Raw genomic sequence first — 112,245 nt, 5'->3', positions numbered from 1 at the left:
GAGCATGGCTCCGCCGCCATATTGACTGTGAACGCTTTTATCAGAATGACCCGCGAGAGCCTTATTGATGTACTCGGGCGTTTCTGCCGCGCGAAGCGCGTCTAGAAAATTGTGTCTGAAGCTATGAAATGCAGTCCTGGATGATTTGAAACCAACGTGTCCGGCAAAACGTCCCCACCACTTGCTGAAATGGTGAGAGTGATAGCCATCGGCTCCCTTTTTTATCTCCGGGAAAATTCGACCTGCTTGTTGGCCCGACTGTACATAGTCGAGGAGCCCTATGTCGATGAGCGTGCGATGAATGGGCACCCTGCGTTTGCTTGATGCCGTTTTTAGCGATTTGCCTTCGCCCTTGGTAATATCAAAGAACCATACGTCGTTCTCGAGCTTAACATCGGTCTTTAGGAGCTGAAGGATTTCGCCAAGCCGCATTCCGGAGAAAAGCCCAATCAACGGCACCCAGAAGTACCCATCGCGAACAAGGAGCTGCCCAGGTTTGTGACGGCACTCTTCTGATTTATGGCCGGTATAGACGGGAGAGCTGAAAATCTTGACCAACTGCTCAGGCGAATAAGGATCACGCTGTTCACCTGGAATGAGTTTCTTGACCCCAGCCACCTTCACGTTCGCACCTGGGACCTTGTCGAGATATCCCTCGTTACAAGCAAAGATCAAAATCTGTTTGAACATCGTGAAATACTTATCTTGGGTCTTCACGGAGAGTGAAGCGCCCGCAACGTTAGCTTCCACGGCCTCTTTGATGCTCAAGCCGCTGTTGGCTGTCACCTTCATGTAATTCGAAGGTACCGAGGCCAGGGCGTCTCGGACACATTTTACATCGTCGATACCCAATGAAGTCATAGGCTTGTCTGCGCCAACGAGTTCAGTGGCCAGCGCGATGACCCGCTTGACGTCAGCTGCGGTCTTCGGGGCCCAGTCGTTCTTACTTTTGAAGTCAAAGAACTGCTTTGCAACCATTCCAAAAGTGGAGCCTGTGGACCCGGCCTTCGCCTCGTCCCCAGGGATTGGAGGCAAATCAGTTGCAGCGAGGCCCGCGAACCATGGGTCCTTGGGAGCTGTCTCGTGGTATTCGCCGCCTAGTTGGGCTGCCAATATTCGTGCGCTCTCGATTTTGGCCCGAAGAACGGCGTTACAGGCAAACTGGAACGCATCAGACGGCTTTGTATCCGCATCCGGATTGGTTGGGTTCAGTAACGCGCGGGCATCTGACTGAACACTGTGTGAGAAATGCTGCTTCTTCAGTGCTTCCCGCATTTCGGCCGCGAGCTGCTCCGCGCCGGAAATTTCGAAATCGATGTCGATTAGCGGATCGGTTGGAAGCAGCAGGGCGAGTTCAAGAGACTTGTTGAGTTGGACTTTAAAGTAATCCTTTGCCCTGTTCACGATTACATCGTTCGATACATCCGCCATCGAGCCCAGCTTCCTAAAAAGCGCTTCGAGCCTGTTGCTCAGAACACGCCCACGCATCTTCGCTGACATTACGTCGGAAGTTCGAAGGGAAGCTTTGATCTCTCGCTTGCCGACCAATTTAGTCAGAGAGAGCGGGACTGCGATCCGGAAATAGAACTGAGACCCGCGTTTCACGACATGGGACTGCGGCATATCGACGTGCTTTCTGTACCAGGGCTCTGTCCCAGTCGGAGAAGCTGCCGATAGCTCTTTCTAATATCGCAATGAGACCAGATAGTTATTCGGGTCTGGCGGAGAGGGAGGGATTCGAACCCCCGATAGGCTTGCACCTATGCCGCATTTCGAGTGCGGTGCATTCAACCACTCTGCCACCTCTCCTTGGGTGCCGATGAGGGGCAGGAACCCCTGTGGTCGGGGCGTGTAATAGGCGAGGATGGCGGGCCAGACAAGGCGCGAAAGGCGAAAATCCGCCGCCTCTTTGCTCCTCTCTCCTTCATCTCTCCTTCATCCCAAGGGAACCGCCATGGAGCATCTGACGATCAAGGCCAATGGCGCCAGTCTCCACCTGGCGCGCACCGGACAGGGCAAACCACTGCTTTTGCTGCATGGCTGGCCGGAATTCTGGCTGACCTGGGAGCCGGTGATGGCGCGGCTTGCGGACCGATTCACGCTGATCGCGCCCGATCTGCGCGGCTTTGGCGACAGCGACAAGCCGGACGGGCCGTACGGTGCCGATGGCCATGCGGCGGACATGCTGGCGCTGATGGACGGGCTTGGCATCGCGCGATTCGGCGTGGTCGGCCATGACGTCGGCGGCGCGGTGATGCAGCCCTTGGCTCGGCACGCACCCGAGCGGCTCGCCGGGCTGTTCTTCTTCGATTTCGTCTATCCCGGCATCGGGCCGCGTATGGCGGCGCCCGACCGGCTCAACCACATCTGGTATCAGTCCTTCCACCAGATGGAGATGGCACCGCGGCTCGTCGGCGCGAACCGCGAAAGCTGCCGTCTCTACGTCAGTCACTTCCTCAAAGGCTGGGCTCACCGCAAGGACGCCTTCGATGACGTGCTCGACGATTTCGCCGACAACTTCGTCAAGGACGGCAATCTCGCCGGCGGCTTTGCGTATTATCGCGCCGCGCATGCGGCCCGAATCAAGACGATGCAGGGCGAGACGCCACAGCTTCCGCCGATCGCCGTGCCGACCTGCATCCGCTGGGCCGAGCACGATCCGCTGTTTCCCTATGCCTGGACCGATCGGCTGGGCGAGACTTTTGGCGATTTCGATCTCGCGATGTTCGGGGATGTCGGACATTTCCCGCATCGCGAGAATCCCGACCATGCGGCGAGCGAGATCGCGACATTCTTTCAGCGGATAGGCTGGAACTGACCCCGAAATGGGGTGGGACCGCCAGACGCGGTAAACACTGGCGGTCCCGTATCGCTCATTGAAATGCTAGCCGGGAAGGGCGGCTTCGCCGGCCAGGTGAAGCGACGATTCGACCCTAACGTGCGGCCGGTGCGCCGCAACGCAATCCGGTCCTTAACCTAACCAGTCAAGGTTACTCCTTGTCGTTCTTGCTCTTTTTCTTGCCGTTCTCCGTAGAATCCCGGTCCTTGTCTTTTCCGTTGCCGCTCTCCTTGCGACGGTTGGTGAAGCGCGCATTGCCGAGCCCGGTGCCGATGGTGAGCACGCCCCAGCGCTCGACATCCTGCATGAACGGCACCTCGGAGAGCCCCTGAACCACGCCGTCATTGTGCATCAGGATCGCGGTGTCGTGCTCGCCGACTTGCGGGATGCCTTCGATCAGGCTCGCCGGCAGGTTGAATTTGCTGCTCTCCCAATTGCCCGGCAGGTTCTGCGCGCCCTTTTCGATGGAGCCGTCCTCCTTGATCACGCCGGGACAGGCGATGCCGATGAACGGCGCGAGCTTGAGGTCCTCATTGTCGGCTTCTTCGATCAATCCCTTCAGCATCTTGGTCAGCCGTTTCACCGCGCCTTCGCGGGTCGGCTCATCATCGGCATGACGCCACAGCTCGGCCTTCCAGACCGAGGCTTTCGAGAGATCCTTCGCCTTCTTCCAGGAGGTTTCGACCACGCCGCAGCGGATATTGGTGCCGCCGATATCGACGGCGAGAATGCCGTCGTAACCCTCGAAAATCCAGGATGGCGCCAGATGCAGCGCGCCGAGCAGGCCCGCCTCGTCCGGATGGTGGCCGATCGGCAGCATGTCGATCTTGAACCCATCGGATTTCAGGATGATCTCGGCGCGCGCGATCGCGAGCTCCCCGAGCCGGGAATCGCGAAAGCCGCCGCCGACCACGATCCGCTCGGTCTTGGCCCAGGCCTTCGACTTGAGGAAGCGGCGCGTGACATAGGCGAGCTCCTGGGCAAAGTCCTCGATCGCGCTATGCACCACGGCGGAGGCTTCGGTGTCGTCGCCGACCAGCATCGCATCCAGCGTCTTCTTGCTGATGCTCTCCGACGGCTCCTTGCCGAACGGGTCCTCGCCGGTCTTGCGCAGCGGCTTGCGCCAGCGGTCGAGGATCTCGCGAAACGCGCCCTTGCTGGCGCGATCGCCGAGAAAGCCGTCGTCGTCCTTCATCTCGATGTTGAAGCTGTCGACATCCACCGACGGCAGGCGGCCCGCGCCGTGGTTGGCGATGCCCGTGGTCTTGACCAATTCGTCTGTTGCCATCGGGAGCCCTTGCCCGCTTGGAAATGCCGGGGACAACGGTGGGGGAACTCGTTGGTTGCAGCCGCGGCCATTTTTCCCTAAGCAGGTCGGGGCCATGAAAAGCCGGCCAAATCCTTCAGATTCGGGCCATTTTCGCCCGGGTTTTCCTTGACTCGGGGCCTTAAGCGGCTATAAGTCCGGCCATCCGGCGCGGGAGTTCTCGCGCCGCTTGCTTTTGCGTGGTTTTTCAATGGGATACCCCAGCCGCGCAAAAATCGTAAACCCATAGCGACTGACAAAAAGCCGACCCGGACGCCTCCGCGTCCCGAGGCCGGGATTGAACACGAAGGAAAAAAACGATGTTCGCAGTCATCAAAACCGGCGGCAAGCAGTACCGTGTCGTTCCGGATGATGTCTTGGAAGTTGGCAAGATCGCCGGCGAAGTCGGCACGATCGTGCAGTTGAATGAAGTTCTGGTGGTCGGCGGCGACACGCCGGTCCTGGGCGTCCCGACGGTTGCCGGTGCATCCGTTGCGGCCGAGGTGCTTGACCACAAGCGCGGCCCGAAGGTGATCGCCTTCAAGAAGCGCCGCCGCAAGAATTCGCGCCGCAAGCGTGGCTACCGCGACGAGATCACGGTGCTCCGCGTCACCGAGATCCTGACGGACAACGCCAAGCCTACCAAGGGCCCGCGTCCGAAGAAGGAAAAGGTGGCGAAGGAAGCCGCCGAATAAGCAAAGTTGATCACGCCAATTCACGAATTGATGCGTGAGAAATTGTGAAATGATTCCGTCAAGGAATTGATCTAGAAATATGCAGGATTTCGGAGACGAGCTATGGCTCATAAAAAAGCAGGCGGTTCATCGCGTAACGGACGCGATTCGAAGGGCAAGCGCCTTGGCATCAAGGTGTTCGGCGGGGAGCGCGTGATTCCCGGCAACATCATTGCGCGTCAGCGCGGCACCACCTGGCATCCCGGCCTTAATGTCGGCATGGGCACGGACCACACTCTGTTCGCCAAGGTGGAAGGTCGCGTTGCGTTCCAGGCTAAAGCCAACGGCCGCACCTTCGTATCGGTACTCCCGATCGCAGAGGCGGCTGAATAGACGGTGGATCAAATTTGGAGTCCGCCGGGTCCTGACCAAACCGGCGGAGTCCAGAAATAGGCTCCAGGGGAGGCGGGAAACCGGCCTCCCCTTTTCGTTGACTTAGTGACTTTGACGGAGCCGAAGATGTTGCAGGATTTTTCGAGTGCGACCTTGCGAGAGGCGAGACCGAGCGTCGTCGCCACCGAGCGGCTGACACTGCGCCGCCCGACGCTTGCCGACGTCAGGGCCATCGCCCAACTCGCCAACGATCGCCGCATCGCGGAGAACACCCGCCGCCTGCCGCACCCCTATTCGGCTGATGACGCCGTCGAATTCGTCCGCGCCACCGCCGAGCTCGGCAGTGAGACCGTGTTCCTGATCGAGCACGACACCACACCGGTCGGCATGGTCGGCATCGACTGCTCCACCCCCGACAATGCCGAACTCGGCTACTGGCTCGGCGTCGAGCACTGGGGCAAGGGCTTTGGCACCGAAGCGGCGCGCGGCGCGATCGACTTCTTCTTCGAGGAGTTCGACGACGACCACCTCTATGCCGGTGCCCGCGTCACCAATCCGACCTCGCGCAACGTGCTGGAGAAGTGCGGCTTCCAGTGGAGCGGCGTTCAGCTTCACCGCTTCCTGTCGCTCGGCTCCTCCACCCCCGTCGACTGCTTCCGCCTGACCCGCGGGGTGTGGTCGTCGCTGAAGAGCTGGAGCAGTGCGAGAAGGGTGAGGTAGGGGGCTGCCGACCACCCTCCCCTGGAGGGTAGGGGCGTCGCATATGAAAGAGAGCTTGGTAGGCAGCCGCGTTGCGGCCCATCCGTCGAGACGCCCGCTGTAGGCGGGCTCTCAGGATGAGGTCTCATTTCGCGGCGAGATCCCAGACCCTCATGGTGAGGAGCGCCGCCTTACGGCGCGTCTCGAACCATGAAGGCCCGAGCGCGTTCGCGCCACAAGCCCACATGCGATTCCCCTGCCCTCCAGGGGAGGATAAGCATCAAACCGGCGGATTCACCTGCTCGTCCTGCCGGCCGAGATCGCGTTCGCGCAAATAGATGTAGAGGCCAGCGCCGATGATGATGGCGGCGCCGACGATGGTGGCGATCTGCGGCACGTCGCCGAACACGACGAAGCCGAAGATCACGGCCCAGACGATCATCGAATATTGATAGGGCACGACGACGCTGGCCGGCGCGAGCTTGAGCGAGCGGTTGACGCAGAACAGCGCCGTCACCGAAACGCATCCCGCCAGCGCGAAAATCACGAGGCTGCCCTTGGTCGGCGGCACCCAGTGAAATGCCGACAGCACTGCGCCAAGCAGGAACGTTCCGACAAACTGCGATGACGCCATCACGATGTCGGGCGTTTTGCGCAGGCTGCGCGTGATCAGCATCAACGTCGCGAACGACAGGCTGCCGCCGAGCGCGATCAGCGCCGGCATGCTGATCGTCTGTGCCGAGGGGCGCAGCGCGATCAAGACACCGCAGAAGCCGATCAAGATCGCCGTCCAGCGCCGCCAGCCCACCTTCTCACCCAGGAACAGCGCCGACATCGCGGTGACGAAGATGGGGCCGGCGAGATAGTAGGTGATGACGTCGGCGAGCGGCAGATAGACGGTCGCGAGGAAGAAGGCCGCCACCTCCAGCGTCGACAGCGTGACGCGAAAGAGCTGCAGCCATGGCCGCTCCAGGTTCAGGAAACCACGGCGCTGCCGCCAGATCAGCGGCGTCAGCAGAACCAGCGCCGCACAGGCACGCAGAAACAGGAGCTGCCCCACCGAATAAGTCCCGACCAGGAACTTGCCCATGGCGTCGCCGAACGAGAACATGAAGATCGACAGCACCATCAGCGCGATGCCGGCGAGGCGCGCGGAGCGGTCGTCATAAGCGGAGAGATTCTTGAAGAGGGACATTGCTGTCGTTCGTGGAAAACCCGTCATTGCGAGGAGCTCTTGCGACGAAGCAATCCAGTCCGTTTCCGCGGAGACAGACTGGATTGCTTCGCTGCGCTCGCAATGACGAGCGGAGAGAGCGTCGGGAACCGGCGACTAGAGTCGCTTGCAGCCGTTTTAATGGCGCAGGCGCGCCGGACAAGCCCACGGCGAGCGAATTGAACGGATTGTCGCACCCTTCGCATCGCGGTAGCGATAGGTGTTCACCGACAAAGAGCCAAAGACATGACCGAGTTCGATCCGGCCCAGCACCGCATGATCTCCCAGCAACGCTGGTTTGAAGATTTCGTGGTCGGCGAGCGCTTCGTGCTGCCGAGCCGGACCCAGACCTCGGCGGTGTTCGCGGCGTTCCAGACCGCGAGCGGCGACACCCATCCGGTGCATTACGATGTCGAATATTGCCGCGCCCGCGGCATGCCGCATCTGCTTGCGCACGGGTTTCAGACGCTGATCCACACCGCGCCGGGCGCGGGCCTCTTCCCGTTCATGGTCGAGGAGTCCCTGGTCGGCTTCCTCGAACAGTCGAGCCGGTTCCTCAAACCCGTGTTCGCCGACGACACCATCTATCCCGCGCTCGAGGTCACCGAGTTGACGCCGGGACGCTCGACCGGCGTGGTCACCCTCACAAGCACCGTATTCAACCAGCGCAGGGAGCTGGTGCTGGAGGGCACGCAGAAATTCCTGATCCGCCGCCGGCCGACAGGTTAAGCAACGGGCGAAAATCGCCGAAATTCGGCCGATTCACGGGCAAGTTCGGGTTGCCGGGCGTGCCCGGCTGGCCTACCTATGACCCATGAAATTCCTCGACGAAGCAAAGGTCTATATCCGCTCCGGTGACGGCGGGAACGGCTGCGTGGCGTTCCGCCGCGAGAAGTTCATCGAGTTCGGTGGCCCCTCCGGCGGCAATGGCGGCCGCGGCGGCAATGTCATCATCGAGGTCGCCGACGGGCTCAACACGCTGATCGACTACCGCTACCAGCAGCATTTCAAGGCCCAGAAGGGCGAGAACGGCATGGGTTCGGACCGCCACGGCGCCAACGGCAAGGCGATCGTGCTGAAGGTCCCTGTGGGCACGCAGATCTTCGACGAGGACCGCGAGACGCTCATTCACGACTTCACCAAGGTCGGCGAAAAATTCGTGCTGGCCGAGGGCGGCAATGGCGGCTTCGGCAACGCGCATTTCAAGTCCTCGACCAACCGCGCGCCGCGCAACGCCAATCCCGGCCAGCCCGGCGAGGAGCGCTGGATCTGGCTGCGGCTGAAGCTGATCGCGGATGCCGGCCTCGTCGGCCTGCCCAATGCCGGCAAGTCGACCTTCCTGGCCGCGGTCAGCGCCGCCCGGCCGAAGATCGCCGACTATCCCTTCACCACGTTGCATCCGCAGCTCGGCGTCGTGAATGCCGATGGCCGCGAATTCGTGCTGGCCGACATTCCAGGTCTCATCGAGGGCGCGCACGAAGGCGCAGGTCTCGGCGATCGCTTCCTCGGCCATGTCGAGCGCTGCCGCGTGCTGCTGCATCTCGTCGATGCAACCTGCGAGCATGCCGGCAAGGCGTACAAGACTGTACGCAAGGAGCTCGATGCCTATGGCGGACAGCTCACCGACAAGATCGAGATCGTCGCGCTGAACAAGATCGACGCGGTCGAGCCGGACGAGTTGAAGAAGCAGAAGGACCGCTTGAAGCGCGCCGCCAAGAAGACGCCGCTGCTGCTCGCGGGCGCGACCGGCCAGGGCGTCAAGGAAGCGCTGCGCGCACTTGCCGACGTGATTGGCGAAAGCCCGGTGTCGAGCAAGGCCAAGAGCGCCGCCGAAGCAGAGCCGTGGTCGGTCGACGTCGAGCGTTGAGTCCGGCCCGCTTGTCTTCGCTGGCGCGATAGCGCAGCATCCGGCAATCAAGAAGAAGCAGGGGCAGGGCATGGCGCGCGCGAAGAACGTTCTCTGGATCATGTGCGACCAGCTTCGCTACGACTATCTCGGCTGCACCGGCCATCCGACGCTCAAGACGCCCAACATCGACGCCATGGCGAAGCGCGGCGTGCTCTTCACCAACGCCTATGTGCAGTCGCCGATCTGCGGCCCGTCGCGGATGTCGTTCTACACGGGGCGCTACATGCGCTCGCACGGCTCGCACTGGAACGGCTGGCCGCTGCGTGTCGGAGAGCCCACGCTCGGAGATCACCTGAAGAAGATCGGCGTGCGCAACGTGCTGGTCGGCAAGACCCACATGGCGCCCGATCTCGAAGGCATGAAGATGCTCGGCATCCCGCCGGAATCGATCATCGGCGTGCACGTCGCCGAGTGCGGTTTTGAACCTTATGAGCGCGACGACGGCCTGCATCCGACCGGGCGGCCGCGCCCGAAATACGATGAGTATCTCCGCAAGCAGGGATTCGAAGCCACCAATCCCTGGGAGCATTGGGCGAATTCAGGCGCGGCGGAAGATGGCAGTCTGCAGAACGGCTGGCTGCTGGTGCACGCCGACAAGGCCGCGCGCGTGCCGGACGAGCACTCCGAGACGCCCTACATGACGCGGCGCGCGATGGACTTCATCAGCGAGGCCGAGACCGACGGCCGGCCGTGGTGCCTGCATCTGTCCTACATCAAGCCGCACTGGCCCTATATCGCGCCCGAACCCTACGCCAGCATGTACAAGACGGCGGACATGATTCCGGTGATCCGCTCCGAGCGCGAGCGGCAGAACGCGCATCCGGTGTTCGGCGCCTACATGGACATGCGCTACTCCCGCAACATGGCGCGCGACGACACCCGCGAGAAGGTGATCCCGACCTATATGGGCCTGATCACCCAGATCGACGACCAGATGGGCGTGCTGATGCAATTCCTGGAGGAACGCGGCCTCCTCGATACGACCATGATCGTGTTCACCTCCGATCATGGCGACTATCTCGGCGATCACTGGATGGGCGAGAAGGACCTGTTCCACGAGCAGTCGGCAAAAATCCCGCTGATCGTCATCGATCCCTCCAAGGAAGCCGACGCCACGCGCGGCACGCGCAGCGATACGCTGGTCGAGGGCATCGATCTCGCGCCGACCTTCGTCGATTATTTCGGCGGCAAGGTGCCGGCGCACATTCTCGAGGGCCGTTCGCTGTTGCCGCTGCTGCGCGGTCCAACGCCGTCGGACTGGCGCAAGGTGGCGTTCTCCGAATACGACTATGCCATGCAGGATGTCCGGCTGAAATTGAACCAGCCGATTGAGCGCTGCCGCCTGTTCATGGTGTTCGACGGCCGCTGGAAATATATCCACGCCTCCGGCTTCCGCCCGATGCTCTATGACCTCGAAACCGACCCGCAGGAATTCGTCGATCGCGGCGATGATCCCGAATGCGCCGGCATCATTGCGCGGCTTCAGGCGGAGCTGTTCGACTGGGCGCTGCACCCCAACGATCACATCACCACACCCCGTGAGAAGATCGCGGCCTATGCCGACAACCAGCTCCAGGTGAAGGGCGGCATTTTGATCGGCATCTGGGACGAGAAAGAGCTGGCGGCAATCCAGGACGGAATCGCTCAGCGCGCGAAGCCATAGGCCCCTCATGGTGAGGAGGTGCTTAAGCGGCTCCTCATGTGATGCGCTGATAGCAGGCTCCGCTCTCCCCACGTCATTCCGGGGCGCGCGTCAGCGCGAGCCCGGAATCCATTGCACGGCCGCCGCTGCGGCCCGATGGATTCCGGGCTCGCGACTTCGTCGCGCCCCGTAATGACGAGAAATAATCTCACAAGCAGTCAGGATGACGGAAGAGTGCAGGGCCCGCCGCCTCAATTCTCGATCTTGTACCCCGTCGCCTTGACGATCGGCTGCCAGAACGCCGTGTTCGCGACGAGCTCCTTGGATAGCCCGTCCGCAGTGCTGCCGACCGGGATCAGGCCGATCGCGGTGAGCCGCTCCTTCACCTCGGGCTTGGCGAGCGCGGCACCGGCGGCTGCGCTGAGCTTGCTTGCGAACTCCGGCGGGCTGCCGGCGGGAAGCCACATGCCGTACCAGCCATCCGCGACGAGATCGATGCCGCTCTCCTTCAGTGTCGGAACGTCAGGCGCAAACGGCGAACGCTCCGCGCTCGAGACGGCGATGATCGTCACGCCCTTGGCGCGATGCTGCGGCAGCGCATCGGCCAGCGTCGTGATGCCGAACGGCATGTGGCCGCCGATGAGATCGTTGAGGATCGGCGCGCTGCCGCGATAGGGCACGCGGCTCAAGGAAATGCCGAGCTCCTTCTCGAGCTTGGAGCCCATGAAATGCGGGATGGTGCCGTTGCTCGGCACGCCGAACGTCGCCTTGTCCGGATGCGCCTTCAGCCACGCGACGAATTCCTTGAAATCCTTGACCGCGATCGCCGGGCCGATCACGAGCGCGAATTCGAACCGCGCCAGCAGCGACACCGGCATGAAATCCTTCGCGGTGTCGAAGCTCGGCGTCGTCTCCACCATCGGCAGCAAGTACATGGTGGGGCCCGTCGTCACCAGCACCATGCTGCCGTCGGCGCTCGCGCCCTTCACCGCCTTGATGCCGATCAGGCCGTCGCCGCCGGTGCGGTTCTCGACCACGATGGTCCGCTGCAGCACCGGCGCGATTTCCTGCGCCACCAGCCGGCACAGCGTGTCGCCGCCTGCGCCCGCCGCAAACGGAAAGATGATCTTGGTCAGCCCGGCCTGGGCTTCCGCCCCACCTGCCTGCGTCAGCAGCGGCAGTCCGAGACATCCGGCCATGAACTTGCGGCGATCCATTCGTTTCCCCTTCTGAGCCCATTCTGGTTGGCGGCATTAGAGCCTGCCGGGCGGCCCGGACAAGGCCGACGTTGGTGCCGTTTACCATGCCGGCCGCCTTGCGCCGGCCATCGTCCTGCTGCAAAAGCAGCCTCATCGGCGCCGCTTTCGCTCCGCCGTCTCCCAATGCAGAGCAATTCGTCGCACGCGCCATGGCCAGCCCGCAACTCAGTCAATTCCGCCGCATCGTCGTCAAGGTCGGCTCCGCGCTGCTGGTCGATTCCGACAAGGGCGAGCTGCGCGCGTCCTGGCTCGCCGCGCTCGCCGCCGACATGGCCAAGCTGCATCGCGAGGGACGCGATGTCCTCGTCGTCTCCTCGGGCTCGATCGCGCTCGGCCGCAGCCGGCTGAAACTGCCGCGCGGCCCGCTGAAGCTGGAAGAAAGCCAGGCCGCCGCCGCCGTCGGCCAGATCGAACTGGCGCGGATCTGGTCGGAGGTGCTCGGCGCTCACGGCATCGGCGCCGGCCAGATTCTGGTGACGCTGCAGGATACCGAGGAGCGCCGCCGCTATCTCAATGCGCGCTCGACCATCGGCAAGCTGCTGGAGTGGCGAGCCATTCCCGTGATCAACGAGAACGACACGGTCGCCACCAACGAGATCCGCTACGGCGACAATGATCGCCTCGCCGCGCGCGTCGCCACCATGGCGAGCGCCGACCTGCTGGTGCTGCTCTCCGACATCGACGGCCTCTACGACGCTCCGCCGAAGCACAATCCGAACGCAAAGCTGATTCCGGTGGTCGAGAGCATCTCCTCGGAGATCGAGGCGGTGGCGGGCGACGCCGAGTCCGAACTGTCGCGCGGCGGCATGCGCACCAAGGTCGAGGCGGCAAAGATCGCCACCACCGGCGGCACGCATATGCTGATCGCCTCGGGCAAGATCGAGCACCCCCTGCAGGCGATCGCCGATGGCGGCCGCTGCACCTGGTTCCTGACGCCCGCCAATCCCATCACCTCGCGCAAGCGCTGGATCGCGGGTTCGCTGGAGCCGAAGGGCACGATCACGATCGACGCCGGCGCGGTTGCGGCGCTGCGCGCCGGCGCTAGTCTGCTGCCGGCCGGCGTGATCAAGGTCGAGGGCCAGTTCGCCCGCGGCGACGCCGTGATCGTGCGCGGCCCCGACACCAGCGAAGTCGGCCGCGGCCTGATCGCCTACGACGCCGAGGATGCCGAACGGATCAAGGGCCGCTCGTCACCGGACGTAATGACCATCCTCGGCATCAGCGGCCGTTCCGAGATGATCCACCGGGACGACTTGGTGGTGGGCGGGTAGCGCTCGGAAAGCATCCGCGCCGTCATGCCCGGGCTTGTCCCGGGCATCCACGTTCTTTGTACCGTGGGACAAGCCGTGGATGGCCGGGTCAAGCCCGGCGATGACGTCGGGGCTGGGCCAGTGGCCGAGCCCCGAACACGCCAACTGAAGCCCAGCCATACCCTTCCCACCCTTCGCAGCCGCGGGATTTCCGTGCTAGGACACGCCCTTAGCAGAAGGTTGAACCCATGGCCGCCCCCCTCAAAGCCCTCGACGGCAATGCTGATCTCCAAGCGCTGATGTCCGATCTCGCCGCCAAGGCCCGCGCCGCGGCGCGCGTGCTGGCGCTGGCGCCGCCGGAGCAGAAGAACCGGGCGCTGGAAGCCATGGAGCGGGCGATCCGCAACAACGCGGCCGCCATCCTCGCCGCCAATGCCGAGGACGTCGCGGAGGCCCGCGCCTCCGGCAACGTGACCTCCTCGTTCATCGACCGCCTGACGCTGACGCAGGCGCGAGTCGATGGCATGGCCGAGGGCATCGCCATCGTGCGCGGCATCACCGATCCGGTCGGCGTCGTCACCGAGAGCTGGCAGCGGCCGAACGGCATGACCATCGAGCGCGTGCGCGTGCCGCTCGGCGTCGTCGGCGTGATCTTCGAGAGCCGGCCCAACGTCGCGGCGGATGCCGGCGTACTGTGCCTCAAGTCCGGCAATGCCGTGATCCTGCGCGGCGGCTCCGACAGCTTCCGCTCCTGCCGCGCGATCCACCAATGCATGGTGCAGGGCCTGCGCGAAGCCGGCCTGCCGGAAGCCGCGATCACGCTGGTGCCGACGCGCGACCGCGCCGCGGTGGGCATGATGCTGTCCGGATTGAACGGCGCGGTCGACGTGATCGTGCCGCGCGGGGGAAAAAGCCTCGTCGCGCGCGTCGAGGCCGAAGCGCGCGTGCCGGTGTTCGCGCATCTCGAAGGTGTCAACCACGTCTATGTCGATGCCAGCGCCGATCTAGCCATGGCGAAATCGATCGTGCTCAACGCCAAGATGCGCCGCACCGGCGTCTGCGGCGCGGCCGAGACGTTGCTGGTCGATCGCGCCGGCGCTGCAAATAGCCTGAAGCCGCTGGTCGAGATGCTGATCGACGCCGGCTGCGAGGTGCGCGGCGACGATGCCGTGCAAAAGACTGACGCGCGCGTAAAGCCTGCGAGCGAGGACGATTGGGACACCGAATATCTCGACGCGATCATCGCGGCGAAAGTGGTCGACGGCGTCGACGGCGCGATCACGCACATCCAGAACCACGGCTCGCATCACACCGATGCGATCGTGAGCCAGGATGAGGCCACCGCGAAGAAATTCCTGAGCGAGGTCGATTCCGCGATCGTGCTGCACAACGCCTCGACACAGTTCGCCGATGGCGGCGAGTTCGGCTTCGGTGCCGAGATCGGCATCGCCACCGGCCGCTTTCACGCCCGCGGTCCGGTCGGCGCCGAGCAGTTGACGAGCTTCAAATATCTGGTCCACGGCACCGGGCAGACGCGGCCGTAACGTCGCGAGGCGCGGGCATTGAGCAACAAATTCGTCGTGCCGGGTTTCGTGGCGCAAGCGATCCCACCCTACACGGAGGGCATGCGCATCGGCCTGCTCGGCGGCTCGTTCAATCCGCCGCATGAGGCCCATCGCGCGATCAGCAGGTTCGCGCTGACGCGCCTGCAGCTCGATCGCGTCTGGTGGCTGGTGACGCCGGGCAATCCGCTGAAGGAGAACGGCACACTGCATGAGCTCGGCGCACGCATGCAGGCCGCGCGCGACGTCGCGAACGATCCGCGCATCGAGGTGAGCTGTCTCGAATCCGTCATCCGCACGCGCTACACTATCGACACGATCAACACGTTGCGCCGCCGCCTCACCGGCTTGCGCTTTGTCTGGATTATGGGCGCCGACAACCTCGCTCAATTCCATCGTTGGCAGGACTGGCGGCGCATTGCCGCCCAGGTGCCGATGGCAGTCATCGATCGCCCGCCGCAGAGCTTTCGCGCCCTCGCCTCCCCCGCCGCCAAGGCGCTTGCGCGCTACCGCGTGCCCGAGTCGGAGGCCGCATTGCTCGCGGATCGGCGGGCGCCGGCCTGGGTCTTCCTGACAGGGTTGAAACTGAACCTCTCCTCAACCGGCCTGCGGAACCCGGACGGAAGCTGGAAAGGTACGAAGTGAGACACAGTTGAGAGACGGAGTGTGGGGCTGGGGGCTCTCTGGCATATTGAAACCCTTAACCCCACATGATGTAGTGTAACCGGTGAACACCGGATTCGGTGTTCGCGATACAGTGAAAGGAATGGTCCCTGGCCACGTCTGTATTGTCCAAGTCTGTTTTACCCAAGGTAGCGAAACCGACGCGTAAAACATCGACCAAAGCTGCGGCCTTGAAGGCGCAACCCAACGCCGACAAGACGCTGAGCCTGATCCTCTCCCGCCTCGAGGATATGAAGGCGGAAGAGACGGTCACCATCGACCTTCGCGGCAAATCCGCATACTCCGACTACATGATCGTCACCACCGGCCGGGTCAATCGGCACGTTGGCGCGATCGCGGACAACGTCACGAAGGGTCTCAAGGAAAACGGCATCAGGAACATCCATGTCGAGGGCTTGCCCAATTGCGACTGGGTGCTGATCGATTCCGGCGATGTGATCGTGCACGTGTTCCGACCCGAGGTCCGTGAGTTCTACAATCTCGAGAGATTGTACACGCAGGGCCCTGGGGCGGCGAAGGCGATCTAGAGACTTAAGAGCCGATTTCGAATCGGCTGACGCGCATGCTAGCGTCGTGCGCGCGCGAGATGCGCGCGGTCTTGAAAACGCGACTTCCAGAAGACGTCATGCGTGTTGCTGTCATTGCGGTGGGCCGGCTGAAGCAGGGCCCCGAACGGGAGCTTGCCGACCGCTATTTCGCGCGGTTCGACGAGGTCGGCCGCAAGCTTGGTTTCCGCGAGCTCACCGTCCATGAAATTTCCGAAAGCCGCGCACGCGATGCCGCGACGCGCATGGCCGAAGAGGCCGCCGCGATCGCTGCGCACATTCCGGACAAGTCGATCCTGGTGGCACTGGACGAGCGCGGCCAGAATCTCGACTCCACCGTATTCGCACGGCATCTCGGGCGCTGGCGCGACGAGGGCGCCGGTCATACTATCTTCGTGATCGGAGGGGCGGACGGACTTTCGCCCGAATTGCGCCGTAAGGCCAAGCTCGCGATCGCGTTCGGCTCGGCGACCTGGCCGCATCAAATGGTCCGCATCATGATTCTGGAACAGCTTTATCGGGCCGCAACCATTCTGGCCGGCCATCCCTACCATCGCGCGTGATCCGCGCCCTGACGAAACGATTCTTCGACTGATGCAGCGCGCGCCGAGCCTCACTGTGTTGCTGATCGCGGGCTTCGCCGGCGCAAGCCTCGCGCAAGCCCAGACGGCGACGCCGGCCCCGCAGGCCGCAGCGCTCTCGTCCGAAGCGATCAAGCAACGCGAGCAGGAGCTGGAAGCCGCCCGCGCGCAGCAGAAGAGTGCCGAGGAGGCGCAGGCCAAGCTCAAGGCCGAGATCACCACGCTCGGCCAGGATCGCACCCAGCTCAATCAGCAATTGATCGACACCGCCGCCAATGTGCGCACAGTCGAGACCAAGATCGACGAGGCCGAGGCACGGCTGCAAAACCTGAACGGCCGCGAGCAGGAGATGCGCACCTCGCTTGATTCGCGCCGCGCCGACATCGTTGAAGTCCTGGCTGCGCTCCAGCGCGCCGGCCGGCGCACGCCGCCGGCGCTTCTGGTGCGCCCCGAGGACGCGCTGCAATCCCTGCGCACCGCCATGCTGCTCGGCGCGGTGGTGCCGGAACTGCGCGGCCGCGCCGAAAGAATCGCGGTGGAGCTCGGCGAGCTCGTGGCCTTGCGCAGGAACATCGCCACCGAGCGCGATCAGCTCGCCGCCGACCGTGACAAGGTCCGCAACGACCAGACCCGGCTCACCGCTCTGGTCGACGAACGTCAGCGCCAACAGGCCTCGCGGGAAAAGGACCTCGATGCCGAGAAGACGCGCGCCATCACGCTGTCCAGGCAAGTGGGCGATCTCCAGGGCCTGATCGCGAAGATGGAGCAGGACCTGCAAAGCGCCGCCAAGGCCGCTGAGGCCGCAAAGCAGGCTGCGGCTGCGAGCCAGGCCGCAGCCAACGCCAAGCCCGGCCCGGCGGTTTTCAAGGACCGGTCCCGGACCAGCCCGGCAATCGCCTTCGCCTCAGCCAAGGGCCTGCTGCCTTTTCCGGTTAACGGTAACAAGATCAGGGACTTTGGCGGTTCCGACGGCGTCGGCGGCGTGCAAAAAGGCATTTCCTTGGCAACCCGGCCCGGATCCCAGATCACAACGCCGTGCGACGGCTGGGTGGTCTATGCCGGCCCGTTTCGCAGCTATGGACAACTCTTGATCCTCAATGCCGGTGGCGGGTATCATGTCCTGATCGCCGGGATGGAGCGCATTTCGGTCAACATTGGACAGTTTGTGCTCACGGGGGAACCGGTCGCGACCATGGGGTCGACATCCCAAGTCGCCTCCATTCTCGCCACTAACGCGAGTCAACCTGTGCTGTATGTCGAGTTCCGCAAGGACGGGACTCCAATCGATCCAGGCCCATGGTGGGCCGCAAATGAAGGCGAGAAGGTTCGCGGATGATGCGCAAGACTTCAGTTATCCTCCTCAGCGCGGCCACCGGTGCGGCGCTGACGCTGTTCGTGACCCAGCCGCGCGCGGTGTTCATGGGCTCGAGCGCACGGGCGGCGACCGCGGACACCTATCGCCAGCTCAATTTGTTCGGCGACGTCTTCGAGCGCGTGCGCTCCGACTATGTCGAGAAGCCCGACGACACCAAGCTGATCGAATCCGCCATCAGCGGCATGCTCACCGGCCTTGATCCGCATTCGAGCTACATGGACGCCAAGAGCTTCCGCGACATGCAGGTGCAGACCCGCGGTGAGTTCGGCGGCCTCGGCATCGAGGTCACCATGGAAGACGGCCTGATCAAGGTGGTCTCGCCGATCGACGACACCCCGGCCTCGCGCGCCGGCATCATGGCCAACGACATCATCACCAATCTCGACGACGAGGCGGTGCAGGGCCTGACCCTGAACCAGGCGGTCGAGAAGATGCGCGGCCCGGTCAACACCAAGATCAAGCTCAAGATCATCCGCAAGGGCCAGGACAATCCGATCGACGTCACGTTGGTGCGCGACAACATCCGCGTCCGTTCGGTGCGTGCGCGCGTCGAGGCCGACGACATCGCCTATATCCGCATCACCACCTTCAACGAGCAGACCACCGAAGGCCTCAAGAAGGAGGTTGCGAACCTCTCCAACCAGATCGGCGACAAGCTGAAGGGCTTCATCATCGACCTGCGCAACAATCCGGGCGGCCTCCTGGAAGAAGCGGTCACCGTTTCCGACTCGTTCCTCGAGAAGGGCGAGATCGTGTCGACCCGCGGCCGCAATGCCGAGGAGACCCAGCGCCGCACCGCCCATGCGGGCGATCTGACCAAGGGCAAGCCGGTGATCGTGCTGATCAACGGCGGCTCGGCCTCGGCGTCGGAAATCGTCGCCGGCGCGCTGCAAGACCACAAGCGCGCGACCATCGTCGGCACGCGCTCCTTCGGCAAGGGCTCGGTGCAGACCATCATCCCGCTCGGCTCGGGCAATGGCGCACTGCGGCTGACCACGGCGCGCTATTACACGCCGTCGGGCAAGTCGATCCAGGCCAAGGGCATCGTGCCCGACATCGAGGTGCTGCAGGACGTACCGGACGAGCTGAAGTCGCGCACCGACACCAAGGGCGAGGCCTCGCTGCGCGGCCACCTGAAGAACGACGGCGACGAGAAGACCGGCTCGCAGTCCTACGTCCCGCCGGACGCCAAGGACGACAAGGCGCTCAAGATGGCCGACGACCTCCTCCACGGCATCAAGAACAGCGCCTCCGCAGCGCCTGCCCCGGGCAGCGACAAGGCCGCGGCCGACAAGCCCAAGGCGGCGAACTGATCGCACCACGATATCTGTCGGAAAGGGCGGCTCCTGGAGCCGCCCTTTTTGTTCGGAGCTTGGACACCGCGCCCCCGGCCTATCCCGGCCTGCCGCCGCTTGACCGTGGCGTGGTATCGTCGGCCCGAGTGATTCGGGATCGCGCATGACTGAAACGGCCGATGATCTGAGCGCCCCGCTCGGACAGGATACGCCGCACCGGAAACGCCGGCTGCGGCTGCCGTTCACCGCCATGCAGGCGCTGGCAGTCATGCTTGGCCTGTTCCTGGTCAGCTTTGCCGGCTTTGCCATCTTCAACAAGGATCAGCTCGGCGGCGAGCCGATGGTGCGGATCGCGATCCGCGAGCCGAAGGCGACCGAGGACAAGCCGGCCGCGCCGGCCGCATCCAGCTACGGGCACGAGACCAAGGAAGCGCCGAAACAGGCCGCGCCGGGCGAGCAGAAGACCGTCACCATGATCGACGGCTCCACCGGCGCACGCCGCGACGTGGTGATCGGCAGTGGCGACGACGCCGGCGACAAAGACGCCGCGTCCGCTCCGCCGCCCATCATGGCCGGGATCGACCAGAAGCTCCTGGAGAAGTCGCGCTACGGCATGATTCCCGTGGTCGCGGACGGGGCGAGGCCGTTCAACGTCTATGCGGCGGACGCCGACCGCGCCAAGGCCGCCAAGATGCCGGTGGTCGCGATCGTGATCGGCGGCCTCGGCGTCGGCGCGGCCAAGACCACCGATGCGATCATGAAGCTGCCGCCGGCAGTGACGCTGGCCTTCACGCCCTATGGTGCCGATCCCGGCAAGCTCGCCGAGCGCGCCCGCGCCCAGCGCCACGAGATCTTCCTGCAGATCCCGATGGAACCCTACGACTTCCCCGACAATGATCCGGGGCCGCAGACGCTGCTGACGTCCCTCAGCCAGGACCAAAACCTCGACCGTCTGTACTGGCATCTGAGCCGGATGCAGGGCTATGCCGGCATCACCAATTTCATGGGCGCACGCTTCGTTGCGACTGACGCAGCGATGCAGCCGGTCATCCGCGAGGCGGCCAGGCGCGGGCTCGGCTTCTTCGACGACGGCTCCTCGCCGCGCAGCATCGCACCCCAGGTCGCGGCCGGCCAGTCGATGCCGTTCGGTAAAGGCGACATCGCGCTCGACGCGGTGCCGACGCCAACCGAGATCGACCGTGCCCTGAACAAGCTCGAATCGGTCGCGCGCGAACGCGGCGTCGCCGTCGGCACCGCCTCCGCGCTTCCGGTCTCGATCGAGCGAATCGGGACCTGGATCAAGACGCTGGGGGACCGGGGCATCCTATTGGTGCCATTGACAACCGCGATGCTGAAATCAAAATCCAGCTAAATCAACGAATTGGTTCGGCACGGGTCTCAAGGGGCCGACGTGCCTGCCGGCAGGAAATGAGAGGTTTGGCGGAATGGCGCGTTACGAGGATCTGCCCTACCGAACCTGCGTCGGCGTGATGTTGATCAACAAGACGGGGCTGGTTTTCATCGGCCGCCGAGCCGGCGGCATCGAGCATGTCGACGAGGCCCATGTCTGGCAGATGCCGCAGGGCGGTGTCGATCCCGGCGAGGACACGTGGGAAGCCGCCAAGCGCGAGCTCTATGAGGAGACCAGCGTGCGCTCGGTGGAGCGGATCGGTGAGGTCCCGGACTGGCTGATCTATGACATTCCGCGCACGGTCGCCGGCCGCGCCTGGAAAGGCCGCTATCGCGGCCAGCGCCAGAAATGGTATGCGGTGCGCTTCACCGGCAAGGACAGCGAGATCGACGTCGAACATCCCGGCGGCGGCGGCCACAAGGCCGAGTTCGTGACCTGGCGCTGGGAACCGATGAAGAATCTCACCGGGCTGATCATTCCGTTTAAGCGCCCGGTCTACGAGCGCGTGGTGAAGGAATTTTCCGCGCTGGCGGATGAGTGATTTGCATCGTCATTCCGGGACGTGCGAAGCACGAACCCGGAATGACGGCGGAAACACATCGGTGACCAATCAAAAGCCCTACCGCCCCAATGTCGGGATCGCCCTCTTCAACGCCGACGGCCGCGTGCTGATCGGCCATCGTTTCAAGGGCGACGGACCCGAGATCATCCTGCCCGGCCTTGACTGGCAGATGCCGCAGGGCGGCGTCGACGAGGGCGAGAACCTGCGCGATGCGGCGATGCGCGAGCTCTGGGAAGAGACCAGCGTCACCAGCGCCGAGTATCTCGGCGAGACCGATTGGTTCACCTACGAATTCCCGCCCTATGACGGGCCACAGACGCATCGACTGGCGAAATTCCGCGGCCAGCGCCAGAAATGGTTCGCTCTGCGCTTCACCGGCCGCGAGGACGAGATCGACCCGCTGACGCCGCGCAACGACCAGCCCGCCGAATTCGATGCATGGCGGTGGGAAAACCTCGATCGCGTCGCCGATCTCGTCGTGCCGTTCCGCCGCGAGGTGTATCGCGCGGTGGCGGAGCAGTTCGCACCGTTCGCGCGTTGAGTGCTGATGAGCCGCCTTTGGAAGGCGGTGCACTTCACCTCGCCCCGCTTGCGGGGAGAGGTCGGAATTCAAGCGCAGCTTGAATTCCGGGCGAGGGGGACTCTCCGCGAGTCCGACTCTCACCGCCCCTGTGGAGACGCCCCTCACCCCAACCCTCTCCCCGCAAGCGGGGCGAAGGAGCGCACCTACTCTGACGCGGGTCGATTTCTTCCAACTCAGCCTAGTTCGTAGGTCCGACCGTGAATGGCCCGATCGCGATGACGTGGCAATCGCTGTCGTGCTTGGCGCAATCGGCCAACGCTGAATTGACCGCGGTCTGCTCGTCCGCGGCCTTCAGGCCGAGACCGGGCCGGCCTGCGGTGCCAACGGCGACTGCATTCCAGCCCATGCCGTCGCCGAGCTTGCGCACGACCTCGTCGCGCGCATCGGCCACGATCGAGGGATTCGAGGCGGCGTGGAAGAATCCGGTGATCCTGAGCACGGTCGGGAGCGGCACGACGAAATTGTCGTCGACCGCTACGATCATGCAGGCGACGCCGGCGATCGCGCCGCAGGATTCCAGCGCACGCCGCGCCGACTCGTCGACGGACGACGTGCCCAGCACCATGAAGTACTGACCGCCCGGGCCGAGCGCGATCGAGCGGGATTTCGCGGCCGGCACATACATGTTCTCGAGCCGGACTTTTGCCGGATCGCGCACGATCGGAAAGTCCTTCGAGGCGAACGCGCGCTCGGTCATGGCGTCATGGCGAACCCACGGCTGCGGCGGCATCGGCGGCTTGCCATGCGTGTAGACGACCGTATTGCCGACGGCATAGAGCTCGCAGCGGCGCGGCGATTGCGCCGAGTCGGCCCGCTTCTGACACTGGTCGAGCGCCATGTTGCGCGCGGCTTCCTCGTTCGGCTGGTTGAGGCCGTAGCCGGCGAATCCGCCGATGTTCAGGGCGAAAGCCTTGTAGTCGCCGGCGGCGGAATACTCATTGGAGAGATAGGCACGCACGCGCTCGCCGACGAAGGGCACCGTGTCCGCCGGGAGCTTGCCGCCTGAGGCGGCTGGCGGCGACGGGACGGACACCGGCGCCGGCGTGGCCGCGGCCACGGCGCTTGGTGCCGGCATCGGTGCCTTTGCGGCTATCGCGGGCGTCGGGCTTGGGACTGCCGCTGCTGCCGCACTCGGCACCGGGCTCGGCGTGGACGCAGCAATGGCCGACGGCGCCTTGGTGGTCTCGAGCTTGGTGAGATAGAGGAAGCCGCCGACGCCAATCGCGACGATGGAGACGACGCCGACCACCAGCGGCCACATCCAGTTCGGTGCGGATGCGGGCTTGGCCACCTTCTTCACCTGCGGCGTGGTGTAGGTCCCGTCCTCGCGCCGCATCGCCACCATGTAGGCGTGCACGGGCGTCGGGATGTTCTTGACCTCCTGCGCGCCGATATCGGCGAACTGCACCGAGAGCTTGTTGGCGACCTGCTCGTGCACGGCGCGGGAGACGCAGATGCCGCCGACCTCGGCAAGCCCCTCCAGCCGCGCCGCGATGTTGACGCCGTCGCCCAGAAGGTCGCCGTCGCGCTCGACCACGTCGCCGATGGTGATGCCGATCCGGAACGACATCTGCCGGCTCGGCGGATAGGCCATGTTGCGGGTCCGCAAGGACTCCTGGATGTCGATCGCGCAGCGCACCGCGTCCACTGCGCTCGGAAATTCGGCGAGCACGGCATCGCCCGCCGTGTTGAAGATGCGCCCGCCTGCTTTCGCAATGAAATCGTCGACGACCTCGCGATAGGACGCCAGACGCCGCAGCGTCTCTTCCTCGTCTTCCGCGACCAGCCTTGAATACCCGGCAATATCGGCCGCGAAAATCGCTGCGATCTTGCGTTTCATCTGCACCAGCCCCGGAACAAAATTCGCGAGCGCAGAATGCCGTTATCGGCGGCGCGGTGCAACAAAGTTTCAGCGCCCGCCACGGTAGTGACGAGCGCTGAACCTATTCAGGAATTTCAGTTCGAGCCCCGGAGCGATGCCCCGGGGCTTAGTGCATCGCCGTCGTATTGAGCTCGTGCTGGATGCTCTTGTAGTGGTCGAGCCGCGCGATCGCGAGATCGAGCTCGCCGCCTTCCTTCTCGGACAGCTTTTCCTGCATCTGCTCGATGGTATCGGCAAACTGCGCCCGATCAATTTCCTCGATCGAGGTGGCGACGTCGGCGAGAACCGTCAGGCGATCGTCGGAGACTTCGGCGAGACCCCCGAGCACAATCACCTTCTGCTTCTGGCCGCCGCTGAAGATGGTCAGGATGCCAGGGCGTACCGCTGCCACCACAGGAGCATGCCCGGCAAGCACGCCGAAATCACCTTCCCAGCCGGGAATGTCGACCTGGTCGACTTCGCCGGAGAATGCGAGCCTTTCGGGGGAGACGAGATCGAAGTGGAAGGTGGCCATGGAGAACCTGCGAATGGTGGGTAGCGAATGGCGAGTGGCGAAAACAGGGAGCAGCTACTCACTACTCCCGCTTCGCTGTTCGCCAGCTCAGGCGGCCTCGGCCGCCAGCTTCTTGCCCTTCTCGACTGCCTCTTCGATGGTGCCGACCATGTAGAAGGCGGCTTCCGGCAGGTGGTCATACTTGCCTTCGCAGAGGCCGCGGAAGCCCTTGATGGTGTCCGCGAGGTCGACGAACTTGCCGGGCGAGCCGGTGAAGATTTCGGCGACGTGGAACGGCTGCGACAGGAAGCGCTCGATCTTGCGGGCGCGGGCCACCGTCAGCTTGTCCTCTTCCGAAAGCTCGTCCATGCCGAGAATGGCGATGATGTCCTGCAGCGACTTGTAGCGCTGCAGCACCTGCTGGACCATGCGCGCGGTGTCATAGTGCTCCTGACCGACGACGAGCGGCGAGAGCATGCGCGAGGTCGAGTCGAGCGGATCCACCGCGGGGTAGATGCCCTTTTCCGAGATCGCACGCGACAGCACGGTGGTCGCGTCCAAGTGCGCGAACGAGGTCGCCGGCGCCGGGTCGGTCAAGTCGTCGGCCGGAACGTAGATGGCCTGCACCGAGGTGATCGACCCCTTCTGCGTGGTGGTGATACGCTCCTGCAGCGCGCCCATGTCGGTGGCGAGCGTCGGCTGATAACCCACCGCCGAAGGAATACGGCCGAGCAGCGCCGACACTTCCGAGCCGGCCTGGGTGAAGCGGAAGATGTTGTCGACGAAGAACAGCACGTCCTGGCCCTGGTCGCGGAAGTGCTCGGCGACGGTGAGACCGGTGAGGCCGACGCGGGCGCGGGCGCCCGGCGGCTCGTTCATCTGGCCGAACACCAGCGCGCACTTCGACTTCACGCTCGGATCCGGATTGTGCGGATCGGCGTTGACCTTGGACTCGATGAACTCGTGATAGAGGTCGTTGCCCTCGCGGGTACGCTCGCCGACGCCGGCGAACACGGAGTAACCGCCGTGCGCCTTGGCGACGTTGTTGATCAGCTCCTGAATCAGCACGGTCTTGCCGACGCCGGCGCCGCCGAACAGGCCGATCTTGCCACCCTTCGCGTATGGAGCAAGAAGATCCACGACCTTGATGCCGGTGACGAGAATTTCGGCTTCGGTCGACTGGTCGGTGTAGGTCGGCGCTTCCTGGTGGATGGCGCGCAGGCCTTCGGACTTGATCGGACCGGCTTCGTCGATCGGCTCGCCGATGACGTTCATGATGCGGCCCAGCGTGCCGTCACCCACGGGAACCGAGATCGGTTGACCGGTGTCGGTCACTTCCTGGCCGCGCACCAGACCTTCGGTGGCGTCCATCGCGATCGTACGGACGGTCGACTCGCCGAGGTGCTGCGCGACTTCGAGCACCAGGCGGTTGTTGCCGTTCTTGGTCTCCAGCGAGTTGAGAATGGCCGGCAGGTGGCCTTCGAACTGCACGTCGACGACGGCGCCCATGACCTGAGTAACGCGACCGATCTGGTTGGCTGCTGTAGCCATTTACTGTCTCCTTCGATCCGAATTTCGCTTCCGGTCAGACTGCTTCTGCGCCGGAGATGATTTCGATGAGTTCCTTAGTGATCTGGGCCTGACGCGTGCGGTTGTAGACCAGCGTCTGCTTGCGGATCATTTCGCCTGCGTTGCGCGTGGCGTTGTCCATCGCCGACATCTGCGCGCCGTAGAACGAGGCGTTGTTCTCGAGCAGGGCGCGGAAGATCTGCACCGCGAGATTGCGCGGCAACAGGCGCGTGAGGATCTCGTCCTCCTCCGGCTCGTATTCATAAGAGGTGGTGCTCGTAGCCGCGCCCTCCTCAACCACCAGCGGAATGATCTGCTGGGCGCTCGGGATCTGCGCGATCACCGACTTGAATTGCGAGTAGAACAGCGTGCAGACGTCGAACTCGCCGGCATCGAACCGCGCCAGCACCTTCTTTGCGATATCCTCGGCGTTGACGAAACCGAGCTGGCGGACAGAGCGAAGGTCCAGGTGCTCGACGATCTGCTTCTCGAACAGGCGGCGGAGCTGCTCATAGCCCTTGCGGCCGACGCAGAAGAATTTGACTTCCTTGCCTTCGTTCATCAGCGCCAGCGCACGCTCGCGCGCCAGACGAACGATCGAGGAGTTGAAGGCGCCGGAGAGGCCGCGCTCGCCGGTGCAGACCAGCAGCAGATGAACCTGGTCCCTGCCGGTGCCGGCCAGCAGTGCCGGAGCGCCCGGCGAGCCCGCGGCCGCGCTGGCAATATTGCCGATCACCGCGCTCATCTTGTCGGCATAGGGACGAGCAGCCTCGGCGGCGGTCTGCGCGCGGCGCAGCTTCGAGGCCGCAACCATCTGCATCGCCTTGGTGATCTTTTGCGTCGCCTTGGTGGAGGCGATGCGGACCCGCATGTCTTTAAGTGACGCCATTCTTCGTTCACCCCGGCAGCCCGACTGAGGTCGAACCGCTAGCCTATCCCTAGAGCAATGCCCGGCCGGGTGCCGGGCATACCTGTTATTGTGTTGCCGCTCGCCAGCGGACATGGCCGGAGAACCGGCCATGCAGCATCAGGCGAAGGACTTCGCGAAGCCCTCGACCACCGACTTCAGCTTGGCAGCGGTGTCGTCGGAGAGATCGCGGCTGTCGCGGATGGCGTTGAGGATCTCAACGTTCTTGCCCCGCAGGAGCGACAGAAGACCGTCCTCGAACGCACGCACCTTGTTGAGCGGGAGCGGATCGAGATAGCCGTTGGTACCGGCCCAGATCACGCAGACCTGCTCTTCCATCTTCAGCGGCGCAAACTGCGGCTGCTTCAGCAGCTCGGTCAGGCGCGAGCCGCGGTTGAGCAGACGCTGGGTCGAGGCGTCGAGGTCGGAGCCGAACTGCGCGAAGGCCGCCATTTCGCGGTACTGCGCGAGCTCGCCCTTGATCTTGCCGGCGACCTTCTTGGTGGCCTTGGTCTGCGCCGAGGAGCCGACGCGCGACACCGACAGACCGACGTTCACGGCCGGACGGATGCCCTGGAAGAACAGGTCGGTCTCCAGGAAGATCTGGCCGTCGGTGATCGAGATGACGTTGGTCGGAATGTAGGCCGACACGTCGTTGGCCTGGGTTTCGATGACCGGCAGCGCGGTCAGCGAGCCCGAACCCTGATCCTTGTTGAGCTTCGCAGCGCGCTCGAGCAGGCGGGAGTGGAGATAGAACACGTCGCCCGGATAGGCTTCGCGGCCCGGCGGGCGGCGCAGCAGCAGCGACATCTGGCGGTAGGCGACGGCTTGCTTGGACAAGTCGTCATAGATGATGACCGCGTGCATGCCGTTGTCGCGGAAATACTCGCCCATGGTGCAGCCGGTGAACGGGGCGATGTACTGCATCGGCGCCGGATCCGAAGCCGTCGCGGCGACGACGATCGAGTATTCGAGCGCGCCCTGCTCCTCCAGCACCTTCACGAACTGGGCGACGGTCGAACGCTTCTGGCCGATCGCGACGTAGACGCAATACAGCTTGATGTTCTCGTCCGGCTGCGCGTTGAGCGGCTTCTGGTTCAGGATGGTGTCGAGCGCGATCGCGGTCTTGCCGGTCTGGCGGTCGCCGATGATCAGCTCGCGCTGGCCGCGGCCGATCGGGATCAGGGCGTCGATCGCCTTGAGGCCGGTCGCCATCGGCTCGCTCACCGACTTGCGCGGAATGATGCCGGGCGCCTTGACGTCGACGCGCATGCGCTTGTCGGCCTGGATCGGGCCCTTGCCGTCGATCGGGTTGCCGAGCGCGTCGACGACGCGGCCGAGCAGGCCCTTGCCGACCGGCGCGTCCACGATGGCGCGGGTGCGCTTGACGGTCTGGCCTTCCTTGATCTCGCGGTCGGCGCCGAAAATAACGATACCGACGTTGTCGGTTTCGAGGTTCAGCGCCATGCCGCGGGTGCCGTTCTCGAATTCGACCATTTCACCGGCCTGGACGTTGTCCAGACCGTAGACGCGGGCGATACCGTCGCCGACGGACAGCACCTGCCCGACTTCGGAGACTTCAGCTTCCTGGCCGAAATTTTTGATCTGGTCCTTGAGGATCGCGGAAATTTCCGCGGCGCGGATGTCCATCAGCCTGCCTCTTTCATCGCGTGCTTGATCGAATTGAGTTTGGTGCGAAGCGAACCATCAACCATGCGGCTGCCCAGCTTGACCACGAGGCCGCCGATGATAGATGGGTCGACTTTCACGTTCAGCGCGACGTCCTTGCCGGTCACCGACTTCAGGGCGACCTTGAGGGCGTCGAGATTCTTGTCCGAGAGTGCTTCCGCCACCGTGACGTCGGCCGTCGCCTCGCCCTTGAACTTGGCGACGAGAGCGCGATAGGCGCGAATGACCTCGGCCACCGCGAACAGGCGGCGGTTGGCGGTCAGCACTTTGAGGAAATTGGCGGAGATGCCGGCGATGCCGGCCTTGTCCAGCACGGCCGACAGCGCCCTGGACTGGGCGTCGGCGGCGAAGACCGGGCTGCGGACTAGGCGCTTCAGATCGGCGCTCTCATTCAGCAAGGCCTCGAACCTGTCGAGATCGGCTTTGACCTCATCGACCACCTTCTGGTCGCGGGCCAGTTCAAACAAGGCCGTTGCATAACGGCCGGACACACCTGAAACGGACGTATCTTCTGCAGCCACAGACGCGCTCTTTTAGCTGTCAAACTCGCAAGGGAAAAACCGTCGCCACGGAAGCGGCGCCTAGCGATCCAAGCCCTTGGAATTCAAGCGGGACTTCGATTTTCGACCGACACAGGAAGTGCCGGGATCGTTAAAATCGCGGCTTTGCTAGCATGGCAGGCGCGCAGGTGCAACATGACGCCAAATTAAAGGCACCGCGTTCTGTCGCCAGTTCGTCGCACGTCACGATGCCGCGATACCGACCTGCCGCGTTGCGGAATTGACAGGGGTCATGTCGCGCCAGGCGTCACTTTGGTTCCTGCCCTCAGCGCATACCGGCCATGAACACGGCTCGCTGAGCCGTGACTTCGGAACTCCGCGCTTCACTCGCCGAATACTTACCCAATTCTAAACTTGCCAAGTAATGACTTCGTTTTACAGTATTCGTAAGTATTTATTTGGCTAACAAATCGTTAAAGCCGAAGATTGCGAAACATTCCTCGAATACCGGTTCGAGTAACAAGATGTTTCAGTCGGGCGCATACCGGAACTACTGCCCAATTCACGCCGCATTGCGCAACGAAACGCCAAATCGCTCACAAACTGATGGGGGCTCCACTGGCCACATATGTGGCAATACTAGCGTAGGGACCACTAAATGCTGTCATTCAAGACGCTGGGGTATGTAACTCGGCCGAACACGGCGATCGCTTTTGTCGCCGCAACTCTTCTCGTCGGTGGAACTGCCACCGAGGCATCCGCCAAATCCAGGCATCACCACCATCACCGCCACCACGCCCAGAACGAAGGCAATTCGGACTGGCGCAATGCCAACGCGTCGATGAACCCGACGTCCGGCACCGGGCACAGCTTCTCCGGCATGGCTTCGTTCTACGGCAACGAGTCCGGCAGCCGGACCGCGTCGGGCCAGCGCTTCAACCAGAACGCAATGACCGCGGCGCACCGTTCGCTGCCGTTCGGCACCAAAGTGCGCGTGACCCATGGCGGCCGCAGCGTGGTCGTGACCATCAATGACCGTGGCCCGTTCGTTCGCGGCCGTGTCCTCGACCTCTCTACCGGCGCAGCCCGCGCCATCGGCCTCACCGGTGCCGGCGTCGGCCGCGTCACCGCGGAAGTCGTCTCCTAACGGCGCGCATCCAGCGCCTCTCATCACAAGCGCAGCACCAGGTAATGTCCGCCAGGACGTGAGCGACCTGATGCGCGCGTGAAACAAGCCCGCCGTCTTGGGGGACGGCGGGCTTTTCTTGTCGTGTTCCGTCATTCCGGGGCGCGACCAACGGGTCCGCGCGAAGCGCGGCCCGATGACAGGCTCCGTCGCGAGCCCGGAATGACGGTTGAGGATGGGGTAGCAGCTCTACAAAAAGCTCTGCGGGTCGACGTCGACCTCGAGCTTCAGATTGCCATTCGGCTTCGGGCTGACGGCGAGCCAGTTGCGCAAATAGTCCGACAGGTCGAAGCCACGCGCCGATTTCACCAGAATGCGGAAGCGGTAGCGACCCTTGATCACGGCGAGCGGGGCCTCCGCCGGTCCCAGCACCACCACGCGCTCGTCGCGCGGGGCGAGCGCAACCAGCCTGCGTCCAAAGCCTTCGGCGCTCGGGCGGTCGCCCGCGGAAATGATCAGGCTCGCGAGCCGCCCGAACGGTGGATAGAGCGTGCGCTCGCGCAGCTCGATCTCGCTGTCGTAGAAGGCCTCGCGGTCGCAGGCGATCAGCGCCTTCATCACGGGATGATCGGGCTGGTGCGTCTGCAAGTACCCGACACCGCGGCCCTGCTCGCGCCCGGCGCGGCCGATCACCTGGTTGAGCAATTGCCAGGTGCGTTCGGCCGCGCGCGGATCGCCATTGCTGAGGCCGAGATCCGCGTCGACCACGCCGACCAGATTGAGCCGCGGGAAATTGTGGCCCTTGGCGACGAGCTGCGTGCCGATGATGATATCGACGCGGCCTTCCGCGATCTCTGCAAGCTCGGACCGCATCGTCTCGATCGAGGTGATGAGATCGCTCGACAGCACCATGGTTCGCGCCTCCGGGAACAGCGCGCCCGCCTCCTCCTGCAACCGCTCGACGCCGGGCCCGACCGCGACCAGCGCTTCCTCCGCTGAGCAATTCGGACAGAGATGCGGGCGCGGCATCGAGAAGCCGCAGTGATGGCAGACCAGCCGCTGGCGGAAGCGGTGATCGACCAGCCAGGCATCGCAGATCGTGCAGGCGAAGCGGTGGCCGCAGGCGCGGCACAGTGTCAGCGGCGCGTAGCCGCGGCGATTGAGGAACAACAGCGCCTGCTCGCGCCGTTCGATCGCGGTTTTGATCTCGCCGGCGAGCCGCGGCGAGATGAAGCGGCCGCGCGCGGGCGGTTCGCGGCGCAGATCGATCGCCTCGATATGCGGCATGTGCTGGCCGCCGAAGCGCGAGGGCAGCGCGATGCGCTGATAGCGGGCCTTGCGCGCATTGACCTCTGATTCGACCGAGGGCGTCGCAGACGCCAGCACGATCGGAATCTTTGCGATATGCGCGCGCACCACCGCCATGTCGCGGGCGTGATAGTGCACGCCGTCATCCTGCTTGTAGGCCTGGTCGTGCTCTTCATCGACCACGATGAGCCCGAGATCGGCATAGGGGAGGAACAGCGCCGAGCGCGCGCCGACGACGACCGGCGCACTGCCTTCGGAGATCGCCGCCCAGTTGCGCGCGCGGGTGCGTGGCGTCAGCTCGGAATGCCATTCCAGCGGGCGCACGCCAAAGCGCTGCGCGAAACGGTCGAGGAACTGGCCGGTGAGCGCGATCTCCGGCATCAGGATCAGGCATTGCTTGCCGCGCCGGATGGCCTCCGCAACGGCCTCGAAATAGACCTCGGTCTTACCCGAGCCGGTGACGCCGTCGAGCAGGGCGACGTGGAAGGTGCCGTTGGCTGCAAGCGCGCGCATCGCATCCACTGCGGCACGCTGCAGCGGCGAGAAATCCGGCCGGCCATAGGCGGGATCGGGCGCCGGCGGCGGTGGAGGCGGCGGCAGCGGCTCGACCGTGAGCGTGCCCTCGTCGACCAGACCGTCGATCACGCCGGACGATACGCCGGCTTCCTTGGCGGCCTCCGACTTGCCATGCAGCAGCCGGTCCGACAGCACTTCGATCACGCGGCGCCGTGCCGGCGTCAGCCGCTTGGGGGGATCGCCGACCAGGCGCACGCCGGCACGCACCCGCTCGGGGCCGAGGTTTTCGCCCATGCGCAGGCACATCCGCAGCACCATGCCGCGCGGGCTCAGCGTGTAGTTGGCGACCCAGTCGACCACCGAGCGCAGCTCGCCCTTCAGCGGCGGGAGATCGAGCTTCTCGCTGACATCCTTCAGGCGGTTGTGCAGGCGCGGATCGGGATTGGCATTTTCCGCCCAGACCACCGCCAGCACCTCGCGCGGGCCGAGCGGCACGCCGACGAGATCGCCCGCCTTCAGCTCCATGCCGCGCGGCACCTTGTAGGAATAGGTCTGGTCGAGCGCGACCGGCACCAGCACGTCGACCATGCGGGTCGCGCTGGCGGAGACGGTGCTGTTGCGCGGCGAATGATCCATGAACGAGCTTGATGAACGGGCTTGATGAACGGGCTTAGGCGGAGATCTTGGGCGAAAGAATCGGAACTCTGGGCCGTCAGGCTAGCGCCGCCGGGCGGCCTTAGCGAACGATAAACGGGTGTGATGCGATATACTGTGCGGAATCATCGCGTCCAGAGCCAAATCCAGGCCTTATGAGCAAAGCCGCCGCCCCGAGAATCGAGCTTGCCAGCGCCGATGCGTCGATCGCGCAGGAGATGGCGCGCTGGCTGTCGCATCTCGGCGCCGAGCGGCGGCTGTCGCCGAAGACGCTGGAGGCCTATGCACGCGACTTGCGGCAGTGCCTGGATTTCCTCTGCAGCCATTGGGGCGAGCGCGTCACGCTTGATCGCTTCGCCGCGCTCGAAGCAACTGACGTCCGCGCCTTCATGGCGATGCGCCGCGCCGACGACGTATCCGGCCGCAGCTTGATGCGGGCGCTGGCGGGCCTGCGCTCCTTCGGCCGCTTCCTCGAGCGCGAAGGCAAGGGCAAGGTCGGGGCGCTGTCGGCGATCCGTGCGCCGAAGGTGGCCAAGAGCCTGCCAAAGCCGCTGCCGATGGCGTCCGCAAAGCGCCTCACCGACGCCGACGAGCGCGCCGGCGAGGAGCGCGAGACCTGGATTTTGGTGCGCGACGCAGCGGTGATGGCGCTGCTCTACGGCTCGGGCCTGCGCATCTCCGAAGCGCTCGGCCTGAAACGCCGCGAGGTGCCGCGGCCGGCTGAAGGCGACGTGCTGGTCGTCACCGGCAAGGGCAACAAGACCCGCATGGTGCCGGTGCTGCAGAACGTGCTGGCGCTGATCGACGAATATGTCGCGATGTGCCCGCATTCCCTGCCGCCGGAGGGCCCGATCTTCGTCGGCGCGCGCGGCGGTCCCTTGAGTCCGCGCATCATCCAGCTCGCGATGGAGCGGCTGCGCGGCGCGCTCGGTCTGCCGGACAGCGCGACGCCGCACGCGCTCCGGCATTCCTTCGCCACGCATCTTCTGTCACGCGGCGGCGATTTGCGCGCGATCCAGGAATTGCTCGGCCATTCCTCGCTCTCGACCACGCAGGTCTATACCGGCATCGATTCCGAGCGCCTGCTCGAGGTCTATGCCAGCGCGCATCCGCGGCGATGAAAGCTGACACGAGGCTGTCATAACGCGCATGCCCCTTGCGCAGTTCTCGCGGTTCGGTCAAATCGTAGCGACCGACAGCAGGAGAGAAATATGAGCGCACATGAAAGCATGGAGCATGCCGAGCACGCGGAGCATGCGTCCGGCGAGAACCGCAAGATCGCGCTTCTGATCGCGGTGCTGGCCCTGTTCCTTGCTATCTCGGAAACGCTCGGCAAGGGGGCGCAGACCGAAGCCATCAGCAAGAACGTGGAGTCGGCCAACCTCTGGGCCTTCTTCCAGGCCAAGAGCATCCGCCGGACCGTGGTGCAGACCGCGGCCGAGCAGGGCAAGCTCACGCTGGGGTCTTCGGCCGATGACGCCACCAAGGCGGCGGTGCAGAAGCAGATCGATGATTGGCAGAAGACCGCGGCGCGCTACCGCTCCGAGCCCGAGACCGGCGAAGGCACCGAGCAACTCGCCGAGAAGGCCAAGCACGCCGAGCACGAGCGCGACGAAGCGTCTGCGAAATATCACCACTTCGAGCTTGCGTCCGCAGCCTTCCAGATCGGCATCGTGCTGGCGTCGGCCACCATCATCACCGGCATGTTCGCACTCGCCTATGTCGGCGGCATCCTCACCCTCGCCGGCCTCGTCATGACCGCACTCGGCCTGTGGTGGCCGCATCTGTTGCATTTGCACGGGTAGGTGCGGTCGCTCCCAACTCCACCGTCGTCCCGGCGCTCAGCGCGCTTCGTGCACGCTCTTGCGGAAACGCTGGATCAGGCGGAGCGTGCGCGAGGACCAGCCTTCGCCGTTGCCGGTGATGAGCTCCTTGATGCGCCGCTTGATCGGGTCGACGAGCTCGGAAGCCTTGGCGCGCAGCTTCAGGACGAGCTCATAGAGCCGCTCGAACCATTGCATCTCGAGAAGCTTGTCGCGCGTCACGTCGAAGACGAAGGCGGTGACGCCGACGCCGAGCATCTTCGCGAACAGGATCGTGAAAGCCGCGCTGAACCAATATTCGTGCGTGAGCAGCCACAGCCCGACAAGCTTGAGCGGAAACAGCGGGACGACCGGCACAGCAAACACAATCAGCGTCATGGCCGGCGACAGCGCATCGACGCGCTCCGTCAGCCATTGCTTGAATCGCGCAAGCGGGATCGCTGCGACAACCCGCGCGACGATCGGCTCAAGGTGGTCCCACAGCCAGGCTTCGATCAGGAAGATGATCGCCAGCAGGACCCAGACCGGTTGAAGTAGGCGGCGCAGCATGTGTTGTCCCGCCCGATTCGGCTCGGGGCGTCGCCTACATATGGATGGCCCGCTTGCCGACTGCAAGCGCGGCCTCCTTGATGGCTTCCGAGCGAGTCGGATGCGCGTGGCAGGTGCGGGCGAGGTCTTCCGCGCTGCCGCCGAACTCCATGAGAACGGCCGCTTCATGGATCATTTCGCCGGCTTCGCGGCCGATAATGTGCACACCAAGCACACGATCGGTCTTCGCATCTGCGAGAATCTTCACGAAGCCGTCGGTGGTCTGGTTGACCTTGGAGCGGCCGTTGGCGGTAAAGGGAAACTTTCCGACGGTGTAAGCCACGCCCGCCTGCTTCAATTCCTCTTCGGTCTTGCCGACGGCCGACACTTCCGGCGTGGTATACACGACGCCTGGGATAACGTCGTAATTCACGTGGCCGGCCTGGCCCGCGATGATCTCTGCAACCGCAACGCCTTCATCCTCGGCCTTGTGCGCGAGCATCGGGCCTGCGACGACGTCGCCGATGGCATAGACGCCCCTGAGGCTGGTGGCGAAGTGCGGATCGATCTGCACGCGGCCGCGATTGTCGAGCGCGACGCCGGCTTCCTTCAGGCCGAGCCCATCGGTGTAGGGCGTGCGGCCGATGCAGACGAGAACGACATCGGCCTCGATGGTCTCGGCCGCGCCACCCGCAGCCGGTTCGATCTTCGCCAGCAGCGCCTTGCTGTTTACCTCGACGCCGGTGACCTTCGAGCCGAGCTTGAATGCAAATCCCTGCTTTTCCAGGAGGCGCTGGAATTGCTTCGCGATCTCGCCGTCCATGCCGGGCAGGATGCGATCGAGGAATTCCACGACCATGACTTCGGACCCGAGCCTGCGCCACACCGAGCCGAGCTCGAGCCCGATCACGCCGGCGCCGATGACGAGCAGCCTGCCTGGCACCTTCTCCAGCGACAGCGCGCCGGTCGACGACACGATGCGCTTCTCGTCGATCTCGATGCCCTTCAGCCGGGCGATGTCCGAGCCGGTGGCAATCACGATGTTCTTCGTCTCAACCACCTGCGACTTGCCGTCGGCGGATACTTCGACCTTGCCGGTGCCGAGGATCTTGCCGGTGCCCTTCAAGACATCGATCTTGTTCTTCTTCATCAGGAACTCGACGCCCTTGACGTTGCCGTCGATGCCCTGCTGCTTGAAGTTCATCATCGACGGCAGATCGAGCTTCGGCGCCGAGACCGACACGCCCATCTTGGCGAAGGAATGCCCGGCCTCCTCGAACATTTCGGAAGCGTGCAGCAGCGCCTTGGAGGGCATGCAGCCGACGTTGAGGCAGGTGCCGCCGAGGGTTGGGTTCTTTTCCACCACGGCGACTTTCATGCCGAGCTGGCTTGCGCGCACCGCGCAGACATAACCGCCCGGTCCGGTGCCGATGACGACGAGATCGTAGGTAGCCATGAGAGGAAGTCCCGTAGGTTAAGCGTGAGGAGACGTGTCAGCGTCCGCCGGACACGTCGAGAATTGCGCTAGTGACGTAGGAGGCATCGTCCGACATCAGCCAGACGATGGCGTTGGCGATTTCCTCGGCGGTGCCGACGCGCTTCATCGGCACCAGATGGGCCAGACGATGGGCGCGATCGGGCTCGCCGCCGGAGGCGTGGATGTCGGTGTCGATCAGGCCGGGGCGGACGCCCGCGACGCGGATGCCTTCGCCCGCGACCTCATAGCCGAGGCCGATGGTGAAGGAATCGATCGCACCCTTGGAGGCGGCATAGTCGACATAGGTGTTGGGCGCGCCGAGCTTGGCGGCGACCGACGACAGATTGACGATGACGCCGCCCTTGCCGCCATGCTTGGTCGACATCCGCTTCACCGCCTCGCGCGCGCAGAGGATGGAGCCGGTGACGTTGACGGCCATCACACGCTGGATGCGCTCGGCCGACATCTCGTCGACGCGCACGCCGCTCTTGCCGACGATGCCGCCATTGTTGACGAGCGCACCCAACGTGCCGAACTTGTCCGCCGCCTTGAACAGTTCGAGGATATCGCTTTCCTCGGCGACATCGCATTTCACCGCGATGGCCTTGCCGTTGCGGGCCTCGATCTCGGCGACCACCTCGTCGGCAGCCTGCTTGTTGCTGGCATAGCCGATGACGACGCGAAAGCCGCGCGCGGCCGCGGCGATCGCGGTCGCCCGCCCGATGCCGCGGCTGCCGCCGGTGATGATCGCAACCTTATCCGTCACGTTCGCCTCCATGTACATACGCCGTCGCCTGTGCAGGCGACGGCGCTTTCAAGACATCAGCGATCAGAGGTCCAGCACCAGGCGCGCCGGATCTTCCAGGCTCTCCTTGACGCGGACCAGGAAGGTGACGGCTTCCTTGCCGTCGATCACGCGGTGATCGTAGGACAGCGCCAGATACATCATCGGGCGGACCTCGATCTTGCCGCCGACGACCATCGGCCGCTCCTGGATCTTGTGCATGCCGAGGATGCCGGACTGCGGCGCGTTCAGGATCGGCGTCGACATCAGCGAGCCGTAGATGCCGCCATTGGTGATGGTGAAGGTGCCGCCCTGCATCTCGTCGATCTTGAGCTGGCCGTCACGCGCGCGACGACCGAAATCGGCGATGCCCTTCTCGATGTCGGAGATCGACTTGTGGTCGCAGTCGCGCACGACGGGCACGACGAGACCCTTGTCGGTGCCGACGGCGACGCCGATGTGGTAGTAGTTCTTGTAGATCAGGTCGGTGCCGTCGATCTCGGCGTTGACAGCCGGAATGTCCTTCAGCGCCTGCACGACGGCCTTGGTGAAGAAGCCCATGAAGCCGAGCTTGGCGCCGTGCTTCTTCTCGAACGCATCCTTGTAGTGGGCACGCAGCGCCATGACGTTGGTCATGTCGACCTCGTTGAAGGTCGTGAGCATCGCGGCGGTGTTCTGCACGTCCTTCAGACGGCGCGCGATGGTCTGGCGCAGGCGGGTCATCTTGACGCGTTCTTCGCGCGCGGCGTCATCGGCCGGCGACGGTGCGCGCACCTGAACGGCGGCAGCCGGCTGGTTGACCGGGGTCGGCGCGGAAGCCGCACGCTCGATCGCAGCGAGCATGTCCCCCTTGGTGACGCGGCCGTCCTTGCCCGAGCCCGGAACGGTCGAGGCATCGATGCCGGTCTCTGCGGAGAGCTTGCGCACTGACGGGGCGAGCGGGGCATCGGCCGGCGGCGCCTTGGGCGCGGCCGGGGCAGCAGGAGCCGCTGCGGCGGCAGCCGGGGCAGCCGCGGGCTTGGCGGGCGCGGCGGCCGACTTCGCGGCGCCAGCACCGTCGGTGATCTGTCCGAGCAGCGCGCCGACGGCAACCGTTGCACCATCAGCGGCGATGATCTCGCTCAGCGTGCCGGCGGAGGGCGCGGGGACTTCGATGGTGACCTTGTCGGTCTCGAGCTCCACCAAGGGCTCGTCGACGGCGACGGGATCGCCGGCCTTCTTGAACCAGCGGCCGATGGTGGCCTCGGTGACGGATTCGCCGAGCGTCGGCACACGAATTTCAGTCATGGTCTTTTCCTTAAGGAGATCGCCAATGCGGTCGAGAATTTTCAGGCGTCATCGGCCGGCGAAAAGCAGGCCATCCAGCGAGCCGGGACGTTCGCAGTCACGACGTACTGGATGCCCCGCTTGCGCGGGGCATGACTCGGTTCAAAAAGTTCAGCTCAATGCTTCGTCCAGGAACGCCTTCAGCTGCGCCTGGTGCTTCGACATCAGGCCAGTGGCGGTCGCGGCGGAAGCGGCACGCCCGACATAGCGCGGACGCCGGCTCACGCCGTTCACCTGGTTCAGCACCCATTCCAGATAAGGCTCGATGAAGTGCCATGCACCCATGTTGCGCGGCTCTTCCTGGCACCAGATCACTTCCGCCTTCTTGAAGCGCGACAGCTCGATGACCAGCGCCTTCAGCGGCACCGGGTAGAGCTGCTCGACGCGCATCAGATAGATGTCGTCGATGCCACGCTTCTCGCGCTCCTCGTAAAGGTCGTAATAGACCTTGCCGGAGCAGAGCACGATGCGGCGGATTTTCTCGTCCGGAACGAGCTTGATCGGCTCGTCCGGCAGCATCTGGGCGTCATCATAGAGGATGCGGTGGAACGTCGTTCCCTTGGCGAGCTCCTCGAGCCGCGACACCGCACGCTTGTGGCGCAGCAGCGACTTCGGCGTCATCAGGATCAGCGGCTTGCGGATCTCGCGGTGGAGCTGGCGCCGCAGCACGTGGAAGTAGTTCGCCGGCGTTGTCGGATAGACCACCTGCATGTTGTCTTCGGCGCACATCTGCAAATAACGCTCGAGACGCGCCGAGGAGTGCTCCGGTCCCTGGCCCTCATAGCCGTGCGGCAGGAGGCAGACGAGGCCGGACATGCGCAGCCATTTGCGCTCGCCCGAGGAGATGAACTGGTCGAACACGACCTGCGCGCCGTTGGCGAAGTCGCCGAACTGCGCTTCCCAGAGGGTCAGCGTGTTCGGCTCGGCGAGCGAATAGCCGTACTCGAAGCCGAGCACCGCCTCTTCGGACAACAGCGAGTTGATGACCTCGTAATGGCCCTGCTCGGTGCCGAGATGGTTGAACGGCGTGTAGCGGCTCTCGTCCTCCTGGTCGATCAGGACCGAATGGCGCTGCGAGAAGGTGCCGCGCTCGGAGTCCTGTCCGGAGAGACGCACATGGTGGTTTTCGAGCAGCAGCGAGCAGAACGCCAGGGCCTCGCCGGTCGCCCAGTCGATGCCGTTGCCGCCGTCGATCGCCTTCGAGCGGTTGTCGAGGAAGCGCTGGATGGTGCGGTGAACGCGAAAACCGTCCGGCACCTTGGTGATCTTGCGGCCGATGTCCTTCAGCACGGCGGTATCGACGCCGGTGACGCCGCGCCGCGCATCCTCTTCCTGGTCGGCGATCTTGAAGCCGGACCACTTGCCGTCGAGCCAGTCGGCCTTGTTCGGCTTGTAGGAGGTGCCGGCCTCGAACTCGGCGTCCAGCCGCGCGCGCCAGTCGGCCTTGAGCTTGTCGACCTCACCCTCCGTCACCACGCCTTCGGCGATCAGGCGCTTGGAGTAGAGCGTGAGCGTCGAGGGATGGGCCGCGATCCGCTTGTACATCACCGGCTGCGTGAAGGCCGGCTCGTCGCCCTCATTGTGGCCGTAGCGGCGATAGCACCACATGTCGATGACGACAGGCTTATGGAATTTCTGCCGGAACTCGGTCGCGACCTTGGCCGCGAACACCACGGCTTCGGGATCGTCGCCGTTCACGTGGAAGATCGGCGCGTCGATCATCTTCGCCACATCCGACGGATAGGGCGAGGAGCGCGAGTAACGCGGATAGGTGGTGAAGCCGATCTGGTTGTTGACGATGAAGTGCACGGAGCCGCCGGTGCGGTAGCCCTTCAGGTCCGACAGGCCGAAGCATTCCGCGACCACGCCCTGGCCGGCGAATGCGGCGTCGCCATGCATCAACAGCGGCATCACCGAGATGCGCATGTCCGGCGGATCGCCGTGCTGGTCCTGCTTGGCGCGGACCTTGCCGAGCACGACGGGGTCGACGATCTCGAGATGCGAGGGGTTCGCGGTCAGCGACAGATGGATGCGGTTGCCGTCGAACTCGCGGTCCGAGGACGCGCCGAGATGGTACTTGACGTCGCCGGAGCCTTCGACCGCGTCGGGATTGGCCGAGCCGCCCTTGAACTCGTGGAACAGCGCGCGGTGCGCCTTGGCCATCACCTGGGTCAGCACGTTGAGACGGCCGCGATGCGGCATGCCCAGCACGATCTCCTTCACGCCGAGATTGCCGCCGCGCTTGATGATCTGCTCGAGCGCGGGGATCAGCGACTCGCCGCCGTCGAGGCCGAAGCGCTTGGTGCCGGTGAACTTGGTGTCGCAGAACTTCTCGAAGCCTTCGGCTTCGACCAACTTCGTCAGGATGGCGCGGCGCCCTTCGGGAGTGAACGAAATCTCCTTGTCCGGTCCCTCGATGCGCTCCTGGATCCAGGCCTTTTGCGCGGCATTGCTGATATGCATGAACTCGACGCCGAGCGTCTGGCAGTAGGTGCGCTCGCAGATCGCGGTGATCTCGCGCAGCGTGCCGTATTCGAGGCCGAGCACGTGATCGAGGAAGATCTTGCGGTCGAAATCGGCTTCGCTGAAGCCGTAGGTGCGCGGGTCGAGCTCCTCGCGATTCTTCGGCGCCTCGATGCCGAGCGGATCGAGCTTGGCGTGGAAGTGGCCGCGCATGCGGTAGGAGCGGATCAGCATCAGGGCGCGAACGGAGTCGCGCGTCGCCTGAAGCACGTCGGCGGAGGTGAGGTCGGCGCCCTTGGCTTGAGCCTTGGCGGCAATCTTGCCGCCGATCGCCTTCTCGACTTCCGCCCAGTTGCCGTCGAGCGCCGAGGTCAGGTCGTCCTGCGGCGTCAGCGGCCAGTTGGCGCGCTCCCAGGACGGACCCTCGGCGTTCCTGCGGACGTCGTCGGGCTGGTCCTTCAGGCTCTTGAAGAACTCCTGCCACTCGGCGTCGACCGAGGACGGATCCTTCTCATAACGAGCGTAGATTTCGTCGATGTAGGTGGCGTTGGTGCCCTGCAAAAAAGAAGAGAGGGCAAAGGCTGCGTTCGCGTCCTGGCGAGACATACTTGAGTTCCTGGCGATTTCGGTTCGCGCATAACAAACGGCGCTGGCGTCGAGCTCCCCGGCAGAGGCTCGACGCGACAGGCACCATTTACCCTATTTGCTGCGAAACTTCGCCCGGAAAAGTACGAAGAACTGAATTAGCCTTTCAATTTTTCGGCAAGCGTATGTCCGAGGCGGGCCGGCGACGGAGAGACGGTGATTCCGGCCGATTTCATCGCTTCGGTCTTGGAATTGGCGTCGCCCTTGCCGCCGGAGATGATCGCACCGGCATGGCCCATGCGGCGGCCGGGAGGTGCGGTCACGCCGGCGATGAAGCCGACCATCGGCTTCTTGCGGCCGCGCTTGGCCTCGTCCTTGATGAACTGAGCGGCGTCCTCCTCGGCGGAACCGCCGATCTCGCCGATCATGATGATCGATTCAGTCTTGGGGTCGGCGAGCAGCATCTCCAGCACGTCGATGAACTCGGTGCCCTTGACCGGGTCGCCGCCGATGCCGACTGCGGTGGTCTGGCCGAGGCCTTCCTGGGAGGTCTGGAACACGGCTTCATAGGTCAGCGTGCCGGAGCGGGAGACGATGCCGACGCTGCCGGTCTTGAAGATGTTGGCCGGCATGATGCCGATCTTGCACTCGCCGGCGGTCATGACGCCCGGGCAGTTCGGTCCGATCAAGCGCGACTTGGAGCCGGCCAGCGAGCGCTTCACGCGGACCATGTCGATCACCGGAATACCCTCGGTGATGCAGACGATCAGCGGGACCTCGGCGTCGATGGCCTCGCAGATCGCATCCGCCGCGCCCGGCGGCGGCACGTAGATCACGGACGCATCCGCGCCGGTCTTCTGGCGCGCCTCGCGCACGGTGTCGAACACCGGCAGGCCCAGATGCGTCGAGCCGCCTTTGCCCGGCGAAGTGCCGCCGACCATCTTGGTGCCGTAGGCCATCGCGGCTTCAGAGTGGAAGGTGCCGTTCTTGCCGGTGAAGCCCTGGCAGATGACCTTGGTGTTCTTGTCAATCAGGATGGACATGAGGTCTGCTTTCGCGAAACTAACAGAGTGAGAGGTCAGTGGATGCGGCGATAGACACCGGTGAGCACGTCGGCCCAACCTTCCGCGTCCGGCGAGAACTGGATCTTCAACGAGTAGGAATTGTCGTCGATGATCTCGTAGACGTGGCGCGCATTGCCGCGCAGCGAGCCACGCACCAGCGTCAGGGTCTTGCCGACCCACCCGCCGGAGGCGGGCGAGGGCGGCGTGTAGCCGAGCGAGTCGTACCAGAACAATTTGTAGGTCCGGTCGTCGCGATCGTAGGTGAAGATGCCGTGGGTGGCGAAGATCTGCTTGCCGTCGCGTATCTGGACGCTGTCCTGGATCAGGTAGAAGCCGTTGAGATCCATGCGCGCCACTGTGCGTGAGGTCGCCGGCCCGCCGGCGGTCCAGCGCGACGGGAAGACCATCTCCTCGCCATTCCATTCGCCGGCGAACGCGGCAAGGCGCGCGTGCTCCGGCAACGGGGATGATGCGGCGAGATGGTCTTGGGTCATGGCCTTAGCCTCCCTTGACGGCCTTCACGATCTTCTGCGCGGCGTCATCGAGATTGTCGGCCGGCACCACGTTCAGGCCGGATTCACGGATGATCTTCTTGCCGAGCTCGACGTTGGTGCCTTCGAGGCGAACCACCAGCGGCACGGTGAGACCGACCTGCCGCACCGCAGCCGTGACGCCCTCGGCGATCACGTCGCACTTCATGATACCACCGAAGATGTTGACGAGGATGCCCTTCACGTTCGGGTCGGCGGTGATGATCTTGAACGCGGCCGCGACCTTTTCAACGCTGGCGCTGCCGCCGACGTCGAGGAAGTTCGCCGGCGCCATGCCGTAGAGCTTGATGATGTCCATGGTCGCCATGGCAAGACCCGCGCCGTTGACCATGCAGCCGATGTTGCCATCGAGCGCGACGTAGTTGAGGTCGTACTTGGAAGCCTCGATTTCCTTGGCATCCTCCTCGGTCTCGTCGCGCAGCGCGAGCACCTCGGGATGACGGAACAGCGCGTTGTCGTCGAACGACACCTTGGCGTCGAGCACGCGGAGCTGGCCCTGCTTGGTCACGACCAACGGGTTGATCTCCAGCATCGACATGTCCTTGGCGACGAAGGCCGCGTAGAGCTGCCCGGTGAGCTTTTCGGCCTGCTTGGCGAGATCGCCGGACAGGTTCAGCGCTTTCGCAACCGTGCGGCCATGGTGGCCCATGATGCCGGTCGCCGGATCGACCGAGAAGGTGACAATCTTCTCGGGTGTGTTGTGCGCGACGTCCTCGATGTTGACGCCGCCCTCGGTCGACACCACGAACGAAACGCGCGAGGTCTCGCGGTCGACCAGGATCGAGAGGTAGAATTCCTTGTCGATGTCGGAGCCGTCCTCGATGTAGAGGCGGTTGACCTGCTTGCCGGCGGGGCCGGTCTGCACGGTCACGAGCGTGGCGCCCAGCATCTGCTTGGCGTACTCGGCAACCTCGGCGGCCGACTTGGCGATGCGGACGCCGCCCTTGTCGCCGGCTGAGGCTTCCTTGAACTTGCCCTTGCCGCGGCCGCCGGCATGGATCTGGCTCTTCACCACCCACACCGGACCCGGCAGGGCCTTGGCCGCGCCCTCGGCGTCGGCGGCCTTCAGGACAGGAACGCCCTTGGAGATCGGCACGCCGAACTCGTTCAGCAGCGCTTTGGCCTGGTACTCATGGATATTCATATCGTCGCTCCCTGAACCCGCGGGCGGTGACCCCATGGGCCCACCTCAGTCTTGTGGCTGGCATACCATATACCACAGGAACTGCAACCCGGATTCTTCAATACGTTCGTGATCTCTGGACTGCGAAATCACTGACTTGCCCGGATCCCGCCCAGCCGGGCTCCGGAAATGAAACCGCCGAAGACCGGTTTTTCGATCTTCGGCGGGGATTGTTGCCTTAGCGGCCGAGAAGATCGGGTGCGATCTTCTTGCAGGCATCGACCAGACCCTGCACCGCGCCGACCGACTTGTCGAAGGCTTCGCGGTCCTTGCCGGCGAGCTCGATCTCGACGACGCGCTCGACGCCCTTGGAGCCGATGACGACGGGCACACCGACATACATGTCCTTCACGCCGTATTCGCCGTTGAGGTAGGCGGCGGAGGGCAGCACGCGCTTCTTGTCGCGCAGATAGCTCTCGGCCATCGCGATCGCCGAGGCGGCCGGAGCGTAGAAGGCCGAGCCGGTCTTGAGCAGGTTGACGATCTCGGCGCCGCCGTTGCGGGTGCGGTCGACGATCTCGTCGAGGCGCGTCTGCGAGGTCCAGCCCATCTTGACGAGGTCGGGCAGCGGAATGCCGGCGACGGTGGAGTACTTCACCAGCGGCACCATGGTGTCGCCGTGGCCGCCGAGCACGAAGGCGGTGACGTCCTCGACCGAGACGTTGAACTCATCGGCCAGGAAGTAGCGGAAGCGCGCCGAATCCAGCACGCCGGCCATACCGACGACTTTCTTGTGCGGCAGGCCCGAGGCCTTCTGCAACGCCCACACCATCGCGTCGAGCGGGTTGGTGATGCAGATGACGAAGGCGTCGGGAGCGTACTTCTTGATGCCGGCGCCGACCTGCTCCATGACCTTGAGGTTGATGGAGAGAAGATCGTCGCGGCTCATGCCAGGCTTGCGCGGCACACCGGCGGTGACGATGCAGACCTTGGCGTTGTCGAGCGCCTCATAGGAGTTGGCGCCGGTGTAGTGCGCGTCGAAGCCGTCGACCGGCGAGGACTGCGCGATGTCGAGCGCCTTGCCCTGCGGCACGCCCTCGGCAATGTCGAACATCACCACGTCGCCCAGCTCTTTCAGGCCGATGAGATGAGCCAACGTTCCGCCGATCTGGCCGGAGCCAATCAAAGCAATCTTGTCGCGCGCCATGTGAACCTGTCCTTTAGACATCCGAAGGAGGAGGGGAAAACTGAGACGGGTGGTTATCCCTTTCGCCTCCCCCGTTCAAGTCGCCGGATGCTCAATTGTCGGGCTTGCCGATGCCTGGGGCACGCAGCCCCGTCATCCGGGGCACGCGTCGGCGCAAAGCCCGGAATCCATCGGACAACAGAGCGCGCTGATGAATGGATTCCGGGCTCATCGCTCCCGGGCCGCGCTTTGCGCGGTCCCGTCGCGACGCCCCGGAATGACAGCGCTGGCAAATAGGACTTAAGTCTCCACCAGCCCCTTGGTGGAGCCGCTGGCGGTGGAATCCTTGCGGCCGTGAGGCAGCGCCAAATAGGATTCCGAGCTCATTTCGATCAGGCGCGAGGAGGTCCGCTTGAACTCGTTGGCCTCGTTGCCTTCGCTCGCCAGATACAGCGAGACCGGATTGGCTTCGGCCGAAGCCATCAGCTTCACGGCATTGTCATAGAGCGTGTCGATCAGCGTGATGAAGCGCTTGGCGGCGTTGCGCTGGGCGAAGTCCATTACTGGAATATGGTCGACCAGGATGGTGTGATAGTCGTGCGCGAGCCGAAGATAGTCGGACGCGCCGAGCGGCTTCTCGCAGAGATCGGCGAACGAGAACCGCGCCACGCCGTGTGCCGAGCACGGCACGTGCAGGATGCGGCCCTTGATCGAGATGTCGCGCGATTTGCATTTGGCGCCGCCGGTCATCTTGGTCCAGGCGCGATTGAGCGCCGCGTCCGCGTCGCCATCCGCCGGCGTCAGCCACATCGGCACGCCCTGGAGCTTTTCCAGCCTGAAGTCGGTGCGTGCATCCAGCCGCAGCACGTCCATGTGATCGGTGATCTGCGCGATGAAGGGCAGGAATAGCGCGCGGTTCAAGCCGCCCTTGTAGAGATCGTCGGGCGCGACGTTGGAGGTCGCGACTACCACCGTGCCGAGCTCGAACAGCTTTGCGAACAGGCGGCCGAGGATCATCGCGTCCGCGATGTCGGTGACGTGGAATTCGTCGAAGCAGAGCAGCCAGCTCTCCTCGAAGATCGCATTCGCGGTCAGCGCGATGACGTCGCCATCGGCGATCTCACCGCGCGCAATACTCTGGCGATAGTCGTAGATGTGCTCATGCACGTCTGCCATGAACTCGTGGAAATGCGCGCGCCGCTTGAGCTCGACCGATGAGTGCTGGAAGAACAGGTCCATCAGCATGGTCTTGCCGCGGCCGACCTCGCCATGGACGTAGAGGCCGTGCGGCGCCTCGTCCTTGTCGCCGTTTCTGAACAGACGGCCGAGCAGGCCCTGCTTGCGCTGAGGCTTGTAGTTCGCAAGCCGCTGGTCCAGCGCCGCATAGGCCTCGGCAACCTCGGCCTGCGCCGCATCCGGCTCGATCGCGCCGGACGCGATCTCGGCCTGGTATTCTGCGCGGAACGATGAATTTGGAGTGGAGAGCATGGCTCTTTACCGCCAGAGACGGCGGCAAATTGCAAGCCGAGAATTGGTGCGAGAGGTATGCGCTTTTTCTCCCTCTCCACGTCCTTGCGGGGAGAGGGAAGAGATCACGCGCAAAGGTCGTAGGAATCCTCGACCACGTACGGGCCGCCGCCGGTCGAAGCGCGCGAGGAGAACAGCACGAAGCGGTCTGCGGTGAAGATCTTGCTCGGGAAGTAGCCGCGCACCGAGAGATAGTCGGCGACGTCCTGGCTCGAAGCGTCGTGCAGCCGCGCCAGCGTGACATGCGGAATGAATTTACGGCCCTCGGGATCGAGACCGATCCGCTGCATCATCCGCTCGAGCTCGGCCTGCAGCTCGATCAGCGGCCTGCTCGGCTCGATGGCGGCGACGACCGCGCGCGGCTTGCGGCCGCCGAAGCTCGTCAGCCCCTGCACCTTCACCTCGAACGGTTTGCGGTTGACCCGAAACAGCATCGAGGCGATCTCGTTGGCGGAGGCGCCGTCGATATCGCCGATGAAACGCAACGTGACGTGATAATTTTCGGGATCGATCCAGCGGGCGCCAGGAAGGCCACCCCGCAAATTGGAAAGCGTGTGGCCGACCTCGGCCGGGATTTCCAGGCCCGTGAACAAACGCGGCATCGTTCATCTCCCGATGCTTGGGTACAGTCCCTGAGCAGGACCATATCCGAATTAGAGCCGGTGACGAATCACCGGTAACCTGATTCCTATCGCAGTTGTGTGACTCTGCGAAGCTCGACGCGTGCCACCCCGGGAAAACCCTGGGAATTAGGGTTAGCGCTGCCTGCATTTCAACGGCGTTGCTCGCTTATCGTGCCAAGGAATGCCTCCACGGTGGGCATCATATTCTTGACGATGATGTCGACGCCGGCCGCGGTCGGATGGATGCCGTCGGCCTGGTTGAGCTTGGCGTCGGCCGCAACGCCTTCGAGGAAGAACGGATAGAGCGGCACGTCGAATTTCTTCGCCAGATCCGGATAAATCGAATTGAAGCGCGCGGCATAGTCGGGGCCGTAGTTCGGCGGCGCCAGCATTCCGCAGAGCATCACCGCGATCTTGCGCGCCTTCAGCCGCGCAACGATGTCGCTCAGCGCCGCCCGCGTCAGGTCAGGCTCGATGCCGCGCAGCGCATCGTTGGCGCCGAGCTCGATGATGACGCCCTCGGTTCCCTCTGGCACCGACCAGTCGAGCCGGTCACGCCCCCCGGAGGAGGTGTCGCCGGACACCCCGGCATTGGTCATGTCGACGCCTACACCTTTGTCTTGCAAGGCTTTTTGGAGCCTTGCCGGGAACGCCTCCTGGCCCGGCAGGCCGAGCCCGGCGCTCAAGGAATCGCCGAGGACGACGAGCCTGATCGGCTTGGCCGCGCCCGCGGCGGCGCTGGTTGCCACCGTCATCAAAGCGACCATCAACACGGCTATGTGCATGAAGAATCCGCAACGCCTCTCGACCGAGCGAGCGGAGTTGCCATATGACCGGACCATGGACAGTCGCATCGAATCCTCTTCGCTCGCCGGCACCGCGCCGGACACCATCGCCATCTCCAACGTCAATCTCTCATTGGGCACGGGCGCGGCACGCGTTCACATCCTCAAGGATATCAGCCTGCGCGTCGCCTCGGGCGAGACGATCGGCCTGATCGGCCCGTCAGGCTCGGGCAAATCCACGCTGCTGATGGTCATGGCGGGGTTGGAGCGTCCTGATAGCGGAGAGGTGGTGGTGGGCGGCACGCCTTTCAATGCCCTCGACGAGGACGCGCTCGCCCGCTTCCGCGGACGTGAGGTCGGCATCGTCTTCCAATCCTTTCATCTGATCCCGACCATGACGGCGCTGGAGAACGTTGCCGTCCCGCTCGAACTCGCGGGTAATCCCGACGCTGCGACACGCGCGGCGCAGGAGCTGCGGTCAGTCGGGCTCGGCGACCGCCTGCATCACTATCCGTCGCAGCTCTCCGGCGGCGAGCAGCAGCGTGTCGCGCTCGCCCGCGCACTGGCGCCCGATCCCGCGATCCTCGTCGCCGACGAGCCGACCGGCAATCTCGACGATGCGACCGGAAAGCAGATCGTCGATCTGCTCTTCACCAAGCATGCCGAGCGCGGCATGACGCTGGTGCTGGTCACGCACGATTCCTCGCTCGCGCATCGCTGCGATCGCGTGATCCGCCTGCGCTCCGGGCGCATCGACACGCAGCATTCGCCAGCATGAGCGCCGCAGCCGAACGTTTCGCGCGCCCCAATGGTGCCGCGCTGTCGCTGCGCTACGCGTTGCGCGAATTGCGCGGAGGCCTGCGTGGCTTCTACGTCTTCATCGCCTGCATCGCGCTCGGCGTGATGGCGATCGCCGGCGTCGGCTCGGTCTCGGCGAGTCTCAGCGACGGTCTTGCGCGCGAGGGCCGCACGCTGCTCGGCGGCGACGTCTCCTTCGTGCTGTTCCAGCGCGAGGCGAAACCCGAGGAGGTCGCGTTCCTGCGCTCGCGCGGCACCGTCTCCGTCGCGGCCACGCTGCGCGGCATGGCGCGCTCGGCAGAGGGCAAGCTCGCACTGGTCGAGATGAAGGCGGTCGACGACACCTATCCCATGCTCGGCCAGTTGACGCTGGCGCCACCGATGCCGCTGTCCGATCTGCTTGCGGAGCGCGACGGCGCGTATGGCGCGGCCGCCGATCCGACGCTGCTGGCGCGGCTCTCCCTCAAGACCGGCGACCGCGTCACCATTGGCGCGGCGACCTTCCAGATCCGCAGCACGGTCGAGGCCGAGCCCGACAAGCTTGCCGGTGGTATCGGCTTCGGCCCGCGCTTCCTGATCAGCGAGGCGGCCCTGCGCGCCACCGGCCTGATCCAGCCCGGCAGCCTGGTGCGCTGGGTCTATCGGGTGAAGCTGCCGGACGCGGCCAACAGCGATCGCGCCACCGAGGCCTTCATCGACGACGCGCGCAACGCCGCGCCGCAGGCCGGCTGGGAGATTCGCAGCCGCTCCAATGCCTCGCCGCAGCTCGAGCGCAACATCAACCGGTTCACGCAGTTCCTCACTCTGGTCGGCCTTGCCGCGCTGCTGGTCGGCGGCGTCGGCGTCGCCAATGCCGTGAAGAGCCATATCGATCGCAAGCTCGAGGTGATCGCGGCCTTCAAGGCCATCGGCGCCACCGGCCGCGACGTGTTCGGCATCTATTTCGCGCAGGTGATCCTGCTCGCCGGGATCGGCTCGGTGATCGGGCTGGCGCTGGGCGCCGCGATGCCTTTCGCCATCGTCGGCCTGTTCGGGAAACTGCTGCCGCTGCCGGTGGTGCCGGCCGTGCACGCCGACGAGCTGGCGCTGTCCTTCGTCTATGGCCTGCTGACCGCGCTCGCCTTCGGCCTGTGGCCGCTTGGGCGCGTGCATGACGTGCCGGTCGCAGCGCTGTTCCGCGACACCATCAGCGCCGAATGGCACCGGCCGCGCTGGCGCTATCTCGCCTTCATGGGCGCGGTGATCGCCCTGCTCGTCGCGGTCGTGATCGGCCTGTCCTTCGACAAGCGCATCGCCGCGGTGTTCGTGCTCTCCTCCGTCGTCGTGTTTGCGCTGCTGCGCGGTATCGCCGCGTTGCTGATGGCGATCGCGCGGCGGCTGCCGCGCACGCGGCTACCGATGCTGCGGCTTGCCATCGCCAACATCCACCGGCCGGGCGCACTGACGCCCTCCGTCGTGCTGTCGCTCGGGCTCGGCCTCGCCGTGCTCGTCACCATCACCCAGATCGACGGCAATCTGCGCCGGCAGTTCCTGGCCGCGCTGCCGGACCGGGCGCCGTCGTTCTACTTCATCGATATTCCGAGCACGCAGGCCGCGCAGTTCGACGATTATCTCCACCAGATCGTGCCGGGCGCGAGGGTCGAGGACGTGCCGATGCTGCGCGGGCGCATCGTCGCGGCGCGCGGCGTCCGCGCCGAGGACCTCAAGCCCACGACCGATTCCGAATGGGTGCTGCAAAGCGACCGCGGCCTGACCTATACCGGGGAACTGCCGAAGGGCTCCAAGGTGGTCGAGGGCGAGTGGTGGGGCGCCGACTATTCCGGCCCCCCGCTGGTCTCGATGGAGAAGAAGATCGCCGACGGACTCTCCTTGAAGATCGGCGATGAGGTCGTGGTCAACGTGCTCGGCCGCGACATCCCGGCCAGGATCGGCAATCTGCGCAGCATCGACTGGCAGGGGCTCGGCATCAATTTCGTCCTGGTATTCTCGCCGAACGCCTTCAAGGGTGCGCCGCACACCCATATCGCGACCCTGACGGAAGCGGGTGGCGATGCGAAAGGCGATGGCCAGATCATCAAGCAGGTTGCGGACGCCTATCCGATGGTGACGAGTGTGCGCGTGCGCGAGGTGATGGAGACGGTCGGTTCCGTCGTGACCAATCTCGCGCTGGCGATCCGCGGCGCCAGCGCCGTGACGCTGATCTCGGCGATCCTCGTCCTGGGCGGCGCGCTCGCCGCCGGCCATCGTCACCGGGTCTACGATGCGGTCATCCTGAAGACACTGGGTGCGACACGGCTGCGGCTGCTCGGCGCCTATGCGCTGGAATACCTCCTGATCGGGCTCGCCACCGCGGTGTTCGGCGTGTTCGCCGGCAGCATCGCGGCCTGGATGATCGTGACGCGGCTGATGACGTTGAGCTTCGTCTGGCAGGCCGGCAGCGCGGCCGGCGTGGTCGCGGCCGCCCTGGTCGTCACGGTCGGGCTGGGGCTCGCCGGCACGCTGCTGGCGTTGAACAAGAAGCCCGCCACGGTGCTGCGGAATTTGTGACAAAATGTAGCGGGTGGTCGTGCGGTATCCAAATCGCACGATTCCTGCAATTAACCACGCCCGCTCGTCAGGATTGTGAGGCCAGGGCGACATTCGGCCGCGCGTGGACGGTTGCAGCGAATGTGTTAGTTTCCCACATATCCAATGGGTTCGGAGCCCCGATTGTTAGCCAAATTTAATGTCGGCAGACAGCGGTATCCGAGATAGAATTTGACGAACCGGCGGCATGGAGACCCTCGTGCCGGACCGGACAACCAACGGGAATTCGACCATGTCGGACCTAGACCGTAACTACGCTTCTCCTTTCGGCAGGGCCGCCGGGCGTGTTGACGCCGCTGCGGTCGACGCCGGTCTGCGCGCCTACATGCTGCGCATCTACAATTACATGAGCATTGGCCTCGCCATCACCGGCCTCGCCGCGCTCGGCGTCTACATGGCTGCCGTGACGGACGTTCCGACGCCGGAAGCCGTCCGCGTCGGCAAGCTGTTCCTGACGCCGTTCGGCTACGCGATGTTCGTGAGCCCGCTGAAATGGCTGTTCATGCTGGCGCCCCTCGCCATGGTGTTCGTCATTTCGGCCGGCATCAACCGCCTCGCCCCCTCGACTGCCCAGATCCTGTTCTGGGTGTTCTCGGCGCTGATGGGCATCTCGCTGTCCTCGATCTTCCTGGTGTTCACGCACACCTCGATCGTGCGGGTGTTCTTCATCACCGCGGCGACTTTCGGTGCGCTGAGCCTCTACGGCTACACCACGCGTCGTGACCTGACCGGGATGGGCTCGTTCCTGTTCATGGGCCTGATCGGCATCATCATCGCGAGCCTAGTGAACCTGTTCCTGGCCAGCACGGCGCTGCAGTTCATCGTGTCGGTGGTCGGCGTGCTTGTGTTCGCGGGCCTCACCGCCTGGGATACGCAGCGGCTGAAGAACGACTACATCTACGGCTACGCGTCGGCGGGCGGTGACATCGCAGAGCGTGCGGCGATCACCGGTGCGCTGTCGCTGTACCTGAACTTCATCAACCTGTTCACGCTGCTGCTGCAGCTGCTCGGCCAGCGCGACTAAGCGGTAAACCCGAGCGAACGACACGAACCCCGGCCGAAAGGCCGGGGTTTTTATTTGGGCTGACTGCATCCCCAAACACCGTCGTTGCGAGCGCAGCGAAGCAATTCAGAAATGCGCCCGCGGAGGGGCTCTGGATTGCTTCGTCGCAAGGGCTCCTCGCAATGACGGAGTACGTGAAGGCGGCATTGCCCCTTTCAGCGGTTCCGGGAACGCTTTAATCTACCCTCATGTCCGCACCTGAGATCAGGCCCACCACCGAGGCCGACCTTTCCGCCATCACCGCCATCTACCAGCAGGCCGTCCGCGAGGGCACGGCGACGTTCGAGCTGGAACCGCCCGACCTTGCCGAGATGACGCGGCGCTATCGCGCGCTGATTGATGGGGGCTATCCCTACTTCGTCGCCATGCTCGACGGACGCGTGGCCGGCTATGCCTATGCCGGCGCCTACCGGCCGCGGCCGGCCTATCGCTTCACGGTCGAGAACTCGATCTATCTCGATCCGTCGTTCCACCGCCGCGGCATCGGCCTGTTGCTGCTGGAGCGGCTGATCACCGAATGCGAAGCGCGCGGCTTCCGCCAGATGATCGCCGTGATCGGCGATTCCGCCAACGCCGGCTCGATTGGGGTCCACACCAGGGGCGGCTTCAAGATGATCGGCACGCATCCCAATGTCGGGCTGAAGTTCGGCCGGTGGCTGGACACCGTGATGATGCAGCGCGACCTCGGCGAGGGCGGCAGCACGGTACCGACCAAGTAGGACCTCGTAGGGTGGGCAAAGCGAAGCGTGCCCATCATTGCCGCAGCGGTCGCGGAGGGCACGGCGCGTTGCGCCTTTGCCCACCCTACGGCAGCTAAACCACCGCCAGCTTGCGGTCGATCACCAGCAGCACGCGCTCGAGCTCGTGGCCGCGGCGCAGGATCAGGCCGGTGGCCGAGATTACACTGTACATGCCCTGCTTGCGCGCCAGCCGCGGATCTTTCTCGATGCGATAGATCGGCACTTCAGAGGCGCGGCGATAGACCGAGAACACCGCCCGGTCCTTGAGGAAGTCGATGGCATAGTCGCGCCATTCGCCGTCGGCGACCATGCGGCCGTAGAGATTGAGGATGCGATGCAGTTCCAGCCGGTTGAACGTCACCCGGTTGCCTTGGGAATTCGCAGCGGCGACACGCGCCACTGCGCGCTGCTCGCTCGGATCGGCATCCTCCGACAGATTCATGGGCGCCTCCTGTCGCACAACATGATCGCGTCCGCGAAACCGTCGCGGGAACCCGCGGATCATGACAGTTGCATGATTGCGCCAACTGCTGCTCACCGCAAGAGGTTCCCGGCCAATCCCGCCAGATCGTGGGCGAATCAGGGCACATGCTATGGTAGAACTTCTCAGCGACAAACCGTCACGGGATCGTTAGCAGGAATCATAGTCTCGCCTCTTTTCCGCCTAGCGACTGCCGCCCTGCATTGCGAAAAGACTCATGTGCGTTGGCCCGGTCCTTTCGGTTCCGGATTCCTCAGCCCCCAGCCCCCCGGGGTCGTCAGGATCGGGTCTGTACGCGCGACAAGGAGGGCCAACGCGAGTTGGTCCTTTTTTGTTTGTATCGGGTCGGGATGTGTGCCCGCTGTCATTCCGGGGCGCGCGAAGCGCGAGCCCGGAATCCATCGATCCAATTTTCCAAGATGAGAAATGGATTCCGGGCTCGCGCCAAGAGGCGCGCCCCGGAATGACGAAGGGAAGATCTTCGGAAACTATTTACGCGCTTCAATGCAGCGACGTGTACGCCGCGCCCAGCATCGGACCGGGCTTTTCGCGATTGCCGTCCTGGACGTAGACCACCGCGCCGTCGACGCCGTCGCGAGTCAGGTTCTCGATCGGCACCGTCCAGCTTTCCGGACGGCCGTTCCAGTCGCCAACCTTGAGCACGTTGCGGACCACGTTGTGGTAGGTGATCTGCTGCCCACGATTCTCGCCGCGGCCGATCGCGATCGGCACCGACTTCGAGATCGAGCAGATCCAGACCTCGCCGTGCGAGACCGCCGGCTCCTTGCTCGCCGCCACCGACACGTTGATCTGCTTGCCCGCCAGCGACATCGTTACCGGCACGCTCATGACGGATTCATTCTTGGTGGTATTTCCGATCGCACTTTCGATACCGGCGAGATCGCTGCCGATGACATGCGCCGAGCCGTTGACCACGACCTGCGGCGTATAGACCTCACGGTCGCCGCGCATGCGCGAATAAGCGCGCTGCCGTGCGGAGAAGCGCGAATCCGCCAGCGTGTCCTTCCAGCCGAGATAATCCCAATAGTCGATCGGCATGCTCAGCGCGATGATCGAGGGATCCTTGGAGAGTTCGCCGATGATTGCGTCGGCGGGCGGACAGGACGAGCAGCCCTGCGAGGTGAAGAGTTCGACCACGGCGCGGGGATCGGCGTGGGCGGGACGAATGATGGCGATGATGGCACAGACGCTGAGTGCTCCCGACCAGAATGCACCAGACCAGCGTGAAATTTGATTAGTAGCCATCATTCCAGTCATGTCGAACGTCGCACATCCTAGCTCGTGGGGGAAAAATCGTATCGCTTGATGGTCACCGTAATCTTACGGGGCGCGGCACATTCGTCCACCACGGCGGAGTTTTCCGCCGGGCGGGCCCATCTGAAGCGTGCCGCAAACGCGCGAAGGCGGCCTTTTGATAGGCCGCCTTCGTTTAAGCTTCTACTCACTTCGCAGTGAGCCACCGTTCACAAATCCGCGCTTATGCCGCGAGCTTGCGCAGCACGTAGTGCAGGATGCCGCCGTTCCGGTAGTAGTCGAGCTCGTCCAGCGTATCGATCCGGCAGAGCAGCTGGACGCGCTGGAGCGAGCCGTCGCCGGAAACGATCTCGGCGGTCAGCTTCTGACGCGGCTTGAGGTCGCCGACGAGGCCGCGCAGCGTGACCTTCTCGTCGCCCTTCAGGCCAAGCGACTGCCAGGAGGTGCCTTCCTCGAAGGTGAGCGGCAGGACGCCCATGCCGACCAGGTTGGAGCGGTGGATGCGCTCGAAGCTCTGGCAGACCACGGCGCGGACGCCGAGCAGGCGCGTGCCCTTCGCAGCCCAGTCGCGCGAGGAGCCGTTGCCGTATTCGGCGCCGGCGAACACGACCAGCGGCACGTTCTCCTGCTGGTACTTCATCGCGGCGTCGTAGATCGACATCTGCTCGCCGTCGGGCCAGTGCTTGGTCAGACCGCCTTCGGGAATGTTGCCGTCGGCACCCTTGAGCATGAAGTTCTTGATGCGGATGTTGGCGAAGGTGCCGCGCATCATCACTTCATGGTTGCCGCGGCGCGTGCCGTACTGATTGAAATCGGCCGGACGCACCTGGTGCTCGCTGAGATACTTGCCCGCGGGCGAGGTGAGCTTGATCGAGCCGGCCGGCGAGATGTGGTCGGTGGTGATCTTGTCGCCGAACATGGCGAGGATGCGCGCCTCGACGATGTCGGTGACCGGCTCCGGCTCCTTCTTCATGCCTTCGAAATAGGGCGGGTTCTGCACATAGGTCGAGCTCATGTTCCAGCGATAGGTCTCGCTTTCGACCGTCTTGATCTTGCGCCAGTTGGTGTCGCCCTTGAACACGTCGGCATACTTCTTCTTGAAGATCGACGCGGTCACGAACTTCTTCATGAAGGCGTTGATCTCCTTCGCCGTCGGCCAGATGTCCTTCAGGTACACCGGCTTGCCGTCCTTGCCTTCGCCGAGCGGCTCGGTGGCGAGGTTCTTGGTCACGCTGCCCGCAAGCGCATGGGCGACGACGAGCGGCGGCGAGGCGAGATAGTTCGCCTGCACGTCCGGCGAGACGCGGCCTTCGAAGTTGCGGTTGCCGGAGAGCACGGCGGCCGCAACGATGCCGTTGTCGTTGATCGACTTCGAGATCTCTTCAGGCAGCGGGCCGGAATTGCCGATGCAGGTGGTGCAGCCGAAGCCGACCAGGTTGAAGCCGACCTTGTCGAGATCGGCCTGCAGACCCGAATTGGCGAGATATTCGGCGACGACCTGGCTGCCCGGGGCGAGCGAGGTCTTCACCCACGGCTTCGCCTTCAGGCCTTTCTTGGCTGCGTTGCGCGCCAGCAGGCCGGCGCCGATCAGCACGCTCGGGTTGGAGGTGTTGGTGCAGGAGGTGATCGCCGCGATCACGACGTCGCCATGGCCGAGCTCGAAGTTCTTGCCCTCGACTGCGTAGCGCTTCTCGGCATCATCGCCCTTCTTGTACTCGTTGGCCATCGCCAGCGAGAAGCCTTCCGACACGGAGGGCAGCGCGACGCGGCCTTCGGGACGCTTGGGACCTGCCATCGACGGCACGACATCGCCGAGGTCGAGCGTCAGGGTCTCCGTGAACACCGGGTCCGGCGACTTGGCGGTGCGGAACAGGCCCTGCGCCTTGGCATAGGCCTGCACCAGCGCGACGCGCGCCGGGGCGCGGCCGGAGGTCTTGAGGTAATCGATCGCGGCGGCGTCGACCGGGAAGAAGCCGCAGGTCGCTCCGTATTCGGGCGCCATGTTGCCGATCGTGGCCTTATCGGCGACCGAGAGGTTATCGAGGCCGGGGCCGAAGAACTCGACGAACTTGCCGACGACGCCAAGCTTGCGCAGCATCTGCGTGACCGTCAGCACGAGATCGGTCGCGGTGACGCCTTCCTTCAGCGAGCCCTTCAGCTTGAAGCCGACCACGTTCGGCAGCAGCATCGACAGCGGCTGGCCGAGCATGCAGGCTTCCGCCTCGATGCCGCCGACGCCCCAGCCGAGCACGGCAAGACCGTTGACCATGGTGGTGTGGGAATCGGTGCCGACCAGCGAGTCGGGATAGGCGACCTCGAAGGTGCCGGTCTTCTTGCCGACCGTCATCTTCTCCTTCTTGGTCCAGACGGTCTGGGCAAGGTATTCGAGATTGACCTGGTGGCAGATGCCGGTGCCGGGCGGCACGACGGAGAAGTTCGAGAACGCCTTCTGGCCCCACTTCAGGAACTCGTAGCGCTCCTGGTTCTGCTTGTATTCCTCGGTGACGTTCTTGGCGAAGGCCTTGTTGTCGCCGAAGAAGTTCACGATCACGGAGTGGTCGATGACGAGATCGACCGGCACCAGCGGGTTGATCTTCTCGGCATCGCCGCCGAGCTTCTGCATCGCGTTACGCATCGCGGCGAGGTCGACCACCGCCGGCACGCCGGTAAAGTCCTGCATCAATACGCGGGCCGGGCGGAACGCGATCTCATGCTCAAGCGACTTCTTGCGCAGCCACTTGGACACCGCGACGATGTCCTCCTTCTTGACCGAGCGGCCGTCCTCGTTGCGCAGCAGGTTCTCGAGCAGGACCTTCATCGAATAGGGAAGTTTGGAAATTCCCTTCAGACCATTCTTCTCGGCCGTGGGCAGGCTGTAATAGACATAGGTCTTGGCGCCGACCTTGAGGGTCTTTTTGCATTTGAAGCTGTCGAGCGAGGTCATGTAGGAAATCCCAATTGTTAGTTATACCCGGCGAGGGTACTTTAACACCGTCAGCGAATCCGGCTGGGTCGCTTGCAGGGGCAGGTTGAGTTGCTGCATCAAGTAGTTCCGGGCTTATAGAAGCTTTCTAACCGCGCCGCCACAGCCACAATCGTACCGCAGCAATTCGCGAGCCAAAAATTCTGATGCGCTACCCCAAGATTTTCTTAGGGTTTTCTCTCGGGCCCTTCTGGGGGCTCTGTTGAGAGCTTCGACAAGCGGCGAGATGCAGCTCTCCGGACGCGGGCTCGTCTGCGTGCGGGGTGGCCGCGAGGTGTTCGCCGGGCTCGATTTCGAGGCGAGGTCCGGCGAGGCCGTGGCGGTGGTCGGCCGCAACGGGTCGGGCAAGACATCGCTGCTGCGGCTGATCGCCGGCCTGCTCGTTCCGGCTGGGGGCACGATTGCGCTGGCAGGAGGGGATTCCGAGCTCACGCTCCCCGAGCAATGCCACTATCTCGGCCATCGCGACGCTCTGAAGCCGGCGCTGAGCGTGGTGGAAAACCTGGCATTTTGGGCCGATTTTCTCGGCGGGGAGCGTTTTGACGCGGAGGGCAGCCTCACGACCGTCGGGCTCGACCACGCCACCGATCTGCCTGCGGCGTTCCTGTCGGCCGGCCAGCGCCGCCGGCTCTCGCTGGCCCGGCTGCTGACCGTCCGCCGCCCTGTCTGGCTGCTGGACGAGCCGACTACGGCGCTCGATGCGGCCGGCCAGGACATGTTCGCCGGCCTGATGCGCGATCATCTCACCCGCGGCGGCCTGATCATCGCCGCCACCCACGCCCCGCTCGGCATCGATGCGCGGGAGCTTCGGATCGGGGGTGCGGCGTGAGATTCACGGACCCTCAGCTTTCTGAGCGGCAGGGCTCCGCCCTCTTCGTTCTCGCCCCCTTGTCCGCCGAAGCTTTAGCGAAGGCGGGGGCGGGTCAGGGAGGGGGGTGCCACACGGTAAGCTCTCTCGGTTCAAGCACTCGGGACGAGGGGACTCCGTTGCTGGCGGCCCGCGCCCCACAAGCATCCTCCCCGGGGCTACCCCCCTGCCCCACCCTCTCCCGCAGGGAGGGTGGGAGCGCAGTGTGCCTGGGGCGCGAGGTGGTCATGCATTGCTCCTCCTCGATCGGAGGCATCCCATGACGGCCCTTGCCGCTCTCATTCGACGGGACATCCGGATCGCGCTCCGCGTTGGCGGCGGGGCGCTGATTGGGGTGCTGTTCTTCCTGACCGTGGTGGTGCTCATGCCGTTCGCGGTGGGGCCGGATCTGGCGCTGCTGTCGCGGCTCGGGCCGGCCATCCTGTGGCTGGGCGCGCTGCTGGCGAGCCTGCTCACGCTGGACCGGCTGTTCATGGCCGACCATGAGGACGGCTCGCTCGACCTGATCACGATGAGCCGGACGCCGCTGGAACTCGCCTGCGCCGCCAAAGCGCTGGCGCATTGGCTGGCGGCGGGCCTGCCGCTGATTGTCGCAACCCCCGTGCTCGGGCTGCTGCTCAACCTCGACATGGTCGCAACCGGCGCCGTGGCGCTGACGCTGCTGGCCGGCACGCCGGCGCTGACCTTCACCGGCATGATCGGCGCCGCGCTGGCGGTGACCCTGCATCGGGGCGGCCTCCTGATGGCGGTTCTGGTGCTCCCACTGTCGATTCCGGTGCTGATCTTCGGGGTCGCGGCCTCGCAGGCGGCGATCACCGGACCATTGTCGTTCGGCGCGCCGTTCTCGATCCTCTGCGCTCTGTCGCTGGTCAGCCTCGTGGTCGGCCCTTTCGCGGCGGCCATGAGCCTCAGACATGGGCTCGACTGATCTTGACCCCGATCAACTTTCGCTGCGCCCTTTCGTGCTCATTGCCTGAGCGGTCCCCGGTGATTATCAGGACACCATGACGCTGATCGATCTCGCCAACCCGACGCGGTTCCTCGCGCTGACAGCGCGCGTGCTGCCGTGGCTTGCGGCCGCAACCATCATCCTGCTCACGATCGGCCTCTATCAATCCGCGTTTGCGCCCGACGACTATCAGCAGGGCGCGACCGTGAAGATCATGTTCATCCATGTGCCCAATGCCTGGCTCTCGATGTTCGTGTGGGGCGTGATGAGCGTGGCTTCGCTCGGCACGCTGGTGTGGCGGCATCCGCTCGCCGACGTCGCAGCGAAATCGGCCGCGCCGATCGGCGCCGCCTTCACCTTCCTCGCGCTGGTCACGGGATCGCTGTGGGGCCGGCCGATGTGGGGCACCTATTGGGAGTGGGACGCGCGGCTGACCTCGGTGCTGATCCTGTTCCTGATGTATCTCGGCCTTATGGCGCTGTGGCGCGCCGTCGAGGACCCCTCGCGTGCGGCGCGCGCCGCCGCCGTGCTGACGCTGGTCGGCGCGATCAATCTTCCCATCATCAAGTTCTCGGTCGACTGGTGGAACACGCTGCATCAGCCGGCCTCGGTGATGCGCATGGGCGGCTCGACGCTCGACAAGTCGTTCCTGATCCCGCTGCTGGTGATGGCAATCGCGTTCACGCTGCTGTTCGTCACATTGCACTTGGCCGCGATGCGCAACGAGATCCTGCGCCGCCGCGTCCGCTCCCTGCAGATGATGCAGGCGAGCCGCGTAGCGTTTTCGAGCGAAGTGGGCACCGGTTCGCGTGAAGAAAGCGCGTCAAAAGAAGCTGGGGCTGCCTAAAATGTCGCTTGGCCCTTACGCGTCGTTCATCGTGACGTCCTATGCCACTGCTGCCGCTGTGGTCGCGATCCTGATCGGCTGGGTCATGATCGACTATCGCAACCAGACCCTGCGCCTGCGCGAGCTTGATCGCAGCGGCATCACGCGCCGCTCGGGGCGCAGCGCCACGGACAGGCCATGAGCGATTCATCGACCTCCGCCGCAAGGCCGCGCCGCACCCTCCTGATGGTGCTGCCGCTGCTCGTCTTCCTCGCACTGGCGCTGCTGTTCTGGTTCCGGCTCGGCAGTGGCGATCCCTCGCGGATTCCGTCCGCGCTGATCGGGCATCCGGCCCCGCAAACCACGCTGCCGCCGCTCGACGGACTGCAGGAGGGCGGCGTGCAGGTGCCGGGACTCGACCCGGCCGCGTTCAAGGGCAAGGTCAGTCTCGTCAACGTCTGGGCCTCCTGGTGCGTCCCGTGCCACGACGAGGCGCCGCTCTTGACCGAGCTCGCCAAGGACAAGCGCTTCCAGATCGTCGGCATCAACTACAAGGACGCACCCGACAATGCGCGGCGCTTCCTCGGCCGTTACGGCAATCCCTTCGGCCGCGTCGGCCTGGATGCCAACGGCCGCGCCTCGATCGAGTGGGGCGTCTATGGCGTGCCGGAGACGTTCGTCGTCGGGCGCGAAGGCACCATCGTCTACAAGCTGGTCGGCCCGATCACGCCGGAGAATTTCCGGACGGTGCTGCTGCCGCAGTTGGAGAGGGCGCTGAAGTAGTTGCTGTCGTCATTGCGAGGAGCGAAGCGACGAAGCAATCCAGACTGTCACCGCGGCGGCAGTGTGGATTGCTTCGCTTCGCTCGCAATGACGAGCTGAAAGGGTCGTCAGCCCTTCCTCACATCCCCCGCCTCGGCCTCGCTCGCCTCCAGCGACACCGGGTCGAGGTGATAGCGCTTGGTCAGCGGCATCTGCGCGATGGCGAAGATCATGGTCAGCGGCGTGACGCCGAACACCTTGAAGTTCACCCAGAAATCCGTGCTCTGCGTGCGCCAGACGATCTCGTTCAAGACCGCCATGCCGGCGAAGAACAGCGCCCAGCGCAAAGTGAGGATGCGCCAGCCCTGCGGCGTCAGGTTGAACATCTGGTCGAACATGATGGCGATGAAGGAACGGCCGAACAGAAGGCCGCCGCCGAGGATCGCAGCGAACAGGCCGTAGATGATGGTCGGCTTGACCTTGATGAAGGTCTCGTCGTGCAGCACCAAGGTCAGCGTGCCGAACACCAGCACGATGACGCCGGTCACGATGGCCATGATCGGTATATGGCGTGTCACTACATAGGACGCGATCATCGCCGCCACGATCGCGACCATGAAGGCACCGGTCGCCGCGAAGAGGTTGAACTTCGCGTTCACGAAGAAGAAGACGAGCAGCGGACCGAGCTCGGTCGTAAGCTTGAACAGTGGATGCGGCTGGGTCTTGTCCATACTCTCTTCCATCTCTCTCATCCTTCGAGACGACCGCTTCGCGGTCTGCTCGGGATGAGGACCTCACCTGTGGCACGACCTCGTCCTGAGGAGCGCGCCAGCGGCGCGCGTCTCGAAGGACGACGCTATTCGATTCCGGCGATCGCGCGGGCGAAATCGCGCGCGGTGAACGGCGCGAGATCGTCGACGCCTTCGCCGACGCCGATGAAATGCACCGGCAGTTTGAACTTCTCGGCGAGCGCGACCAGGATGCCGCCGCGCGCCGTGCCGTCGAGCTTCGTCATCACGAGGCCGGTGACCCCTGCGGTGCGATGGAACGCCTCGACCTGCGACAGCGCGTTCTGGCCGACGGTCGCATCCAGCACCAGCAGCACCGCATGCGGCGCCGTCGCATCGACTTTGCGGATCACGCGCACGACCTTTTCGAGCTCGTTCATCAGCTCGGCCTTGTTCTGCAGGCGCCCTGCGGTGTCGATCAGGAGCACGTCGATGTTCTGCTCCTTCGCCGCGGTGAGCGCGTTGAAGGCGAGGCTTGCCGAATCCGAGCCTTGCGCGCCCGCGATGACGGGCGTCCTGGTGCGCTCGCCCCAGACCTTGAGCTGCTCGATCGCCGCTGCGCGAAACGTGTCGCCGGCGGCCAGCATCACCTTGCGGCCTTCGGATGCGAACTTGGCCGAGAGTTTGCCGATGGTCGTGGTCTTGCCGGAGCCGTTGACGCCGACCACGAGGATGACGAACGGCTTCTTGTCCGCATCGATCTCGAGCGCCTTCGCGACCGGCGACAACACCTTCTCGACCTCGGTCGCGACGACGTCCTTCACCTCGTCGGCCGAGATCGCCTTGTCGTAGCGCCCGGTGCCGACGGCATCGGCGATCCTGACCGCGACCTCGGTGCCGAGGTCGGCGCGCAGCAGCACGTCCTCGATGTCGTCGAGCATGGCGCGGTCGAGCTTGCGCTTGGTGACGAGATCGGCGACCGCGGTCCCGAGCGAGGACGACGTGCGCTTGAGCCCATTGGACAGGCGGCGCCACCAGCTCAGCTTGGGGGTATCGGTGGTATCGTTCATGGTGGCGTGTTAGCCGTTCCGGCCCGTAAACGAAAGTCTTGACCGAAAGTCCTTGTCCTTGCTCGATGTTCCCGAACTGACCGCCGACGAAATCCTGGCGCGCGTGCTCCATCGCGACGGGCTGATGCTGGTCATCGACAAGCCGGCGGGCCTGCCGGTGCATCGCGGCCCCAAGGGCGGGGCGAACCTGGAAGCCTCGTTCGATGCGCTTCGGTTCGGACTGCCGCGGCCGCCGGTGCTCGCCCACCGGCTCGACAAGGATACCTCCGGTTGTCTCGTGCTCGGCCGCCATCGCAAGGCGACGGCCTCGCTGGGCCTGCTGTTCAAGCATGGCAAGATCGGCAAGACCTACTGGACCGTGGTCGAGGGCGGTCCTGCCGAGGACGAAGGCACGATCGACATGCCGCTCGGCCGGCTCAATGCCGAGCGCGGCTGGTGGCAGAAGCCGGACCCGGACGGGCAAACGGCGGTGACCAATTGGAAGGTGATGGGCCGGGGCGCGGGTATTACCTGGCTCGCCATGGAACCCGTCACCGGGCGCACCCATCAATTGCGCGTGCATTCGGCGGCGACTGGCTGGCCGATCGTCGGTGATAACATTTACGGCAACGGCCCGCGCTTCGGCGAGCCGCGCCTGCATCTGCATTCCCGCGAGATCGTCGTGCCGATCTCCCGGAACAAGGAGCCGGTCCGCGTGGTGGCCCCGGCGCCGGCCCATATGCACGAGCGGCTCAGCGCCTGCGGGTGGAATGGGGAGTAGGTGCCGCTGTCATTCACCTCTCCCGCAAGCGGGAGAGGGAGCCCACCTCCTTCGTGGTGTGATGTCATGACAGTACCGCGCATGGTTTACGAAACGTTCAGCGCTCGCCGCTAATGCTAGCGGTTGCTTAGAACAAGCTTCCGTAATCCCGCTCAGGACGAGCAGCGCGTGATGCCAAAGGCCCAGCTATCGATCATCAACGAGGTCGAATCCGCGATTCGCTTCGGCTCGGCGGAAAAGGGGCTGGAAACCGCCCGGCGCGTCACCGACCTGTTCCTGTCCTCCGCCGGCAGCTTCAACGACGAACAGATCGCGCTGTTCGACGACGTGCTCGAACGCCTGATCGGCACCATCGAGCTGCGCGCGATCGCCGACATGGGCGCGCGCGTCGCGCTCGCCGAGATCAGCGCGCAGCTCGCGCCGATCGCGCAGGCGCCGCCCTCCGTCATCCGCCGCCTCGCCAACAATGACGAGATCCGCATTGCCGGTCCCGTGCTGCAGGAATCGGCACGCCTCGACGATGGCGAGCTGGTGAAGATCGCCGCGACCAAGGGCGAGCCGCATCTGCTCGCGGTCGCCGGCCGCTGGTGGCTGAAGGAGATCGTCACCGACGCGCTGCTGGCGCGCCGCTATCCGAGCGTCAGCCGCAAGCTCGCCGCCAACCCCGGTGCACGCGTCTCGGGAGGCGGATTTGCCGTCATCGTCGGACAGGCCGAGTCCGATCCGGACCTGGCCGTGAGCGTCGGCGTGCGCGTCGATTTGCCGTCGGAGCTGCGCCGGCAATTGCTGCGCTCGGCGACGGATACCGTTCGCACACGATTATTGTCGCGCGCGCCGCCGCATCTGTTCGAGGAGATCCAGAGCGCGATTGCAGCCGTCAGTGTCGGCGTCGAGCGCGAGATGTCGAGCATTCGCGACTTCGAAGGCGCCAAACGCGCCATCGCGGGTCTCAAGGCGACCGGCCAACTCAGCGAAGCGACGCTGCTCGGCTTCGCCACGCAGCGACGGTATGAGGAGACCGTGGCGGCACTGGCGGTGCTGGCCGGCTCCACCATCGAGGTCATCCGCCCGCTGATGCAAAGCCTGCGCGACGACGGCCTGCTGGTGCCGTGCCGCGCGGCGCAGCTCAGTTGGGAAACGACCGCCGCCGTGCTGGGGAGCCGTTACGCCACCGGCGCGATGAAGCCAGCGGATCTCGCCAAAGCAAGGGGCCACTACGCCCGCATGACACCCGAGAATGCACTCCGGACGCTGCGGTTCTGGCAGGTAAGGGCGTTGTAGGGCGCGCATTTAGGCAGGCTGCGCCCACATCTTCGGTGTCGTCCTGGCTTTCGCCAGGACGACCTTGGGGTAAAGCCAGCGCTTCGGCAGCTAGACCGTGAGCCGCTCGCCATCACTGCCACGAATCCTTAGCGGCACCACACTCCCCACGCGCCCGCCCGCAATCGCCACCGGCAGATAATGCTCCGTGCGGCCCTGGCCCTCGCTCTCGACCAGCACCTCGCGCGTCGCGCCGATCTCGGTCTGGAGCCGCCGTCGCAACGCCTCCTCACCAGCCGCACGGAGCCGCTTCGCACGCTCCTTGATCACGGCACCCGTGACCTGCGGCATGCGCGCGGCAGGCGTGCCGGGGCGCGGGGAATAGGGGAAGACGTGCAGGAAGGTGAGGCCACATTCGTCGACGAGATCGAGCGAGCGCGAGAACATCTCCTCCGTCTCGGTCGGGAAGCCCGCGATGATGTCGGCGCCGAACGCGATGTCCGGCCGCAGGCGGCGCACGTGCTCGCAGAACGCGATCGCATGTTCGCGCGAATGACGCCGCTTCATGCGCTTCAAAATCATGTCGTCGCCGGACTGCAGCGACAGATGCAGATGCGGCATCAGCCGTGCGTCGTCGGCGATGGCGTCGAGCAGATCGCTATCCGCCTCGATCGAATCGATCGAGGAGATCCGCAGCCGCTTCAGCTCCGGCACGTGCCGTAAAATCTGCTTCGTCAGCATCCCGAGCTTCGGCGCGCCCGGCAGATCGGCGCCATAGCTCGTGAGATCGACGCCGGTGAGCACGATCTCGGCATGACCACGCTGAGCAAGCGCCCGCACCTGGTCGACCACGGCGCCCATCGGCACCGAGCGTGAATTGCCGCGACCATAGGGAATGATGCAGAAGGTGCAGCGATGGTCGCAGCCGTTCTGCACCTGCACGAACACGCGCGGCAGACCGGCGGCAAAGCCGTCGATCAGATGCGGCGCCATCTCCTTGACCGCCATGATGTCGCTGACGGCGATCTTCTCACTCGCGCCGATGTCGAACGCGTCGCGCGCCTCGCGCCAGGCGGACGCGCGCATCTTGTCGTCATTGCCGACGACGCGATCGACCTCCGCCATACCGGCAAACATATCGCTTTGCGTCTGCGCCGCGCAGCCGGTGACGACGATGCGCGCCTCGGGCCGCTCGCGCTTCAATCTGCGGATCGACTGCCTCGCCTGCGCCACGGCCTCGTTGGTGACCGCGCAGCTGTTGATGACGATGGTATCGAAAAGGCCCGCGCCTTCGGCCTCGCGGCGGATCACCTCAGCCTCGAACGCATTGAGGCGGCAGCCGAAGGTGACGACGTCGACAGCCATTACCCGACCGGCGCGAACAGCGCCGGATTGAAGGTGCCCTCATATTCGAAGGTCGCCGTGCCCGTCATCAGCACGTGGTCGTCGCGCTCGCGCCATTCGATGCCGAGCTTGCCGCCGGGCAGCGTGATCTCGACGATGCGGTTGGCGCGCTTCAGGCGCGCCGCCGCGACCGCGGTCGCGCAGGCCCCCGAACCGCAAGCCTTGGTGAGGCCGGCGCCGCGTTCCCAGGTGCGGATCGTGATGTGATCGCGATCGACGATATCGGCGAGCGTGATGTTGGCGCGCTCGGGGAAGATCGGATGATTTTCCAGCAGCGGACCAAAGCGCTCGAGATCATAGGCATTGACGTCGTCGACCCAGAAGATCGCGTGCGGATTGCCCATGCTCACCACGGAGGGCGAATGCAGGATCGGATTGTCGATCGGCCCGATCTGCAATTCGATGTAGCGGGTGTCGCGAAACTCTTCCGCGAGCGGAATGTCCTGCCAGCCGAACTTGGGCGCGCCCATGTCGACGGTATAGAGATCGGGCGCCGGGCCCTGCCAGCAATTGAGCAGGCCTGCGCGGGTCTCGAACGTCGCCGCGGTCTGCCCGGTCTTCTCGAAGATCCGGCGCACCACGCAGCGCATGCCGTTGCCGCAGGCGCCGGCTTCCGAGCCGTCATTGTTGTAGATGCTGATGAAGGCTTCGGTGCCGTCCAGGCGCGGCTTCTGCAGCACCATGAGCTGGTCGTAGGGCACGCCGCCCTGCGCCGACGCCACCGCGCGGGCGTCGGCCGGCGTGACCGGGGACGCGGCATCGCGCATGTCGACAACGACGATCTCGTTGCCGATGCCATTCATCTTGGCAAATGCGTGGTTGGCCAGCGCGCTCATGAAAATTCCCGATTTTCGCCCGCCTTATATGGCGATCCTTGGCGGCTTGACCAGTGATTTGCTGCGGAGGGCCAAGACGTATCTGCCATGACGCATCTGTCATGGGACGAATTCGGCGCTCGCGTGTTAGAACGGCGGCATTCGCGCAAACCGGGACGCGCGGCATGGCGCAAAGCCAAGTTTGAGGCCTTGAGGGCGCAAGGCCTTGGCAGGTCAAGACCTTGGCGGATAAGCTCTTGGGGAGAATGGTAATGAATCGTTTTTGTCGTCTCGCTCTGGTCGCGCTGATCCCGGCAGCCGCCATGTCGTTTGGCCTGTCTGCCGCCTCGGCACAAACCCCAAGCCCGGCACCGGCCGCATCGGCCAGTCCTTCCCCGGCGCCATCGGCTTCGCCCGCCCCGGCTGCAAGCGCCTCGCCCGCCCCTGCGGCAACGCCTTCGCCGGCCCCGGCGGCCAGCGCCTCACCCTCGCCCAGTCCGACGGCAGCGCCGCCGGCCGCGTCCGCCTCCCCGGCCCCGGTGCAGACCGCCGATCCTTTCGGCCAGGAGACCACGCTCGAGGCGAAGAAGGTCGTGATGGTCAAGGGTACTGCCAATTGGGATTCGGCCTTCGACACCCTGATCGATGCCTTCAAGGCGGTGACCGCGCTGCTTGACAAGCAGGGCATCAAGCCCGCGGGCAATCCGATGATCGTCTACACCTCGACGGATGATACCGGCTTCACCTTCCTCGCCGAGATCCCGGTCGATCAGGATCTCAAGAACCTGCCCAAGGACATGAGCATGGGCAAATCGCCGGAGGGCAAGGCGCTCAAGTTTGTCCATCGCGGTTCCTACGACAACATGGACAACACCTATGAGGCGATCACCAATCACCTCGACGACAAGAAGCTGGAAGCCAAGGACACCTTCATCGAGGAGTACCTCACCGATCCCCTGAAGACGGCCGAGGACAAGCTCGTGATCAATGTCTACGTACCCTTGAAGTGAGACCAATGAAAAAGCCCGCCGCGCTGACCTCCGTCCTTGCCACCGCCCTTGCCACCATGCTGCTCGCCGCGCCGGCGCGCGCCGACGATTTTCCAGCCGCGATCTCGGTCAGCGGCGAAGCCACGGTGTCTGCGGCCCCTGACCTCGCGCAGCTCGACGCCGGCGTCGCCAACGACGCCAAGACGGCGAAGGAGGCTTCCGACGCCAACAACGCCGCGATGGGCAAGGTGCTGCTGGCGCTGAAGGGCGCCGGCATCGACGAGAAGGACTATCAGACCTCGCGGCTGTCGCTGCAGCCGCAATATGCGCCGAACCGCTCCAGCGGCGCCTCGCCCGTAGTCAGCTTCCGCGCCAGCAACCGCGTCACGGTGAAGATTCGCGACGTGACCAAGGCCGCAGGCATCATCGACACGCTGGTCAGCGCCGGCGCCAATGACATCGGCAACATCTCCTTCGAGGTGACGCAGGCCTCGAAGCTGCTCGACGGCGCCCGCGAGCAGGCCGTGGCCGATGCCCGCCGCAAGGCCGAGATCTACGCCAAGGCCGCCGGCGTCGCCTTGGGTGCGCCGCTCAGCGTCTCCGAAGGCGGCGGCCCAGTGCCGCTGTTCAAGGGCCGGATGGCGACAGCGCCGATGGCCGCAGCGTCAGCCGCCGTTGCGCCCGGCGAGGAAACACTGTCGGTGACGGTGAATGTGAGCTGGTCGATCAGGCCGGCACAGTAAAGCAGGGCTGCGCTGTAAGAGGCACTCTGCTGCAACAATAAAGGTGTCGTCCCGGCGAAGGCCGGGACGACGAGTTTTTGCGTGGATCGACCTAAATCTCCACCACCTGCCCCGGCTGCATCGCCACGAACCGCTCCTGCGGAATCTTTGCCGCATCGAGCGCCTCGACCAGCGCCTTCGCGGGCGCGTCGATCGCTTCATCGGTGAGCTGGAACGTCCCATGATGATGCCCGAGCGCGGCCTGCGCGCCGCAATCGAGCAATGCCTTCACCGCGTCCTCCGGGTTCATGTGCTGGTCGCGCATGAACCAACGCGGCTCGTAGGCGCCGATGGGGAGGATCGCCAGACGTAGCGGCCCGTGCGCTTGGGCGACGCGGCGAAAGTGTTTGCCCTCGCCATAGCCGGAATCGCAGACGACGTAGATCTTCCCCGCCGGCGTCTCCAGCACAAAACTCGCCCACAGCGCCTTGTTGCGGTCGAACATGCCGCGCGCCGACCAGTGCCGGGTCGGCACCAGCGTCACGGCGAGGCCGCCGCGGAGCTCGACGCGGTCATGCCAGTCGAAGGCCTCCACCTTGATCGTGGGATCGGCACCGCGCATCGTCAGGTCATTGCCGAGCGGCGTGACCACGCGCGGGGCGAAATTCTTGGCGAGCCGCGACAGCGTCGCGATGTCCAGATGATCGTAGTGGCCGTGCGAGACCAGCACGACGTCGATCTTCGGCAGCTTGTCGAAGGCGATGCCGGGATCGTTATGCCGCTTCGGTCCGGCAAAGCCGACAGGCGAGACCCGCATCGACCAGACGGGGTCCACGAGAATGTTGAGGCCGGCGGTCTGGATCAGCCAGCTTGCATGGCCAACGAAGGAGAGCCGCACCTTGTCGCCGTCGACGCGCGCGGGCGGGGTATCGGCGTGAGGGCTCGGCACCCAGTCCGGCCAGGTCTCGCGCTTCCGCCCGCCGCCGAACTGCCAGCGGAACACTTCACCCAGCGATTTCGGCGGTACACCGTCGGGATCAAAGAAGTGCAGGCCGTCGAAATGGTCCGAGACGGGTCCGTCGTAGGTTTTCATGCGGGACATCCAAAGGGGGACACCGACCAGCGCGCCCGCCCCGGCCAGCAGTCCAAACAGGCGGCGACGGGTGATCGGCACGGCGGCTTCAGGGATGATAGCGGAGGGAGTTCATCACCGGCTATATGGGCGGGCCCGCAGAAAAAGGAACCCATCGCCGGAAGTCTTATATTTTCAATGGCTTGCCCTACAAAATGCGCACCGGCAGCCTAACTTTCCTTGACTTTTGGGCGTGAGCGGCGTTTAACCCCGCCACTTTCTCGGAAAGGCTTTCTTTTCGACCCGCCGACTGGTCCTAGAGGCCAGAGGTCAACGCCCGACAGCGCTGTGCGCCCTCGGGCGTAAAGGTGTTTGGACGACCCTCATCCTGAGGAGCCGCGAAGCGGCGTCTCGAAGGATGGGGCCACGACGGCACCCTTCGAGACGCAGGCTTTGCCTGCTCCTCAGGGTGAGGGCAAGAACAGGACAACGGTATTGTTCGACAATCTGTCGGAAAGGCTTGGCGGCATCCTCGATCGTCTGACGGGGCGCGGTGCGCTGACCGAAAAGGACGTCGACGCCGCGATGCGCGAGGTGCGCCGCGCGCTGCTCGAAGCCGACGTTGCGCTCGAAGTGGTGCGCAGCTTCACCGAACGCGTGCGCGAGCAGGCGATCGGCGTCACCGTCGTGAAGTCGGTGACGCCCGGCCAGATGGTGGTCAAGATCGTCCATGACGAGCTCATCAACACGCTCGGCGCGGAAGGGCAGACCATCGACGTGAATTCGGTGCCGCCGGTGCCGATCATGATGGTCGGCCTGCAAGGCTCCGGCAAAACCACCACCACCGCAAAGCTCGCCCGCCGCCTCGTCCAGCGTGACAAGCGCAAGGTGCTGATGGCCTCGCTCGACGTCTATCGCCCGGCGGCGATGGAGCAGCTTGCCGTGCTCGGCCGCGATCTCGACATTCCGACCCTGCCGATCGTTGCCGGCCAGCAGCCGCCGCAGATTGCGAAGCGCGCGCTGGAGGCCGGCAAGCTCGGCGGCTACGACATCGTGCTGCTCGACACCGCCGGCCGCACCACGCTCGACGAAGAGATGATGGCGGAGGCGGCCGCGATCAAAGCCGCCGCCAACCCGCATGAAGTGCTGCTGGTCGCGGATAGCCTCACCGGCCAGGACGCCGTCAACCTCGCCCGCTCGTTCGATCAGCGCGTGGGACTGACCGGCATCGTGCTGACCCGCGTCGACGGCGACGGCCGCGGCGGCGCCGCGCTGTCGATGCGCGCCGTCACCGGCAAGCCGATCAAGCTGATCGGCACCGGGGAAAAGACCGACGCGCTGGAGGATTTCCATCCCGACCGTATCGCCGGCCGTATCCTCGGCATGGGCGACGTGGTGTCGCTGGTCGAACGGGCTGCCGCCAACATCGACGCCGAAAAGGCCGCGCGCACTGCCGAGCGCATGCGCAAGGGGCAGTTCGACCTCAACGACATGCGCGAGCAGCTGTTGCAGATGGCGAACATGGGCGGCATCAGCGGCCTCATGGGCATGATGCCCGGCATCTCCAAGATGAAGAACCAGATCGCGGCCGCAGGGATCGACGACAGGATCCTGAAGCGCCAGGTCGCGATCATCGATTCCATGACGCGCGACGAGCGCCGGCACCCCGACCTGCTCAAGGCCAGCCGCAAGAAACGTATCGCCGCAGGTTCCGGACAGAGCGTCGAGCACGTCAACAAGCTCTTGAAGATGCACCGGAACATGGCCGACGTGATGAAGGCCATGGGCTCGGGCAAGCGCGGCCCGCTCGCCGGCATCGCGCAGGCGATGGGCTTTGGCGGCGGCATGAAGATGCCCTCGCCGGAAGAGATGAAGGCGCTGCAGGAAAAGATGCAGAGCGGCGGCGGACAGGGTCTGCCCAACCTGCCGAAGGATTTGCCGGCTGGTCTTCGCACCGGTCTGCCGAACGTTCCTGGTCTGACCGGGCTGAGCGGCAAGCCGATGCTGCCGGGCCTCGGCGGATTTCCGGGCAAGAAGAAATGAGGAATTCGTCGCGGGGGATCGCAAGCGTCCCGCGCAACGCGGAATACCAATCAACCGAACAAAACGTACTTTGAAGGAGAACTAGATGTCAGTCGTTATCCGCCTCGCTCGCGCAGGCACCAAGAAGCGCCCGGTCTATCACGTCGTCGTCGCCGACTCGCGCTTCCCGCGCGATGGCCGTTTCATCGAGCGTCTCGGCTATTTCAACCCGCTGCTGCCGAAGGACAACGAGACCCGCCTCAAGCTCGACATGGACAAGGTGAAGGCCTGGCTCGCCAAGGGCGCCCAGCCGTCGGACCGCGTGATGCGTTTCCTCGACGCCGCCGGCGTCAAGAAGCGCGAAGCACGCAGCAACCCGCAGAAGGCCGTGCCGCGCAAGGAGCGCAAGGCGCAGGCCGAAGCCGCCGCGAAGGCGTAAGCCGCTTCGATGGCCGGGCCTTCATGCTTCGAGACGCGCGGCTTGTGCCACGCTCCTCAGCATGAGGGTCTATCTCCTCATCCTGATCAGCACGCACACCCGAGCAGGCCGAGCGTAAGCGAGGCCGTCGCGAACGGTGCAAACGAAGCGTGCGTCTCGAAGGGTGAGGCCACCTGATGTCTCAGCTCGTTTGCGTCGCGCGGATCGGCGCCGCGCATGGTGTGCGCGGCGCGGTCAAACTGTGGACCTTCACCGAAGATCCCTTTGCCGTGCGGCGCTATGGTCCGCTCGTCACCCAGGACGGCAAGCGCCAGTTCGAGGTCGCGCAGGCCCGTGAAGCCAAGGATCATCTGGTCGCGACGTTCAAGGGCGTCACGACCCGCGATGAAGCCGAGCGGCTCAACGGCATCGAACTCTACGTCGCGCGCGAAAAACTGCCCGCGACCGACGAGGACGAATATTACCACACCGATTTGATCGGGCTCGCCGCCGTCACCACGACCGGCGACGCGCTCGGCCGTGTCGTCGCAGTCCATAATTTTGGCGCCGGCGACATCATCGAGATCGCCCCGCCGACAGGTACGACGCTGCTGCTGCCGTTCTCCAACGCGGTGGTGCCGGAGGTCAACGTCGCGGGTGGACGCGTCGTGATCGCGCTGCCGCAGGAGATCGAGGACGAGCCGTCGCCGTCATGACATGACGACGACGACGGACCGCCGATTGTCCTCACAAAATCGAGATTTGCGTTTGGTTCCGGGCTCGTTCACGCTCGGGTTGCACCCCTCCTCTCGACGATTCCTGAACATCCGGAGATACAAATGTTGCGGCGCTGTCTTCTGGCAACGATCGGCCTGCTTGCGTGCGCGAGCGTGGTAGCGGCGCAGACGCCGGCGAGCCAGCCGCCTGCTGACGCATCCACGGAGACCCCCGAGCAGCAAGAGCCGCGGACAGGCGATCGCTGGACCTACGAGGTTCGCGATGAGATCACCGGCGAGCTGAAATCGACCGTCACCCAAACCATCACCGATGTATCTCCCGCTGAAATCGGTATCCGCCTGACCTTTCTCGGAAAACCGGGTATCGGCTTCCAGACGTTCGATCATTCCTGGAATTCCATCAACACCGGCACATGGAAATTTACCCCAAACGACGGCACGGGCATCAAGACCCCGCTTGAGGTCGGCAAGTCCTGGTCCGTCAGATCGACTGACTTCAACAGCGGTAGCGGCGCCAGCCTGAAGCGCTCGGTCACATCGAAGGTCACTGCCAAGGAAAGCATTACGACGCGCGCCGGCACGTTCGAGACGTACAAGATTGAAACCTCGATCGACATGCAAAACGCCAATGATCCGACCAAGAAGTTTCAGAGCAGCCAGCAGACCTGGTACGCGCCGACCGTCGATCATTGGGTGAAGCGTACCTGGGTCAGCAAATCGGAGGGCAGGGTCAGCGACAAGGGATCGGTCGAGCTGATCGAATATGGCCGCCGCTAGTCGTCGGCCCAGGCGTTCCGATCACTGTCGCTGGAGATACCGATGTCTCGTTGCGCCGCCGTGGCAACGATTTGCTTGCTCGCGAGCGTTCCCTGGGCACGGGCCGCCGAGGGCGGCGCGCCGCCTGCTCCTGCAAAACCGGGCGAAGCAAAGCCGATCATTTCAATGGAAGAGCCGATGCCGGGCGACTTCTGGGCGTACGACGTGAGGGACGAAATCGGCGGAACGTCTACAGTCCGCCGGTTTGTCGTCACCGACGTAACTTCCGGCGAGATTCGCATCCAACTCGCTACCGGAGGCGGGAACGGCGATCGGCTTAATGTCTATGACCGGTCATGGAATCTGAAGAGCACGGGCCCTTGGAAATATCAGCCGATTGACGGCTCCGGAATTCGCACACCGCTGAAGGTTGGCTCTGCCTGGAGTGTCACCGCAGACGACGTCAACTCGCAAAACGGCAGCATCTTCAGACGCTCCGTCAATTCAAAAGTCACCGGTCAGGAAACCATCACCACCAAGGCCGGCACGTTCGACACGTTCAAGATCGAAACGGTCGTCTCCAGGCAATCGACCAACGATCCGTCCAACAAGGGCGAGATCACGGCGCAGACTTGGTATGCCCCGGCGATCGATCACTGGGTCAAGCGCAGCTTCGTGTCCCGGGCCAATAACCACTTGGTCAACAGCAGCACGAGCGAACTCGTCGAATATGGCCGCAAGAAATAACTGCGTTCGCCGGAGTTTCTCGCAGAGAGGCGCCTAGCAGGCCCTCGACCTGAGACGTGCGATGCCCTAACCAGCGGCATGACCACCCAAGCCCCGATCTGGCGAGCAACCGTCCTCACCCTGTTTCCCGAGATGTTTCCGGGGCCGCTCGGGGTGAGCCTGGCTGGCCGCGCGCTCGGGTCCGGGCTCTGGGAGCTCGAGGCGCGGGACATCCGCGCCTCGGCAACCGACCGCCACCGCAGCGTCGACGACACGCCGGCCGGCGGCGGCCCGGGCATGGTGCTGCGGGCTGACATTCTGGCGGCCGCCATCGATGCCGCGGAGGTCGGTCCGGAGCGGCCCCGTCTCTTGATGAGCCCCCGCGGTCGGCCATTGACCCAGGTCCGCGTCGCCGAGCTCGCCCAAGGTCCTGGTCCCCTGATCGTCTGCGGGCGGTTCGAGGGGGTCGACCAGCGGGTGATCGACGGACGGGGCCTGGAGGAGGTCTCGATCGGCGACTACGTGCTCTCCGGCGGGGAAATCGCAGCCCTGGCGCTGATTGACGCCTGCGTCCGGCTGCTGCCGGGGGTCATGGGCAAGGAGGCCTCCGGAGCCGAGGAAAGCTTTTCCGAGGGCCTCCTGGAATACCCTCAATACACCCGTCCGCAGCTCTTCGAGGGGGTTCCGATACCGCAGGTCCTGATCTCCGGCGACCATGCCAAGGTCGCTGCCTGGCGAAGGGCGGAATCCGAGGCCCTGACGGCGGCCCGGCGGCCGGATTTGTGGGCCCAGGTCCCGGGCAAAGTCCCGAATCGGGCCAGTCGCCAAAAAACGCCAAAAAACAAGACAGACGGGTGACAAACGCTTCGGCTTGCCTTATAGGAGCGGCCAAATCCGCAATGGCTGGATAGACGAATTTTGCGCAGCCCCCGTCCTGCGGCTGGGCGCGCCGATGGAGATTTACCCATGAACCTGATCAAGCAGCTCGAAAAAGAGCAATTCGACAAGCTCTCCGCTGGCAAGGACATCCCGGAGTTCGCGCCCGGCGACACTGTGATCGTCAACGTGAAGGTCGTCGAAGGCGAGCGCACCCGCGTGCAGGCCTATGAGGGCGTTTGCATCGCGCGGTCCGGTGGCGGCCTCAACGAGAGCTTCACCGTGCGCAAGATTTCGTACGGCGAGGGTGTCGAGCGCGTGTTCCCGCTGCTCTCCCCGATGATCGATTCGATCAAGGTGGTGCGTCGCGGCAAGGTGCGTCGCGCCAAGCTCTATTACCTCCGCAACCTCCGCGGCAAGTCCGCCCGCATCGTCGAGAAGCAGGACCGCGCGACTGCCGTCGGCGAGTAATCTTCGCCACCAGGCAAGTTTCGAAAAGCGCGGGGCTCGGCTCCGCGCTTTTTTGTTGCGCTCGTGCCGCCGACACAGATGTCGAACCTCATCCTGAGGAGCGCGGAACGCGCGTCTCGAAGGATGAAGGCCCGGCCGGTGGCCTCGCCCTTCGAGACGCGCGCCAAGAGCGCGCTCCTCAGGGTGAGGGTCATGTCCTGACCGCGCATTGAAACCACTCGCGATTCCAATTCGGCCTGCTATATATTCTTGGAATGTTTCCAGATCCGACCAGCCTCGCCCCCGTCAAGCGCATCGTCATCGACGATCGCTCGCGGCTGCCTGGCCGGTTCTTCGGACGCTTTGCGACCTCGGCAACGTCAGAGCTTAGCCGCGCAGCTTAATCGCTGCGCTGAAGACGTTTTTGTTGCCCCGCGCGCCACCCGCGCACATCCGCTACACAACATTCCCGGAGCTGACGCTCATGTCCAAGCCGACCACATTGTACGACAAGATCTGGAACGACCATCTGGTGCACGAAGCCGACGATGGCACCTGCCTGCTCTATATCGACCGCCACCTGGTGCACGAGGTGACCTCGCCGCAGGCGTTCGAAGGCCTGCGCGCGACCGGGCGCAAGGTCCATGCGCCAGAGAAGACGCTCGCCGTCGTCGACCACAACGTGCCGACCACCGACCGCAGCAAGCCGAATCCCGACCCTGAAAGCATCGAGCAGATCAAGGCGCTGGCGGAGAACGCCAAGGAATTCGGCATCGAATATTACAACGAGTTCGACAAGCGCCAGGGCATCGTCCACGTCATCGGCCCGGAGCAGGGCTTTACGCTGCCCGGCACCACCATCGTCTGCGGTGACAGCCACACCTCGACGCATGGCGCGTTCGGCGCGCTCGCGCACGGCATCGGCACGAGCGAGGTCGAGCACGTGCTGGCGACGCAGACGCTGATCCAGAAGAAGGCGAAGAACATGCGCGTCACCGTCGACGGCAAATTGCCGGAGGGCGTGACGGGTAAGGACATCATTCTCGCGATCATCGGCGAGATCGGCACCGCGGGCGGCACCGGCTACGTGCTGGAATATGCCGGCGATGCGATCCGGGCGCTGTCGATGGAAGGCCGCATGACGGTCTGCAACATGTCGATCGAAGGCGGCGCTCGCGCCGGCCTCGTTGCGCCGGACCAGAAGGCCTACGACTTCCTGCGCGATCGCCCGAAGGCTCCGAAGGGCGCAGCCTGGGATGAAGCGATGCGCTACTGGGAGAAGCTGCGCTCCGACGAGGGCGCGCATTTCGACCATGAGCTGCGGCTGGACGCCGCAAAGCTGCCGCCGATCGTGACCTGGGGCACAAGCCCCGAGGACGTCATCTCGGTGACCGGCTTCGTGCCCGACCCCGACAAGATCGCGGACGAGGCCAAGCGCATCTCCAAGCACCGCGCGCTGAAGTACATGGGCCTGACCGCAGGCACGAAGATCACCGACATCAAGCTCGATCGCGTCTTCATCGGCTCCTGCACTAACGGCCGCATCGAAGACCTGCGCGCCGCCGCGAAGATCGCGGAAGGCAAGCAGGTCTCCGGCCACGTCAACGCCATGGTCGTACCGGGCTCCGGCATCGTGAAGGAGCAGGCCGAAGCCGAAGGTCTCGACAAGATCTTCATCAAGGCCGGCTTCGAATGGCGCGAGCCGGGCTGCTCGATGTGCCTCGCCATGAACCCGGACAAGCTGAAGCCGGAGGAGCGCTGCGCCTCGACCTCGAACCGCAACTTCGAAGGCCGCCAGGGCTTCAAGGGCCGCACCCACCTCGTCTCGCCGGCGATGGCAGCGGCCGCGGCGATCGCGGGCCACTTCGTCGACGTCAGGGACTGGCGGTAAGCCGCTTCCTGCAATTGTAGCGAACGCGGCAAACCGCCGTTAATCGGCATCGCCCACATTGCGTCCTCGCGGCACTTTCGCGAGGACGCGCGCCATGGCCAACAAGCCTGAATATGTCGATCTGATCAGCGAGGCGACACGCCAGAACCGGCGGCGCGCGGCGCCATTGCGTATCGTCGCCAAGCCTGAGGCCGAGGAGACGTCAAAGCTCAGCCGCTGGCCGCCGGCGATGTTGCGGCAGTGGAAGCTCGAGACCCTGACGCGCTGGAAGCCGGCGTCGTGGAAGCTGAAGGATTGGCTCTGAGCCACGTTCTCCGTCATGCCCGGGCTTGTCCCGGGCATCCACGCACTTCGGAGCCCGAGGCAAAGACGTGGATGGCCGGGACGAAGCCCGGCCATGACGCAAACGGTTAGAGTTCGGTCGCTCTCACATCACCAATAGCGGTACGGATGGTGCCAGCGGTGCCAATGGTGCCAGCGGCAGATGCGGCGCGGGCCGTAATAGGTCCAGATGATCCGGCAGCGGCGCGGATAGTGGTAATAGGGATAATAGCCGCCGTAATAGTAGCGCCGGTGGAAGTGGCGATAGCCGTAATAGGGACGATAGCCCCAATGGCGGTGATATCCGCCGTAGCGGTGAAAGCCGCCGTAGCGAATGCCGCCGCCGTGAAAGGCCGGCGCGGCGCGGAAGCCACCGACATGACCGGCACGAAATCCACCACCGCGGAAGCCACCGAAATGTCCGCCGCCACCACGGAAACCGCCACCGCCATGAAAACCTCCACCATGTCCACCACCGCCGCCGTGGCGCACCTGGGTGACGAGGTCGTCGGTCGCAGCCTTCGCTGCCGGTGAGCTCGCCGGATTGATCAGGGTCAGCGCTTCGGCGCGACGCGCGGTCCCCGTCGACATCATCAACGTTGCAACGGCTGCAAGCCCGAGCAAGCGCATCGGGCTTGCTCGAAGACCCGAAGTCCTCAACATGGAATTCTTCCTGAATCCGGCCAGCGACGCCTGTTCGCGGCGTCATTGCTGTTCAATTGCGGTCGCTCCCGAGATTAAATTAGGGACAGCGACGTGAATGCGTCATGAATGAACGGCGCTCGGTGCATCGCGCCTGCAACGCAGCGCCGCGAGACAGCCGCGAGACAATGGAGTTCACTAGAGATGACCGTTTACGCGATCGCACAACTGAAGATGACGGACCGCGCGGCCTATGACCGCTATCAGGCGCGGTTCTTCGACGTGTTCAGGAAATTCAATGGACGTCTCCTCGCAGCCGATGAACAGCCGCGCGTACTTGAAGGCGCATGGCCGTTCGACAAGCTGGTGATGATGTCGTTTCCCGACGAGGCCGCTTTTCTCGCCTTCTCGAACGCGCCCGACTATCTCGATATCTCACGCGATCGCACGGCAGGCGCGCAGGCGACCGTTCTGCTGGTCAAGGGTTTTACGCCCGCCATCTAGCGCGGCGACATCACCACCACGGCCCAAAGCCGAACACGAAGGGAAAGGGCACCGAGTAAGGATAGGGCCGATAGTACACAGGCCGCGCGTAGTAACGTGGTTCATATGGCACATAGCGGCGCGCTACATCATGGTGTTGCGCGTGCCGCGTTGCACCGAAAATCGCTGTCCCCGCCGAGGCCGCCGGCTTCGCCACAGGCTGAGCGACGGACTCGCTCGGCGATCCGGCAGTCATCGCAACAGCAACGGCCAGTCCGATCCACTTCATCATGGCGACCTCCGCTCTCAGCATGCGGGCATCGCAAGGCCGTCTGCAAGCAAAAACAGGCCCGGAAATCCGGGCCTGTCCGCGCCTCAAAGGCTATCGCCAGTGGCGATGATGGTGATGGTGACGATGCCAGCGGTGCCACCAGTGATGACGAGGATGCCAGCCATGTCCGTGATGCCAGTGCACTTCGGTCGTGGGCTTGGCAACATCCTGCACCGACTGTGCGGCGCCCGGATTGATCAGCGACACGGCCTGCGCGCGTTCGACCGGCGCGGCGAGAACGAACATCGCTCCGACGGCTGCGAGGCCGAAAACTTTCATGGACTGCATTTCCAGTGATCTCCTGACATCGTTCCTGCGGTGCGCGCGCTGACCAGACGTTACGGCACGCAGACGACGTTAGGGTCCACAGCCTGAATCGCGTATGAATGAACGCGCCCCGGACATGAATGCGAAGAACACGCGGCAGGTTCCGAATGCCGGCAGAACTTTTCAGGCGGCGCCAAGACCGGCCGTCAGTGACGCGCGCATCTTCTGATCGAGCGAATGCAGGAGATGGTCAATGGCGCGCCAGCCGGATTGAGCGGCGCGCCAGGCGTCAGCCGCGACGCCAGTAGCAGCTCATACGCGGCACGATCACCGTGCCGCTCGGCCGGAATTCCTGGACATAGGTCGCGTTGCATTCGCGGACCGCGTCGGGACCGGGATTGTAGCGCGGATAGACCCGGTTCTCGTCGCCATAATAGTAAGGCTGCACGCGCAGCCGGGTCGGCGGCCGCTTGCGCGGCGGCGGGGCGTCGGGCGCCGCCTGGGCCAAGCGGATTTCGGGACCAGCCGTCTGGGCCTCCGCGCCGGCGCAAAATTGCGAAAACAACCCCATGCAAAGTAGAACCAGTACCGCTGTTCCCGCCCGCATCGTACACCCACCTGAAATATCCCCTTGGTGCGACGTACGCTCTCCGTTTTCGCAGGCAACGTCAACTCTTCGTCCCATCCTATAAAGCGGGATGCATCATCAGGGAACCCGCGCTAAGGAGAGAGCATGTGGACCGACCTGAAAGCGCCCTCGCTGGCCGAGATGGAGACGATGGCGCATGACATTTTCGAGCATCTGCCGGCGCACTTTCGCAAGCTCTGCGAAGGCGTGATCATCCGGGTCGACGACTTCCCGACCGACGAGGTCCTGGACGAGATGGAGTGCGAGAGCGAGTTCGACCTGCTCGGCCTGTTCCAGGGCGTCGGCCTGCCCCAGCAGAGTTTTGGCGACGTGGCGCGGCTGCCCAACATGGTCTGGCTCTACCGCCGTCCGATCCTGGACTATTGGGCCGAGCATGACGAGACGATCGGCCATATCGTCCGCCACGTCCTGATCCACGAAATCGGCCACCATTTCGGCCTCTCGGACGACGATATGGCGGCGATTGAGGCCCAAGCAGATTGATAGTGTCGCCGCAGCGGCGGTGCGCTCCCTACCCCGCTTGCGGGGGGAGGGCTGGGGAGAGGGTGCCTCAGCCATCAAGAACCCCTGGGAGGAGAGAGCCCTCACCCGGCGCTCCGCGCCGACCTCTCCCGCAAGCGGGAGAGGTAAGGCAGATCTGCCGAATTCGGCCTAGGATTTCCGCCCTGATCGGGATAAATACCTGTTCCCCTGACCGACCCGGGAAAGTGCAACCATGGACAAGTTCACCACGCTGGAAGGCGTCGCGGCGCCGCTGAAGATCATCAATGTCGACACCGACATGATCATTCCGAAGCAGTACCTGAAGACCATCAAGCGCACGGGCCTTGGCGAGGGGCTTTTCTCCGAGCAGCGCTACCAGGACGACGGCAGCGAGAACCCGGATTTCGTGCTCAACCAGCCGGCCTATCGCAACGCCAAGGTGCTGGTCGCCGGCGACAATTTCGGCTGCGGCNTCGAGCCGCGAGCACGCGCCCTGGGCGCTGCTCGACTTCGGCATCCGCTGCGTGATCTCGACCTCGTTCGGCGACATCTTCTACAATAACTGCTTCAAGAACGGCATTCTGCCGATCCGCGTCTCCCAGGAAGACCTCGACAAGCTGTTCGACGACGCCGAGCGCGGCGCCAATGCGACGCTGACGATCGACCTGCCGAACCAGGAGATCCGCGGTCCCGACGGCGGCAAGGTGAAGTTCGAGATCGACCCATTCCGCAAGCACTGCCTGATCAACGGTCTCGACGACATCGGTCTCACGATGGAGAAGAAGGCCTCGATCGACACCTACGAGGACAAGCTCAAGCGCGAGCGTGCCTGGGCCTGAGATCAGCTTTTCAGTTCGAGCCCCGGTGCTGCCAGCGCCGGGGCTTTTTCTTTGCCCTCGTTATCCTCCATTTTTTTGAGCATGATCTTCTCGGAAAACCGCTGCACACTTTTCCGGATCATGCTCTAAGCTTCCCCTGATGCTGCCCGAAATCGTCACCTTCTGGCACGGCCCGATGGATGCGCTGCGCCAGACCTGTCTGCGCTCGCAGCTTGCTGCCGGCCACAAGGTTACGGTCTACAGCTTCGATCCCATTCCTGGCCTGCCCTCAGGTGTCGGCAACGCCGATGCCGAAGCGATCCTGCCGTATGCCTTCTCGGAACGGCTGCGGCCGCCGCAGCCTGATGGCAGCTGGCGCGACTGGACCACGCTGCAGTTCAGCGACTTCTTCCGGATGAAGCTGATGGCCAAGAGCCTGGGCCTCTGGCTCGACGCCGACGTACTGCTGCTGAAGCCCGTCGAGATCGATCCGGTGAGGCCCTACTTCGCCTGGGAGCGGCCGCGGCAGCTCGGCAACTCCGTGATCTACCTGCCGGCGGAGCATGGCATCGTCCGCGCCTTCGAAGAGCTGATGGAGCAGGAGGAGCTGACGCCCGACTGGCTCTCGCTGCGCCATCGCATCACGTTTGCGATGCGCCGCTTGCGCGGCGGCTCGAACCGCCTCGCCGACATCCGCGTCGCGATCTTCGGCCCGGCAGCACTCACCGCGCTCGCCCGCCGCACCGGCGAGCTCCGCTGCGCCCTGCCGAAGCAGTCGTTCTACGCCGTGCATGCCGAGCCAAGACTCTTCTTCGAGCCGTCGAGCTATCTCGGCCTCGTTACCAACCCCGATATCATCGGCCTGCACATCTCGCCCAAAGGCCGCGGCGGCCAGTCACCGATTCCAGGCAGCCTGTATGCGTGGGCCGTGGAGCGGTTTCGCTAAGTTGCTCTCATGCCCCGGACGCGACGCAGCATGAAATGATGCGTCGCTGAGCCGGGGCCCAGCAATGCGGCACCATGGGTCCTGGCTCTGCGGCGCAACGCATTGGACGATGCTCCGCATCGCCAAGCGCGCCGCACCGCGTCCGGGACATGAGATTCCAATTTGATCCAGCGCAACGCATTTTCCTGCAGGTCTGCTCTATTCGGCTTCAATCTCACGACTCGAATGGAGGCTCGCATGAGCACCGCAAGCAGGCCATATCCCATCGTCCAGGACCTCATCGAGTCCTTTGCCGGCTGGCTGAAGCATCGCCGCGAGCTGAACGAGATGCGGCAGCTCGATCGCTCCGACTTCAACCGGATTGCAGGCGACCTCAGGATTTCACCTGACGATCTGGAGGAGCTGGTCCGCCACGGCAAGCATGCCGCCGACGAGCTGCCGAAAATGCTGGACCAACTCGGCATCAGCGTGGAGCAACTCGGCCGCGCACAGCCGCTGTTGCTGCGCGACATGGAGCGGGTGTGCGCGCTGTGCAGCCAAAAGGCGCAATGCGACCGCGATCTCGCCGATGGCACCGCGGCGGAGAACTACCACGGCTATTGCGGCAACGCCTCGACGCTGGAGTCGCTCGAGCGCACGCCACACTGACGCGGCGCGACATTTATCACCTCGCTGGCGGCGCTGCATTCGAGACCGCCGCAGCGCCGAAGACACGCGGATCAATCGCGACTGGACGACGCGGCAGCGCGGCGAGGACCGCATGGACATGGATCGCATGCGTCAGCGCCAGATGGGACGCATGATGGACCAGGATGAAGATCGTCAGACCACCGGCCGAAGCTGGCAGCGCGACGATGATGACATGGATCGCGGCCGCCGATATGGCTCTGCGGACCGGAGCGAAGGCCGTTATTACTATGAAGTCCGGCCGCGTGCTCGCGTGAAGATCTGCGTCGAATACGAGAACGGGGACGAGTTCTGCCGGTACCGCGACTAGCTGATACGGTGCGCGCCTGGCCGTTCCCATCGCGGCGACGATTCCGATCGTAGTCAGCAGTCACACCGGCAGGTCAGAAAAATTGCGTTTCTCGGGCACCTCAGCGGCTACCCGATTGCCGGCGGATATCTTCCAAAATACCGCGCATCGCATCGATCTCTTTGCCGAAGCCTGCCCAATCACCGGATTTCAACCGCTCCGTGGCCTGGTTGTAGTGCGTGAGCGCCTCCTGCGCGCGCGCTGCCGCGGAGCCTTCGGTGGGTGTTTCCGCGGTTACACCCGACGCTGCCGCGGAGGGGCCGCTGTCCACGAAGAGTGCCGACAGAGCCTCGGCAAGCGTTTCCTTCATGACGACATGCTCACCATAGGCGGCAATCACCCGCTTGAGCTCCGGCAAATGTCCTTGCTCAGCCCGCAAATACAGCGGCGACACGTAGAGAATCGAATTCTCGATCGGAATCACGAGCAGATTTCCCCGGATCACCCGCGACCCCATCTGGTTCCACAGCGATATCTGCTGGGAGATCTCCGTGTTCTGATGAATTCGCGCCTCGATCTGGAAAGGCCCGTAGACCAGCTTCTCCTTGGGAAATTCGTACACGATCAGCTTGCCATAGCCGGGCTCGTCGCAGCGTGCGGCAAGCCAAGCGATCATGTTGTCGCGACGGCTCGGCACCATCGGGATCATGATGAAGAACTCGGCTTGCGCCTCTCCGGGCAGCCGCATGATGATGTAGTAGGGGGCCATGGTGGTGATGCCGTCCATTGAAGAGACGCCATCACCGGCCGGTTGACGCGGAAACTGCCAGAGGTCCTCCCGGTTATAGAAAACATCGGCAGCTTCCATGTGGTAGGTCTGGAAAAGTCGCGCCTGAATCAGGAAGAGATCTTCGGGATAACGGATGTGCTTCTGAAGATCGGACGGCATGGCCGCGAACGGCTTGAACAGGTCCGGGAAGATTCGCTGATAGGTCGCGGCAACCGGGTCGGCCGGGTCCATCAGGTAAAAATCGACGGTGCCGTTGTAGGCGTCGATCACGACCTTCACCGAATTGCGGATATAGTTGAGGTTGTAGCCGGGCGCAGGCTGTGCGTAAGGAAAGTATTCGCTGGTCGTGTAGGCGTCCTGCATCCAGAACATCCGGCCCTCGCTGACGACCAGATAGGGATCGCGATCGAGAGGGAGGAACGGGGCGATCGTGCCGACCCGCTTCTGAATGTTGCGCCGGATCATGATGCGGCTGTCGTCACCGATGTAGTCTGACAGCAGCAGGTTCACATCGTTGAAATGGTGGGCGAAGATCAGTCTCCGCACCATGCCCGACAGCGGCACGCCGCCGGAGCCATCATAGGATGCGTAGACATTGTCCTTTCCCCTGGGATAGTCGAATTCCGGAACGGTTCCCTTGACGATGACGTAGTCCTCGGTCTGCTGCCCGTAATAGATGCGCGGCTCGCGAATGGCGGGACCTCCGTGCGCGACCGGAGGAATGTCGTGCAGATAGAGAAGCGGAAGGCCTTCACCGCTCTTCTGGGTGACCGGACTCATCACCGCACCATTGCCGTGGGTGAACAGGATGTGGCGGTTGACCCAGGTCTGCGCGTTCGGTGGCAGCAGCGCGGAATTCAACTCGCGGCCTGAAATCATCACGCTTTGATAGGTGTCGCCAAACCAGTAGCGATCGACATCGAGGTCGCGCAGTTTGTAGTAGGTGCGAATCTCCTGCAGTTGCGCGTAGGTGTCGGCCAATGGTTGCCAATCCCACAGCCTTATATTTTCAATGGTGGCTTTGTTGGCCTCGAGTGTCCTGAAGGTCAGGTTCTGTTCCGCAGGGAACGGCTTCGGCACGATCCGATTGAGATTGTAGGCTTCCCGGGTCAGCGCAATGTTGCGCTCCATGTAGGGCCGCTCCCAGTCCAGCTCGTTCGGCCCGACATAGAAGCGCTGAAACACTGCGGGGATGATGCCCGATAGCAGGAGTGCGCCGCCGAACAGCAGCACAATCGCGGCGGTGGGGAGGCGGTAGGTACGCACCCACAGGTTCGCGCATGCCGCCAAAGCGGCGACGATCGAAAGTGCGATCAGCAACCACAGCACCGGCAGTTCCACATTGACGTCTGTGAAGCCTGCGCCGACCACCACGCCGTTGTCGCCGTACAGCAGGAGATAGCGGTCGAGACTGTAGGACCACGCCTTCACGCCAAAGAAAAGGCCGAGAAGCGCCGAACCGTGCGAGATCGCCGCTGGCGATATTTTCTGCACCCGGTCCTCGATGTCGCCGTGCACCCAGTAGATAGACCCGGCGAACAGTGCGCTCATGACGAGCGTCAGCAATGCCCAATTCTTGATGGCCACAAAGGCCGGCAGGGAAAACAGGTAGAATCCGATATCCTTGTCGTACAAGGGATCGTTGGTGCCGTAGGGCACCTGATAGATGAAGCGCAGAAGAGTGCTCCAGTTGCCGACTTCTCCCCAGGCGACAAGCAGAGCGACGAGGCCGCTACTGGCGGCGATCATACTGCGCCACGGCAGCCGCTCGCGCAGGAATTCAAGCGGATCGGGCTGCGCCGCGGCGGCCGCGAGCGGCGGGTCGAAGGCCGCGGGCAACCGGCTTCGGCGCCCGGCAAGGCCTAGTGCAAGGCGCGCGTTCGCCCACAAGATGGCGGCGGTCGCCGCGAAAACGACGAGGAAGACGGCGGCTTTCGCGCCGATTGTGGTCCAGAAGACCTGCGTGTAGCCGATCGACGAGAACCACATCCAGTCGACCAGGAAGTCGCCGACGAGAGCGAGCAGGATCAGGCCGATCGCGGCGATGATGGCCGCGATGATGAATCCCACCACGGCGCTTCGCCCTGGTGCCTTCCGTTCGGGTCCGGAAATCCCGATCGTCATGGTTACATTATAGCAGAACGACGGACGTGGCGCGCCTGTTGCGGGGGGCGCCGCACCTGCTTTTTGCTCCGCACTCCTACAACAGGCGGATACCGGCATCAGGGCGCGCGTCGAACTCGGGAGGACGCGCGAGTTCTTGGAGGGCTGCGCAGCAGATATCTCGGTGAGGTCAGCGGAGGGTCAAGAGCGGCAATGCTCTCGGCAAGCAGAACATCTCCGCTTGGCGTGGGAAAGCGGATATCGCTTTCTCGTATCCGTGCCCTAGCCCTTGCTCATCGCCGCGATCGCATCCGCGATTGCGATCGTGCGCCGCGCCATGTCGGCGTGCAGGCGCTCCACCATCGTACCATCGAGCCGGATCGCGCCGCGCGAGACGTTCTCCGGCAATTCGAACGCCGCGATGATTTTCCGGGCGCGTGCGACTTCCTCCTCGGGCGGCGTGAAGATCGCGTTGCAGGCCTCGATCTGCGACGGATGGATCAGCGTCTTGCCGTCGAAGCCGAGATCGCGGCCCTGCGCGCACTCGGTCGCAAAACCATCCGAATTGTTGATGTCGCTATAGGGGCCGTCGAGAATTTCGAGGCCATGCGCACGCGTCGCCAGGATGCAATGGGTGATCATCGGGATCATCGCGGCGCGGCCGGGCAGCATCCGGATCCGCGTCTCCCGCGAGATGTCGTTCGGTCCGAACACGAAGCCCGACAGCCGCGTCTGCGGATCGCGCCCGGCAGCGGACAGTTCCTCGGCATGCAGCACCGCGCGCGCCGTCTCGATCATGGCCCACACCCTGACCGTCGGCGCCGCGCCAAGCTCGGCGAGGCGCCGGCCGATGGTGTCGAGGTCTTCGACGGTAGAGACCTTTGGAACCAGGATACCGTCCGACGACGCCTTGGCCGCCATCGCGACGTCGTCGGCCCACCAGGGCGTGTCGAGGCCGTTGGTCCGGATCAAGATCTCGCGCCTGCCGAACCCCTTGGCCGCGATCGCAGCGGCAATCTGGTCGCGCGCTACCGCCTTGGCGTCGGGAGCGACGGAATCCTCGAGGTCGAGGATCAGGCCGTCGGCGGACAGATTGCGCGCCTTTTCAAGCGCGCGGGGGTTGGAGCCGGGCATGAACAGATGGCTGCGGCGCGGGCGGGTCATGCGGGCGTTCCTTCCGGTTTCCTCGAGCAGGCCTTTACCGAAGCCGATAGCACTTGGCCTGCCTATTCGAAAGGCTTGTTCGTCCCTGCGGTATATGATTAGGCATAGGCCATGATCACATTCCCTCAGCACTTGCTGGACGGCTACAAGGCCTTTGCAACCGAGCGCCTGCCGGCCGAGCAGAACCGCTACCGCGAGCTATCGGTGAAGGGACAGTCGCCCGAAGTGATGGTGATCGGCTGCTGCGATTCCCGCGTCTCGCCCGAAGTGATCTTCGATGTCGGCCCGGGGGAGCTCTTCGTGGTCCGCAACATCGCCAATCTGGTGCCGACGTATCAGCCCGATGAGAACGCGCATGGCGTCTCGGCGGCGCTGGAGTACGCGGTGACCGTGCTGCGTGTGAAGCACATCGTGGTGCTCGGGCACGCGCAATGCGGCGGCATCCGCGCCTTCGTCGACAAGATCGAGCCGCTCACGCCCGGCGATTTCATCGGCAAATGGATGCAGATGTTCATCAAGCCGGGCGAGGTGGTCGAGCAGCGCGAGCACGAGACGATGGCGCAGTTCGTCGAGCGCATCGAAAAGGCCGCGGTGTTCCGCAGCCTCGAAAACCTCATGACCTTCCCGTTCGTGCGCAAGGCCGTGGACAGCGGCCACACCCAGCTCCACGGCGCCTATTTCGGCGTCGCGGAGGGATCACTGTTCGTGCTGGACAAGGTGGCGAAGGAATTCAGGAGCGTCAGGGACGCGGCATGAATTTGTAGGGTGGGTTAGCCGAAGGCGTAACCCACCGCTTCTGTCTCCACGGAAATCAAAGAGGTGGGTTACGCCGCGCGGACTGCGCTTTCGCGCAGCCGCGGGGCTAACCCACCCTACGCAGCTCTTAAGCCGCCTTCTTCTTCGCGCTGATCAGCTTGCGGTTGATCAGGACCTCGGCGATCTGGATCGCGTTGAGCGCGGCGCCCTTGCGAAGATTGTCGGACACGCACCACAGCACGAGACCATTCTCCACCGTCGCATCCTCGCGGATGCGGCTGATGTAGGTGGCGTCCTCGCCGGCCGCTTCATACGGCGTGGCGTAGCCGCCGGGCTCCTGCTTGTCGATGACGAGACAGCCGGGCGCTTTGCGCAGGATCTCGCGCGCTTCGTCGGCGGTGATCGGATTCTCGAACTCGATGTTGACGGCCTCGGAGTGACCGACGAACACCGGCACGCGCACGCAGGTCGCGGAGAGCTTGATCTTGGGATCAAGGATCTTCTTGGTCTCCGCCATCATCTTCCACTCTTCCTTGGTGTAGCCGTCCTCCATGAAGACGTCGATGTGGGGGATGACGTTGAAGGCGATGCGCTTGGGGAATTTCTTCGCGATCAGCTCGTCATTGGTGTAGACGGCCTTGGTCTGCGAGAACAACTCGTCCATCGCGTCCTTGCCGGCGCCCGACACCGATTGATAGGTCGAGACCACGACGCGCTTGATGGTCGCCTTGTCGTGCAGCGGCTTCAGCGCGACCACGAGCTGCGCGGTCGAGCAGTTCGGGTTGGCGATGATGTTCTTCTTGGCAAAGTCCTTGGTCGCGTCCGCGTTCACTTCGGGCACGATCAACGGCACGTCCGGGTCCATGCGCCAGGCCGAGGAATTGTCGATCACGACGGCGCCGGCGGCGCCGATCTTCGGCGACCATTCCTTCGACACCGAACCGCCCGCCGACATCAGGCAGATGTCGATGTCGGAGAAGTCGTAGTGCTCGAGCGCTTTGACCTTCAGGGTCCGGTCGCCATAGGAGACCTCGACGCCGACGCTGCGGCGCGACGCCAGCGCCACGACCTCGTCCGCGGGGAATTTGCGCTCATCCAGAATGTTGAGCATTTCCCGTCCGACATTGCCGGTCGCTCCGACGACTGCGACTTTGTAACCCATCGTTCACTCTCCGATGAAAAAGGCCCTCCTGCGAGATCAGGCTTAAGCAGGAAGAGCAGCGCTTCTATGCGAGAACCGGCCTCAAGACAACGTTGGACCATGCCTGAAGGCAGTGGATGCACTCGCTCGAGGCCAGAACGGCCACATTCCCCACCAGGACCAGTATCCATTTGGCGCTCGCCGGCTTCGCCGACGAGGTCGTCGGCACGCTGGCGCGCCTGTTCGCCTATGTGGGGACTCTGGCGCTGCTTGCCATCCTCGGCCTTACGGCCCTCGGCCAGCTGCCGGACCTGCGCGACGATGAGCCCACGCCGAAGCCCGGCTGGAGCATCGCCGACCGCTCGCACCCGGCTTTCGCCCTTAGCCGACACGATTCGTTAGAAAAATCAGCCTCTTATACCATCTTCCGGCACCCCGGCGGCGGCCGCAGGGACGTGATGCGCTGGACCGGCGAGGCGGACAAGGCGGTCGCCGAGCTCGATGTCTACCGTCCTGGCGGCGAATTCGGCCCGGCTCAGCCGGCGGTGGCCATCCTGGCCAGCCTGATGGGCGCGACCGGGCCGCTCGAGGAGGCCGGGCTGATCGATACGAAATTCGGCCCTGTCGCGTTATTCCGGCCCGGCGGGGCGGCGAAGGGGACGCTGTCATGCCTCGGCTACCTCAAGCCCAACGACGACCCGGCGCTGCAGATTTCCGGCTTCTCCTGCCAGGGCGACACCCTGCCCGCCCAGCGCGCCGCGATCGCCTGCACGCTGAACCGGCTGACGCTTTTGACCGCGGGCAACGAGCCGAAGTTGGCGGAATTGTTCGCCCATGCCGAGCTTCAGCGCCGTCCATGCGGCCCCGCCGGATCGCCGGACTGGCTGCTCGGTGCCGAGAACGCGCAATTGCGCGGGACGCTTTGACCGGCATCAAGCTCAAGTCGCTGGTTTTCATGCAACTTTTGCCTGCGCGCACGATTATTCCGTGCTGGTGTGACCCAATAGACCTAGTTCCGGCCGGCCCTGGCGGGCTAGTATGGGGCGAAATTGATTGGCGGCCTGCCGCCTGAAGGGGACGTGATGAGCTCGAAATTCACCGGCGCGAACAAATTGGCCGCGAACAAACTGGCGATCTGGCTGGCGGCGGGCGCCGTGATTGCCATGGGCGTTGCGACGCCGGCTTCGGCCGAGACCAAGAGGCAGCGCTATGAAGGCCCGAGCGGTCCCAATGTGGTCTATCAGCAAGGCCCGCGCACCCGCATCTATGTGAGCAAGCGCTCCTGGCTCGACGGCGGCACCGAGGTCAATCCGGGCGACCGCAAGTTCAGCGATTACGCCTTCCCGCCGGCTATCGGCTATCCGACCTTCGCGCGCGAGAACAACAACCGCCCGATCGATCGCCAGCCGCTCTCGACGCCGGCCGATGTCGGCGGCTATCCGCGGAATTTTCCGCTGTACTGAAGCGGACACGACTTACGGAATCGAAATGGCCGGGCTCACGCCCGGCCATTTGTTTTTTAAGGCCGCCGTAGGGTGGGCAAAGGCGCGAAAGCGCCGTGCCCACCATCTGTCCGCAACACCGATGGAAGTGGTGGGCACGCTTCGCTTTGCCCACCCTACGATTGCGGTGCGCGTCCTTACGCGTGCAGCTTCTGCAATTCCTTCAAGATCGCTTCGCCCATCTGCGTGGTCGAGGCGGCCGTCGTGCCTTCCGACTTGATGTCGGCGGTGCGCAGGCCGCTTGCGAGCACGGCGGCGATCGCCTGGTCGAGCTTGTCGGCGAGCGCGCCCATGTCGAAGGAGTAGCGCAGCGCCATGCCGAACGAGGAGATCATCGCGATCGGATTGGCGAGGCCCTTGCCGGCGATGTCGGGCGCCGAGCCGTGCACGGGCTCATACAGCGCCTTGCACTTCTTGCTCTTCACATCGACCTCGCCGAGCGAGGCCGAGGGCAGCATGCCGAGCGAACCGGTCAGCATCGCCGCGATGTCGGACAGCATGTCGCCGAACAGATTGTCGGTGACGATGACGTCGAACTGCTTCGGCCACTTCACCAGCATCATGCCACCGGAATCGGCGAGCTGATGCTCGAGCGTGACGTCGGCATATTCGCGCTTGTGGACCTGCGTCACCACCTCGTTCCAGAGCACGCCCGACTTCATGACGTTGCGCTTCTCCATCGACGTCACCTTGTTCTTGCGCTTCTTGGCAAGCTCGAAGGCGACGCGGGCGATGCGCTCGATCTCATAGGTATCGTAGACCTGGGTATCGATGGCGCGCTTCTGGCCGTTGCCGAGATCGGTGATGGTCTTGGGCTCGCCGAAATAGACGCCGCCGGTGAGCTCGCGCACAATGACGATGTCGAGACCCTCGACCGCCTCGCGCTTCAGGCTCGACGCATCGGCCAGCGCCGGATAGCACACGGCGGGACGGAGGTTGGCGAACAGGCTGAGATCCTTGCGCAGGCGCAAGAGGCCAGCTTCCGGGCGCACCTCATAGGGCACGGCATCCCACTTCGGGCCACCGACCGCGCCGAAGATCACGGCGTCGGCGTCCTTGGCCTTGGCCATGTCGCCTTCAGAGATCGACACCTTGTGCGCGTCATAGGCGGCGCCGCCAACGAGCCCGGTGTCGGTCTCGAATTTGGCAATCCCTGCCGAATTGAGCCAGTCGATCAGCCGCTTCACCTCGCCCATCACCTCCGGGCCGATACCGTCACCGGGGAGCAGCAGCAATTTGTGGGTCGCCATTGGTCGTTCCTCTCAATCCTGGGGCGTCATTCCGGGGCGCGAGCAAAGCGAGCGAGCCCGGAATCCATCGGGCCACGGCGCCAGCGGGAAAATGGATTCCGGGCTCGCGCCAAAAGGCGCGCCCCGGAATGACGGTTCGGCCGGAGTGCTAGAGCGGCGTTGCGCGCTTGGCAAGACACCATTGCCGCGGCACGGCTGTGCAAGGCGGGCGGGGCCTGCCACACTCCCGGCCTGCCGGAGTACCCTTTGCACGCCCCAGAGCGCCCCCAACCCGACGCGCATCCCGCGCGGCTGATCCTGACACTGTCGCTGGCGGCGACGGTCGGGCTCGGCATCGGCCGCTTTGCCTATGCGCTGGTGCTGCCGGATATGCGCGACAGCCTGAACTGGTCCTATTCGGCGGCCGGCTTCATGAACACCATTAACGCCGTCGGCTACCTCGTGGGCGCGCTGATGGCCTCCCGGCTGATCCGGCGGGTCGGCTGGTCGATGGCGATCCGGGGTGGAACCGTGGCCTGCGTCGCCGCGCTCGCGCTGTGCGCGCTGACCGGCAATTTCATCGCGCTGAGCCTGGCGCGGCTGGTGCTGGGCCTCGGCGCAGCGGCCGGCTTCGTCGCCGGCGGGGCGCTGGCCGCGACCATCGCGCAATCGCATCCCGAGCGGGCGAATTTCCTACTCAGCCTGTTCTATGCCGGCCCCGGCGTCGGCATCCTCGCCTCCGGCCTGATTGCGCCGTTCGCCTTGCAGCATTTCGGGCCGGGTTCGTGGTGGATCGTGTGGTGGGCGCTGACGCTGCTCTCCGCGGCGATGACGATTCCGCTGTTCCTGATCCGGATCGAGAGCCGCGCGCGTTTCACGGAAGGCAGCCACGCCGCCTTCGCGATCCTTCCCGTGCTGATCTATCTCGCCAGCTATTTCCTGTTCGGCGCAGGCTACATCGCCTACATGACCTTCATGATCGCCTATGTGCGCGATGCCGGCGGCGCCGCCGCCGCGCAGGCCGCGTTCTGGGGCCTGATCGGCATCAGCGCCTTTGCCACACCCTGGGTCTGGCGCGGCGTGCTCGCGCTGGATCGCGGCGGACTTGCAACCGCCATCATCCTCGGCACCAACGCGCTCGGCGCAGCGCTGCCGATGCTGGGGCATTCGACCGCGTGGCTGGCAACCTCGGCGGTCGTGTTCGGTGTCGCGTTCTTCGCGGTCGTCGGCTCGACCACCGCCTTCGTGCGCTACAACTATCCGCATGAGACGTGGCCGACCGCGATCGCCGCAATGACGATTTCATTCGGCGTCGGCCAGACACTGGGGCCGATCTTCGTCGGCGCCATCACGGATGCGCTGGGCAGCTTGTCCTATGCATTGAACGTGTCGGCCGCGCTGCTCGCGCTCGGCGCAATGGCGGCGCTCTGCCAGCGGAAGGTGGGGCCGAGGCATCCGGCGCCGTAGGGTGGGTTAGCGTCAGCGTAACCCACCTCTTTAGTTTCCGCTGGGACAGACCTTGGTGGGTTACGCCAGCGGACTGCGCTTCGCGCAGCCGCGGGGCTAACCCACCCTACAATTTGCGGCATCAGCTCCCGCTGAATGAATTATACCCCTGGTCTTCCCAGTAGCCGCCCTTGTACTCGTTGGTGACTTCCATCGACACGACGTATTTCGGGTTCTTGAAGCCGAGCTTTGTCGGCACGCGGATCTTCATCGGGAAGCCGTAGGCGCGCGGCAAAATCTCGTTCGCGTATTTGAACGTCATCTGGGTCTGCGGATGCAGCGCGCTGCGCATGTCGAGCGGCGAGTTGTAACCGTCCTTGTCGGCGCACTGGAACCAGACGTACTTCGCGCGGGTGTCGGCGCCGATCAGCTTGAGGAAGTCGCGCAGGGGCGTGCCGGTCCAGCTTCCGATCGCGCTCCAGCCCTCGACGCAGATATGCCGGGTGATCTGGGTCACCTGCGGCAGTTGATAGAGCTCGTCCAGCGTCCACGACTTCTTGTTGTCGACGAGGCCGCGCACCTCGAGCTTCCAGTCCGCGCCGTCGACATCGGGCGCATCGTCGAGATCGTAATAGGCGTTGAACGGGAACGGCTTGGTGATCGCGCTTTCCGGGAAGGTCGGCGCCAGCGCGTCGGGATTGAACATCCAGGCCTGCACGGCGTCGTTGAATTTCGAGACCTTCGCCAGCATGGTTTCGGCCGAGGACGAGTCGATGACGTCGCAGCCGGTGAGCAGCGTCAGCGCGCCGAGGCTGGCGCCGCCCGCGATGAAGCGGCGGCGGGTGAAGTCCGGCATCGCCTTGATGGAGTCCTTGATCAGCAGCCGCTTGTCGACGCCGGGGATCAGGAACGAACGCTTGGCCATAAATCTTCTCCCTCTCAGCGACCGATGATCATGGCGCGCAGGCTCTTCGGCACGAGCAGCGCCAGCGCGACGTGGATCACGAGGAAGGCGCAGATCGCGGCCATGCAGAAGAAATGGACGTAGCGCGCGGTCGGATAGTCGCCGAACAGCATCACCAGATAGTAGAGCTGCACCGGCTTCCAGATCGACAGGCCGGACAGCACGATGAGGATGCCGGCCACGATGATGCCGGCATAGAGCAGGCGCTGGACGTAATTGTAGACGGTGAGATCGTCATGGCCGAGCTTGAAGGTCAGAGCCGCCCTGACGTCGTGGATCACGCCCGCCGGCGTGATCGGCAGCAGCTTCTTGCGGAAGCGGCCAGTGGCAAGACCGGTGATGAGGTAGGCGAACCCGTTGATCATCAGGAGCCACATCGCGGCGAAGTGCCAGAGCAACGCGCCGCCGAGCCAGCCGCCGAGCGTGATGTCGCGGGAGAAGCTGAAGTTGAACAGCGGCGAGGCGTTGTAGATCTGCCAGCCCGACATGATCATCAGGATCATGGCCAGCGCATTGATCCAGTGCATGACCCGGACCCAGGCCGGCTGAATTGCCTTGGCCGGGGTGGTCCTGACCTGCGCGTCGGTTACGGTGAGGCTCGACATGATGGTTCCGTCCTGGGCGTCGTGTGTCAGTAGATATACGCCGGTCATTCCGCTTTCGTTACGCCCCGTCCGCTATCGAATCCATGCCTGCGGGGTATCGCGGTCACAATAAAGCGAGCCGGGTGTCCCCGGCTCGCCGTTTCGTCGCATCCTGTCTGGGGAATGAAACAGGGCTGCGCGGTGTTACGTCGCCGGCATCAGCACGGTGTCGACCACATGGATGACGCCATTCGACTGGTTGACGTTGGTGATCGTCACCATCGAGGTGCCGCCCTTGGCGTCGACGATCCAGGTCTTGCCGTCCATCTTCTTGACCGTGAGTTCCTCGCCCTCGGCGGTCTTGAGCTTCTTGCCGTCGATGAGTTCTGAGGCTTCGAGCTTGCCGGGCACGACATGGTAGGTGAGGATCTTGGTCAGGGTTGCCTTGTTCTCAGGCTTGACCAGGGTGTCGACGGTGCCGGCCGGCAGCTTGCCGAAGGCGGCGTTGGTCGGCGCGAACACCGTGAATGGGCCCTTGCCTTCCAGCGTCTGAACGAGACCGGCCGCCTTCACCGCCGCCACCAGCGTGGTGTGGTCCTTCGAGTTGACGGCGTTCTGGATGATGTTCTTGGAGGGGAACATCGCCGCGCCGCCGACCATGACGGTCTTCTCCTCGGCGCGGACGGGTGCGACGACGGTCGCGGTGATGGCCAGTGCGCTGAAAGCGGCGGCAGCGAGATAGGCAATACGCTTCGACATGGAGAGTCTCCCGATTGGATTGTGACCGGCAGTCGCCGGCGTTGGGCAACAACGGACTGCGACCGTTCGAGATGAGGTAGCAGCGCCGTCGTTGGACCGAACTACGGGAGTGTTTGCGCGGCGGTTTCGGATAAAAATTCTTTGTGATGCGTGAAACTTTGCGCGGGAGATTTCGTGGGGCCGCGTGAGCGCGCCACTCTCCACCGTCGTCCCGGACAAGCGCAGCGAAGCGGAGCGCCGATCCGGGACCCATAACCACAGAAAATAGTTTGGCGAAGACGCGTGGTTACCAGTCTCGCGCCACAACTTCTCCCTGCGGTTATGGGTCCCGGGCTCGCGACTTCGTCGCGCCCCGGGACGACGAGGAGAGAATATGGCTCGAGCCGCGCCCTTCAATCCCTGCTCAGAGTGGAGACCGGCCCACCATCTCTCGGCGATTGGAGGCGCGTGGTGGGCACGCTTCGCTTTGCCCACCCTACAGGACTGGGATCAATCCCTGCTCAGCGGCGTCTGAATGAACCCGCGATTGTGGGTCGGGCTGATCAGCAGCTCGTTGATGCACACGCGCGGCGGCATCGATGCGATGAAGGCGATGGTTCGGCCGAGGTCTTCGGACTGCAGCATCCTGGCCTGCTCCTCTTCGCTCGGCACCACCGGGCGCAGCTTCAGGATCGGGGTCGCGACCTCGCCCGGCATCAGGCAGCAGGCGCGCAGGCCGTTGACGCATTCGTCCATGTTGAAGGAATGGGTCAGCGCCAGCACCGCGTGCTTGGTGGTGGTGTAGGCCGGGCCCGGCATCTTCGAGACGTGGCGGCCGGCCCAGGACGAGACGTTGATGATCGAGCCGTCCTTCTGCTTGCGCATCGTCGGCAACACCGCGCGCATGCAATAGAGCACGCCGTTGAGATTGACCTGGACGAGCTTGTCCCAGCCCTCCAGTTCCATGTCCTGCCAGCTCCGCTTGGGGACGTTGATGCCGGCATTGTTCACGAGCAGGTCGATACGGCCGTGCTTCGCGACGATTTGATCGGCCGTCCTCTGGGCGTCGGCGGCAACGGATACGTCCAGCGCCAGGGCCTCCGCCACGCCACCGTCCCTGGTGATCTTCGCAACCACGATATCCAGGGCCTCCTTGCGCCGGCCGGAGACCACCACCGTCCAGCCGTCGGCCGCGAGCGCCTCGGCGCCGGCTTCCCCGATCCCGCTGCCACCGCCGGTAACCCAGGCCACGCGTTTCCCGTTTTTTGTCATGCAAACTGTCTCCGTTGCTTCATTGGGGCGGTTTTTGCTAATCCAGCCCTCGGTTTTGACCGGCCTTGTTTTACAAGCCTTTACAAGCCTTGCGGTCGAGGAAATCTTGCATGAACCAAGCAGCCAACGCCAACCTGTTTTCCCGCCTGTTCGACGACCTCGACAGCCCTGCGCGCCTTGCGATCGAGACGCATGACGGGGCTCGCATCAGCTATGGCGATCTGATCGCGCGCGCGGGGCAAATGGCGAACGTGCTGGTCGCGCGCGGCGTGAAGCCCGGCGACCGCGTCGCGGTGCAGGTGGAGAAGTCCGTCGCCAACATCGTGCTGTATCTCGCAACCGTGCGGGCCGGCGCAGTCTATTTGCCGCTCAACACCGCCTACACGCTGAACGAGCTCGACTACTTCATCGGCGATGCCGAGCCGTCGCTCGTAGTCTGCGATCCCTCCAAGGCCGAGGGGCTCGCGCCGATCGCCGCCAAGGTGAAGGCGAAAGTCGAGACGCTCGGACCGGACGGCAAGGGCTCGCTGACCGAGGCCGCCGACAAGGAAGGCAGCGAATTTGCGACCGTCAGGCGCGCGGGCGACGACCTCGCCGCGATCCTCTACACGTCCGGCACCACCGGCCGCTCCAAGGGCGCGATGCTCACGCACGATAATCTGGCGTCGAACTCGCTGAGCCTCGTCGGGTACTGGCGCTTCACCGACAAGGACGTCTTGATCCACGCGCTGCCGATCTATCACACCCACGGCCTGTTCGTGGCGACCAACGTGACGCTGTTCGCGCGGGCGTCGATGATCTTCCTGCCGAAGCTCGACCCCGATCTCATCATCAAGCTGATGGCGCGCGCCACGGTGCTGATGGGCGTGCCGACCTTCTACACCCGCCTGCTGCAGAATCCCGCGCTGTCGCGCGAGACGACCAGGCACATGCGGCTGTTCATCTCGGGCTCGGCGCCGCTGCTCGCCGAAACCCATCGCGAATGGTCGGCGCGCACGGGCCATGCGGTGCTCGAGCGCTACGGCATGACCGAGACCAACATGAACACGTCGAACCCCTATGACGGCGAGCGCGTGCCCGGCGCGGTCGGCTTCCCCCTTCCCGGTGTCTCCGTGCGCGTGACCGACCCCGAGACCGGCAAGGAGCTGGCGCACGAGGAGATCGGCATGATCGAGGTGAAGGGCCCGAACGTGTTCAAGGGCTATTGGCGCATGCCGGAGAAGACCAAGTCCGAATTCCGGCCCGACGGCTTCTTCATCACGGGCGATCTGGGCAAGATCGACGCCAAGGGCTACGTCCACATCCTCGGCCGCGGCAAGGATCTCGTGATCTCCGGCGGCTTCAACGTCTACCCGAAGGAGATCGAGACCGAGATCGACGCCATGCCCGGCGTGATCGAGTCCGCCGTGATCGGCGTGCCGCACGCGGATTTCGGCGAGGGCGTCACCGCCGTCCTGGTCTGCAACAAGGACGCCGATGTGAGCGAGGCCTCGGTGCTGAAGGCACTCGACGGCCGGCTGGCCAAATTCAAGATGCCCAAGCGCGTCTTCGTCGTCGACGAACTGCCGCGCAACACCATGGGCAAGGTGCAGAAGAACATCTTGCGGGATACGTACAAGGATATTTACACGAAGAAGTAGGGGCGCAATTGCTCCGTTCTCTACTGCGCGGTTGAGAAAGTCGAAGAGCTAGGCACTCCTATCGATTATGAAGTGTTTGCAGCTCGCGTTCAGGCATTGGCCGAGGCCGATCTTCTGGATGCGCAAGGCGATCTCCGAGTGTGGGGCCGCAGCGAAGTGAGATTGAAGGATCGCTCCATCAATTAGTGGCCGCCTGTCAGGCTCAGCACGAACCGGCTGCCGACGATGAAGAGGTAGCAGCCGAACGCCACCTCCAGCGTCCGCTTCGACATCGCATGCGCGGCCCTCACGCCCAGCGGCGCTGTGACGAGGCTCATCGGCGTCACCAGCACGGCGCCGATCAGCGAGACGTAGCCGAGTGCGAACGGCACCTGCAGAGCCGAAACGCTGGGATAGGCCGCCGCCGCCGGCCAGCCGGCATAGATGTAGCCGAGCGCGCCGGGGATCGAGATGAGCACGGCAAGTGCCGACGAGGTCGCGACCGCCTGATGGATCGGACGGCCGTAGAAGGTCATCAGCAAATTCGAGAACAGGCCGCCGCCGATGCCCATCAGCGTCGACAAAATGCCGACGCAGAAGCCGTAGGCGCGCATCAACGGCCCCTTCGGCAGGTCGTCGCCGAGCTTCCAGCCCTCGCGCGCGAAGATGAGACGCGCCGACGCTGAGTAGGCGACGCAGACGAAGACGACCTTGAACAGCCGTTCCGGCGCGTAGCGCGCGACCACGCTGCCGGCGACGACGCCGATCACGATCGGCAGCCACCACACGCGCAGGATCGTCATGTCGACCGCACCGCGTTTGTAATGCGCCTGGAACGAGCGGATCGAGGTCGGGATGATTACGGCAAGCGAAGTGCCGACGCAGAGCGGCATCCGCACCTCCAGCGGCACGCCGGCGATGCGGAAGCATTCGTAGAACACCGGCACCAGGATGGCGCCGCCACCGATGCCGAATACACCAGCGAGAAAGCCGGAGAGCGCACCGACTGCGATCAGCAGCAGCGCCAACTCGACGATTTCCGCAATATCAAGTCCCGCCATGGCACGTCCAAACCTTGGTTCCCGGTGGTCGCGCCCTGCATAGACCCTTTCACATTCCGCGACCATGCGCGAAGCTGGGAGAGCTAGTTTGCGAAATGCGGAAGGATGGACATGGACCAGCTCCAGGCCATGGCGACCTTCGTCCAGGTGGTGGACGCCGGCAGCCTGTCCGCCGCGGCGAGGTCGTTGCCGAGCTCGTTGACGTCGGTGAGCCGGCAGATCACCGCGCTGGAGCAACATTTCGGCACGCGCCTCCTGGTGCGAACGACGCGGCAGGTGGCACTCACGGAAGAGGGACGGATCCTCTATGAGCGCGCCCGATCGATCCTCGGCGACATCAGGGAGATCGAGGAGGCGCTGGCGGGGACACGCGGAGAGCCGTCGGGACGGCTGCGCGTCAGCGCCCCGACATTGATGGGGCGCCTGCTGATCTCACCGCTCCTGGGCGATTTCCTGCGCCGCTATCCATCGCTCTCGGTCGAGCTGTTGTTGGTCGATCGCCGCGTCGAGCTGGTCGAGGAGGATGTGCATCTGGCGCTGCGGGTCGGACGCCTGCCGGATTCGCAGCTCGTCACGCGAAAGCTCGGCGAGGTGCAGATGATCCACTGCGTCTCGCCGGACTATCTGGCGCGCCGGGGCACGCCGCATACGCCATCGGATCTCGTCGGGCATGACTGCCTCGTGTTTTCCGACACGCCGGGCGTTGCCATCTGGCGATTCGGTCGCGACACGAAGACCGCATCCAGCGTACGGATTTCCGGCCGGCTCTGGGTCAATAGCCTCGACGCGCTGATCATGGCCGCGGGGAACGGCGCAGGCATCGTCCGCGTGCCGTCATGGCAGGTGGGTGCGGAGTTGGCCGAGGGGCGGCTGTGTCGGATCCTCGGGGAGTACGAACCGGCGCCCGCGCCGCTTCATGCGCTCTATCAGCCGTCCCGCCGCGGATCGGCAAAGATCCGGGCTTTCGTGGATTTCCTGGTCGAACGCTGGCGCAAGGGCCACCCATTCGATTCGGCGGAGCCCAAGCAGTTTCGTCACGCCCTTTCCGAGGATGATGGGCCGAGCAACTCCGTCGGCGATTAAGCGTTGCGGCGGGGTGTGTTGCGGGCTGCGCATATCCATTGGCAACGACCGAGGGTGATCCGAATGGCCGGCATCGCGGGCGCCGGGGCACGCCAGCCGAAGTCCGCCCTGCGCGTCGGCATGCGAGACGACCTCTGACGGCAGGTGAGTTAGAGGCGTTCCAATAGTGTTTTCAATGCTGATCGAGGAAGCCTCAGAAGAACTGATTCTCGGTTCTATTCTTAGACGAACCCAAGGCGCTCTGGTATACCAAGCCTCTGAATGGCCTTGCTTCTCGTCGTTGTAGAGCTGAACCCAGGTTCGGTTTATGGCGATTTGGTGATTGCGTGGATAGATTCGACTCCGTAAATAGGGCCGACCTTTCGCGATCCCCGCGCGCCCTTGCTGGGCCGCCATAAAACATCAAAGCCCATGACCGCACGGATCGAACGACCGCTTTCACCACACCTGCAAACCTACCGCTGGACGCTGACGATGGCGCTGTCCATCGTCCATCGCGCCACCGGCATTGCTCTTTATGTTGGAACCCTGCTGCTGGCCTGGTGGCTGATCGCGGCGGCCTCCGGTCCCGCGGCCTATGCCAACGTGCAGGCCTTCACCGGCAGCATCATCGGCCGCCTGATCGTGTTCGGCTACACCTGGGCGCTGATGCATCATATGCTCAGCGGCATCCGGCATTTCGTGTGGGACCTCGGCTTTGGCTTCAAGGCCAATGAGCGCGAAGCGCTGACCTGGGGCGCGCTGATCGGCGGCATCGTGCTGACGGTGCTGATCTGGATCATCGCCTACGCGATCGGAGGTGGACGATGAGCACGACCGATACGCCGAAGCGCAGCATGCGCACCCCGCTCGGCCGCGTCCGCAATCTCGGCGCCGCGCATTCGGGCACGTCCGATTTCTGGCGCCAGCGCCTCACCGCCGTTGCGATGACGCTGCTGATGATCCCGGTGCTGGTGATCATCATGATGCTGCTCGGCCGCAACCAGGCCGGCGCCGCGCAGATCCTCGGCTCGCTGCCGATCGCTGTGATCATGCTGCTCTTCATCATCGCCAGCGCCTGGCACATGAAGATCGGCATGCAGGAGGTGATCAACGACTACGTCCATAACGAGAAGGTGAAGCTCGTTTCGATGATGCTCAACAATTTCTTCTCGATCGCCGTGGCGCTCGCCTCGATCTACGCGATCCTGAAGCTTTCCTCCGGAGTGTAACCCATGGCCGCAGCGACGAATGGCAAGGGCAACGCCGCTCCCGCCACCAACGGCAAAGCCTACCCCATCGAAGACCACACCTATGACGTCGTCGTGGTCGGCGCCGGCGGTGCCGGCTTGCGCGCCGTGGTCGGCTGCAGCGAAGCGGGCCTGCGCACGGCCTGCATCACCAAGGTGTTTCCGACCCGCTCGCACACGGTCGCGGCGCAAGGCGGCATCTCGGCCTCGCTCGGCAACATGCACAAGGACGACTGGCGCTGGCACATGTACGACACCGTGAAGGGGTCGGACTGGCTCGGTGACCAGGACGCGATCGAATACATGGTGCGCAACGCACCCGAGGCGGTCTACGAGCTCGAGCATTGGGGCGTGCCGTTCTCGCGCACCGAGGACGGCAAGATCTATCAGCGCCCGTTCGGCGGCATGACCACCGAGTTCGGCAAGGCCCAGGCGCAGCGCACCTGCGCCGCCGCCGACCGCACCGGCCATGCGATGCTGCACACGATGTACGGCCAGTCGCTGCGCCACGCGGCCGAGTTCTTCATCGAATTCTTCGCCATCGACCTGATCATGGACGACCAGGGCGCCTGCCGCGGCGTCATCGCGCTCAAGCTCGACGACGGCACGCTGCACCGCTTCCGTGCCCAGACCACGATTCTCGCGACCGGCGGCTACGGCCGCGCCTACGCCTCCTGCACCTCGGCGCACACCTGCACCGGTGATGGCGGCGGCATGGTGCTGCGCGCCGGCCTGCCGATGCAGGACATGGAGTTCGTCCAGTTCCACCCGACCGGCATCTACGGCTCNTCGGGCTGTCTCGTCACCGAAGGCGCGCGCGGCGAAGGCGGCTATCTCGTCAACTCCGAAGGCGAGCGCTTCATGGAGCGCTACGCGCCGTCCGCCAAGGACCTCGCCTCGCGCGACGTCGTCTCGCGCGCGATGACCATCGAGATCCGCGAAGGCCGCGGGGTCGGCAAGAAGAAGGACCACATCTTCCTGCATCTCGACCACCTCGATCCCGCGGTGCTGGCCGAGCGGCTGCCGGGCATCTCCGAATCCGCGAAGATCTTCGCCAATGTCGACGTGACGCGCGAGCCGATCCCGATCGTGCCGACCGTGCACTACAACATGGGCGGCATCCCAACGAACTATCACGGCGAGGTGCTGACCAAGAAGGACGGCGACGACAACGCGGTGATCCCGGGCCTTATGGCGATCGGCGAAGCCGCCTGCGTCTCCGTGCACGGCGCCAACCGCCTCGGCTCCAACTCGCTGATCGACCTCGTCGTGTTCGGCCGCGCGGCCGCGCTGCGCCTCGCCGAGAAGCTCACGGCCAATGCCAAGCAGCCGGAGCTGCCGGCGAACTCGTCCGAGATGGCGCTCGGCCGCCTCGACCATTACCGCTACGCCTCCGGCGGCACGCCGACCGCGAAGCTGCGCGAGGGCATGCAGCACGTGATGCAGAACAACTGCGCCGTGTTCCGCACCGGCGAAGTTTTGAGCGAAGGCCAGAACCTGATCCAGAAGGTCCACAGCGGCATCACCGACATCGCCGTCTCCGACCGCTCGCTGGTATGGAATTCCGACCTGGTCGAGACGCTCGAGTTCGACAATCTGATCTCGCAGGCGGTGGTGACGATGAACTCGGCCGCCAACCGCACCGAGAGCCGCGGCGCGCATGCCCGCGAGGACTATTCCGAGCGCGACGACAAGAACTGGATGAAGCACACGCTGGCCTGGCTGGACGACGCCGGCAAGGTCAAGATCGAGTACCGTCCGGTTCACAACTACACCATGACCAACGACGTGCAGTACATCCCGCCGAAGGCGCGCGTGTATTGATCGAACAGCGAAGGCCCTATCGAAATGGTTGAATTCGCACTTCCGAAGAACTCGAAGATCACCGGCGGCAAGACCTGGCCGAAGCCCGCGGGCGCGACCGAGCTGCGCGAATTCCGCGTCTATCGCTGGAATCCGGACGACGGCAAGAATCCGAGCGTCGACACCTATTACGTCGATACCAACGACTGCGGTCCGATGGTGCTGGACGGGCTGATCTGGATCAAGAACCACATCGACCCGTCGCTGACCTTCCGCCGCTCCTGCCGCGAAGGCGTCTGCGGCTCCTGCGCCATGAACATCGACGGCCAGAACACGCTGGCCTGCACCCGCTCGATGCATGACGTGAAGGACGGCGCGGTGAAGATCAACCCGCTGCCGCACCAGCCGGTGGTGAAGGACCTCGTCCCCGACCTCACCAATTTCTACGCGCAGTATGCGTCCATCGAGCCGTGGCTGAAGACGACCTCGCCGACGCCGCAGAAGGAATGGCGCCAGAGCCACGAGGACCGCGAGAAGCTCGACGGCCTCTACGAGTGCATCCTCTGCGCCTGCTGCTCGACCTCGTGCCCGAGCTACTGGTGGAACAGCGACCGCTACCTCGGCCCCGCCGCGCTGCTGCAGGCCAACCGCTGGGTCTCCGACTCCCGCGACGAGGCGACCGGCGAGCGGCTCGACAATCTCGAGGATCCGTTCCGGCTCTACCGCTGCCACACCATCATGAACTGCGCCAAGGCCTGCCCGAAGGGCCTCAACCCGGCGGAAGCCATCGCCGAGCTGAAGCTCAAGATGGTCGAGCGGCAGATCTAAACCTCCTACCTGCTTCCATCCCCGGCCGCGACGGCCGGGGCATGCCGCGATCGGCACCAGTTTGAATAGAATTGGCCGCAACCCGCGTCGCGAGCGAACCCTTGGATTGCAACCAAAGGTTCCAGCTACAAGCCGCTTCCTTCCTTGCGGGAAATTCAAGTAAGCTCTGTGGTCGAGGGACCGGAGCGACTGTGCAGGGAGCGCAACGCAACTCGTTGAGGCTATTGCAGTGGATGATGGCAGCATCCCTGGCGCTGCCCATTGCGCTGTTCGCGATCGCCTCCACGATCTCCTACACCTCAACCAGAGACATTGCCGACCGCGAGATCGAGCGCACGCTCGACGTCGCGCATGAGCACGCGCTCAAGGTGTTCGAGACCATCGACCGCAGCCTCGCCGAGCTCAATGAAGTTGTGCGCGGTCTTCCCGACGACGTCATCCGGTCGCGAGAACCGGTGCTGCACCGCCGCCTGAAGCGGCTGACCGATTCGCTGCCGCAGCTCAAATCGGCATGGATCTTCGACGCGGACGGACGCTCGCTGGTCAACAGCCTCGCCTCGCCGCCGCCGCAGCTGACCTTCGCCGACCGGGACTACTTCTACGCCCATGTCGACCAGAGCATCGGCACCTTCATCGGCACACCGCTGACGCCGCGCACGCCCTATCAGGGAGCGCGCTTCTTCGGGATGAGCCGCCGCCGCGATTCCGATGACGGCCATTTCATCGGCGTGATCCAGGCGTCCGTGCTGCCGGAATATTTCGAGAGCTTCTACGCCCGGATCGGCACAGAGCCCGGCAGCTTCTTCGCGATGGGCCGCAGCGACGGCGTCGTGCTTGCGCATTTTCCGCGGCTCGATCACGACGTCCGGCTCGACACCGGCGGACCGGTCGGCCAGAAGATCGCGGCCAATCCCGAGCACGGCCTCATCACCATTGCCTGGCCATCGGACGGCATCGAGCGCCGCATCGGCTACCGGCGCGTCGCCGAATATCCGATCTATGTCAGCGCGGGGCTCGAAACCTCGGCGATCCGCGCGCGCTGGTTCGCCACCATGGGCCAGCATCTGGTGTTCGGTGTGCCCGCGACCGCGCTGCTGTTCCTGCTGCTCGCGCTGGCGTTCCGACGCACCCAGCATCTGCAGGCCGAAGCCGCAAAGCGGCGCGAGGCCGAGGAGGCGCTCAAGCACAGCCAGCGCCTGGAGGCGCTCGGACAGCTCACCGGCGGCGTCGCGCACGACTTCAACAACCTGCTCACCGTGATCCGCGCCTCCGTCGACCTGTTGAACCGGCCGCAATTGCCCGAGGAGCGGCGCCAGCGCTACATCACCGCGATCGCGGACGCAGTCGCGCGCGCCGCCAAGCTGACCTCGCAGCTCCTGGCCTTCGCGCGGCGCCAGAACCTGAAGCCGGAAGTGTTCGATGTCGGCGCGCGGATGCAATCGTTGCACGACATGCTCGCCACGCTGCTCGGACCCGCCATCGAGATCACGATGCGGTTGCCGGCGGAACCCTGCCTCGTCAATACCGATGCCGGCCAGTTCGAGACGGCGCTGATCAACATGGCGACCAATGCCCGCGATGCCATGAAGGGCAAGGGCAAGATCGCCTTCACCGTGCAGCCGGCGACGAGCGTTCCGAACGCCGTGGCGCATCAGACCGGCTGCCACGGCATCATCAGCATCGCGGTCAGCGACACCGGCGTCGGTATTCCCGCAGCCCAGATCGGGCACATCTTCGAGCCGTTCTTCACCACCAAGCAGGTCGGCCACGGCACCGGCCTCGGCCTGTCGCAGGTGTTCGGCTTCGCGAGGCAATCCGGCGGCGAGGTGACCGTCGAGAGCGAGGTCGGCCGGGGCAGCACCTTCTCGCTCTATTTGCCGCGTGTGCCGCAGGACCTGCTGCCGCAGCGGCTGGCGCCCAACACCGCGCCGGCCCTGACCGGCAGCGGCATCGCGGTACTGGTGGTCGAGGACAATATCGAGCTCGCCAATTTCGCCGCCGACGGCCTCACCGAGCTCGGCTACAGCGTCACGCTGATTGACAACGCCACCGACGCGCTCGCCGAGCTGATCGTCGATGCCGATCGTTTCGATGTCGTGTTCTCGGACGTGGTGATGCCCGGCATGACCGGGCTCGATCTCACCCAGGCGATCCGCGACCGCAGCATCGGCGTGCCGGTCGTGCTGACAACGGGCTACAGCCAGGCGCTGTCCCAGGACGGCGTCGCCGGCTTCGACCTCGTGCAAAAGCCCTATTCGATCGAGGAATTGTCCCGCGTGCTGCACCGGGCTGCACGGCTGCGGCGGGTGCGCGATGGGGCAGCCGAGTAAGCCGTTGCCAGGAACCAGCGGGAACCGCCTGATTTTTCTCGCGTTGTCCGGCCATGCAGAAGCCGGCCGCAAAGCGCGAACGAGGCGAAAAAGCGCCTAATGTCGAGATCACCGGGGAGAGCGGCGAGGAGACGGCTCCGCCGCCGGAATTGCTCGAGCCCGACCCGGAACTATCGCCTGAGGAAGCCGAGCAGGCACGCAAGGATTATCTGCTCACCCGCTTCTGGATCAGCGCACGAGGCTTCTGGGGACGCAATGGCGACCGGCTGGCCTGGCCGTTCTCGATCTGCCTCGGCGCGCTGATCGTCCTGACCGTCGGCTTCCAATACGGCATCAATGTCTGGAATCGCGCGATCTTCGATGCGATCGAAAAGCGCGATGCGCCCGCCGTCTTCCATCTCACCGCGTTGTTCTTCCCGCTGGCGATCGGCAGCATCGTGCTCGGCGTGGCGCAGGTGTTCGCGCGCATGGGCATCCAGCGGCGCTGGCGCGCCTGGCTCACGAGTAGCGTGCTGACGCGCTGGCTCGCCAACGGCCGCTACTATCAGCTCAACCTCGTCGACGGCGACCACAAGAATCCCGAATACCGGATCGCCGAGGACCTGCGCATTGCCACGGACTCGCCGGTCGATTTTCTCGCCGGCGTGACGTCGGCGCTGCTGTCGGCCGTGACCTTCATCGTCGTGCTCTGGACCATCGGCGGCGCGCTCAACGTCTCGCTCGGCGGCTCCTCGATCACCATTCCCGGCTTTCTCGTGATCGCCGCCATCCTCTATGCCGCGATCGCCTCGAGCTCGATCATGGTGATCGGACGGCGCTTCGTGCAGATCTCCGAGGACAAGAACCAGGCCGAGGCGGATTTCCGCTACACGCTGACGCGCGTGCGCGAGAACGGCGAGAGTATCGCGCTGCTCGGCGGCGAGGACGAGGAGCGCGACGGCATCGACCGCAACTTTTCCAGCGTGCTGCGGCAATGGGCGCGGCTCGCAGGCCAGCACATGCGCACCACGCTGGTGTCGCAGGGCTCCAGCCTCGTTGCGCCGGTCGTGCCGCTGCTGCTCTGCGCGCCCAAATTCCTCGACGGCAGCATGACGCTGGGCCAGGTGATGCAGGCGGCTTCCGCCTTCACCATCGTGCAGAGCGCGTTCGGCTGGCTGGTCGACAACTATCCGCGGCTCGCCGACTGGAATGCCTGCGCACGCCGCATCGCCTCGCTGATGATGTCGCTCGATGGCCTGGAGCGTGCCGAGCAGGGCGACGGTTTCGGCCGCATCAAGCGCGGCGAAACCGGCAACGAAGCCATGCTGGAGCTCAACGACCTCTCCGTCACGCTCGACGACGGCACCGCCGTCGTGGGCGAGACCGAGGTGATGATCGAGGCCGGCGAGCGCGTCCTGGTCGCCGGCGAATCCGGTACCGGCAAGAGCACGCTGGTGCGCGCCATCGCAGGCCTGTGGCCCTGGGGCGGCGGCAGCGTCAACCTCCATCCCGATCGGCGGCTGTTCATGCTGCCGCAGCGGCCCTACGTGCCGTCCGGGTCCCTGCGCCGCGCCGTCGCCTATCCCGGCGCCGCGGACGACTGGAGCATCGACGAGATCGGTGAGGCCCTGCACAAGGTCGGCCTGGATCATCTCAAGGAAAAGATCAAGGAGGAGGGTCCGTGGGACCAGACGCTGTCGGGCGGCGAGAAGCAGCGCCTCGCTTTCGCGCGGCTTCTGCTGCACAGCCCCGACATCGTCGTGCTGGACGAGGCAACCTCGGCGCTCGACGAGAAGAGCCAGGACAGGATGATGAAGATGATCACGGACGAGCTGCCGAAGGCGACCATCGTCAGCGTCGCGCATCGCGTCGAGCTGGAGGCCTTCCACAGCCGCAAGATCGTGCTGGAGCGCCGCAAGGGCGGCGCCAAGCTCGTAAGCGACGTCAACCTGATCCCGCGCAAGGGCCGGCGCAAGCTGCTCAGCCGCTTCGTGCGCCAGCGCGAGGAGGCCGCGAAGAAAGCAGCGTGACATCCGGGCTGCATTCCCGACACCTCACCGTTGGAGTCGCCGGCAAAACCGGCTATGCATGCGCCGCTTGCAACGAGGACTACCTGCTTGACGCCCGACAACGACCCTTCGCTCGCGCCGTTCGGCGCGTTTGCGCCGAACGCGGCGCAGGCCGCGATCATTCGCCTCGCCCAGCAATCGGGGCTGAAGCGCGGTGCATTCCGCCCGTGGCTGTCGCGGCTGGTCAATTTGATGCGCGGCGGCCCGGTCGACGTGACTTATCAGGGCGCCTCGTTCCGCTTCTATCATCAGGGCAGCGCGACCGAGCGCGGCGCGCTGTTCAATCCCGACTACAATCTCGACGAACTCGATTTCCTGCGCCAGCACACGCCGGCCGGCGGCGTGTTCATCGATGTCGGCGCCAATGTCGGCACCTTCGCGCTGGTGATGTCGCGCCAGGTCGGGCCTGAGGGCAAGGTGGTCGCGATCGAGCCGCATCCAATGACCTTTGCACGGCTCTCGTTCAACCACGCCGCCTCGAGAGCGACGCAGGTTCGCCTGGTGCAGGCGGCCGCGGGCGACAGCGACGGCGAGCTGATGATCGAGACCGGCGGCGGCAATCTCGGCGCCACTCACGTCGTCACCGGCACGGCCGGCGCCGATGCGATCAAGGTCCCGTCGTTGCGGCTGACGCGCATTCTCGACGAGGCCGGCGTCACCAAGGTCGACGCGCTGAAGATCGACGTCGAGGGTTTCGAGGACCGCGTGCTGATCGGCTTCTTCAGGGATGCGCCGCCCTCATTGTGGCCGCGCGCGGTCGTCATCGAGCATCTGTCACAAAACGAATGGCGCGAGGATTGTATTGCTGACATGGTCGCGCGCGGTTTTGCGATCGCGCGCAAGACACGGAGCAACACGTTCCTGTCACGCTGACGTCGACCAACAACGGAGGTTGCGATGATCGATCACCTGGGCTTCCCGGTCTCCGACTATGAGCGTGCGAAAGCGTTCTACACCGAGGCGCTGGCGCCGCTCGGTTACGGCCTGATCATGGAGGTCACGCAGGAGCAGACCGGCCACGATCCGGCCGCCGGCTTCGGCGCCGACGGCAAGCCGGATTTCTGGATCGGCGGCGAAGGCGCGCTGAACAAGCCGGTGCATGTCGCGATCCTGGCCAAGGACCGCGCGACGGTCGATGCCTTCTACGTGGCGGCGCTGGCGGCCGGCGGCCGCGACAATGGAGCGCCCGGCATTCGCGCGCATTATCATGCGAATTACTACGGCGCCTTCGTGCTCGATCCCGACGGCCACAACATCGAGGCCGTCTGTCACGCGCCGGAATGAGCGGTTCTTGACACCACGCGGCGAGGAACATCTACGCAGCATCGTCGTTGTGGTCCTCTGGACAACCGAACGTGAAGGTGCTGATGCCGATCGAACCGCCCGAGATTCCGCCTGCGACACCGGGGACTCCCTCCGAGCCGCCGCCGGAAATTCCGCCGGGCACGCCGCAGCCCGACATCGCGCCGCCCGTGCATGAGCCCGACGCACCGCCGCGTCCGGATGAATTGCCGCCTCGCATTCCAGAAGAGGTTCCACAGCGTGGACCGAATGGACCACTTACACCGAATCCCGCGACGGATGCAGTTCGCCGCAGGATCAAACATGAGGCGAACGACCACATATGAGGCGATTGCAACCTGCTTCTGAATGCGCAATGAACGTTGTTCGTGTGACATGATTTGCATGCAGAAATAAATCGGGCCGCCACGTCTTCGCCCGCCACAATGCGGCCCAACGCGTAGCTGTTCATCATCCAACTTTCTTCGTCAAAGAACCTTCCGGGGAATTTCACGACATGACCAATCTTCGCTTCGTGCTGCTTGCCACGACGGCTCTGACCGCGATGCAATTCGCAAGCTCCGCGTCGCATGCGCAAAGCGCGCCGCCGCTCGTGCTCGCGCAGGCCCAGACACAACAAGAAACGGGCCCTGACGGAAAACCGAAGCAGCCTCCGAAGGAGCAGCCGAAGGGCGCGCCGCCCGCTGTGCACCCGCCGGCGCCGACACCGCCGCCTGCAGCTCCCACGCGTCCGACCGCACCGCCTCCCGCTGCGGCTCCGCCCCATGCTCCAACGCCGCCGCCGGCTGCTGCGCCGACGCGCCCGACACCACCTCCGCCGCCGCCCCCGACGCACCAGGCACCTCCTCCGCCGCCGCCGGCACCGCCTGCTGCTCCGAAGCAGCCGTCGCCGCCTCCGGCTGCGGCTCCGCAGCAGCACGCACCGACCCCGCCGCCGCCTCCGGCACCGCCCGCGGCACGTCCGGCTCCGACGCCCACAGCCCCGCCGCCCGCAGCGGCGCCTCAGGTGCGTCCCGCGCCGGCGCCCACCGCGACCCCA

General features: G+C 64.6%; 107 protein-coding genes, 1 tRNA gene and 3 pseudogenes (1 of these 111 only partly in view). 65 read left to right on the top strand and 46 right to left on the bottom strand.

From position 1 onward, the window contains the following. The 3 genes and pseudogenes from AXW67_RS14790 to AXW67_RS14785 all read right to left on the bottom strand — a co-directional run. On the bottom strand, positions 1-1,431 hold the 5' portion of the coding sequence (locus tag AXW67_RS14790; RefSeq protein ID WP_161491257.1) for a site-specific integrase. 66 nt of this gene lie to the left of the window's left edge; 1,431 of the gene's 1,497 nt are visible here — the first part of the coding sequence; its start codon is at positions 1,429-1,431; the stop codon falls past the left edge of the window. 18 nt (positions 1,432-1,449) lie between these two features. Then, positions 1,450-1,623 (bottom strand): annotated as a pseudogene (locus AXW67_RS45030) (DUF6538 domain-containing protein); the annotation flags it as partial. Positions 1,624-1,719: 96 nt separating this feature from the next. After that, a tRNA-Ser gene (locus tag AXW67_RS14785) sits at positions 1,720-1,809 on the bottom strand. Between the two features lie 145 nt (positions 1,810-1,954). Between AXW67_RS14785 and AXW67_RS14780 the strand changes: the two genes are divergently transcribed. Beyond that, a complete protein-coding gene (locus tag AXW67_RS14780) occupies positions 1,955-2,818 on the top strand; it encodes an alpha/beta fold hydrolase (RefSeq protein ID WP_063678463.1) in 864 nt (287 codons plus the stop codon). 172 nt (positions 2,819-2,990) lie between these two features. Here the strand turns inward: AXW67_RS14780 and AXW67_RS14775 are convergent, their stop codons facing one another. Beyond that, the gene (locus AXW67_RS14775) at positions 2,991-4,127 is read right to left on the bottom strand and encodes an ROK family protein (RefSeq protein WP_063678462.1); all 1,137 of its coding nucleotides are present in this window, start codon (positions 4,125-4,127) and stop codon (positions 2,991-2,993) included. 338 nt (positions 4,128-4,465) lie between these two features. Here AXW67_RS14775 and rplU point away from each other — a divergent pair, with 338 nt between their 5' ends. From rplU to AXW67_RS14760, 3 genes are all read left to right on the top strand, one after another. Further along, positions 4,466-4,840 (top strand): 50S ribosomal protein L21, encoded by a 375-nt coding sequence (gene rplU, locus AXW67_RS14770; protein ID WP_027554524.1) that lies wholly within the window; start codon positions 4,466-4,468, stop codon positions 4,838-4,840. Positions 4,841-4,942: 102 nt separating this feature from the next. After that, positions 4,943-5,212, top strand: a complete 270-nt coding sequence (rpmA, locus tag AXW67_RS14765) for a 50S ribosomal protein L27 (protein WP_027554523.1) — start codon at positions 4,943-4,945, stop codon at positions 5,210-5,212. 126 nt (positions 5,213-5,338) lie between these two features. After that, on the top strand, positions 5,339-5,932 hold the full coding sequence (locus AXW67_RS14760) for a GNAT family N-acetyltransferase (protein ID WP_063678494.1): 594 nt from the start codon (positions 5,339-5,341) through the stop codon (positions 5,930-5,932). Between the two features lie 259 nt (positions 5,933-6,191). Here the strand turns inward: AXW67_RS14760 and AXW67_RS14755 are convergent, their stop codons facing one another. Then, on the bottom strand, positions 6,192-7,106 hold the full coding sequence (locus AXW67_RS14755; protein WP_063678461.1) for a DMT family transporter: 915 nt from the start codon (positions 7,104-7,106) through the stop codon (positions 6,192-6,194). 264 nt (positions 7,107-7,370) lie between these two features. On the opposite strand from AXW67_RS14755, the gene AXW67_RS14750 reads away from it, so the two are divergent. From AXW67_RS14750 to AXW67_RS14740, 3 genes are all read left to right on the top strand, one after another. Beyond that, positions 7,371-7,853: a MaoC family dehydratase gene (locus tag AXW67_RS14750; RefSeq protein ID WP_063678460.1), complete on the top strand. Its 483-nt coding sequence runs from the start codon at positions 7,371-7,373 to the stop codon at positions 7,851-7,853. 85 nt (positions 7,854-7,938) lie between these two features. Continuing rightward, positions 7,939-8,991, top strand: a complete 1,053-nt coding sequence (gene obgE, locus AXW67_RS14745; protein ID WP_027554519.1) for a GTPase ObgE — start codon at positions 7,939-7,941, stop codon at positions 8,989-8,991. Between the two features lie 70 nt (positions 8,992-9,061). Then, on the top strand, positions 9,062-10,696 hold the full coding sequence (locus tag AXW67_RS14740) for an alkaline phosphatase family protein (RefSeq protein ID WP_063678459.1): 1,635 nt from the start codon (positions 9,062-9,064) through the stop codon (positions 10,694-10,696). Between the two features lie 230 nt (positions 10,697-10,926). On the opposite strand, the gene AXW67_RS14735 is transcribed toward AXW67_RS14740, so the two are convergent. Next, positions 10,927-11,892 carry a Bug family tripartite tricarboxylate transporter substrate binding protein gene (locus tag AXW67_RS14735; RefSeq protein ID WP_063678458.1) on the bottom strand — a complete coding sequence of 322 codons (966 nt, stop codon included), beginning with the start codon at positions 11,890-11,892 and terminating at the stop codon, positions 10,927-10,929. Between the two features lie 191 nt (positions 11,893-12,083). Between AXW67_RS14735 and proB the strand changes: the two genes are divergently transcribed. From proB to AXW67_RS14685, 10 genes are all read left to right on the top strand, one after another. Continuing rightward, positions 12,084-13,205, top strand: a complete 1,122-nt coding sequence (proB, locus tag AXW67_RS14730) for a glutamate 5-kinase (RefSeq protein WP_063678493.1) — start codon at positions 12,084-12,086, stop codon at positions 13,203-13,205. 227 nt (positions 13,206-13,432) lie between these two features. Next, complete coding sequence (locus AXW67_RS14725; protein WP_063678457.1) at positions 13,433-14,728, top strand: glutamate-5-semialdehyde dehydrogenase; 1,296 nt, start codon at positions 13,433-13,435, stop codon at positions 14,726-14,728. An 18-nt stretch (positions 14,729-14,746) separates the two neighbouring features. Continuing rightward, a complete protein-coding gene (locus AXW67_RS14720; protein WP_063678456.1) occupies positions 14,747-15,391 on the top strand; it encodes a nicotinate-nucleotide adenylyltransferase in 645 nt (214 codons plus the stop codon). Positions 15,392-15,600: 209 nt separating this feature from the next. Further along, a complete protein-coding gene (rsfS, locus tag AXW67_RS14715) occupies positions 15,601-15,957 on the top strand; it encodes a ribosome silencing factor (RefSeq protein ID WP_063678455.1) in 357 nt (118 codons plus the stop codon). Between the two features lie 98 nt (positions 15,958-16,055). Then, entirely contained in the window at positions 16,056-16,538 is a 483-nt protein-coding gene (gene rlmH, locus AXW67_RS14710) for a 23S rRNA (pseudouridine(1915)-N(3))-methyltransferase RlmH (RefSeq protein WP_063678492.1), read from the top strand. A gap of 31 nt (positions 16,539-16,569) precedes the next feature. Beyond that, positions 16,570-17,892, top strand: coding sequence for a murein hydrolase activator EnvC family protein (locus AXW67_RS14705; RefSeq protein WP_063678454.1), 1,323 nt, complete (start codon positions 16,570-16,572; stop codon positions 17,890-17,892). Further along, positions 17,889-19,244 carry a S41 family peptidase gene (locus tag AXW67_RS14700; protein WP_063678453.1) on the top strand — a complete coding sequence of 452 codons (1,356 nt, stop codon included), beginning with the start codon at positions 17,889-17,891 and terminating at the stop codon, positions 19,242-19,244. Before AXW67_RS14705 ends, AXW67_RS14700 begins: the two co-directional genes overlap by 4 nt. Positions 19,245-19,389: 145 nt before the next feature. Continuing rightward, on the top strand, positions 19,390-20,598 hold the full coding sequence (locus AXW67_RS14695; protein ID WP_063678452.1) for a divergent polysaccharide deacetylase family protein: 1,209 nt from the start codon (positions 19,390-19,392) through the stop codon (positions 20,596-20,598). A 73-nt stretch (positions 20,599-20,671) separates the two neighbouring features. Continuing rightward, on the top strand, positions 20,672-21,178 hold the full coding sequence (locus AXW67_RS14690) for an RNA pyrophosphohydrolase (RefSeq protein WP_063678451.1): 507 nt from the start codon (positions 20,672-20,674) through the stop codon (positions 21,176-21,178). 61 nt (positions 21,179-21,239) lie between these two features. Next, positions 21,240-21,740: an RNA pyrophosphohydrolase gene (locus AXW67_RS14685; protein WP_063678450.1), complete on the top strand. Its 501-nt coding sequence runs from the start codon at positions 21,240-21,242 to the stop codon at positions 21,738-21,740. 220 nt (positions 21,741-21,960) lie between these two features. On the opposite strand, the gene AXW67_RS14680 is transcribed toward AXW67_RS14685, so the two are convergent. The 6 genes from AXW67_RS14680 to AXW67_RS14655 form a co-directional block, all read right to left on the bottom strand. Continuing rightward, entirely contained in the window at positions 21,961-23,622 is a 1,662-nt protein-coding gene (locus AXW67_RS14680) for an adenylate/guanylate cyclase domain-containing protein (protein ID WP_063678449.1), read from the bottom strand. Between the two features lie 148 nt (positions 23,623-23,770). Next, positions 23,771-24,178 (bottom strand): F0F1 ATP synthase subunit epsilon, encoded by a 408-nt coding sequence (locus AXW67_RS14675; RefSeq protein ID WP_063678448.1) that lies wholly within the window; start codon positions 24,176-24,178, stop codon positions 23,771-23,773. A gap of 87 nt (positions 24,179-24,265) precedes the next feature. Next, a complete protein-coding gene (atpD, locus tag AXW67_RS14670; protein ID WP_063678447.1) occupies positions 24,266-25,708 on the bottom strand; it encodes a F0F1 ATP synthase subunit beta in 1,443 nt (480 codons plus the stop codon). A 34-nt stretch (positions 25,709-25,742) separates the two neighbouring features. Then, positions 25,743-26,615, bottom strand: a complete 873-nt coding sequence (locus AXW67_RS14665; protein WP_063678446.1) for a F0F1 ATP synthase subunit gamma — start codon at positions 26,613-26,615, stop codon at positions 25,743-25,745. A 138-nt stretch (positions 26,616-26,753) separates the two neighbouring features. Next, entirely contained in the window at positions 26,754-28,283 is a 1,530-nt protein-coding gene (gene atpA / locus AXW67_RS14660) for a F0F1 ATP synthase subunit alpha (protein ID WP_063678445.1), read from the bottom strand. Then, the gene (locus AXW67_RS14655) at positions 28,283-28,843 is read right to left on the bottom strand and encodes a F0F1 ATP synthase subunit delta (protein WP_063678444.1); all 561 of its coding nucleotides are present in this window, start codon (positions 28,841-28,843) and stop codon (positions 28,283-28,285) included. The genes atpA and AXW67_RS14655 overlap by 1 nt, the downstream gene beginning before the upstream one ends. A 637-nt stretch (positions 28,844-29,480) precedes the next feature. On the opposite strand from AXW67_RS14655, the gene AXW67_RS14650 reads away from it, so the two are divergent. After that, the gene (locus AXW67_RS14650; protein WP_063678443.1) at positions 29,481-29,969 is read left to right on the top strand and encodes a septal ring lytic transglycosylase RlpA family protein; all 489 of its coding nucleotides are present in this window, start codon (positions 29,481-29,483) and stop codon (positions 29,967-29,969) included. A gap of 228 nt (positions 29,970-30,197) precedes the next feature. Here AXW67_RS14650 and AXW67_RS14645 read toward each other — a convergent pair whose 3' ends face one another. After that, on the bottom strand, positions 30,198-32,408 hold the full coding sequence (locus AXW67_RS14645) for a primosomal protein N' (RefSeq protein WP_063678442.1): 2,211 nt from the start codon (positions 32,406-32,408) through the stop codon (positions 30,198-30,200). Between the two features lie 173 nt (positions 32,409-32,581). Between AXW67_RS14645 and AXW67_RS14640 the strand changes: the two genes are divergently transcribed. Both AXW67_RS14640 and AXW67_RS14635 read left to right on the top strand, forming a co-directional pair. Further along, positions 32,582-33,547, top strand: coding sequence for a tyrosine recombinase XerC (locus AXW67_RS14640; RefSeq protein WP_063678441.1), 966 nt, complete (start codon positions 32,582-32,584; stop codon positions 33,545-33,547). 90 nt (positions 33,548-33,637) lie between these two features. Beyond that, positions 33,638-34,231: a DUF4337 domain-containing protein gene (locus AXW67_RS14635; RefSeq protein WP_063678440.1), complete on the top strand. Its 594-nt coding sequence runs from the start codon at positions 33,638-33,640 to the stop codon at positions 34,229-34,231. A 36-nt stretch (positions 34,232-34,267) separates the two neighbouring features. On the opposite strand, the gene AXW67_RS14630 is transcribed toward AXW67_RS14635, so the two are convergent. From AXW67_RS14630 to AXW67_RS14575, 12 genes are all read right to left on the bottom strand, one after another. Then, on the bottom strand, positions 34,268-34,798 hold the full coding sequence (locus tag AXW67_RS14630) for a hypothetical protein (protein ID WP_063678439.1): 531 nt from the start codon (positions 34,796-34,798) through the stop codon (positions 34,268-34,270). A 34-nt stretch (positions 34,799-34,832) separates the two neighbouring features. Then, positions 34,833-36,233, bottom strand: coding sequence for a dihydrolipoyl dehydrogenase (gene lpdA / locus AXW67_RS14625; protein ID WP_063678438.1), 1,401 nt, complete (start codon positions 36,231-36,233; stop codon positions 34,833-34,835). A gap of 37 nt (positions 36,234-36,270) precedes the next feature. After that, on the bottom strand, positions 36,271-37,032 hold the full coding sequence (locus AXW67_RS14620) for an SDR family oxidoreductase (RefSeq protein ID WP_145927626.1): 762 nt from the start codon (positions 37,030-37,032) through the stop codon (positions 36,271-36,273). Positions 37,033-37,083: 51 nt separating this feature from the next. After that, entirely contained in the window at positions 37,084-38,325 is a 1,242-nt protein-coding gene (gene odhB / locus AXW67_RS14615) for a 2-oxoglutarate dehydrogenase complex dihydrolipoyllysine-residue succinyltransferase (protein ID WP_063678437.1), read from the bottom strand. A 150-nt stretch (positions 38,326-38,475) separates the two neighbouring features. Further along, entirely contained in the window at positions 38,476-41,433 is a 2,958-nt protein-coding gene (locus AXW67_RS14610) for a 2-oxoglutarate dehydrogenase E1 component (protein ID WP_063678436.1), read from the bottom strand. Positions 41,434-41,570: 137 nt separating this feature from the next. Then, positions 41,571-42,455, bottom strand: coding sequence for a succinate--CoA ligase subunit alpha (gene sucD / locus AXW67_RS14605; protein WP_027554491.1), 885 nt, complete (start codon positions 42,453-42,455; stop codon positions 41,571-41,573). A gap of 35 nt (positions 42,456-42,490) precedes the next feature. Next, positions 42,491-42,970, bottom strand: a complete 480-nt coding sequence (locus tag AXW67_RS14600; RefSeq protein ID WP_063678435.1) for a DUF1579 family protein — start codon at positions 42,968-42,970, stop codon at positions 42,491-42,493. A 4-nt stretch (positions 42,971-42,974) separates the two neighbouring features. Then, positions 42,975-44,171: an ADP-forming succinate--CoA ligase subunit beta gene (gene sucC / locus AXW67_RS14595; RefSeq protein WP_063678434.1), complete on the bottom strand. Its 1,197-nt coding sequence runs from the start codon at positions 44,169-44,171 to the stop codon at positions 42,975-42,977. Between the two features lie 217 nt (positions 44,172-44,388). Further along, positions 44,389-45,357 carry a malate dehydrogenase gene (gene mdh, locus AXW67_RS14590; protein WP_027554488.1) on the bottom strand — a complete coding sequence of 323 codons (969 nt, stop codon included), beginning with the start codon at positions 45,355-45,357 and terminating at the stop codon, positions 44,389-44,391. Positions 45,358-45,636: 279 nt separating this feature from the next. Then, positions 45,637-46,824, bottom strand: a complete 1,188-nt coding sequence (gene zapE, locus AXW67_RS14585; RefSeq protein ID WP_063678433.1) for a cell division protein ZapE — start codon at positions 46,822-46,824, stop codon at positions 45,637-45,639. A gap of 104 nt (positions 46,825-46,928) precedes the next feature. Continuing rightward, the gene (gene thpR / locus AXW67_RS14580) at positions 46,929-47,465 is read right to left on the bottom strand and encodes an RNA 2',3'-cyclic phosphodiesterase (RefSeq protein ID WP_027554486.1); all 537 of its coding nucleotides are present in this window, start codon (positions 47,463-47,465) and stop codon (positions 46,929-46,931) included. Positions 47,466-47,635: 170 nt separating this feature from the next. Continuing rightward, on the bottom strand, positions 47,636-48,271 hold the full coding sequence (locus tag AXW67_RS14575; RefSeq protein WP_063678490.1) for an arylesterase: 636 nt from the start codon (positions 48,269-48,271) through the stop codon (positions 47,636-47,638). Positions 48,272-48,326: 55 nt separating this feature from the next. On the opposite strand from AXW67_RS14575, the gene AXW67_RS14570 reads away from it, so the two are divergent. The 4 genes from AXW67_RS14570 (at position 48,327) to AXW67_RS14555 (ending at position 53,437) form a co-directional block, all read left to right on the top strand. Then, on the top strand, positions 48,327-49,049 hold the full coding sequence (locus AXW67_RS14570; RefSeq protein ID WP_063678432.1) for an ABC transporter ATP-binding protein: 723 nt from the start codon (positions 48,327-48,329) through the stop codon (positions 49,047-49,049). Further along, positions 49,046-51,616: an ABC transporter permease gene (locus tag AXW67_RS14565; RefSeq protein ID WP_063678431.1), complete on the top strand. Its 2,571-nt coding sequence runs from the start codon at positions 49,046-49,048 to the stop codon at positions 51,614-51,616. Before AXW67_RS14570 ends, AXW67_RS14565 begins: the two co-directional genes overlap by 4 nt. Positions 51,617-51,887: 271 nt before the next feature. After that, on the top strand, positions 51,888-52,679 hold the full coding sequence (locus AXW67_RS14560) for a Bax inhibitor-1/YccA family protein (protein WP_027554482.1): 792 nt from the start codon (positions 51,888-51,890) through the stop codon (positions 52,677-52,679). Between the two features lie 227 nt (positions 52,680-52,906). Beyond that, complete coding sequence (locus tag AXW67_RS14555) at positions 52,907-53,437, top strand: GNAT family N-acetyltransferase (RefSeq protein ID WP_063678430.1); 531 nt, start codon at positions 52,907-52,909, stop codon at positions 53,435-53,437. A gap of 94 nt (positions 53,438-53,531) precedes the next feature. Here AXW67_RS14555 and AXW67_RS14550 read toward each other — a convergent pair whose 3' ends face one another. The 3 genes from AXW67_RS14550 to acnA form a co-directional block, all read right to left on the bottom strand. Then, complete coding sequence (locus AXW67_RS14550; RefSeq protein ID WP_027554480.1) at positions 53,532-53,900, bottom strand: DUF2794 domain-containing protein; 369 nt, start codon at positions 53,898-53,900, stop codon at positions 53,532-53,534. Positions 53,901-54,440: 540 nt separating this feature from the next. Next, positions 54,441-55,217, bottom strand: a complete 777-nt coding sequence (locus AXW67_RS14545) for a DUF1223 domain-containing protein (protein WP_027554479.1) — start codon at positions 55,215-55,217, stop codon at positions 54,441-54,443. A gap of 220 nt (positions 55,218-55,437) precedes the next feature. Next, a complete protein-coding gene (acnA, locus tag AXW67_RS14540) occupies positions 55,438-58,158 on the bottom strand; it encodes an aconitate hydratase AcnA (RefSeq protein ID WP_027554478.1) in 2,721 nt (906 codons plus the stop codon). Positions 58,159-58,423: 265 nt separating this feature from the next. Here acnA and ccmA point away from each other — a divergent pair, with 265 nt between their 5' ends. From ccmA to AXW67_RS14515, 5 genes are all read left to right on the top strand, one after another. Continuing rightward, positions 58,424-59,026 (top strand): heme ABC exporter ATP-binding protein CcmA, encoded by a 603-nt coding sequence (gene ccmA / locus AXW67_RS14535; protein WP_063678429.1) that lies wholly within the window; start codon positions 58,424-58,426, stop codon positions 59,024-59,026. A 298-nt stretch (positions 59,027-59,324) separates the two neighbouring features. Continuing rightward, on the top strand, positions 59,325-59,993 hold the full coding sequence (gene ccmB, locus AXW67_RS14530; RefSeq protein WP_027554476.1) for a heme exporter protein CcmB: 669 nt from the start codon (positions 59,325-59,327) through the stop codon (positions 59,991-59,993). Between the two features lie 76 nt (positions 59,994-60,069). After that, positions 60,070-60,861 (top strand): heme ABC transporter permease, encoded by a 792-nt coding sequence (locus AXW67_RS14525; RefSeq protein WP_063678428.1) that lies wholly within the window; start codon positions 60,070-60,072, stop codon positions 60,859-60,861. Between the two features lies 1 nt (position 60,862). Next, positions 60,863-61,042 (top strand): heme exporter protein CcmD, encoded by a 180-nt coding sequence (gene ccmD, locus AXW67_RS14520; protein ID WP_063678427.1) that lies wholly within the window; start codon positions 60,863-60,865, stop codon positions 61,040-61,042. Next, complete coding sequence (locus tag AXW67_RS14515; RefSeq protein ID WP_063678426.1) at positions 61,039-61,623, top strand: DsbE family thiol:disulfide interchange protein; 585 nt, start codon at positions 61,039-61,041, stop codon at positions 61,621-61,623. Before ccmD ends, AXW67_RS14515 begins: the two co-directional genes overlap by 4 nt. A gap of 107 nt (positions 61,624-61,730) precedes the next feature. Here the strand turns inward: AXW67_RS14515 and AXW67_RS14510 are convergent, their stop codons facing one another. After that, positions 61,731-62,333: a septation protein A gene (locus tag AXW67_RS14510; RefSeq protein WP_063678425.1), complete on the bottom strand. Its 603-nt coding sequence runs from the start codon at positions 62,331-62,333 to the stop codon at positions 61,731-61,733. Positions 62,334-62,458: 125 nt separating this feature from the next. After that, positions 62,459-63,400: a signal recognition particle-docking protein FtsY gene (gene ftsY / locus AXW67_RS14505; RefSeq protein WP_063678424.1), complete on the bottom strand. Its 942-nt coding sequence runs from the start codon at positions 63,398-63,400 to the stop codon at positions 62,459-62,461. A gap of 58 nt (positions 63,401-63,458) precedes the next feature. Between ftsY and AXW67_RS14500 the strand changes: the two genes are divergently transcribed. Beyond that, positions 63,459-64,160, top strand: coding sequence for an RluA family pseudouridine synthase (locus AXW67_RS14500; RefSeq protein ID WP_063678423.1), 702 nt, complete (start codon positions 63,459-63,461; stop codon positions 64,158-64,160). A 171-nt stretch (positions 64,161-64,331) separates the two neighbouring features. Continuing rightward, positions 64,332-65,441, top strand: coding sequence for a DUF2336 domain-containing protein (locus AXW67_RS14495; protein ID WP_027554469.1), 1,110 nt, complete (start codon positions 64,332-64,334; stop codon positions 65,439-65,441). Positions 65,442-65,531: 90 nt separating this feature from the next. Here the strand turns inward: AXW67_RS14495 and mtaB are convergent, their stop codons facing one another. Both mtaB and dapF read right to left on the bottom strand, forming a co-directional pair. Further along, positions 65,532-66,785: a tRNA (N(6)-L-threonylcarbamoyladenosine(37)-C(2))-methylthiotransferase MtaB gene (mtaB, locus tag AXW67_RS14490; protein WP_063678422.1), complete on the bottom strand. Its 1,254-nt coding sequence runs from the start codon at positions 66,783-66,785 to the stop codon at positions 65,532-65,534. Beyond that, positions 66,785-67,660: a diaminopimelate epimerase gene (gene dapF / locus AXW67_RS14485; RefSeq protein ID WP_063678421.1), complete on the bottom strand. Its 876-nt coding sequence runs from the start codon at positions 67,658-67,660 to the stop codon at positions 66,785-66,787. The genes mtaB and dapF overlap by 1 nt, the downstream gene beginning before the upstream one ends. A 251-nt stretch (positions 67,661-67,911) precedes the next feature. Between dapF and AXW67_RS40470 the strand changes: the two genes are divergently transcribed. Together AXW67_RS40470 and AXW67_RS14475 are read left to right on the top strand one after the other, a co-directional pair. Further along, the gene (locus tag AXW67_RS40470; RefSeq protein ID WP_082907885.1) at positions 67,912-68,649 is read left to right on the top strand and encodes a GyrI-like domain-containing protein; all 738 of its coding nucleotides are present in this window, start codon (positions 67,912-67,914) and stop codon (positions 68,647-68,649) included. Between the two features lie 5 nt (positions 68,650-68,654). Further along, positions 68,655-69,371: an SIMPL domain-containing protein gene (locus tag AXW67_RS14475; protein WP_063678420.1), complete on the top strand. Its 717-nt coding sequence runs from the start codon at positions 68,655-68,657 to the stop codon at positions 69,369-69,371. A 91-nt stretch (positions 69,372-69,462) separates the two neighbouring features. Here the strand turns inward: AXW67_RS14475 and AXW67_RS14470 are convergent, their stop codons facing one another. Then, positions 69,463-70,524: an MBL fold metallo-hydrolase gene (locus AXW67_RS14470; protein WP_201723668.1), complete on the bottom strand. Its 1,062-nt coding sequence runs from the start codon at positions 70,522-70,524 to the stop codon at positions 69,463-69,465. Between the two features lie 393 nt (positions 70,525-70,917). Here AXW67_RS14470 and ffh point away from each other — a divergent pair, with 393 nt between their 5' ends. The 9 genes from ffh (at position 70,918) to AXW67_RS14425 (ending at position 78,602) form a co-directional block, all read left to right on the top strand. Then, positions 70,918-72,465, top strand: a complete 1,548-nt coding sequence (gene ffh, locus AXW67_RS14465) for a signal recognition particle protein (protein WP_063678418.1) — start codon at positions 70,918-70,920, stop codon at positions 72,463-72,465. 85 nt (positions 72,466-72,550) lie between these two features. After that, positions 72,551-72,883: a 30S ribosomal protein S16 gene (gene rpsP, locus AXW67_RS14460; RefSeq protein ID WP_027523519.1), complete on the top strand. Its 333-nt coding sequence runs from the start codon at positions 72,551-72,553 to the stop codon at positions 72,881-72,883. Positions 72,884-73,056: 173 nt separating this feature from the next. Then, a complete protein-coding gene (rimM, locus tag AXW67_RS14455; RefSeq protein WP_201723669.1) occupies positions 73,057-73,578 on the top strand; it encodes a ribosome maturation factor RimM in 522 nt (173 codons plus the stop codon). Positions 73,579-73,701: 123 nt separating this feature from the next. Then, the gene (locus tag AXW67_RS14450) at positions 73,702-74,376 is read left to right on the top strand and encodes a TapB family protein (protein ID WP_063678416.1); all 675 of its coding nucleotides are present in this window, start codon (positions 73,702-73,704) and stop codon (positions 74,374-74,376) included. Between the two features lie 42 nt (positions 74,377-74,418). Beyond that, positions 74,419-75,102, top strand: a complete 684-nt coding sequence (locus AXW67_RS14445; protein ID WP_145927610.1) for a TapB family protein — start codon at positions 74,419-74,421, stop codon at positions 75,100-75,102. Positions 75,103-75,180: 78 nt separating this feature from the next. Continuing rightward, the gene (gene trmD / locus AXW67_RS14440) at positions 75,181-75,939 is read left to right on the top strand and encodes a tRNA (guanosine(37)-N1)-methyltransferase TrmD (RefSeq protein WP_063678414.1); all 759 of its coding nucleotides are present in this window, start codon (positions 75,181-75,183) and stop codon (positions 75,937-75,939) included. Between the two features lie 108 nt (positions 75,940-76,047). Next, positions 76,048-76,428 (top strand): 50S ribosomal protein L19, encoded by a 381-nt coding sequence (rplS, locus tag AXW67_RS14435; protein ID WP_027554458.1) that lies wholly within the window; start codon positions 76,048-76,050, stop codon positions 76,426-76,428. A gap of 463 nt (positions 76,429-76,891) precedes the next feature. Beyond that, positions 76,892-78,298, top strand: coding sequence for a 3-isopropylmalate dehydratase large subunit (gene leuC, locus AXW67_RS14430; protein WP_027554457.1), 1,407 nt, complete (start codon positions 76,892-76,894; stop codon positions 78,296-78,298). A 94-nt stretch (positions 78,299-78,392) separates the two neighbouring features. After that, positions 78,393-78,602 carry a hypothetical protein gene (locus AXW67_RS14425; RefSeq protein WP_063678413.1) on the top strand — a complete coding sequence of 70 codons (210 nt, stop codon included), beginning with the start codon at positions 78,393-78,395 and terminating at the stop codon, positions 78,600-78,602. 128 nt (positions 78,603-78,730) lie between these two features. Here the strand turns inward: AXW67_RS14425 and AXW67_RS14420 are convergent, their stop codons facing one another. Next, positions 78,731-79,282, bottom strand: a complete 552-nt coding sequence (locus AXW67_RS14420) for a hypothetical protein (protein WP_063678412.1) — start codon at positions 79,280-79,282, stop codon at positions 78,731-78,733. A gap of 183 nt (positions 79,283-79,465) precedes the next feature. On the opposite strand from AXW67_RS14420, the gene AXW67_RS14415 reads away from it, so the two are divergent. Continuing rightward, positions 79,466-79,765 (top strand): DUF1330 domain-containing protein, encoded by a 300-nt coding sequence (locus AXW67_RS14415; RefSeq protein ID WP_063678411.1) that lies wholly within the window; start codon positions 79,466-79,468, stop codon positions 79,763-79,765. 10 nt (positions 79,766-79,775) lie between these two features. Here AXW67_RS14415 and AXW67_RS14410 read toward each other — a convergent pair whose 3' ends face one another. The 3 genes from AXW67_RS14410 to AXW67_RS14400 form a co-directional block, all read right to left on the bottom strand. Continuing rightward, positions 79,776-80,036 (bottom strand): hypothetical protein, encoded by a 261-nt coding sequence (locus AXW67_RS14410; RefSeq protein ID WP_063678489.1) that lies wholly within the window; start codon positions 80,034-80,036, stop codon positions 79,776-79,778. 90 nt (positions 80,037-80,126) lie between these two features. Continuing rightward, positions 80,127-80,354 (bottom strand): hypothetical protein, encoded by a 228-nt coding sequence (locus tag AXW67_RS14405; RefSeq protein ID WP_245315545.1) that lies wholly within the window; start codon positions 80,352-80,354, stop codon positions 80,127-80,129. Between the two features lie 277 nt (positions 80,355-80,631). Further along, the gene (locus AXW67_RS14400; RefSeq protein WP_027554452.1) at positions 80,632-80,913 is read right to left on the bottom strand and encodes a hypothetical protein; all 282 of its coding nucleotides are present in this window, start codon (positions 80,911-80,913) and stop codon (positions 80,632-80,634) included. Between the two features lie 162 nt (positions 80,914-81,075). Here AXW67_RS14400 and AXW67_RS14395 point away from each other — a divergent pair, with 162 nt between their 5' ends. From AXW67_RS14395 to AXW67_RS14375, 6 genes and pseudogenes are all read left to right on the top strand, one after another. Further along, positions 81,076-81,474 carry a metallopeptidase family protein gene (locus AXW67_RS14395; protein ID WP_063678409.1) on the top strand — a complete coding sequence of 133 codons (399 nt, stop codon included), beginning with the start codon at positions 81,076-81,078 and terminating at the stop codon, positions 81,472-81,474. 232 nt (positions 81,475-81,706) lie between these two features. Then, positions 81,707-81,946 (top strand): annotated as a pseudogene (locus AXW67_RS44025) (3-isopropylmalate dehydratase small subunit); the annotation flags it as partial. 1 nt (position 81,947) lies between these two features. Beyond that, on the top strand, positions 81,948-82,313 hold a 366-nt coding region (gene leuD, locus AXW67_RS44020; RefSeq protein ID WP_245315543.1), incomplete at its 5' end, for a 3-isopropylmalate dehydratase small subunit. Between the two features lie 139 nt (positions 82,314-82,452). Then, a complete protein-coding gene (locus AXW67_RS14385; RefSeq protein WP_063678408.1) occupies positions 82,453-83,238 on the top strand; it encodes a glycosyltransferase family 32 protein in 786 nt (261 codons plus the stop codon). Between the two features lie 237 nt (positions 83,239-83,475). After that, entirely contained in the window at positions 83,476-83,886 is a 411-nt protein-coding gene (locus AXW67_RS14380) for a DUF6455 family protein (RefSeq protein ID WP_027554449.1), read from the top strand. Between the two features lie 112 nt (positions 83,887-83,998). Further along, positions 83,999-84,235 carry a hypothetical protein gene (locus AXW67_RS14375; protein ID WP_063678407.1) on the top strand — a complete coding sequence of 79 codons (237 nt, stop codon included), beginning with the start codon at positions 83,999-84,001 and terminating at the stop codon, positions 84,233-84,235. Positions 84,236-84,335: 100 nt separating this feature from the next. Here AXW67_RS14375 and AXW67_RS14370 read toward each other — a convergent pair whose 3' ends face one another. Beyond that, entirely contained in the window at positions 84,336-87,128 is a 2,793-nt protein-coding gene (locus AXW67_RS14370) for a UPF0182 family membrane protein (protein ID WP_145927623.1), read from the bottom strand. A gap of 261 nt (positions 87,129-87,389) precedes the next feature. Further along, positions 87,390-88,271: an HpcH/HpaI aldolase/citrate lyase family protein gene (locus AXW67_RS14365; RefSeq protein ID WP_063678405.1), complete on the bottom strand. Its 882-nt coding sequence runs from the start codon at positions 88,269-88,271 to the stop codon at positions 87,390-87,392. A gap of 111 nt (positions 88,272-88,382) precedes the next feature. Here AXW67_RS14365 and AXW67_RS14360 point away from each other — a divergent pair, with 111 nt between their 5' ends. Then, positions 88,383-89,027, top strand: coding sequence for a carbonic anhydrase (locus tag AXW67_RS14360; RefSeq protein ID WP_027555385.1), 645 nt, complete (start codon positions 88,383-88,385; stop codon positions 89,025-89,027). Between the two features lie 127 nt (positions 89,028-89,154). Here AXW67_RS14360 and AXW67_RS14355 read toward each other — a convergent pair whose 3' ends face one another. Next, a complete protein-coding gene (locus tag AXW67_RS14355) occupies positions 89,155-90,189 on the bottom strand; it encodes an aspartate-semialdehyde dehydrogenase (RefSeq protein ID WP_063678404.1) in 1,035 nt (344 codons plus the stop codon). A gap of 116 nt (positions 90,190-90,305) precedes the next feature. Here AXW67_RS14355 and AXW67_RS14350 point away from each other — a divergent pair, with 116 nt between their 5' ends. Next, the gene (locus AXW67_RS14350) at positions 90,306-91,094 is read left to right on the top strand and encodes a hypothetical protein (RefSeq protein WP_063678403.1); all 789 of its coding nucleotides are present in this window, start codon (positions 90,306-90,308) and stop codon (positions 91,092-91,094) included. Between the two features lie 156 nt (positions 91,095-91,250). Next, complete coding sequence (locus AXW67_RS14345; RefSeq protein ID WP_027555382.1) at positions 91,251-91,631, top strand: hypothetical protein; 381 nt, start codon at positions 91,251-91,253, stop codon at positions 91,629-91,631. A 176-nt stretch (positions 91,632-91,807) separates the two neighbouring features. On the opposite strand, the gene leuB is transcribed toward AXW67_RS14345, so the two are convergent. After that, a complete protein-coding gene (gene leuB, locus AXW67_RS14340; protein WP_063678402.1) occupies positions 91,808-92,920 on the bottom strand; it encodes a 3-isopropylmalate dehydrogenase in 1,113 nt (370 codons plus the stop codon). A 246-nt stretch (positions 92,921-93,166) separates the two neighbouring features. Here leuB and AXW67_RS14335 point away from each other — a divergent pair, with 246 nt between their 5' ends. Then, positions 93,167-94,366 carry a YbfB/YjiJ family MFS transporter gene (locus AXW67_RS14335; protein WP_063678401.1) on the top strand — a complete coding sequence of 400 codons (1,200 nt, stop codon included), beginning with the start codon at positions 93,167-93,169 and terminating at the stop codon, positions 94,364-94,366. Between the two features lie 121 nt (positions 94,367-94,487). Here the strand turns inward: AXW67_RS14335 and AXW67_RS14330 are convergent, their stop codons facing one another. The 4 genes from AXW67_RS14330 to AXW67_RS14315 all read right to left on the bottom strand — a co-directional run bounded on the left by AXW67_RS14330 (position 94,488) and on the right by AXW67_RS14315 (position 97,903). After that, positions 94,488-95,270 carry a molybdopterin-binding protein gene (locus AXW67_RS14330; protein ID WP_063678400.1) on the bottom strand — a complete coding sequence of 261 codons (783 nt, stop codon included), beginning with the start codon at positions 95,268-95,270 and terminating at the stop codon, positions 94,488-94,490. A gap of 14 nt (positions 95,271-95,284) precedes the next feature. Beyond that, the gene (locus AXW67_RS14325) at positions 95,285-95,914 is read right to left on the bottom strand and encodes a cytochrome b/b6 domain-containing protein (protein ID WP_063678488.1); all 630 of its coding nucleotides are present in this window, start codon (positions 95,912-95,914) and stop codon (positions 95,285-95,287) included. A 183-nt stretch (positions 95,915-96,097) separates the two neighbouring features. Then, positions 96,098-96,652, bottom strand: a complete 555-nt coding sequence (locus AXW67_RS14320; RefSeq protein ID WP_063678399.1) for a fasciclin domain-containing protein — start codon at positions 96,650-96,652, stop codon at positions 96,098-96,100. Between the two features lie 489 nt (positions 96,653-97,141). Further along, entirely contained in the window at positions 97,142-97,903 is a 762-nt protein-coding gene (locus AXW67_RS14315) for an SDR family oxidoreductase (RefSeq protein ID WP_027555376.1), read from the bottom strand. 110 nt (positions 97,904-98,013) lie between these two features. On the opposite strand from AXW67_RS14315, the gene AXW67_RS14310 reads away from it, so the two are divergent. Beyond that, on the top strand, positions 98,014-99,543 hold the full coding sequence (locus AXW67_RS14310; RefSeq protein ID WP_063678398.1) for a malonate--CoA ligase: 1,530 nt from the start codon (positions 98,014-98,016) through the stop codon (positions 99,541-99,543). Between the two features lie 182 nt (positions 99,544-99,725). Here the strand turns inward: AXW67_RS14310 and AXW67_RS14305 are convergent, their stop codons facing one another. Continuing rightward, positions 99,726-100,583, bottom strand: a complete 858-nt coding sequence (locus AXW67_RS14305) for a sulfite exporter TauE/SafE family protein (protein ID WP_063678397.1) — start codon at positions 100,581-100,583, stop codon at positions 99,726-99,728. 111 nt (positions 100,584-100,694) lie between these two features. Here AXW67_RS14305 and AXW67_RS14300 point away from each other — a divergent pair, with 111 nt between their 5' ends. The 11 genes and pseudogenes from AXW67_RS14300 to AXW67_RS44005 all read left to right on the top strand — a co-directional run bounded on the left by AXW67_RS14300 (position 100,695) and on the right by AXW67_RS44005 (position 111,532). Further along, positions 100,695-101,666, top strand: coding sequence for a LysR family transcriptional regulator (locus AXW67_RS14300; protein ID WP_082907894.1), 972 nt, complete (start codon positions 100,695-100,697; stop codon positions 101,664-101,666). A gap of 411 nt (positions 101,667-102,077) precedes the next feature. After that, complete coding sequence (gene sdhC, locus AXW67_RS14295; protein WP_063678396.1) at positions 102,078-102,476, top strand: succinate dehydrogenase, cytochrome b556 subunit; 399 nt, start codon at positions 102,078-102,080, stop codon at positions 102,474-102,476. Then, positions 102,473-102,877, top strand: a complete 405-nt coding sequence (sdhD, locus tag AXW67_RS14290; protein ID WP_027555372.1) for a succinate dehydrogenase, hydrophobic membrane anchor protein — start codon at positions 102,473-102,475, stop codon at positions 102,875-102,877. The genes sdhC and sdhD overlap by 4 nt, the downstream gene beginning before the upstream one ends. Before the next feature lie 3 nt (positions 102,878-102,880). Continuing rightward, positions 102,881-103,683: pseudogene (locus AXW67_RS44015) on the top strand (FAD-binding protein); the annotation flags it as partial. 1 nt (position 103,684) lies between these two features. Next, the coding region (locus AXW67_RS44010; RefSeq protein ID WP_245315542.1) for an FAD-binding protein at positions 103,685-104,719 on the top strand (1,035 nt) is incomplete at its 5' end. A 24-nt stretch (positions 104,720-104,743) separates the two neighbouring features. Further along, entirely contained in the window at positions 104,744-105,526 is a 783-nt protein-coding gene (locus tag AXW67_RS14280; protein ID WP_027555370.1) for a succinate dehydrogenase iron-sulfur subunit, read from the top strand. Between the two features lie 191 nt (positions 105,527-105,717). Further along, complete coding sequence (locus AXW67_RS14275) at positions 105,718-107,856, top strand: hybrid sensor histidine kinase/response regulator (RefSeq protein WP_063678394.1); 2,139 nt, start codon at positions 105,718-105,720, stop codon at positions 107,854-107,856. 53 nt (positions 107,857-107,909) lie between these two features. Beyond that, a complete protein-coding gene (locus AXW67_RS14270) occupies positions 107,910-109,865 on the top strand; it encodes an ABC transporter ATP-binding protein/permease (protein WP_063678393.1) in 1,956 nt (651 codons plus the stop codon). A gap of 87 nt (positions 109,866-109,952) precedes the next feature. Next, on the top strand, positions 109,953-110,777 hold the full coding sequence (locus AXW67_RS14265) for an FkbM family methyltransferase (RefSeq protein ID WP_027555367.1): 825 nt from the start codon (positions 109,953-109,955) through the stop codon (positions 110,775-110,777). 24 nt (positions 110,778-110,801) lie between these two features. Beyond that, positions 110,802-111,188 (top strand): VOC family protein, encoded by a 387-nt coding sequence (locus AXW67_RS14260; protein WP_027555366.1) that lies wholly within the window; start codon positions 110,802-110,804, stop codon positions 111,186-111,188. A gap of 83 nt (positions 111,189-111,271) precedes the next feature. After that, a complete protein-coding gene (locus AXW67_RS44005) occupies positions 111,272-111,532 on the top strand; it encodes a hypothetical protein (RefSeq protein WP_082907893.1) in 261 nt (86 codons plus the stop codon). Positions 111,533-112,245: the final 713 nt, after the last annotated feature.

It is taken from the genome of Bradyrhizobium neotropicale, from assembly GCF_001641695.1.
GTDB lineage: Bacteria > Pseudomonadota > Alphaproteobacteria > Rhizobiales > Xanthobacteraceae > Bradyrhizobium > Bradyrhizobium neotropicale.
The sequence above is the reverse complement of the archived record's forward strand: the minus strand, read 5'-3'. Positions and strand labels throughout refer to the sequence as shown.

Excerpts from the sequence above, each read along its gene's own strand:
- AXW67_RS14780 (WP_063678463.1), top strand. The coding sequence starts at position 1,955 with ATGGAGCATCTGACGATCAAGGCCAATGGCGCCAGTCTCCACCTGGCG.
- AXW67_RS14775 (WP_063678462.1), bottom strand. The coding sequence starts at position 4,127 with ATGGCAACAGACGAATTGGTCAAGACCACGGGCATCGCCAACCACGGC.
- rplU (WP_027554524.1), top strand. The coding sequence starts at position 4,466 with ATGTTCGCAGTCATCAAAACCGGCGGCAAGCAGTACCGTGTCGTTCCG.
- rpmA (WP_027554523.1), top strand. The coding sequence starts at position 4,943 with ATGGCTCATAAAAAAGCAGGCGGTTCATCGCGTAACGGACGCGATTCG.
- AXW67_RS14760 (WP_063678494.1), top strand. The coding sequence starts at position 5,339 with ATGTTGCAGGATTTTTCGAGTGCGACCTTGCGAGAGGCGAGACCGAGC.
- AXW67_RS14755 (WP_063678461.1), bottom strand. The coding sequence starts at position 7,106 with ATGTCCCTCTTCAAGAATCTCTCCGCTTATGACGACCGCTCCGCGCGC.
- AXW67_RS14750 (WP_063678460.1), top strand. The coding sequence starts at position 7,371 with ATGACCGAGTTCGATCCGGCCCAGCACCGCATGATCTCCCAGCAACGC.
- obgE (WP_027554519.1), top strand. The coding sequence starts at position 7,939 with ATGAAATTCCTCGACGAAGCAAAGGTCTATATCCGCTCCGGTGACGGC.
- AXW67_RS14740 (WP_063678459.1), top strand. The coding sequence starts at position 9,062 with ATGGCGCGCGCGAAGAACGTTCTCTGGATCATGTGCGACCAGCTTCGC.
- AXW67_RS14735 (WP_063678458.1), bottom strand. The coding sequence starts at position 11,892 with ATGGATCGCCGCAAGTTCATGGCCGGATGTCTCGGACTGCCGCTGCTG.
- proB (WP_063678493.1), top strand. The coding sequence starts at position 12,084 with ATGGCCAGCCCGCAACTCAGTCAATTCCGCCGCATCGTCGTCAAGGTC.
- AXW67_RS14725 (WP_063678457.1), top strand. The coding sequence starts at position 13,433 with ATGGCCGCCCCCCTCAAAGCCCTCGACGGCAATGCTGATCTCCAAGCG.
- rlmH (WP_063678492.1), top strand. The coding sequence starts at position 16,056 with ATGCGTGTTGCTGTCATTGCGGTGGGCCGGCTGAAGCAGGGCCCCGAA.
- AXW67_RS14705 (WP_063678454.1), top strand. The coding sequence starts at position 16,570 with ATGCAGCGCGCGCCGAGCCTCACTGTGTTGCTGATCGCGGGCTTCGCC.
- AXW67_RS14700 (WP_063678453.1), top strand. The coding sequence starts at position 17,889 with ATGATGCGCAAGACTTCAGTTATCCTCCTCAGCGCGGCCACCGGTGCG.
- AXW67_RS14695 (WP_063678452.1), top strand. The coding sequence starts at position 19,390 with ATGACTGAAACGGCCGATGATCTGAGCGCCCCGCTCGGACAGGATACG.
- AXW67_RS14690 (WP_063678451.1), top strand. The coding sequence starts at position 20,672 with ATGGCGCGTTACGAGGATCTGCCCTACCGAACCTGCGTCGGCGTGATG.
- AXW67_RS14680 (WP_063678449.1), bottom strand. The coding sequence starts at position 23,622 with ATGAAACGCAAGATCGCAGCGATTTTCGCGGCCGATATTGCCGGGTAT.
- AXW67_RS14675 (WP_063678448.1), bottom strand. The coding sequence starts at position 24,178 with ATGGCCACCTTCCACTTCGATCTCGTCTCCCCCGAAAGGCTCGCATTC.
- atpD (WP_063678447.1), bottom strand. The coding sequence starts at position 25,708 with ATGGCTACAGCAGCCAACCAGATCGGTCGCGTTACTCAGGTCATGGGC.
- AXW67_RS14665 (WP_063678446.1), bottom strand. The coding sequence starts at position 26,615 with ATGGCGTCACTTAAAGACATGCGGGTCCGCATCGCCTCCACCAAGGCG.
- atpA (WP_063678445.1), bottom strand. The coding sequence starts at position 28,283 with ATGGACATCCGCGCCGCGGAAATTTCCGCGATCCTCAAGGACCAGATC.
- AXW67_RS14650 (WP_063678443.1), top strand. The coding sequence starts at position 29,481 with ATGCTGTCATTCAAGACGCTGGGGTATGTAACTCGGCCGAACACGGCG.
- AXW67_RS14645 (WP_063678442.1), bottom strand. The coding sequence starts at position 32,408 with ATGGATCATTCGCCGCGCAACAGCACCGTCTCCGCCAGCGCGACCCGC.
- AXW67_RS14640 (WP_063678441.1), top strand. The coding sequence starts at position 32,582 with ATGAGCAAAGCCGCCGCCCCGAGAATCGAGCTTGCCAGCGCCGATGCG.
- AXW67_RS14635 (WP_063678440.1), top strand. The coding sequence starts at position 33,638 with ATGAGCGCACATGAAAGCATGGAGCATGCCGAGCACGCGGAGCATGCG.
- AXW67_RS14630 (WP_063678439.1), bottom strand. The coding sequence starts at position 34,798 with ATGCTGCGCCGCCTACTTCAACCGGTCTGGGTCCTGCTGGCGATCATC.
- lpdA (WP_063678438.1), bottom strand. The coding sequence starts at position 36,233 with ATGGCTACCTACGATCTCGTCGTCATCGGCACCGGACCGGGCGGTTAT.
- AXW67_RS14620 (WP_145927626.1), bottom strand. The coding sequence starts at position 37,032 with ATGGAGGCGAACGTGACGGATAAGGTTGCGATCATCACCGGCGGCAGC.
- odhB (WP_063678437.1), bottom strand. The coding sequence starts at position 38,325 with ATGACTGAAATTCGTGTGCCGACGCTCGGCGAATCCGTCACCGAGGCC.
- AXW67_RS14610 (WP_063678436.1), bottom strand. The coding sequence starts at position 41,433 with ATGTCTCGCCAGGACGCGAACGCAGCCTTTGCCCTCTCTTCTTTTTTG.
- sucD (WP_027554491.1), bottom strand. The coding sequence starts at position 42,455 with ATGTCCATCCTGATTGACAAGAACACCAAGGTCATCTGCCAGGGCTTC.
- AXW67_RS14600 (WP_063678435.1), bottom strand. The coding sequence starts at position 42,970 with ATGACCCAAGACCATCTCGCCGCATCATCCCCGTTGCCGGAGCACGCG.
- sucC (WP_063678434.1), bottom strand. The coding sequence starts at position 44,171 with ATGAATATCCATGAGTACCAGGCCAAAGCGCTGCTGAACGAGTTCGGC.
- mdh (WP_027554488.1), bottom strand. The coding sequence starts at position 45,357 with ATGGCGCGCGACAAGATTGCTTTGATTGGCTCCGGCCAGATCGGCGGA.
- zapE (WP_063678433.1), bottom strand. The coding sequence starts at position 46,824 with ATGCTCTCCACTCCAAATTCATCGTTCCGCGCAGAATACCAGGCCGAG.
- thpR (WP_027554486.1), bottom strand. The coding sequence starts at position 47,465 with ATGCCGCGTTTGTTCACGGGCCTGGAAATCCCGGCCGAGGTCGGCCAC.
- AXW67_RS14575 (WP_063678490.1), bottom strand. The coding sequence starts at position 48,271 with ATGCACATAGCCGTGTTGATGGTCGCTTTGATGACGGTGGCAACCAGC.
- AXW67_RS14570 (WP_063678432.1), top strand. The coding sequence starts at position 48,327 with ATGGACAGTCGCATCGAATCCTCTTCGCTCGCCGGCACCGCGCCGGAC.
- AXW67_RS14565 (WP_063678431.1), top strand. The coding sequence starts at position 49,046 with ATGAGCGCCGCAGCCGAACGTTTCGCGCGCCCCAATGGTGCCGCGCTG.
- AXW67_RS14560 (WP_027554482.1), top strand. The coding sequence starts at position 51,888 with ATGTCGGACCTAGACCGTAACTACGCTTCTCCTTTCGGCAGGGCCGCC.
- AXW67_RS14555 (WP_063678430.1), top strand. The coding sequence starts at position 52,907 with ATGTCCGCACCTGAGATCAGGCCCACCACCGAGGCCGACCTTTCCGCC.
- AXW67_RS14550 (WP_027554480.1), bottom strand. The coding sequence starts at position 53,900 with ATGAATCTGTCGGAGGATGCCGATCCGAGCGAGCAGCGCGCAGTGGCG.
- AXW67_RS14545 (WP_027554479.1), bottom strand. The coding sequence starts at position 55,217 with ATGACTGGAATGATGGCTACTAATCAAATTTCACGCTGGTCTGGTGCA.
- acnA (WP_027554478.1), bottom strand. The coding sequence starts at position 58,158 with ATGACCTCGCTCGACAGCTTCAAATGCAAAAAGACCCTCAAGGTCGGC.
- ccmA (WP_063678429.1), top strand. The coding sequence starts at position 58,424 with ATGCAGCTCTCCGGACGCGGGCTCGTCTGCGTGCGGGGTGGCCGCGAG.
- ccmB (WP_027554476.1), top strand. The coding sequence starts at position 59,325 with ATGACGGCCCTTGCCGCTCTCATTCGACGGGACATCCGGATCGCGCTC.
- AXW67_RS14525 (WP_063678428.1), top strand. The coding sequence starts at position 60,070 with ATGACGCTGATCGATCTCGCCAACCCGACGCGGTTCCTCGCGCTGACA.
- ccmD (WP_063678427.1), top strand. The coding sequence starts at position 60,863 with ATGTCGCTTGGCCCTTACGCGTCGTTCATCGTGACGTCCTATGCCACT.
- AXW67_RS14515 (WP_063678426.1), top strand. The coding sequence starts at position 61,039 with ATGAGCGATTCATCGACCTCCGCCGCAAGGCCGCGCCGCACCCTCCTG.
- AXW67_RS14510 (WP_063678425.1), bottom strand. The coding sequence starts at position 62,333 with ATGGACAAGACCCAGCCGCATCCACTGTTCAAGCTTACGACCGAGCTC.
- ftsY (WP_063678424.1), bottom strand. The coding sequence starts at position 63,400 with ATGAACGATACCACCGATACCCCCAAGCTGAGCTGGTGGCGCCGCCTG.
- AXW67_RS14495 (WP_027554469.1), top strand. The coding sequence starts at position 64,332 with ATGCCAAAGGCCCAGCTATCGATCATCAACGAGGTCGAATCCGCGATT.
- mtaB (WP_063678422.1), bottom strand. The coding sequence starts at position 66,785 with ATGGCTGTCGACGTCGTCACCTTCGGCTGCCGCCTCAATGCGTTCGAG.
- dapF (WP_063678421.1), bottom strand. The coding sequence starts at position 67,660 with ATGAGCGCGCTGGCCAACCACGCATTTGCCAAGATGAATGGCATCGGC.
- AXW67_RS40470 (WP_082907885.1), top strand. The coding sequence starts at position 67,912 with ATGAATCGTTTTTGTCGTCTCGCTCTGGTCGCGCTGATCCCGGCAGCC.
- AXW67_RS14475 (WP_063678420.1), top strand. The coding sequence starts at position 68,655 with ATGAAAAAGCCCGCCGCGCTGACCTCCGTCCTTGCCACCGCCCTTGCC.
- rpsP (WP_027523519.1), top strand. The coding sequence starts at position 72,551 with ATGTCAGTCGTTATCCGCCTCGCTCGCGCAGGCACCAAGAAGCGCCCG.
- AXW67_RS14450 (WP_063678416.1), top strand. The coding sequence starts at position 73,702 with ATGTTGCGGCGCTGTCTTCTGGCAACGATCGGCCTGCTTGCGTGCGCG.
- AXW67_RS14445 (WP_145927610.1), top strand. The coding sequence starts at position 74,419 with ATGTCTCGTTGCGCCGCCGTGGCAACGATTTGCTTGCTCGCGAGCGTT.
- trmD (WP_063678414.1), top strand. The coding sequence starts at position 75,181 with ATGACCACCCAAGCCCCGATCTGGCGAGCAACCGTCCTCACCCTGTTT.
- rplS (WP_027554458.1), top strand. The coding sequence starts at position 76,048 with ATGAACCTGATCAAGCAGCTCGAAAAAGAGCAATTCGACAAGCTCTCC.
- leuC (WP_027554457.1), top strand. The coding sequence starts at position 76,892 with ATGTCCAAGCCGACCACATTGTACGACAAGATCTGGAACGACCATCTG.
- AXW67_RS14425 (WP_063678413.1), top strand. The coding sequence starts at position 78,393 with ATGGCCAACAAGCCTGAATATGTCGATCTGATCAGCGAGGCGACACGC.
- AXW67_RS14420 (WP_063678412.1), bottom strand. The coding sequence starts at position 79,282 with ATGTTGAGGACTTCGGGTCTTCGAGCAAGCCCGATGCGCTTGCTCGGG.
- AXW67_RS14415 (WP_063678411.1), top strand. The coding sequence starts at position 79,466 with ATGACCGTTTACGCGATCGCACAACTGAAGATGACGGACCGCGCGGCC.
- AXW67_RS14410 (WP_063678489.1), bottom strand. The coding sequence starts at position 80,036 with ATGATGAAGTGGATCGGACTGGCCGTTGCTGTTGCGATGACTGCCGGA.
- AXW67_RS14405 (WP_245315545.1), bottom strand. The coding sequence starts at position 80,354 with ATGAAAGTTTTCGGCCTCGCAGCCGTCGGAGCGATGTTCGTTCTCGCC.
- AXW67_RS14400 (WP_027554452.1), bottom strand. The coding sequence starts at position 80,913 with ATGGGGTTGTTTTCGCAATTTTGCGCCGGCGCGGAGGCCCAGACGGCT.
- AXW67_RS14395 (WP_063678409.1), top strand. The coding sequence starts at position 81,076 with ATGTGGACCGACCTGAAAGCGCCCTCGCTGGCCGAGATGGAGACGATG.
- AXW67_RS14385 (WP_063678408.1), top strand. The coding sequence starts at position 82,453 with ATGCTGCCCGAAATCGTCACCTTCTGGCACGGCCCGATGGATGCGCTG.
- AXW67_RS14380 (WP_027554449.1), top strand. The coding sequence starts at position 83,476 with ATGAGCACCGCAAGCAGGCCATATCCCATCGTCCAGGACCTCATCGAG.
- AXW67_RS14375 (WP_063678407.1), top strand. The coding sequence starts at position 83,999 with ATGGACATGGATCGCATGCGTCAGCGCCAGATGGGACGCATGATGGAC.
- AXW67_RS14370 (WP_145927623.1), bottom strand. The coding sequence starts at position 87,128 with ATGACGATCGGGATTTCCGGACCCGAACGGAAGGCACCAGGGCGAAGC.
- AXW67_RS14365 (WP_063678405.1), bottom strand. The coding sequence starts at position 88,271 with ATGACCCGCCCGCGCCGCAGCCATCTGTTCATGCCCGGCTCCAACCCC.
- AXW67_RS14360 (WP_027555385.1), top strand. The coding sequence starts at position 88,383 with ATGATCACATTCCCTCAGCACTTGCTGGACGGCTACAAGGCCTTTGCA.
- AXW67_RS14355 (WP_063678404.1), bottom strand. The coding sequence starts at position 90,189 with ATGGGTTACAAAGTCGCAGTCGTCGGAGCGACCGGCAATGTCGGACGG.
- AXW67_RS14350 (WP_063678403.1), top strand. The coding sequence starts at position 90,306 with ATGCACTCGCTCGAGGCCAGAACGGCCACATTCCCCACCAGGACCAGT.
- AXW67_RS14345 (WP_027555382.1), top strand. The coding sequence starts at position 91,251 with ATGAGCTCGAAATTCACCGGCGCGAACAAATTGGCCGCGAACAAACTG.
- leuB (WP_063678402.1), bottom strand. The coding sequence starts at position 92,920 with ATGGCGACCCACAAATTGCTGCTGCTCCCCGGTGACGGTATCGGCCCG.
- AXW67_RS14330 (WP_063678400.1), bottom strand. The coding sequence starts at position 95,270 with ATGGCCAAGCGTTCGTTCCTGATCCCCGGCGTCGACAAGCGGCTGCTG.
- AXW67_RS14325 (WP_063678488.1), bottom strand. The coding sequence starts at position 95,914 with ATGTCGAGCCTCACCGTAACCGACGCGCAGGTCAGGACCACCCCGGCC.
- AXW67_RS14320 (WP_063678399.1), bottom strand. The coding sequence starts at position 96,652 with ATGTCGAAGCGTATTGCCTATCTCGCTGCCGCCGCTTTCAGCGCACTG.
- AXW67_RS14315 (WP_027555376.1), bottom strand. The coding sequence starts at position 97,903 with ATGACAAAAAACGGGAAACGCGTGGCCTGGGTTACCGGCGGTGGCAGC.
- AXW67_RS14310 (WP_063678398.1), top strand. The coding sequence starts at position 98,014 with ATGAACCAAGCAGCCAACGCCAACCTGTTTTCCCGCCTGTTCGACGAC.
- AXW67_RS14305 (WP_063678397.1), bottom strand. The coding sequence starts at position 100,583 with ATGGCGGGACTTGATATTGCGGAAATCGTCGAGTTGGCGCTGCTGCTG.
- AXW67_RS14300 (WP_082907894.1), top strand. The coding sequence starts at position 100,695 with ATGGACCAGCTCCAGGCCATGGCGACCTTCGTCCAGGTGGTGGACGCC.
- sdhC (WP_063678396.1), top strand. The coding sequence starts at position 102,078 with ATGACCGCACGGATCGAACGACCGCTTTCACCACACCTGCAAACCTAC.
- sdhD (WP_027555372.1), top strand. The coding sequence starts at position 102,473 with ATGAGCACGACCGATACGCCGAAGCGCAGCATGCGCACCCCGCTCGGC.
- AXW67_RS14280 (WP_027555370.1), top strand. The coding sequence starts at position 104,744 with ATGGTTGAATTCGCACTTCCGAAGAACTCGAAGATCACCGGCGGCAAG.
- AXW67_RS14270 (WP_063678393.1), top strand. The coding sequence starts at position 107,910 with ATGCAGAAGCCGGCCGCAAAGCGCGAACGAGGCGAAAAAGCGCCTAAT.
- AXW67_RS14260 (WP_027555366.1), top strand. The coding sequence starts at position 110,802 with ATGATCGATCACCTGGGCTTCCCGGTCTCCGACTATGAGCGTGCGAAA.
- AXW67_RS44005 (WP_082907893.1), top strand. The coding sequence starts at position 111,272 with ATGCCGATCGAACCGCCCGAGATTCCGCCTGCGACACCGGGGACTCCC.